Source organism: Arthrobacter sp. M4 (genome assembly GCF_020251205.1).
Taxonomy (GTDB): Bacteria; Actinomycetota; Actinomycetes; order Actinomycetales; family Micrococcaceae; genus Arthrobacter.
The window spans coordinates 57,672-161,743 of record NZ_JAIWYX010000009.1 but is presented as its reverse complement, the minus strand read 5'-3'; the positions used below and the strand labels follow the sequence as shown (position 1 = coordinate 161,743).

General features: G+C 63.4%; 93 protein-coding genes, 5 tRNA genes, 1 pseudogene and 2 riboswitches. Of the genes and pseudogenes, 46 read left to right on the top strand and 53 right to left on the bottom strand.

All coding sequences use genetic code 11. The features are described from left to right. Window positions 1-671 (top strand): annotated as a pseudogene (locus tag LD110_RS16905) (DUF3417 domain-containing protein); the annotation flags it as partial. Between the two features lie 56 nt (window positions 672-727). On the opposite strand, the gene LD110_RS16900 reads toward LD110_RS16905, so the two are convergent. The 3 genes from LD110_RS16900 to LD110_RS16890 all read right to left on the bottom strand — a co-directional run bounded on the left by LD110_RS16900 (window position 728) and on the right by LD110_RS16890 (window position 3,975). Continuing rightward, window positions 728-1,087 carry a barstar family protein gene (locus LD110_RS16900; RefSeq protein ID WP_225500285.1) on the bottom strand — a complete coding sequence of 120 codons (360 nt, stop codon included), beginning with the start codon at window positions 1,085-1,087 and terminating at the stop codon, window positions 728-730. 2 nt (window positions 1,088-1,089) lie between these two features. Beyond that, window positions 1,090-3,204: a glycogen debranching protein GlgX gene (glgX, locus tag LD110_RS16895; protein WP_225500281.1), complete on the bottom strand. Its 2,115-nt coding sequence runs from the start codon at window positions 3,202-3,204 to the stop codon at window positions 1,090-1,092. A 102-nt stretch (window positions 3,205-3,306) separates the two neighbouring features. Beyond that, entirely contained in the window at window positions 3,307-3,975 is a 669-nt protein-coding gene (locus LD110_RS16890) for a GntR family transcriptional regulator (protein ID WP_225500272.1), read from the bottom strand. A 31-nt stretch (window positions 3,976-4,006) separates the two neighbouring features. Here LD110_RS16890 and LD110_RS16885 point away from each other — a divergent pair, with 31 nt between their 5' ends. After that, on the top strand, window positions 4,007-4,819 hold the full coding sequence (locus LD110_RS16885; protein ID WP_225500271.1) for a carbon-nitrogen hydrolase family protein: 813 nt from the start codon (window positions 4,007-4,009) through the stop codon (window positions 4,817-4,819). A 7-nt stretch (window positions 4,820-4,826) separates the two neighbouring features. Here LD110_RS16885 and rlmB read toward each other — a convergent pair whose 3' ends face one another. The 6 genes from rlmB to LD110_RS16855 all read right to left on the bottom strand — a co-directional run bounded on the left by rlmB (window position 4,827) and on the right by LD110_RS16855 (window position 9,711). Next, complete coding sequence (gene rlmB, locus LD110_RS16880; protein ID WP_225500270.1) at window positions 4,827-5,825, bottom strand: 23S rRNA (guanosine(2251)-2'-O)-methyltransferase RlmB; 999 nt, start codon at window positions 5,823-5,825, stop codon at window positions 4,827-4,829. 99 nt (window positions 5,826-5,924) lie between these two features. Beyond that, complete coding sequence (gene cysS, locus LD110_RS16875) at window positions 5,925-7,379, bottom strand: cysteine--tRNA ligase (RefSeq protein WP_225500267.1); 1,455 nt, start codon at window positions 7,377-7,379, stop codon at window positions 5,925-5,927. A 35-nt stretch (window positions 7,380-7,414) separates the two neighbouring features. After that, window positions 7,415-7,774 (bottom strand): hypothetical protein, encoded by a 360-nt coding sequence (locus LD110_RS16870; protein WP_225500266.1) that lies wholly within the window; start codon window positions 7,772-7,774, stop codon window positions 7,415-7,417. Next, complete coding sequence (ispF, locus tag LD110_RS16865) at window positions 7,771-8,307, bottom strand: 2-C-methyl-D-erythritol 2,4-cyclodiphosphate synthase (protein ID WP_225500265.1); 537 nt, start codon at window positions 8,305-8,307, stop codon at window positions 7,771-7,773. The genes LD110_RS16870 and ispF overlap by 4 nt, the downstream gene beginning before the upstream one ends. Before the next feature lie 42 nt (window positions 8,308-8,349). Next, entirely contained in the window at window positions 8,350-9,165 is an 816-nt protein-coding gene (ispD, locus tag LD110_RS16860; RefSeq protein ID WP_225500258.1) for a 2-C-methyl-D-erythritol 4-phosphate cytidylyltransferase, read from the bottom strand. A 63-nt stretch (window positions 9,166-9,228) separates the two neighbouring features. Continuing rightward, a complete protein-coding gene (locus LD110_RS16855) occupies window positions 9,229-9,711 on the bottom strand; it encodes a CarD family transcriptional regulator (protein WP_225500254.1) in 483 nt (160 codons plus the stop codon). 295 nt (window positions 9,712-10,006) lie between these two features. Here LD110_RS16855 and LD110_RS16850 point away from each other — a divergent pair, with 295 nt between their 5' ends. Continuing rightward, window positions 10,007-10,573: a hypothetical protein gene (locus LD110_RS16850; RefSeq protein ID WP_225500303.1), complete on the top strand. Its 567-nt coding sequence runs from the start codon at window positions 10,007-10,009 to the stop codon at window positions 10,571-10,573. A gap of 150 nt (window positions 10,574-10,723) precedes the next feature. On the opposite strand, the gene LD110_RS16845 is transcribed toward LD110_RS16850, so the two are convergent. Both LD110_RS16845 and LD110_RS16840 read right to left on the bottom strand, forming a co-directional pair. Continuing rightward, window positions 10,724-11,404, bottom strand: a complete 681-nt coding sequence (locus tag LD110_RS16845) for a response regulator transcription factor (RefSeq protein WP_225500252.1) — start codon at window positions 11,402-11,404, stop codon at window positions 10,724-10,726. After that, on the bottom strand, window positions 11,401-12,663 hold the full coding sequence (locus LD110_RS16840; RefSeq protein ID WP_225500301.1) for a cell wall metabolism sensor histidine kinase WalK: 1,263 nt from the start codon (window positions 12,661-12,663) through the stop codon (window positions 11,401-11,403). Before LD110_RS16840 ends, LD110_RS16845 begins: the two co-directional genes overlap by 4 nt. Window positions 12,664-12,869: 206 nt before the next feature. Here LD110_RS16840 and phoU point away from each other — a divergent pair, with 206 nt between their 5' ends. Next, complete coding sequence (gene phoU / locus LD110_RS16835) at window positions 12,870-13,532, top strand: phosphate signaling complex protein PhoU (protein ID WP_225500250.1); 663 nt, start codon at window positions 12,870-12,872, stop codon at window positions 13,530-13,532. Window positions 13,533-13,725: 193 nt separating this feature from the next. Here the strand turns inward: phoU and LD110_RS16830 are convergent, their stop codons facing one another. Beyond that, entirely contained in the window at window positions 13,726-14,472 is a 747-nt protein-coding gene (locus LD110_RS16830) for a phosphoglyceromutase (protein WP_225500246.1), read from the bottom strand. Window positions 14,473-14,578: 106 nt separating this feature from the next. On the opposite strand from LD110_RS16830, the gene LD110_RS16825 reads away from it, so the two are divergent. Continuing rightward, entirely contained in the window at window positions 14,579-15,394 is an 816-nt protein-coding gene (locus LD110_RS16825; protein ID WP_225500236.1) for a class I SAM-dependent methyltransferase, read from the top strand. A 19-nt stretch (window positions 15,395-15,413) separates the two neighbouring features. On the opposite strand, the gene LD110_RS16820 is transcribed toward LD110_RS16825, so the two are convergent. Both LD110_RS16820 and LD110_RS16815 read right to left on the bottom strand, forming a co-directional pair. Beyond that, window positions 15,414-15,758: a DUF2516 family protein gene (locus tag LD110_RS16820; RefSeq protein ID WP_225500234.1), complete on the bottom strand. Its 345-nt coding sequence runs from the start codon at window positions 15,756-15,758 to the stop codon at window positions 15,414-15,416. A 9-nt stretch (window positions 15,759-15,767) separates the two neighbouring features. Then, window positions 15,768-16,952: a PLP-dependent aspartate aminotransferase family protein gene (locus LD110_RS16815; RefSeq protein WP_225500232.1), complete on the bottom strand. Its 1,185-nt coding sequence runs from the start codon at window positions 16,950-16,952 to the stop codon at window positions 15,768-15,770. A gap of 171 nt (window positions 16,953-17,123) precedes the next feature. Here LD110_RS16815 and tmk point away from each other — a divergent pair, with 171 nt between their 5' ends. From tmk to LD110_RS16800, 3 genes are all read left to right on the top strand, one after another. After that, complete coding sequence (tmk, locus tag LD110_RS16810) at window positions 17,124-17,771, top strand: dTMP kinase (RefSeq protein ID WP_225500230.1); 648 nt, start codon at window positions 17,124-17,126, stop codon at window positions 17,769-17,771. Next, window positions 17,768-18,916: a DNA polymerase III subunit delta' gene (locus tag LD110_RS16805; protein ID WP_225500226.1), complete on the top strand. Its 1,149-nt coding sequence runs from the start codon at window positions 17,768-17,770 to the stop codon at window positions 18,914-18,916. The genes tmk and LD110_RS16805 overlap by 4 nt, the downstream gene beginning before the upstream one ends. A 70-nt stretch (window positions 18,917-18,986) precedes the next feature. Next, the gene (locus LD110_RS16800) at window positions 18,987-20,585 is read left to right on the top strand and encodes an alpha/beta hydrolase (protein WP_374200356.1); all 1,599 of its coding nucleotides are present in this window, start codon (window positions 18,987-18,989) and stop codon (window positions 20,583-20,585) included. On the opposite strand, the gene LD110_RS16795 is transcribed toward LD110_RS16800, so the two are convergent. Next, window positions 20,582-21,316, bottom strand: a complete 735-nt coding sequence (locus LD110_RS16795; protein ID WP_225500221.1) for an HAD-IA family hydrolase — start codon at window positions 21,314-21,316, stop codon at window positions 20,582-20,584. The two genes, LD110_RS16800 and LD110_RS16795, sit on opposite strands and share 4 nt — an antisense overlap. Before the next feature lie 291 nt (window positions 21,317-21,607). Here LD110_RS16795 and LD110_RS16790 point away from each other — a divergent pair. Next, window positions 21,608-21,680 (top strand) — tRNA-Thr (locus tag LD110_RS16790). Window positions 21,681-21,855: 175 nt separating this feature from the next. On the opposite strand, the gene LD110_RS16785 is transcribed toward LD110_RS16790, so the two are convergent. From LD110_RS16785 to LD110_RS16755, 7 genes are all read right to left on the bottom strand, one after another. Beyond that, on the bottom strand, window positions 21,856-22,695 hold the full coding sequence (locus LD110_RS16785; RefSeq protein ID WP_225500219.1) for an aldo/keto reductase: 840 nt from the start codon (window positions 22,693-22,695) through the stop codon (window positions 21,856-21,858). 118 nt (window positions 22,696-22,813) lie between these two features. Further along, on the bottom strand, window positions 22,814-23,254 hold the full coding sequence (locus LD110_RS16780; protein ID WP_225500210.1) for a hypothetical protein: 441 nt from the start codon (window positions 23,252-23,254) through the stop codon (window positions 22,814-22,816). A gap of 8 nt (window positions 23,255-23,262) precedes the next feature. Next, window positions 23,263-23,916, bottom strand: a complete 654-nt coding sequence (locus LD110_RS16775) for a bacterial proteasome activator family protein (protein ID WP_225500208.1) — start codon at window positions 23,914-23,916, stop codon at window positions 23,263-23,265. Window positions 23,917-24,113: 197 nt separating this feature from the next. Further along, window positions 24,114-24,305 (bottom strand): YbdD/YjiX family protein, encoded by a 192-nt coding sequence (locus tag LD110_RS16770; protein ID WP_225500206.1) that lies wholly within the window; start codon window positions 24,303-24,305, stop codon window positions 24,114-24,116. Continuing rightward, window positions 24,305-26,566, bottom strand: coding sequence for a carbon starvation CstA family protein (locus tag LD110_RS16765; RefSeq protein ID WP_225500298.1), 2,262 nt, complete (start codon window positions 26,564-26,566; stop codon window positions 24,305-24,307). Before LD110_RS16765 ends, LD110_RS16770 begins: the two co-directional genes overlap by 1 nt. A 175-nt stretch (window positions 26,567-26,741) precedes the next feature. Next, window positions 26,742-27,284 carry a PadR family transcriptional regulator gene (locus LD110_RS16760; protein WP_225500205.1) on the bottom strand — a complete coding sequence of 181 codons (543 nt, stop codon included), beginning with the start codon at window positions 27,282-27,284 and terminating at the stop codon, window positions 26,742-26,744. 8 nt (window positions 27,285-27,292) lie between these two features. Continuing rightward, complete coding sequence (locus tag LD110_RS16755) at window positions 27,293-28,276, bottom strand: NAD(P)H-quinone oxidoreductase (protein WP_225500203.1); 984 nt, start codon at window positions 28,274-28,276, stop codon at window positions 27,293-27,295. A gap of 106 nt (window positions 28,277-28,382) precedes the next feature. On the opposite strand from LD110_RS16755, the gene LD110_RS16750 reads away from it, so the two are divergent. Both LD110_RS16750 and LD110_RS16745 read left to right on the top strand, forming a co-directional pair. Then, a tRNA-Ser gene (locus LD110_RS16750) sits at window positions 28,383-28,470 on the top strand. A gap of 190 nt (window positions 28,471-28,660) precedes the next feature. Beyond that, on the top strand, window positions 28,661-29,446 hold the full coding sequence (locus LD110_RS16745) for a VOC family protein (RefSeq protein WP_225500201.1): 786 nt from the start codon (window positions 28,661-28,663) through the stop codon (window positions 29,444-29,446). A gap of 19 nt (window positions 29,447-29,465) precedes the next feature. Here LD110_RS16745 and LD110_RS16740 read toward each other — a convergent pair whose 3' ends face one another. Then, on the bottom strand, window positions 29,466-31,466 hold the full coding sequence (locus LD110_RS16740) for an FAD/NAD(P)-binding domain-containing protein (RefSeq protein WP_225500199.1): 2,001 nt from the start codon (window positions 31,464-31,466) through the stop codon (window positions 29,466-29,468). 62 nt (window positions 31,467-31,528) lie between these two features. On the opposite strand from LD110_RS16740, the gene LD110_RS16735 reads away from it, so the two are divergent. Both LD110_RS16735 and LD110_RS16730 read left to right on the top strand, forming a co-directional pair. Continuing rightward, window positions 31,529-33,739 carry a prolyl oligopeptidase family protein gene (locus tag LD110_RS16735; protein WP_225500197.1) on the top strand — a complete coding sequence of 737 codons (2,211 nt, stop codon included), beginning with the start codon at window positions 31,529-31,531 and terminating at the stop codon, window positions 33,737-33,739. A gap of 93 nt (window positions 33,740-33,832) precedes the next feature. Continuing rightward, a tRNA-Ser gene (locus LD110_RS16730) sits at window positions 33,833-33,921 on the top strand. Window positions 33,922-34,090: 169 nt separating this feature from the next. Here LD110_RS16730 and LD110_RS16725 read toward each other — a convergent pair. Both LD110_RS16725 and LD110_RS16720 read right to left on the bottom strand, forming a co-directional pair. Beyond that, window positions 34,091-35,548: an MFS transporter gene (locus LD110_RS16725; RefSeq protein ID WP_225500194.1), complete on the bottom strand. Its 1,458-nt coding sequence runs from the start codon at window positions 35,546-35,548 to the stop codon at window positions 34,091-34,093. Between the two features lie 170 nt (window positions 35,549-35,718). Then, window positions 35,719-37,869: an ATP-dependent DNA helicase RecQ gene (locus LD110_RS16720; RefSeq protein ID WP_225500190.1), complete on the bottom strand. Its 2,151-nt coding sequence runs from the start codon at window positions 37,867-37,869 to the stop codon at window positions 35,719-35,721. A gap of 160 nt (window positions 37,870-38,029) precedes the next feature. Here LD110_RS16720 and LD110_RS16715 point away from each other — a divergent pair, with 160 nt between their 5' ends. The 4 genes from LD110_RS16715 to LD110_RS16700 all read left to right on the top strand — a co-directional run bounded on the left by LD110_RS16715 (window position 38,030) and on the right by LD110_RS16700 (window position 41,934). After that, window positions 38,030-39,448 (top strand): phosphomannomutase/phosphoglucomutase, encoded by a 1,419-nt coding sequence (locus tag LD110_RS16715; protein WP_225500185.1) that lies wholly within the window; start codon window positions 38,030-38,032, stop codon window positions 39,446-39,448. Between the two features lie 11 nt (window positions 39,449-39,459). Further along, on the top strand, window positions 39,460-39,936 hold the full coding sequence (locus LD110_RS16710) for a hypothetical protein (protein WP_225500183.1): 477 nt from the start codon (window positions 39,460-39,462) through the stop codon (window positions 39,934-39,936). Window positions 39,937-40,013: 77 nt separating this feature from the next. Beyond that, entirely contained in the window at window positions 40,014-40,463 is a 450-nt protein-coding gene (locus LD110_RS16705; protein WP_225500181.1) for an Rrf2 family transcriptional regulator, read from the top strand. A gap of 310 nt (window positions 40,464-40,773) precedes the next feature. Continuing rightward, the gene (locus tag LD110_RS16700; protein WP_225500179.1) at window positions 40,774-41,934 is read left to right on the top strand and encodes a globin domain-containing protein; all 1,161 of its coding nucleotides are present in this window, start codon (window positions 40,774-40,776) and stop codon (window positions 41,932-41,934) included. 96 nt (window positions 41,935-42,030) lie between these two features. Here LD110_RS16700 and LD110_RS16695 read toward each other — a convergent pair whose 3' ends face one another. Continuing rightward, a complete protein-coding gene (locus LD110_RS16695; RefSeq protein WP_225500176.1) occupies window positions 42,031-43,857 on the bottom strand; it encodes a phosphoenolpyruvate carboxykinase (GTP) in 1,827 nt (608 codons plus the stop codon). Window positions 43,858-44,167: 310 nt separating this feature from the next. On the opposite strand from LD110_RS16695, the gene LD110_RS16690 reads away from it, so the two are divergent. The 7 genes from LD110_RS16690 to LD110_RS16660 all read left to right on the top strand — a co-directional run bounded on the left by LD110_RS16690 (window position 44,168) and on the right by LD110_RS16660 (window position 52,445). Next, a tRNA-Arg gene (locus LD110_RS16690) sits at window positions 44,168-44,241 on the top strand. Window positions 44,242-44,362: 121 nt separating this feature from the next. Continuing rightward, window positions 44,363-45,823 (top strand): NAD(P)/FAD-dependent oxidoreductase, encoded by a 1,461-nt coding sequence (locus LD110_RS16685; RefSeq protein WP_225500171.1) that lies wholly within the window; start codon window positions 44,363-44,365, stop codon window positions 45,821-45,823. Between the two features lie 86 nt (window positions 45,824-45,909). Then, the gene (locus LD110_RS16680) at window positions 45,910-46,626 is read left to right on the top strand and encodes an ABC transporter ATP-binding protein (protein ID WP_225500164.1); all 717 of its coding nucleotides are present in this window, start codon (window positions 45,910-45,912) and stop codon (window positions 46,624-46,626) included. Next, on the top strand, window positions 46,623-48,659 hold the full coding sequence (locus tag LD110_RS16675; protein WP_225500161.1) for a YhgE/Pip family protein: 2,037 nt from the start codon (window positions 46,623-46,625) through the stop codon (window positions 48,657-48,659). Before LD110_RS16680 ends, LD110_RS16675 begins: the two co-directional genes overlap by 4 nt. Beyond that, window positions 48,656-49,282 (top strand): TetR/AcrR family transcriptional regulator, encoded by a 627-nt coding sequence (locus tag LD110_RS16670; RefSeq protein WP_225500157.1) that lies wholly within the window; start codon window positions 48,656-48,658, stop codon window positions 49,280-49,282. The genes LD110_RS16675 and LD110_RS16670 overlap by 4 nt, the downstream gene beginning before the upstream one ends. A gap of 240 nt (window positions 49,283-49,522) precedes the next feature. Further along, complete coding sequence (locus tag LD110_RS16665) at window positions 49,523-51,703, top strand: LamG domain-containing protein (RefSeq protein ID WP_225500155.1); 2,181 nt, start codon at window positions 49,523-49,525, stop codon at window positions 51,701-51,703. Between the two features lie 121 nt (window positions 51,704-51,824). Continuing rightward, window positions 51,825-52,445: a hypothetical protein gene (locus tag LD110_RS16660; RefSeq protein ID WP_225500151.1), complete on the top strand. Its 621-nt coding sequence runs from the start codon at window positions 51,825-51,827 to the stop codon at window positions 52,443-52,445. Between the two features lie 41 nt (window positions 52,446-52,486). On the opposite strand, the gene LD110_RS16655 is transcribed toward LD110_RS16660, so the two are convergent. From LD110_RS16655 to LD110_RS16640, 4 genes are all read right to left on the bottom strand, one after another. Further along, the gene (locus tag LD110_RS16655) at window positions 52,487-53,074 is read right to left on the bottom strand and encodes a hypothetical protein (RefSeq protein WP_225500150.1); all 588 of its coding nucleotides are present in this window, start codon (window positions 53,072-53,074) and stop codon (window positions 52,487-52,489) included. A gap of 206 nt (window positions 53,075-53,280) precedes the next feature. Next, window positions 53,281-53,808 (bottom strand): histidine phosphatase family protein, encoded by a 528-nt coding sequence (locus tag LD110_RS16650; RefSeq protein WP_225500149.1) that lies wholly within the window; start codon window positions 53,806-53,808, stop codon window positions 53,281-53,283. Between the two features lie 255 nt (window positions 53,809-54,063). After that, on the bottom strand, window positions 54,064-54,933 hold the full coding sequence (locus LD110_RS16645) for a winged helix-turn-helix domain-containing protein (protein ID WP_225500145.1): 870 nt from the start codon (window positions 54,931-54,933) through the stop codon (window positions 54,064-54,066). Between the two features lie 598 nt (window positions 54,934-55,531). Beyond that, window positions 55,532-56,497 (bottom strand): hypothetical protein, encoded by a 966-nt coding sequence (locus LD110_RS16640; RefSeq protein ID WP_225500141.1) that lies wholly within the window; start codon window positions 56,495-56,497, stop codon window positions 55,532-55,534. 205 nt (window positions 56,498-56,702) lie between these two features. Here LD110_RS16640 and LD110_RS16635 point away from each other — a divergent pair, with 205 nt between their 5' ends. The 6 genes from LD110_RS16635 to LD110_RS16610 all read left to right on the top strand — a co-directional run bounded on the left by LD110_RS16635 (window position 56,703) and on the right by LD110_RS16610 (window position 65,335). Beyond that, a complete protein-coding gene (locus LD110_RS16635; RefSeq protein WP_225500139.1) occupies window positions 56,703-57,443 on the top strand; it encodes a response regulator transcription factor in 741 nt (246 codons plus the stop codon). A 12-nt stretch (window positions 57,444-57,455) separates the two neighbouring features. Next, complete coding sequence (locus tag LD110_RS16630) at window positions 57,456-58,943, top strand: HAMP domain-containing sensor histidine kinase (protein WP_225500135.1); 1,488 nt, start codon at window positions 57,456-57,458, stop codon at window positions 58,941-58,943. A 79-nt stretch (window positions 58,944-59,022) separates the two neighbouring features. Then, a riboswitch (cyclic di-AMP (ydaO/yuaA leader) is annotated at window positions 59,023-59,220 on the top strand. Window positions 59,221-59,223: 3 nt separating this feature from the next. Beyond that, entirely contained in the window at window positions 59,224-60,477 is a 1,254-nt protein-coding gene (locus LD110_RS16625) for a hypothetical protein (protein WP_225500131.1), read from the top strand. A 164-nt stretch (window positions 60,478-60,641) separates the two neighbouring features. Continuing rightward, window positions 60,642-60,849: riboswitch (cyclic di-AMP (ydaO/yuaA leader) on the top strand. Window positions 60,850-60,852: 3 nt separating this feature from the next. Then, window positions 60,853-61,635 (top strand): hypothetical protein, encoded by a 783-nt coding sequence (locus LD110_RS16620; protein ID WP_225500129.1) that lies wholly within the window; start codon window positions 60,853-60,855, stop codon window positions 61,633-61,635. A gap of 158 nt (window positions 61,636-61,793) precedes the next feature. Beyond that, window positions 61,794-63,284, top strand: coding sequence for a bifunctional glycosyltransferase family 2/GtrA family protein (locus tag LD110_RS16615; RefSeq protein WP_225500127.1), 1,491 nt, complete (start codon window positions 61,794-61,796; stop codon window positions 63,282-63,284). Then, entirely contained in the window at window positions 63,281-65,335 is a 2,055-nt protein-coding gene (locus LD110_RS16610) for a glycosyltransferase family 39 protein (RefSeq protein ID WP_225500124.1), read from the top strand. Before LD110_RS16615 ends, LD110_RS16610 begins: the two co-directional genes overlap by 4 nt. A gap of 63 nt (window positions 65,336-65,398) precedes the next feature. On the opposite strand, the gene LD110_RS16605 is transcribed toward LD110_RS16610, so the two are convergent. Genes LD110_RS16605 through LD110_RS16590 form a run of 4 tightly spaced genes read right to left on the bottom strand, consistent with a single transcriptional unit; the run spans window position 65,399 to window position 67,897 of the window. Next, the gene (locus LD110_RS16605) at window positions 65,399-66,046 is read right to left on the bottom strand and encodes an HAD-IA family hydrolase (protein ID WP_374200355.1); all 648 of its coding nucleotides are present in this window, start codon (window positions 66,044-66,046) and stop codon (window positions 65,399-65,401) included. Window positions 66,047-66,051: 5 nt separating this feature from the next. Next, window positions 66,052-66,432, bottom strand: coding sequence for a glyoxalase superfamily protein (locus LD110_RS16600; RefSeq protein ID WP_225500119.1), 381 nt, complete (start codon window positions 66,430-66,432; stop codon window positions 66,052-66,054). 54 nt (window positions 66,433-66,486) lie between these two features. Continuing rightward, a complete protein-coding gene (gene upp / locus LD110_RS16595) occupies window positions 66,487-67,122 on the bottom strand; it encodes a uracil phosphoribosyltransferase (protein ID WP_225500117.1) in 636 nt (211 codons plus the stop codon). Window positions 67,123-67,135: 13 nt separating this feature from the next. Further along, a complete protein-coding gene (locus LD110_RS16590) occupies window positions 67,136-67,897 on the bottom strand; it encodes a phosphatase PAP2 family protein (RefSeq protein ID WP_225500115.1) in 762 nt (253 codons plus the stop codon). A gap of 65 nt (window positions 67,898-67,962) precedes the next feature. On the opposite strand from LD110_RS16590, the gene LD110_RS16585 reads away from it, so the two are divergent. Further along, entirely contained in the window at window positions 67,963-68,448 is a 486-nt protein-coding gene (locus tag LD110_RS16585; RefSeq protein WP_225500108.1) for a nucleoside deaminase, read from the top strand. A 20-nt stretch (window positions 68,449-68,468) separates the two neighbouring features. Here LD110_RS16585 and LD110_RS16580 read toward each other — a convergent pair whose 3' ends face one another. From LD110_RS16580 to LD110_RS16565, 4 genes are all read right to left on the bottom strand, one after another. Next, window positions 68,469-69,689, bottom strand: a complete 1,221-nt coding sequence (locus LD110_RS16580) for a DNA glycosylase AlkZ-like family protein (protein WP_225500105.1) — start codon at window positions 69,687-69,689, stop codon at window positions 68,469-68,471. 71 nt (window positions 69,690-69,760) lie between these two features. Next, entirely contained in the window at window positions 69,761-70,780 is a 1,020-nt protein-coding gene (locus LD110_RS16575) for a glycosyltransferase family 4 protein (RefSeq protein WP_225500103.1), read from the bottom strand. 34 nt (window positions 70,781-70,814) lie between these two features. After that, window positions 70,815-71,213 carry a 6-carboxytetrahydropterin synthase gene (locus LD110_RS16570; protein ID WP_225500099.1) on the bottom strand — a complete coding sequence of 133 codons (399 nt, stop codon included), beginning with the start codon at window positions 71,211-71,213 and terminating at the stop codon, window positions 70,815-70,817. Continuing rightward, on the bottom strand, window positions 71,206-72,237 hold the full coding sequence (locus LD110_RS16565; RefSeq protein WP_225500095.1) for a zinc-binding alcohol dehydrogenase: 1,032 nt from the start codon (window positions 72,235-72,237) through the stop codon (window positions 71,206-71,208). Before LD110_RS16565 ends, LD110_RS16570 begins: the two co-directional genes overlap by 8 nt. 115 nt (window positions 72,238-72,352) lie before the next feature. On the opposite strand from LD110_RS16565, the gene LD110_RS16560 reads away from it, so the two are divergent. After that, window positions 72,353-72,439 (top strand) — tRNA-Ser (locus LD110_RS16560). Between the two features lie 60 nt (window positions 72,440-72,499). Here LD110_RS16560 and LD110_RS16555 read toward each other — a convergent pair. Then, window positions 72,500-72,703, bottom strand: a complete 204-nt coding sequence (locus tag LD110_RS16555; protein WP_225500090.1) for a hypothetical protein — start codon at window positions 72,701-72,703, stop codon at window positions 72,500-72,502. 132 nt (window positions 72,704-72,835) lie between these two features. Then, window positions 72,836-73,219 (bottom strand): hypothetical protein, encoded by a 384-nt coding sequence (locus tag LD110_RS16550; protein WP_225500087.1) that lies wholly within the window; start codon window positions 73,217-73,219, stop codon window positions 72,836-72,838. A 62-nt stretch (window positions 73,220-73,281) separates the two neighbouring features. On the opposite strand from LD110_RS16550, the gene LD110_RS16545 reads away from it, so the two are divergent. After that, complete coding sequence (locus LD110_RS16545) at window positions 73,282-74,079, top strand: IclR family transcriptional regulator (RefSeq protein WP_225500082.1); 798 nt, start codon at window positions 73,282-73,284, stop codon at window positions 74,077-74,079. A gap of 201 nt (window positions 74,080-74,280) precedes the next feature. On the opposite strand, the gene LD110_RS16540 is transcribed toward LD110_RS16545, so the two are convergent. The 3 genes from LD110_RS16540 to LD110_RS16530 are packed head-to-tail and all read right to left on the bottom strand — an operon-like array spanning window position 74,281 to window position 76,906. Continuing rightward, on the bottom strand, window positions 74,281-75,291 hold the full coding sequence (locus LD110_RS16540; protein WP_225500078.1) for a hydroxymethylglutaryl-CoA lyase: 1,011 nt from the start codon (window positions 75,289-75,291) through the stop codon (window positions 74,281-74,283). Further along, the gene (locus LD110_RS16535; RefSeq protein WP_225500076.1) at window positions 75,288-76,658 is read right to left on the bottom strand and encodes a CaiB/BaiF CoA-transferase family protein; all 1,371 of its coding nucleotides are present in this window, start codon (window positions 76,656-76,658) and stop codon (window positions 75,288-75,290) included. Before LD110_RS16535 ends, LD110_RS16540 begins: the two co-directional genes overlap by 4 nt. 26 nt (window positions 76,659-76,684) lie before the next feature. Beyond that, window positions 76,685-76,906, bottom strand: coding sequence for a hypothetical protein (locus LD110_RS16530; protein ID WP_225500073.1), 222 nt, complete (start codon window positions 76,904-76,906; stop codon window positions 76,685-76,687). Between the two features lie 267 nt (window positions 76,907-77,173). Here LD110_RS16530 and LD110_RS16525 point away from each other — a divergent pair, with 267 nt between their 5' ends. The 7 genes from LD110_RS16525 to LD110_RS16495 all read left to right on the top strand — a co-directional run bounded on the left by LD110_RS16525 (window position 77,174) and on the right by LD110_RS16495 (window position 87,730). After that, on the top strand, window positions 77,174-77,776 hold the full coding sequence (locus tag LD110_RS16525; RefSeq protein ID WP_225500071.1) for an SRPBCC family protein: 603 nt from the start codon (window positions 77,174-77,176) through the stop codon (window positions 77,774-77,776). A 38-nt stretch (window positions 77,777-77,814) separates the two neighbouring features. Continuing rightward, window positions 77,815-78,921: a sulfite oxidase gene (locus LD110_RS16520; protein WP_225500070.1), complete on the top strand. Its 1,107-nt coding sequence runs from the start codon at window positions 77,815-77,817 to the stop codon at window positions 78,919-78,921. A gap of 122 nt (window positions 78,922-79,043) precedes the next feature. Further along, the gene (locus tag LD110_RS16515) at window positions 79,044-79,781 is read left to right on the top strand and encodes a hypothetical protein (RefSeq protein WP_225500068.1); all 738 of its coding nucleotides are present in this window, start codon (window positions 79,044-79,046) and stop codon (window positions 79,779-79,781) included. 95 nt (window positions 79,782-79,876) lie between these two features. Further along, window positions 79,877-80,671 (top strand): YcnI family protein, encoded by a 795-nt coding sequence (locus LD110_RS16510; protein WP_225500067.1) that lies wholly within the window; start codon window positions 79,877-79,879, stop codon window positions 80,669-80,671. A 112-nt stretch (window positions 80,672-80,783) separates the two neighbouring features. Then, on the top strand, window positions 80,784-81,416 hold the full coding sequence (locus LD110_RS16505) for a DUF4232 domain-containing protein (RefSeq protein WP_225500064.1): 633 nt from the start codon (window positions 80,784-80,786) through the stop codon (window positions 81,414-81,416). A gap of 162 nt (window positions 81,417-81,578) precedes the next feature. Then, the gene (locus tag LD110_RS16500) at window positions 81,579-86,690 is read left to right on the top strand and encodes a DNA glycosylase AlkZ-like family protein (protein WP_225500063.1); all 5,112 of its coding nucleotides are present in this window, start codon (window positions 81,579-81,581) and stop codon (window positions 86,688-86,690) included. Between the two features lie 35 nt (window positions 86,691-86,725). Then, window positions 86,726-87,730, top strand: coding sequence for an Fpg/Nei family DNA glycosylase (locus LD110_RS16495; protein ID WP_225500060.1), 1,005 nt, complete (start codon window positions 86,726-86,728; stop codon window positions 87,728-87,730). On the opposite strand, the gene LD110_RS16490 is transcribed toward LD110_RS16495, so the two are convergent. Continuing rightward, window positions 87,674-88,333 carry a YitT family protein gene (locus LD110_RS16490; RefSeq protein ID WP_225500295.1) on the bottom strand — a complete coding sequence of 220 codons (660 nt, stop codon included), beginning with the start codon at window positions 88,331-88,333 and terminating at the stop codon, window positions 87,674-87,676. The two genes, LD110_RS16495 and LD110_RS16490, sit on opposite strands and share 57 nt — an antisense overlap. Before the next feature lie 65 nt (window positions 88,334-88,398). Here LD110_RS16490 and LD110_RS16485 point away from each other — a divergent pair, with 65 nt between their 5' ends. Continuing rightward, window positions 88,399-89,889, top strand: coding sequence for a PLP-dependent aminotransferase family protein (locus LD110_RS16485; protein WP_225500058.1), 1,491 nt, complete (start codon window positions 88,399-88,401; stop codon window positions 89,887-89,889). A gap of 63 nt (window positions 89,890-89,952) precedes the next feature. On the opposite strand, the gene LD110_RS16480 is transcribed toward LD110_RS16485, so the two are convergent. Together LD110_RS16480 and LD110_RS16475 are read right to left on the bottom strand one after the other, a co-directional pair. Beyond that, window positions 89,953-90,645 (bottom strand): SRPBCC domain-containing protein, encoded by a 693-nt coding sequence (locus LD110_RS16480; protein ID WP_225500056.1) that lies wholly within the window; start codon window positions 90,643-90,645, stop codon window positions 89,953-89,955. Then, complete coding sequence (locus LD110_RS16475) at window positions 90,638-91,321, bottom strand: helix-turn-helix domain-containing protein (RefSeq protein WP_225500050.1); 684 nt, start codon at window positions 91,319-91,321, stop codon at window positions 90,638-90,640. Before LD110_RS16475 ends, LD110_RS16480 begins: the two co-directional genes overlap by 8 nt. A 116-nt stretch (window positions 91,322-91,437) precedes the next feature. On the opposite strand from LD110_RS16475, the gene LD110_RS16470 reads away from it, so the two are divergent. Further along, complete coding sequence (locus LD110_RS16470) at window positions 91,438-92,403, top strand: RluA family pseudouridine synthase (protein ID WP_225500048.1); 966 nt, start codon at window positions 91,438-91,440, stop codon at window positions 92,401-92,403. A 111-nt stretch (window positions 92,404-92,514) separates the two neighbouring features. Then, window positions 92,515-93,180 carry a hypothetical protein gene (locus tag LD110_RS16465; protein ID WP_225500046.1) on the top strand — a complete coding sequence of 222 codons (666 nt, stop codon included), beginning with the start codon at window positions 92,515-92,517 and terminating at the stop codon, window positions 93,178-93,180. On the opposite strand, the gene LD110_RS16460 is transcribed toward LD110_RS16465, so the two are convergent. Both LD110_RS16460 and LD110_RS16455 read right to left on the bottom strand, forming a co-directional pair. After that, entirely contained in the window at window positions 93,177-93,704 is a 528-nt protein-coding gene (locus tag LD110_RS16460; RefSeq protein ID WP_225500044.1) for an O-acetyl-ADP-ribose deacetylase, read from the bottom strand. The genes LD110_RS16465 and LD110_RS16460 overlap by 4 nt on opposite strands. Window positions 93,705-93,751: 47 nt before the next feature. After that, window positions 93,752-94,387, bottom strand: coding sequence for a PadR family transcriptional regulator (locus LD110_RS16455; protein ID WP_225500043.1), 636 nt, complete (start codon window positions 94,385-94,387; stop codon window positions 93,752-93,754). 180 nt (window positions 94,388-94,567) lie between these two features. On the opposite strand from LD110_RS16455, the gene LD110_RS16450 reads away from it, so the two are divergent. After that, complete coding sequence (locus tag LD110_RS16450) at window positions 94,568-95,188, top strand: DedA family protein (RefSeq protein WP_225500040.1); 621 nt, start codon at window positions 94,568-94,570, stop codon at window positions 95,186-95,188. A 21-nt stretch (window positions 95,189-95,209) separates the two neighbouring features. On the opposite strand, the gene LD110_RS16445 is transcribed toward LD110_RS16450, so the two are convergent. Both LD110_RS16445 and ppc read right to left on the bottom strand, forming a co-directional pair. Next, entirely contained in the window at window positions 95,210-95,515 is a 306-nt protein-coding gene (locus LD110_RS16445; protein WP_225500037.1) for a hypothetical protein, read from the bottom strand. A gap of 35 nt (window positions 95,516-95,550) precedes the next feature. Next, window positions 95,551-98,370: a phosphoenolpyruvate carboxylase gene (ppc, locus tag LD110_RS16440; protein ID WP_225500036.1), complete on the bottom strand. Its 2,820-nt coding sequence runs from the start codon at window positions 98,368-98,370 to the stop codon at window positions 95,551-95,553. Window positions 98,371-98,676: 306 nt separating this feature from the next. Between ppc and LD110_RS16435 the strand changes: the two genes are divergently transcribed. Then, a complete protein-coding gene (locus tag LD110_RS16435; RefSeq protein WP_225500035.1) occupies window positions 98,677-99,540 on the top strand; it encodes a DUF1684 domain-containing protein in 864 nt (287 codons plus the stop codon). A gap of 64 nt (window positions 99,541-99,604) precedes the next feature. Here LD110_RS16435 and LD110_RS16430 read toward each other — a convergent pair whose 3' ends face one another. The 3 genes from LD110_RS16430 to LD110_RS16420 form a co-directional block, all read right to left on the bottom strand. After that, a complete protein-coding gene (locus tag LD110_RS16430; protein WP_225500033.1) occupies window positions 99,605-100,846 on the bottom strand; it encodes an acyl-CoA dehydrogenase family protein in 1,242 nt (413 codons plus the stop codon). Continuing rightward, the gene (locus LD110_RS16425) at window positions 100,843-101,634 is read right to left on the bottom strand and encodes an SDR family NAD(P)-dependent oxidoreductase (protein WP_225500031.1); all 792 of its coding nucleotides are present in this window, start codon (window positions 101,632-101,634) and stop codon (window positions 100,843-100,845) included. The genes LD110_RS16430 and LD110_RS16425 overlap by 4 nt, the downstream gene beginning before the upstream one ends. Before the next feature lie 127 nt (window positions 101,635-101,761). Continuing rightward, complete coding sequence (locus tag LD110_RS16420; protein WP_225500029.1) at window positions 101,762-102,658, bottom strand: Ig-like domain-containing protein; 897 nt, start codon at window positions 102,656-102,658, stop codon at window positions 101,762-101,764. Window positions 102,659-102,803: 145 nt separating this feature from the next. Between LD110_RS16420 and LD110_RS16415 the strand changes: the two genes are divergently transcribed. Further along, the gene (locus LD110_RS16415; RefSeq protein ID WP_225500027.1) at window positions 102,804-104,072 is read left to right on the top strand and encodes a glycoside hydrolase family 76 protein; all 1,269 of its coding nucleotides are present in this window, start codon (window positions 102,804-102,806) and stop codon (window positions 104,070-104,072) included.

Below are 104,072 nucleotides of genomic sequence, written 5' to 3'. Positions count from 1 at the left end.
CGGCCGAACGCGACGACATCGAAGCCGCCGCCCTGTACGAACTGCTCGAAACCCAGGTAGCCCCCCGGTTCTACGGCGCCAGCGTCTCCGAACACGCCGGTTCCGCCGGACCATCCCAGTCAGTGCCCGAATCCGTGCCTACCCACTGGGTGTCCATGATCAAGCACACCCTTTCCCACCTCGGCCCGGCAGTCTCCGCCGAACGCATGCTCCAGGACTACGTGAACAACCTCTACAGGCCGGCAGCGCTCTCCGGCCGGCGCGCTTCCGCCGAGTCCTACAAGGAAGCCAAGGACCTCGCGGCGTGGGCTTCGAAGGTCCGCGAGGCCTGGCCCGAGCTGCTGGTAGAGCACGTGGACTCCGTAGGTGTCTCCGAGGAACCCCAGGTGGGCGACTCCCTGCAGGTCAACGCCTACGTCGCCCTGCACACCCTCACCCCGGAGGACGTCACCGTGGAAGTCGCCTATGGCCGCGCGGAGGAAAGCGATGAGCTTCGGGATATTGCGGTTGCCGAGCTGCTCCCCACCGATGATCTGGGCCACGGACGCCACCTGTTTGCCGGCTCCGTGATCATCAACCGCCCGGGCTCCTTCGGCTACACCGTCCGGGTGTTCCCGAAGCATCCCGCGCTGGCGACCAAAGCCGAACTAGGCCTCATCGTCAACGCTTAAAACCAAAGGGCCGCCCGTCGATGCACTCGGCGGGCGGCCTTTGGCATTAAGACCACCTAGGGCAAGCAGACAGCGATAATAGCCAAATCCCGTCCCGCATAGGCCTCCGCATCCTGGAGGATTTCGCACACTACTCCGAATGACCTGTCTGCCCTGTAGACCGCAGGCACCTGCCAGATCATCGTGACCGGGGGCTGGTCGTCGTCTGCCACCGAATCGACGAAGTCGTGCAGGGAATCGTTCAGGGCGTCCAAGTTCACTCCGTAGTACTCTGGGAAGTCCAGCACCTGGCCAAAAACCTCAAGAACGCCCGTCTTGCTATCCGCAGGTGGTACAAGAATGGTGCGCCTGCCGGCATCCGAGACCTGCTCACGAAGTTCGTCCAAGGTCCATGTGTCTGCGGAGTAAATCTTCATGGCTAGGTGCGGTAAATATTGATGCTGTAGGCCTGCAGGATGTCCCGCTCACCGGAGGCTACGCGGACTCCCTGGCGAAGGTCGTGAAGATCCGATGTGGTCAGGCGCAGCTCGAACATCCGGTTCCCTGTGCCCTTTTCATTGCTGACCCGGGGTAGGACGAATTTCACGTCCTTGGGGCCACCATTGACCACAACCAATCCTTCAAGGCCACTTTCCTCGGAGCCTAGCAGGAGCTGTACAACACGCTGTGTGGGATCGTTCCATCGGTCCATGGACATTGGCTTTCCTGCAGCGTCGTACCAGTGCAGGTAGGCCTTCTCCTCACGGATGGGGAAATCGTGTGGCTGCTGGGACAGGAACTCCCTGCGAAGCCTGATGACGCGTTTGGTGCTGCGGAGCATGGCGTGCGCCTCGGGGGGCATGGACCAGTCCAACCAGGCGAGCGAGTTGTCCTGGCAATAGGCATTGTTGTTGCCCTGTTGCGTCCTGCCCAGTTCGTCCCCGGCCGAAATCATCGGCACTCCAATGGACACCATGAGTGTGGCCATGAGGTTACGCCGGGCCTGGGCGCGGGCAGCTACGATCCGTTCGTCCTCGGAACGGCCTTCAAAGCCGTGGTTGTAGCTGAGGTTGTCGCTGTGGCCGTCACGGTTCTGCTCACCGTTGGCCTCGTTGTGCTTACGGTCATAGGACACCAGGTCTGCAAGGGTGAAGCCGTCGTGGGCCGTGACGAAGTTGACCGATGCCATGCGCGAACGTCCGGAATGTTCAAACAGCCCGGCGGAGCCGGAGATCACATCGGCGAGTTCACCAGCCGAGCCGCCAGTGCCGCCGGCTTCGATCTTGGCACGGTCTGCGACCCAGAATCGCCGCACCCCATCCCGGAAGTGGTCGTTCCAGTCCTGCCAGCCCACCGGGAAACGGCCGGTCTGCCAGCCGCCAAAGCCAACGTCCCACGGTTCGGCGATGAGTTTGACCTCGGACAAAATGGGATCCGCGGCCAAGGCCACCAAGAAGGGATGCTTGGGATCGAACTCATTGGAAGCGTTCCTGCAAAGGGTCACGGCAAGGTCGAAGCGGAAGCCGTCGATGTGGAATTCGTTGACCCAGTAACGTAGCGAATCCAAGACCAGCTGGACGACCTTGGGCTCGGCGAAATTCATGGAGTTGCCACACCCGGTTGTGTCCAGGTACCGGCCTGCGGCGTCGTGGCGGTAGTAGTGCTTCTCCCCCAGGCCCCGGAAGCTCAGTTCGGGACCGTCGGGGCCGCCTTCGGCCGTGTGGTTGTACACAACGTCGAGCAAGACCTCAATGCCAGCCGCGTGGAGCAGCTTGATCATGCCCTTCAGCTCGTCCTGCACCGCGTGCGGCCCGGCCTTTTGGGCGGATTCCGTGGCGTAGTCAGAGTGCGGCGCGAAAAAGGCTGCGGTGTTATAGCCCCAGTAATTCGTCAGGCCAAGATCCTGCAGGTGCACTTCGTCCACGTGGAAGTGGATCGGCAACAGCTGCACGGCCGTGATTCCAAGGGAAGTCAGGTGCTCGATCATGGCCGGGTGCGCCATGCCGGCGTAGGTGCCGCGAAGTTCCTCGGGAATGTCCGGGTGGAGCATGGTCTGCCCGCGGACATGGGCCTCATAGATGATGGTGTTCCGCCACGGCGTCCCAGGGTGCCGGTCGTCGCCCCAATCGAAGGAGCTGTCCATACGAACGCTTGTGAGGAAGTCGCCGCGCTGGTCGATCCCCCGGCCGTAAGGGTCCAGCAAAAGCTGCTGACCGTCGTCGTCCGCTATTTCCGGCGCCGGAACCGAGACGGGAAGGGCGTCCTCAGCGTCCGCGGGGCGAAAGCCATAGCGGGTCCCCGGGGGCATAAAGTCCACGATCCCGTGATGGACGCCCGAGGTGACGGCAGGGAGGGGCCGGACCTTCCACGAATCGCCGGGAGTCTGGTAAACAATCTCCAGGCGGCTGGCTTCCGGTGCGAAGACAGCCACATTTACGCTGTCCCGGGACATGTGGTCCGCTACAGCGAAACCCGCCCGCGGAACGCTGACCCCGAGCGGCGAGGGCCGCGAGGCGTCCACGGTGGATGCGGTGTCAAGGATCTGCATAACCATCGGTTAAAGCTTAGCGGGAGGGCCAAAATCTCCGTCAGGAGCACCCCAATTATGTCAGCGATCCCCGTTGGCCGCATTGCGGCTTCCCGCGGCGTCGCACGGTTAGGCGCGGAGTACGACGTCGAGGGTCACCGCCAGGTGATTGTCGATCGCCTTCTGGGCGGCGGCTACGTCGCCGTTGGTCAGGGCGTCGACGATCATCTGGTGTTCGTCGCAGACGTTACTCTGCCTGTCCTGGGTGCGGAACAGCGCCTCTACACCAATGAAAACCTGGCGGGTGCGGAGCTTATTGTAGGTCTGGGAGATGAGGTCGTTGTCAGCAGCATCGATAAGGAGCTGATGGAAGTGCTGATCAAGGCGAATGAACTCGGTGGCTTGACCACGCCCGCCTTCGACCAAGCCGTCATGTCCCGCAACGAGGGCCCGCTGCTCATCGAGTGCCCGCCGCATTTTGCCGGTGGGTACAGTTCCGGCCGCGATTGCGGAGGCTGCCGCGTACCGTTCCAGGACTCCCCGAAGTTCGAACAGCTCCGAAATCTGCCGTCCCGAAATCACTGGAATCAGGGCGCCGCGGTTGGGAATCAGTTCGATCAGGCCGTCAGAGACGAGCAGCAGCAGTGCCTCGCGAACCGGGGTCCGGGACACACCCACCTCACGGGCCAGCTCCGCCTCATTGACGAACGTTCCCTGCATTGTAGGGTCAACAAGGATCTGGTCCCTCAAATACTCGTAGGCTTTTTGGCGGCCGCTGGCCGCATCCCCTCGCTGCATACTTTAGGTATACACTAATTCGGAGGTTATTGTGCGTATAGCTATCGCCCAAATCATCACTGGCCGGGATCTGGGCCAAAACCTGGAGCTCCTCGAGGACTACGCGAGGAAAGCCAAGGATGGTGGTGCCGAACTGGTGGTGTTCCCCGAGGCGTCCATGCGCGCGTTCGGCAACTCCTTGGTGGACATTGCCGAGCCCCTGGACGGCCCTTGGGCGCAGCGGGTCCGGGCCCTCGCCTCCGAATTGGGCATAGTGATTGTGGCAGGGATGTTCACGCCGGGCCGTAACGCGGACGGTTCTCCCAACGGAAAAGTCCGCAACACTCTGCTGGTGACCGGCCCCGGCGTCGAAACCAGCTACGACAAGATCCACCTCTTCGACGCGTTCGGCTTTGCGGAGTCGGACACGGTAGACCCGGGTACAGATCCGGTGACGTTCGACGCCGGCGGCCTCACTTTTGGCTTGGGAACTTGCTACGACGTCCGCTTCCCTGCCTTGTTCACAGCCAACGCCCTCCGCGGGGCCGACGTGAATATCGTGTGCGCCTCATGGGGAGCAGGCCCGGGCAAAGTTGAACAGTGGGAACTCCTGACGCGTGCGCGCGCCGTGGACACAACAACGTTTGTGCTCGCCTGCGGCCAGGGAGACCCCGCCACAATCGGACGCGAACAGAAGGGCTCGGCACCCACCGGCGTGGGCCACTCCGCAGTGATCTCCCCCTTCGGCGCCCCGCTGGACTCCCTGGAAGGGGAACCAGGCCTCCTCTTCGCAGACCTGGACCCCGACGTCGTCAAGGAAGCCCGAACAACCCTCCCGGTGCTGGCCAACCGAGTCGAGTTCTAGCGACCCTTCACTGAGCAGAGCGCTGGCGGGAGACTTCGTAGAGGGAGATACCCACGGCCATGGAGGCGTTCAGCGACTCCATGGCGGAGTCGATAGGGATCGACACGATTTGGTCGCAGTTTTCGCGGACCAGGCGGCTGAGGCCCTTGCCTTCGGAGCCTACGACGATGCAGACCGGCTCCGTGGCCAAGGTGAGGTCCGGGAGTGAAACATCGCCGCCGCCGTCGAGACCAAGGACGAAGATGCCCATGTCCTTGTACTGCTTCAGCGTGTTGTTCAGGTTGGAGGCCCGGGCGACCGGGACGCGTACTGCGGCGCCGGCGCTTGTCTTCCAGGCAGCCGCGGTGACCCCAACGGAGCGCCGCTCGGGCACCACAACGCCGTGTCCGCTGAAGGCGGAGACGGAGCGGATGATCGCTCCGAGGTTGCGGGGGTCGGTGATGCCGTCGAGCGCCACGATCAGCGGAGCATTGGCAATGTGCCCCTTCTTCCACTTGGCGACGGTCTCTTCGGCAAGCTCGTACGCGTCGGCGTACTCATACGGCGGGATCTGCAAGGCCAGGCCCTGGTGTACGGCGTCATCGGTCAGCCGGTCGAGCTCCGGTTTGCCGGTTTCCATCAGCGGGATGCCGCGTTCGGCCGCAATCCTGAGGGATTCCTTGACGCGGTCGTCCATTTCGATGCGGGTGGCTATGTGGAGTGCTTTGGCAGGCACGCCCGCGCGAAGGGCCTCGACGACGGAGTTGCGGCCGGTCACGAACTCTTCCGTTGCACGGCCCTTTGGGCCGGTGCCTGCCCGGCTCGGCCGACCAGTTGCGCCGGGGCGCTTGGCTGCGGCGCGTTCGGCCAGCTGCTTGTTGCGGTACGCCTTGTGGTAGACGCGGTCCTCCGCCTTGGGCGTGGGGCCCTTGCCTTCGAGGGCCTTGCGCCCGTGGCCGCCGGTACCCACGGTGGGGCCCTTTTTTGTTCCCTTGCGGATTGCGCCGGGGCGACCGTGGTTGGCCATGATTCCACCCTTGATTGAAATGAATAAGTCTGATGTCCAGTCTACTGACTCAGGTCAGCAGCCCCGGGCCCGGTGCCCAGTGGTGCGAAAACCGCGCGATCAATCGCGTTTCAGGCTCCAGGTGGCACCTTCCACGCCGTCCTCTACCACGATGCCGGCTGCGGTGAGCGTGTCCCGGATCGCGTCGGAAGCAGCCCAGTCCTTTGCTTGCCGTGCTTCGGCACGTGCCGCCAGTTGCGCTTCGACGAGCACTTCCAAGGCCTTCAGCGTCTGGGTGTTCTCTTCAGCCTCACCCCGGGCATCGTTCAAGCCCAGGACGGTTGTCATGGCCAAGACAGCTTGCAGGGCCTCCTGCACACCGTTATCGTCGCCGTTTGCCAGGGCGGTGTTGCCCGCGCGGACGGTCTCGTGCAGCACACCGAGTGCCTGCGGCACGTTGAGGTCGTCGTCCATGGCGGCCCCGAACGCCTCGGGCACCGGGTTCGATTCGGCGTCGGCGGTGAACTCACCACCGAACTTCTTGCGCGCTTTGGCGATAAAGCCATAAACACGCTCGACGGCGGCAGATGCCTCCTGCAGCGAAGTCGGCCGGTAGTCAAGGATTGAGCGGTACTGCGCCTGCCCGAGGTAATACCGAACGACGCGCGGGGTCGCGAGCTCGAGCATTTCAGCGGGGCTGACGGTGTTGCCGACGGACTTGGACATTTTCTCGCCCTCGTACGTCACCATTCCGTTGTGCATCCAGAAGTTGGCGAACTTGTTGCCGGCGGCTTGCGACTGGGCCATTTCGTTCTCATGGTGCGGGAACCGCAGGTCAAGTCCGCCGCCGTGGATGTCGAAGCTTTCGCCGAGGTATTTGCTGGCCATGGCGGAGCACTCAAGGTGCCAACCGGGACGGCCGGTACCCCATGGCGAAGTCCAGCTGGCCGTGATTGGTTCGCCGTCCTTCCAGCCTTTCCAAAGCGCAAAGTCGCGGGGATCCTTCTTGCCGCGGGGATCCGCGTCCGGGGCGGCCTGCATGTCTTCGATCTTTTGCCTGGTGAGGGAGCCATAGTTTTCCCAGGAGCGCACATCGAAGTACACATCCCCGGAATCATCCAGTGCCGTATAAGCGTGGCCCCGGTCCATGAGCTGTTGAATGAGGGCGTGCATCTCCGGAATGTGTCCGGTGGCGCGGGGCTCATACGTAGGCTTCTGGACACCCAAGGTCTCGTAGGCATCTTCGAAGGCCTGCTCGTAGCGGTAGGCAAGGGCCCACCACTCCTCGTTGGGAAGCGCAGTGGGTTCTTCAGCCCAGTCCGGCCCGAACGACATCGCTGATTTGGCCAGGATTTTGTCGTCGATGTCCGTGACGTTGCGCACCACTGTCACGTTGAGTGCCCGGTAGGACAGCCAGCGGGTCAGTTGGTCGAAGGCGATCGCGGAGCGAATATGCCCCACGTGCGGCATGCCCTGGACCGTGGCGCCGCAGTAGTAGACACTCGCCTTGCCCGGTACGAGGGGAACGAAGTCGCGGACTTCGGCGGTTGCAGTGTCGTAAAAGCGCAGTGTCACCGCTTTAGGTTATCCGATGCTGAAGCGCTGGGAACCTACTTGCACACCTCGCCGATCTTGTTATTCAACGTTGCCAGCTCGTTCGTCTGCTCCGGCGTCCGGGTTCCCAGGGATGTTCCGGCGGCCTTCTTCATGATGTCCGCCATCTTCTGGATGTGCTGTGAGATCTCCGGGGCTACCTTGTCCGCGACTTCCTGGTAATGCCTGGCGATCTGGTCCGATTGCTGCTGCTGGTTCCCCGTGGGCTTGAACGTGTCATTGTTCAGGTAGGCACAGCTGTCTTTGACGTTCATGCGGTTGCTTCCGGGGGCGCAGCCAGCCAGCATCAGGGAGGCAGCTATGGCTGCCGCGGCGACGGCTGTGGTGTGCTTCTTCATGTTTTCTCGCTTCATCATCTGAATTCCTCGGAGTAGGCGCCGGTGTCACTTTCCGGTTTCACCGGATACACGAGTGCTGTGGCAACCGCCGAAATACCCTCACCACGGCCGGTGAAGCCAAGGCCATCGCTGGTGGTGGCGGTGACACTCACCGGTGCACCAGCGGCCTCGGACAACACGCGCTGGGATTCCTCCCGGCGGGGACCGAACTTCGGCCGGTTGGCGACGAACTGCACCGCCACGTTGCCGATCTCAAAACCGGCGGCGCGCACAATGCGGGCGGCTTCGGCCAGGAGCACGACGCCGGATGCCCCGGCGAATTCGGGACGGTCCGTGCCGAAGTGAGTGCCCAAGTCGCCAATGCCGCACGCAGAGAAGAGCGCGTCAGCAGCGGCATGGGCCACGGCGTCGCCGTCGGAATGTCCGGCCAGGCCACGCTCGCCTTCCCACAGCAGCCCTCCCAGCCAGAGCGGCCTGGGGTGGTCCTCAGCGGTGTAGGCGTGCACGTCCACGCCGATGCCGGTACGGGGCAGCAGCAATGATTCCTCCATGGTTGGTCTGTTGTGGTGACCGGGCTAAGCCGCAAGCAGCGGTTAGCCCTCCACGAATCGCATTCCGAGTGGACCCTCAAGCAATCCCTCGGCGATGATCAGGTCCAGCGGCGTGGTGATCTTCAACGACTGGCTGGCGCCCCGTACCGCATGTACTGGAACGCCCATCAGCTCTACGAGCATCGCATCATCGGTCACGGCCGCGGACTGCGCGTCGTCGAAATCCAAGGCAGCCTCGTGGGCCCGCCGGAGCGTCTCCAGGCTGAACCCTTGTGGGGTCTGCACCGACCGCAGCACCTCCCGCTGAGCCGTGCCGGTCACAAGTTCGGGGGCTATGCGTGCGTCGTCGCCATCCGTTGCCACCACGGTCTTGACGGTGTCGACGACGGGTATCACTGGGATGACTGCCTGGGCTCCGGCGGCCAGCGCCTCGGCTACACGATGGAAAACCACGTCAGGCGTCAGCGCACGGGCAGCATCGTGCACCAGTACGGCTTCGGTGCCATCCGCCAAAGCTGCCAGTGCGGCCCGCACGGAGTCCGCCCGGGTAGCTCCGCCGCTGACTACGGTAATCTCCGGCACACCGTCAGGTTCGGCGTCTCCGTCCGATCCGTCGTCGCCAAGCAACTCGGCGCGGAATTCCTGGCACAGGGAGCGCAATTGCTCGTCACCCTTGGGGACTGCTACGCAGATCTGCCGCGCGATCCCGGCGGCCGCCACTCCCCGGAGGGCATGCGTCAAAATGGCCTCGCCCCCCAGCGGGACACGCGCCTTGGGCATGCCGTACCCCAGCCTTTCGCCGGAACCGGCAGCTACGACTACGACGGCGATGGCAGGTGACGTCGGTGGGAGACTCATGCGTCCAAGCCTACGTGGTGAAAAAAGAAACCCCGGTGGCAATAACCACCGGGGTTCAATTCTTTAGGAAGCAAGAACCTCGTCGAGGACGCTCGCAGCCTTCTCTTCGTCCGTCTTCTCAGCTAGGGCCAGTTCCGAAATCAGGATCTGACGGGCCTTGGCTAGCATTCGCTTCTCACCCGCAGAAAGCCCGCGGTCGTGATCGCGGCGCCAAAGGTCGCGAACAACCTCAGCAACCTTGATGACGTCGCCGGAAGCCAGCTTCTCCAGATTTGCCTTGTATCGCCGTGACCAGTTGGTGGGCTCTTCAGTGAACTCGGCACGAAGCACATCAAATACGTGCTCCAAACCTTCCTTGCCCACTACATCCCGGACCCCAACCAGGTCCACGTTCTCTGCTGGAACTTCAATGGTCAGATCACCCTGAGCCACTCTGAGCTTGAGATACATCTTCTCTTCGCCCTTAATTGTGCGCATCTTGATTTCTTCAATTTTGGCTGCGCCGTGGTGAGGGTAAACTACTGTCTCGCCGACCTCAAAAACCATGTGGACTTTCCCCTTTCCCGCAGACTAGTTTATCACGGTTCAGGTATACGACCGGCCGCGGCAGGGGCCCTGTGCCGCGGAATGACGCGGAAGACGGGCCCAACCGGTACCAGCCAGCCCCTTGACGCGAGCTGGGAAAGGTGCTTTGGGCAAGCAATCAGTGCCCGGCGAGTGTATGCTGAAGCGCCCGGAATGTGTCCCGGCCGAATCCTTGTTTCAGGTACTTTGCCGATAGGCTATGCCTGAAAAGCATTCCAACCCCCTTAGAGGAGTACGTGTCGTGCGCATTACTGCGATGAACCGCGTCCAGCGCGGAAAGCTGGTCCTGGCAGCGGCCGCCGTTGGCGTCGGCCTGCTGTCCGTGACGGGCTGTGGCTACATCAACGCACAGCAGACCACACACCAGTACGCAGCCTCGGACGGCATCCGCGAGGACTTCGGTCCTTTCCAGCTGCGCAACATCGTGATCGTGTCTGAGGGCGAAGGCAAGCCCGGACGTGTCATCGGCGCCGTGTACAACACTTCAAAGTCCGATGCGACACTGACCATCAAGGGCTCCGGCGGCTCCCAGACTTCGGTGTCGGTGAAGGCCGGGGCCTACACACTCCTTAACGACAGCACCGACGCTGCAACGCTGAGCAATGCCGGCGGCAAGCCCGGCTCGCTGGCCCCCGTGACGCTGAGCGCCCCCGGCACCAGCGCCCGCGAAATCAAGGTTCCGGTAATGGACGGCACCTTGGCCGAATACAAGACCTACCTGCCCACTCCGTCGGCCACCCCGACGTCGACGAGCACTTCCACGTCTACCGGCTCGCCGACGTCCACCTCCACGGCCCACGCCACCGCTACTGCTGGCCACTAACCGGAAGTAACGGCGCAAGGCGGCTGCCGCCGTCGACGTTGACACAGAACTAAAGAGTATGGGCCCCCTCCGCGGAGGGGGCCCATACTCTTATCCAAGCCGTTCTGTCAGCTGCTGAGTGCCACTTGCGCAGCTCACGCAGCCGGCAGATCAGGGCTCAAACTTGTATCCCAGTCCACGCACTGTCACCAGGTAGCGCGGAGCCGAAGGATCGGGCTCGATTTTGCTACGGAGCCGCTTGACGTGCACGTCCAAGGTCTTGGTGTCGCCAACGTAGTCGGATCCCCACACGCGGTCGATCAGCTGCCCGCGGGTCAGCACCCGGCCGGAGTTACGCAGGAGCATCTCCAGGAGTTCGAACTCCTTCAACGGCAGGGACACTTGTTCCCCGCCCACGCTGACAACATGGCGTTCGATGTCCATTCGAACGGGCCCTGCCTGGACCGTTGTGGTGATAAGTTCCTCGGGTTCGCCCTGCCTGCGGAGGACCGCCCGTACTCGGGCAACCAGCTCACGGGAAGAGTACGGCTTGGTGACATAGTCGTCAGCGCCGAGTTCCAGGCCTACGACCTTGTCGATCTCCGAGTCCTTGGCCGTGAGCATAATGACCGGCACGCTGGAGCGCTGACGCAGTTGACGGCAGACCTCTGTACCCGGTGTACCTGGCAACTGCAGGTCAAGCAGGACCAGGTCTGCTCCGTTCCGATCGAATTCGACCAGGGCATCGCTGCCGTTATCCACTACCTCGACTTCGAACCCTTCCTTGCCCAAAAGGTAGGAAAGGGGATCGCTGAACGATTCCTCGTCCTCGACGATGAGAATCCTGCTCACGTACTGGCTCCTTGCTCGCGGGCGTGCTGTACGCCCTTCGTTGGTGCTGTGCCGGCCTCGCTGGCGGCCGGCGGAAGGTGATGGGCACCCGCCGGTGAGTGACCCGCGGCCCCGGATGTCCCGGCGTCGTCCCCGTTTTGTTCTTCTTCCATCTCCGGTAACCGCATGGTGAAGGTGGAACCCTGTCCCGGCTGGGACCACAATGTCACTTCGCCGCCATGGTTGGAGACGACATGCTTGACGATGCTCAAGCCGAGGCCCGTGCCGCCCGTCTGCCGGGATCGCGCTGCATCCACACGGTAGAAACGCTCGAAGACGCGTTCTTGATCCTCAGGGCTCAAGCCTTCGCCCTGGTCTGTCACCGAGATGGCGATGACGCCTTCCTTGGCGCGAGCGCCGATGCCCACGCGCGTATTGGGAGGCGAATACCTGATGGCGTTGTCAATGAGGTTGCGCAGGGCAGTGACCAGGAGATCGGGATCGCCGTAAACCCTGCCTTCCACCTTGCTGCCCACCACCATCGTGATGTTTTTGGCGTCGGCTGGAAGCTGGGAGCGGTCCACGGCCTCGGCGATGACGGCATTGATGTCAACGGGGCGGCCCTCGCGGACCACGTCGGTGCCCTGCAAACGGGACAATTCGATGATGTCCTGCACTAGCGCAGACAAGCGGGTTGATTCCTTATGCATGCGTTTCGCAAACCGGCGAACGGCTTCCTCGTCGTCCGGCGATGCTTCCAGTGCCTCGGCAAGGAGTGAAATCGCACCCACGGGCGTCTTCAGCTCATGCGACACGTTGGCGACAAAGTCGTTGCGGATGGCTTCGGTGCGGGTGATCTCCGTGCGGTCGTCAGCGAGCAGGAGGATGTACTCCCAGCCAAGCTGCGCTGCCCTGACCTGGACCACGATTGTGCTGGAGCCCAGCGGACCACGCGGCAACTCAAGCTGCTCCTCCAGGATCACGCCGTCACGACGGACCTTGCCGATCATGTCCAGCAGCTGCTTGTGCACTACTGTGTGCCCGCGGACCAGTCCGTAGGCGTAGGCTGCTGGACTGGCCCGGACCACGCCGTCGATTGCGTCAACAACAACAAACGCCTTGCCGACGACCGAAAGCACCTCGGCGCTGCCTTCCGGCAACATCGGTTCAGTGGATTCGACGTCGGTGATCTTCCGCTGCCGCTCGCTCACCCGGAACGCAAGCACGCCAAAGACGCCAAGCGACAGGCCGACAAGGCCGGCGATGACACCGATGAGCACTGGATCCACAGCTCCAGCTTAGGTGCTGCTCACTGCCGCGGAGGCGAATATCCATATTTGGCGGGCGGGTTCAGCTAACGTTCATCTAATGGTGCTTAACAGTTCATAGATCACTGACACTGTAATTAGTTGGACTATTGGATCCAGCGCTTCGGCATGCCCGAACCAGGGTCCGGGACGATGTGCCACAAGGAAAGGACACCTACGTGCGCAAGGTTTTTCAGGAAGAGCTCACCCAAGTTGGTGAGGACCTCATCGAGATCTCAAAGCTGGTGACCGAGGCGATCACAAAGGCCACGAACGCGTTCGAGGGTGCCGACATCGACATTGCCCAGGATGTCATCGCTGCTGACGCCCGGATCGATTTCCTCCAGACCAGCCTGGACGAGCGGGCGATCGACATTTTGGCTCTCCAGGGCCCCGTGGCCAGCGACCTTCGAATGATTGTGGGATCACTGCGCATGAGCGCCTCGCTGGAGCGCATGGGTGATCTTGCGCGCCACGTCGCCCAGCTCGCCCGGCTCAGGTTCCCGGCCACGGTCATTCCAGCCTCCCTTACGAACACCTTCCGGGACCTGGCCCGCCTGGACATTGAGTTGGCCGGAAAGGTCACTGAACTGCTGGAAACCCGGGACCTGGAAGTAGCCCGGGAAATCCTCAAGATCAACATCACGGTGGACGACCTGCACCTGGGTGTCTTCAGGGCCATTGCCGCCCACGACTGGAACGAGACGCCCGCCACCACCGTGGACGTCGCCCTGGCAAGCCGCTACTTCGAACGCTTCGCGGACCACGGCGTTTCCGTAGCCCGCAAGGTCACCTACCTGGTGACCGGCGAATGGCAGCCGCAGGGCTTCGGCGACGGCTAAACCCACGCCAAGCACGAAAGCGTCCGGTCACCTTGGGGGTGACCGGACGCTTTCGATTAACCGCGGAGCCAGGATCCCGGCTGAGCTGCGTCTAAGGTTGGGCCACACCGTCAGGGTTCCCTGGCCGAGCTTGCGAGGCCAGGGGGACGGTGGGGAGGAACGACCGAGCAGCCAGCGGGATTCAGGCGGAGCCCTACTTCTTGCCCTGCGCAGCCACTGCCTTGATGGATTCGGCTGCCGCTTCCGGGTCGAGGTAGGTGCCACCCGGGTTGAGCGGATTGAAGTCCTCGTCGAGCTCGTATACCAGCGGGATGCCAGTGGGAATGTTCAAGCCCGCGATGTCTTCGTCGCTGATGCCGTCCAGGTGCTTCACCAGTGCTCGCAGGGAGTTGCCGTGCGCTGTGACCAGGACCGTTTTGCCGGCCTTGAGGTCTTCCTTGATGTCCGATTCCCAGTACGGCAGGAGGCGGACCAGCACGTCCTTGAGGCACTCGGTGCGCGGCAGCGCGTCACCCAGATCGGCGTAACGCGGGTCGTTCGCCTGGGAAAACTCGCTGTCGTCGGAGAGTGCCGGCGGCGGGGTGTCGTAAGACCGGCGCCATTCCATGAACTGGTCTTCGCCGAATTCGGCCAGGGTCTGCGCCTTGTTCTTTCCCTGCAGGGCGCCGTAGTGGCGCTCGTTGAGGCGCCAGTCGCGCTTGACGTCGATCCAGCCGCGGTCCGCCTTGTCCAGGGCGATGTTCGCTGTGTTGATGGCCCGCTTCAGGCGGGAGGTGTAGAGGATGTCCGGGAGAATGTTGTTCTCAACCAGGAGCTCCCCGCCACGGAGGGCTTCCGCACGGCCTTGGTCATTAAGATCGACGTCCACCCAGCCGGTGAACAGGTTCTTGGCGTTCCAGTCGCTGTGACCGTGCCGCAGCAGAATCAGCTTGTAAGTCATGGTTGTCATCCTAACCGAGCGCATCCCGGCGTTGCCGGGCGTTACGGACGGCCCAGGATGAACAGTTGGCGACGTCAGGGAGCACCGGCACTCCCGCTACCCTTGGATGGTGGTGCAAAAGGCTGAACGGGTGCGGGGCAGGCAGGGAAAACCCGTCGGCAACATCACCCGGGGCACCACCAGCCCCAACCGTATGCGACGCCTTGACCGCTGGCTGGCCGGACCACAGTCCTGGCGGCTTCGCGCCGCCGTCGACCCTTTGGTGGTGGATCTGGGCTACGGCGCCTCGCCAGCCACCGCCGTCGAACTCTTTGAACGCCTCAAGGCGGTAAGGCAGGACGTCAAGGTGTGCGGCGTGGAGATCGAACCTGGACGGGTGGAGGCTGCTAAGCCGCTGGAACGGCCCGGGCTATCCTTCGCGCTGGGCGGCTTCGAGGTGCCTGTTCCCGGTTCACCCGTCCTGGTTCGCGCGTTCAATGTGCTGCGCCAGTACAACGAGGCGGATGTTGGCTCCATCTGGTCCCTGGTCCAGTCCCGATTGTCCAGCAACGGACTCTTCATCGATGGGACTTGCGACGAAATCGGGCGCCGCATGACGTGGGTGGCCCTTGACCGGCACCAGCCACTGAGCCTCAGCATCTCGGTGCGGTTCGGCAGCATGGAATTGCCGTCCGACGTCGCCGAACGACTGCCTAAAGCCCTCATCCACCGGAATGTTCCGGGCGAAAAGATCCACAGCTACCTGCAGGCTTTGGACCGGGCCTGGTTGGAAGCTGCGCCGCTGGCGGCGTTCGGAAAGCGCCAGCGCTGGGCAGCGATGTGCCGCGGAATGCTCGACGCCGGGTGGCCGCTTATCGATGGGCCGTCACGATGGCGTCTGGGTGAGGTGACGGTGGGGTGGGAGTCAGTCGCCCCCGACTAGTGCCTTGCGGAGGCCAGCCCTACCAAGGACCATACGGACCGGTGCTGCGGTTGCCGCCGCGGCCGGTTTCCCTGACTGCCGGACGCACATCGGCGAGGTAGACGCTGGATGCGGTTACGGCGATCAGGCCAAAAAGTCCCAGTCCGCCGGGGCTGCCGGAGAGCACCGTGATGAGGCCAACCGCAGCCGCACCACCGGTCAGTGCCAGCCAGAACGGCTTAGTCCGCTTGGACGCTGCTTCGAAGGCGTTCGGCCTGTGCCGGAGGCAATCGACGAATGCCCACAGCTCGAGTCCGAAGGCCACAAGGCCCATCACATAGAACACGAAACTCTGCACTACATCGATCAGCATTTTTCCGTCCACTCCCCCAGCCTAGCTGTCCAAGGACTTCAGCGCTTGTTCGAGGTCGGCCCAGAGATCTTCGACGTTTTCAATGCCAACACTGAGCCGAATCAGGTTGTCCGGGACGCTGTGCGGTTCAGCGGCGTGGCGGCGGCGGCGCTCGATGAGTGACTCCACGCCACCCAAGGAAGTGGCAGGCAGCCAGAGTTCCAGGGCTGCGATTAGTCGGTCCGCCGCATGGGCACCGCCCCCTCGCCGGTCCCCGGAAATTTGGATACACAGGATGGATCCAAACCCTTTCATCTGCGCCTTGGCCCGTTCATAGCCGGGGTCGCTGGGCAGTCCCGGGTAGCGGATGGCCTCCACACGGGGGTGGTCCTTCAACCGTTCCGCCAGGATGGCTGCGGAAGCCTGGGAACGTTCGATCCGGAGCGCAAGGGTCCGCAAGCCGCGCAGGGCCAGGAAGGCTTCGAACGGACCGGCGATGCCTCCGTGGACGATGCGGTGGTGGAGCAGGGAGGCCCGCAGTTTAGGGTCGGACGTCACCAAGGCACCGAGTACGACGTCGGAGTGGCCCGCCAGGTATTTGGTCACCGAGTGCAGGACAATGTCCGAGCCAAAGCTCAGCGGCTGCTGCACTAGCGGGGTGGAGAAGGTGTTGTCAGTAACAACAATCGCGCCAACGGCGTGGGCGGCCCCGGTCAGCTCGGAAACCTCGGCGATGCCCAGCATAGGGTTGGTGGGGCTTTCCAACCAGAGCATGGAGGCGGGTTTACCGCCGTCGGGGGCGATCATGGCTTTAACGGCGTCGGTGTCCGCAATGTCCACGGTACGGAGCTCAAGGAAGCCTTTGTCAGCGAGTTCGCCAGCCATCATGAGCGAGCCGGAGTAGCTATGCGAGGGCATGACCACTGCTCCGCCTGCGGGAACCAGCGATAGCGCCGAGCTGACAGCCGCCAGGCCTGAGGCATAGAGCAATCCGGGGAGCGCAGCGCCTTCAAGCTGTGCAAGGGCTTCCTCAAACGGGTCCCATGTGGGGTTGGAGTAGCGTCCGTACCCACGATCATGGTCGCCCAACGGTCCGGTGCCAAAATACGTGGAGGACAGCACGATCGGCGGATTGACTGGCGCGTCGTGGCCGCGGTCAGGCCGGCCGGCGGCTACCACCACGGTTTCAGGAGACAATGCCGCCGCGCGTTCCTCGGAAAGACTCATGCCTCCAAGCCTACGTGCGGGCGCGTCGGCCAAGGTAACTGTGCAGGCGAGTGCCGATGTGGGGCTGTCAGTGATCCTCGATAGGCTAGAGCAGTGAAGATCAACAGTCCTGGCACGCCCTACTTTGGCGAAGCAGGCGCCAGCGCGCACGGTGATAGAAACACTCCCAGCGTGACTGACGGACAGGGCAGCGGACTGTTCATCGCTTTTGAGGGCGGCGACGGCGCAGGAAAATCCACCCAGGCGGCAAGGCTTGCCGAGTCGTTGGAAGCGATGGGCTGCAGTGTCCTGCGTACGCGCGAACCCGGCGGTACACCCATCGGCGAGAAATTGCGGTCCCTTGTGCTGGACCACGGCAACGGCACCATCGATACGCGGACCGAGGCCCTTATGTTCGCGGCGTCACGGGCGGCACACGTAAGCCAGGTCATCGTCCCCGCCCTGGCGAGGGGCGTCGTCGTTATTACGGACCGCTACATCGACTCCTCGGTGGCCTATCAGGGCGCCGGGCGAGGGCTGGGCACGGAGGATGTCCGCAGACTCAACGAATGGGCCACGGAAGGACTTTGGCCAGACCTTACTGTGCTGCTGGACGTCGAGCCAGGACATGGCAGGGAACGCCGTACAGCTGGCGCCGCGGCAGAGGACAGGCTGGAATCCGAGCCCGACGACTTCCATGCACGAATCCGTACTGCATTCCTGGACCTTGCGGAAACGCGTCCGCGTGAATACCTGGTGCTCCCGGCCAACCGACCCATAGACGAGCTGGCGGCAGCCATCCTGGAACGGGTGAAGGCGCTGCTCGGGGCGTCCAGATGACGGTCTGGGACGACCTCCAGGGCCAGGCGCCCGTTGTGGCACAGCTGCGCCAGGCGTCCCAGGGCGAGGGGCTCACCCACGCGTGGCTATTCACCGGTCCGCCAGGCTCGGGCCGATCCAACGCTGCCAAAGCCTTTGCCGCTGCACTGAACTGCGAGCAGGACGACGTCACCCTCAGGGGCTGCGGGGAATGCCATACCTGCCACACGATCCTTGGCGAAACGCACTCCGACGTCACGTTCGTGCGGACTGAGAAGCTGACCATCACCATTGCGGAGGCCCGCGAGCTGGTGGCCAAGGCCGGGGACCGCCCCTCGACCGCACGCTGGAGGATCATCGTCGTCGAGGATGCAGACCGGATGCCGGAACGCACCACCAACGTGCTGCTGAAAGCCATCGAGGAGCCGACGCCGCGAACCATCTGGATGCTGTGTGCACCGTCTCCGGCAGATGTACTGGTCACTATCCGCTCGCGCTGCCGGCCCGTCACCCTGAGGCTCCCGCCAGCGGCCGACGTCGCGGCCCTTTTGGTGAGGCGCGACGGCGTCGACCCTGAACTGGCCGAGCGGGCCGCACGGGCGGCCCAAAGCCACATCGGAATCGCCCGCCGCTTGGCACAGGATGCCGGTGCCCGGGAGCGAAGACTTGAAACCGTGCGGGCTCCCCTGCAACTGCGGGGCGTTACCGCCGCCATCATGATGGCCGAAAAACTGGTGAAGATCGCCACTGACGAGGCGGACAGCTCCAACGTGGAACGCGACGCCGCTGAGAAGGCCGCGTTGCTGGCCAGCTTGGGGGCTCCGGACACGGGGACGCTTCCGCCCGCCATGCGCAGCCAGCTGAAGCAGCTTGAGGACGACCAGAAGCGCCGGGCCAAGCGCTCCATCACGGATTCACTGGACCGGACGCTCACGGATCTGCTTTCCTTCTATCGCGACGTCCTTGTCATTCAGCTGGGGAACGCCGTGGACTTGGTCAACGTTGAACTGAGGGGCGAGCTGGAGGAATACGCGGCTCGCACAACCCCGGAGACCACGCTCGCCAGGATGGACGCGGTCAACACTGCGCGAGTCCGGATCACCACCAGCAACGTCGCGCCTTTGCTGGCTGTTGAGTCCATGGCCACCAGCCTGATCCAAAAGTAGCCTGCCCACCCGCCAGCCCTGCCCCGAGACGCGTAGCAGCTCGCCACGCGGTCAGCCTAGGAGAACAAGCATGAATCCCGCTCGACGACGGACCACAGCTCCCGCCGCCACAGCCGGCATGCGCCGCAGGAACCTCAAGCGGGTCCTGTCCCTTATGGCCGCTGCCATCGTTGCAACCCTGGTACTCAGTGGCTGCGTGTTCTCCTGGTCACCGCCTTCGTCGGACACCCAAAAGAATTCGGCAGGCGCTGATCCTTCGATCGTGGCTTCCGCTCCCAAGGGTCTGGAAGAGTTCTACTCGCAGCGGGTGGACTGGACATCCTGCGAGAAGGGGTTCCAATGCGCCAACATCAAAGTGCCGCTGGACTACTCCAAGCCCGATGCCGGCAACATCACCATCGCGGCCATCCGCCTCGCCAGTAAGGGAACCAAAAAGGGGTCGCTCCTGGTGAATCCCGGCGGCCCGGGCGCATCCGGCTATGACTTCGTCAAAGACGCTGGGCAGTCGCACTTCACCAACAAGCTGCGTTCCAACTACGACCTGGTTGGCTTCGACCCCCGCGGAGTGAAGCGCTCGGCACCCGTAAAGTGCCTTACTGACGCGGAGCGGGACGCCAATAGGCAGCAGAACTTCCGCTTGGACACGGATCAGGGCCTCGATGCCGCCATGGCAGACAACCGGAATATCATCACCAAATGCGTTGATAAGACGGGGCCTGTTTTGGCGCACATCGACACGCAGAGTGCGGCAAAGGACCTGGATGTCCTGAGGGCCGTGCTGAACGACGCGAAGCTGAACTACATCGGCTTTTCCTACGGGACGTTCCTAGGCTCCACCTACGCCAGCCTCTTCCCGGACAACGTTGGCCGGGTGGTCCTTGACGGCGCCGTCGACCCCTCGCTCAGCAACGAGGAGCTCACGTCCGGCCAGGCCAAGGCCTTTGAGAAGGCCATCCACAGTTACGTGGCCTATTGCCTCAACAATGCCGGATGCCCCCTCAGCGGCACCGTCGACGACGGCGTGCAGCAGATCCGTGACCTGATCGCCGCGGTCGACCAGACCCCCAGAAGGGCCAGCGACGGACGACTGGTCACCGGAACGGCGTTTGTAAGCGGCGTGATTACGCCCCTCTATAACAACGAAAACTGGCCTGTGCTTACGCAGGCACTGGAAAGCGCCATGCAGGGTGACGTCACCCCAATGCTGCGTGTAGCCGACTTCGCAGCCGACCGCAGCCCCGACGGCACCTACAGTTCCAACTCGACGTTCGCCTTCAACTCGATCAACTGCCTCGACTACCCCATGGTGAGCGACACCGCCAGCATGCGTGCTGAAGAGGCAAGGCTAAAGCAGGATTCTCCAACCTTCGGGTACTTCTTCGCATACGGCGGCATCAACTGCAAGGAATGGCCCTACAAGCCAGTGCGAACGCCCGGCCCCGCCAAATACACGGGTGACTCCCCGATCGTGGTGATCGGCACCACCGGCGACCCCGCAACCCCTGTCCAATGGGCGTCGTCGTTGCGCGATCAGCTGGGCAAGGCCTCACTGCTCACATGGAAGGGCGAGGGCCACACAGCCTACGGGCGCTCCAACTCCTGCGTCGCCAACGCGGTGGACAACTACTTGGTGGATGGAAAGGTTCCGTCGGACAAGACCACGTGCTAGGGCGTGCGGGGCTCCAGGAGTGCCGGCAAGTCCTTGACTGAACCCACGACGGCGGTGGCACCCGCTGTGCGCAGCGTCGCCTCTGAGTGCTGGCCGGTCAGGACTCCGGCCACCACGGACGCCCCGGCGCGCAATCCGGACAGCACATCGGCACTGGTATCACCCACCACCGCGACGTTCCTGACGTCGTCGAGGTCCAAGGCGAGCACGGCCGTAAGGATCATGTCCGGGTAGGGGCGGCCCCGACCCGCGTCCGCAGGGCAAAGACTCAGGTCAGCCAGTCCCATCCAGCCAAGGGACTCCAGCACCACGTTTTGCGTGTGGCGGCCAAAGCCTGTGGCCAAGCAGACCTTGATTCCTGCGTCGCGCATCCACGCTATGGTTTCCTCGGCCCCAGGGATCGGTTTGATCCCACCGTGGGCGATGAGTTCGTCGTAGGCCTGCTCGAACAGCTTGTTGGCGTTCCGGGCGGTGTCAGGGTCCTCGAACAGATGGCTGAAAACGGCCATTTTGGAGTAGCCCATGGTTTCGCGCGTGTAAGCGAGCATGTCCTCGAACCTCGCGGAACCGGGCTCCACCCCGGACTCGGCAAGGGCCAAAGACATTGCCCGTTCGGTGCGGCCTCCGTCCGTTACCGTGGTGCCCACCATGTCCAGGACTGCCAGGCTCAGGTGTTGCTCGGACGCGCTCCCACCGCCATGCCGATGTGCCCGGAAAGTACTGATGTCCATGCGCGTTCCGCCCTCCTGGAAATCGGCCGCGTGTGGGGTGCGGCCACGGTAGGTTTCAGCGTCCACCCGGCGCAGAACGGCGGCCTAAACCCTGCCGGACGGATGGATGAACAGTGAAACAACGGCTGACCTTGGAAAACCGTCGACCGTTGGGCAGCGGAGCGCGTTTGGCCCATGCTCAAGGCGGTCCGAACAGCCACCACCGGCGGCTAGCTCGTTTTGACCTTGGCGCTGGGGCTCAACTACAGTTGTGTCTTGCGTGATCAGCCGGAAACGGCGATTGCACGCGGTGCCTCCTTAGCTCAGTCGGTAGAGCGTCTCACTCGTAATGAGAAGGTCGCCGGTTCGATTCCGGCAGGAGGCTCAGCTTCCTGAAATGGCGGTGGACTTCGGTCCGCCGCCATTTTGCTTTTACCCGCTGATAGTTCGGGCACCTCAGACATGACGCGGAGACGACGGCGGCCCCGCACTCGAGTGCGGGGCCGCTGCGTTTCTAATCCGGACGCCAGGCTTTGGGGCGGCGTTTGAGGCTCCGCGCCTTAGGCGAAGTCTGAAACCGCAGGGTTCGGGCCGATGCGGCCTTCGGCGCCCCGGTCCAGGTCATTGATGGCCGCGATGTCTGCCTCGTCCAGCGTGACGTTCAGCGCAGCGAAGTTCTCCTGGATGCGGGACTCGGTGACTGACTTGGGGATGACCACGTTGCCGATGGCCAGGTGCCAAGCGATTACCACCTGGGCGGGCGTAGCACCGTGCTTGGCCGCAATTTGGGCGATCGCCGGGTCGCCCAACAGTTCACCACCCTGTCCCAGCGGAGACCAGGCCTGGGTGAGGATTCCGTTGGCGGCACCAAAACTGCGCAACTCCGCCTGGTTGAAGAACGGGTGCAGTTCGATCTGGTTGATGGCCGGAACTACACCGGTCTCCTCGATGATGCGCTGCAAGCCCTCAACGGTGAAGTTGGAGACACCAATGGACTTGACCTTGCCCTGCTTCTGGAGCTCGATGAGGGCCTTCCAGGTGTCCACGAACTTGTCCTGCTTGGGCTGCAGCCAGTGGATCAGGTACAGGTCGAGGGTCTCGAGCCCAAGACGGTCCAGCGACTCGTCGAAGGCCTTCAGCGTCGAGTCGAAGCCCTGATCGGAGTTCCATAGCTTGGTGGTGATGAACAGCTCTTCGCGGGACAGGCCCGAGCTGGCAATCGCCCGACCGACGCCTGCCTCGTTGCCGTAAATCTTGGCAGTGTCAATGTGACGGTAGCCGGCCTCAAAGGCTTGGCGGACCACCTTTTCGGCTACATTGTCTTCAACCTGCCACACCCCGTAGCCGAGCTGGGGGATGGCGTTGCCGTCGTTGAAAGTCAGGTTCGGTGACGAAGTCATGGATTCCATCCTGCCAGTCATGAACTGCATCCGGCCAAGGAAAGTCATACAGCTAAGCTAGGCGCGAAATTGTTGCAGGCTGGGAATAACCGCACGTGCAGCTATCTTTCCGGGCGATCTAGCTGTTGAGTAGTTGCTCGGCTGCCTCCACCTGCTCGGCGACGGCCTCAGCACGACGCCAGACAGATACAGCCCCCACCGGCACCGGACCCACTGCGAGCCGCAGCATCGCGGCGGCCTCCGCCGTCGTCGCTAATGAGTTCCCGGCACGGGACAGCGCCCGGTGAACGCCAGCCAGGGATCCGGGAACGTCAAGGCCGTCGCTGGGGCAGCGCCTCTGCGCCTCAATACAGACCACCCGTACGCGGGACGAAAGGTCAGCCAAGGCGTTAGCCACTTCCACCAGTTCCAGGTACAAGGGGTCGTCCTCAAAGCCCTCAAGGACCTGGTGGTACCGGTCAAGGCCACGGATGAAGCGATCGTGGGCGCGCCGCCATAAGCCCTTGCCGAGCTCCGCGTCGTCTTTCCGTCCTTGGCGGACGGCCCCCAGGAATCCCACGACCGACTTCACAAGTACTGGCCGGGTCCGTGGTCCCGATCGTCCTGGGCAGCGGCCTGCTGGGCGTGCTCACCGACGGGTGCGCGCTGCGGTTCGCCATTTTCACCGATCACGACGCCGGGGGCTATGACGGTGCCGGGCGGCAGCTGACGCATTTGCAACTGTGCGGCAGCGTGCTCTCGCGCAGCATGCTGGGCGGCGATGGCCGTCTGGATGCCGTGGAAAAGTCCTTCCAACCAGCCAACTAGCTGGGCCTGGGCGATTCGCAGCTCCGCATCGGAGGGAGCCCCGGCTTCCGGGAAAGGCAGGCTGATCCGCTCCAGCTCATCCACGAGTTCCGGGGCCAGGCCATCCTCAAGCTCTTTGATGGAACGCTCGTGGATTTCGGCCAGTCGTCCCCGGGCGGCGTCGTCCAGGGGAGCGCTCTTCACTTCCTCCAAAAGCTGGCGAATCATGGTGCCGATCCGCATCACCTTGGCAGGTTGATCCACGAGGTCCTGCAGGCTGGTTCCCTTGGTTCGGCTTCCTGCCTTGTCCGCGGAACCGCCTGCGGCATCACTGTGTGGCTGCGGCCGACCATTGGCTGCATCAAGGGTGGTGCCCTCTACGGGAATGTCATCCGTGGGCTGGTTTGCGGGCTGAGTGTCCGGCAGATCGCTCATCTGTTCATACTCTCATGCTGTGATGACCCGACCTGCGGGATGACCGGAATTTGGGATTCGTCCTTAGCGAAATAGCGCCGCCATGGATAGCCCCGCCGCGCCCGGCCACTTAACGGGCAGGGAGTTAACGGGCAGGGAGCCCTCCCAGCGTTTTTCGACCAGGCAGGGCTCCCTGGATCATGCTCTGAGCCATCGACTCAGCAGCACCGTCCTTGAGGGGACGTATCCTGCCGATCTGTCCGGTCGCGCCAGAATTCACGTTCGGTCATAGGCGGAAACGCGTGCCCCGCTTCGTGGTGGTGGGCTAAGTACTTGCGGTACGCGTCCGCTCCCAGGACGCCTTCAAGGTAGCCCACCAGCCCACGAAGCCTGACTGCGAACTGGCGCATCAGTGATGTCCTGCCTGCTGCAGCCGCTTCCCTGCCGGCAGGGCGTTCCACTCGGCCATGAGTTCGCGCTCAGCAGGAGTGGGAACGAGGCCGGCGGGAGCAAAGACGCGCGATGGCTTGGCCGGGTCTTCGTGGTCCGTTCCACCGCCTGCGCGGAGGGACTTCACCGTGGCTACCAAGGCAGTCAGGATCACCACAATGCTGAGGACAACGAACACTACTGACAGGACGCCCTGGATCATCGTATTCCGAACGACGGCTTCCATCGCGGCCACCGTCTTGGCTGTGCCGAAGGAGGTTTTGCCCTCCGCGAGCGCCTTTGCGAAGGCGGCGTTGTTGGCAAAGTAACCTACCGCCGGAACCGGCAAGAAGATCTTGTGGAAGCTCGCCGTGATGGTCACAACTGCGGCAAATGCGAGGGGGACGGCGGGGATCCAAAGGAATTTGAAGGTTCCCTTCTTTGCCGCGATAGCCAGGCAGACAGCCAATGCAATAGCCGCCAGCAGCTGGTTGGCGATGCCGAAGAGCGGGAAGAGAGTGTTGATGCCGCCCAAAGGATCGGTGACGCCCATCAGCAGGACTGCACCCCAAGCTGCCACCATCACAGCTGTGCACAACCAGGCGCCGGGGCGCCAGGAGGCTTCCTTGAACTTCGGGACGAAGTTGCCGATGGAGTCCTGCAGCATGAAGCGCGCTACCCGGGTGCCGGCGTCGACCGCCGTCAGGATGAACAGCGCCTCGAACATGATGGCGAAGTGGTACCAGAAAGCCATCATCGCCGGACCGCCGATGAACTGCTGCATGATGTGCGCCAATCCCACGGCAAGGGTCGGGGCTCCGCCCGAACGCGAAACGATGGTGGATTCGCCGACGTCCTTGGCAGTCTGGGCCAACACGTCAGGCGTCAGGCTTACGTTGGCGAGGCCGAGGCTGTTGACCCATTGGGCAGCCGTTTCCACCGTGCCTCCAGTCAGCGCCGCGGGAGCGTTCATGGCGAAGTAGATGCCTCGGTCGATCGAAATCGCCGCCACAAGTGCCATGATCGCGACGAACGACTCCATCAGCATGCCGCCGTAGCCGATGAACCGGGTTTGCCGCTCCTTCTCGATCAGTTTGGGTGTAGTGCCAGAGGAAATCAGCGCATGGAAGCCGGAGAGCGCGCCGCAGGCGATGGTCACGAAGAGGAAGGGGAACAGGGCTCCGGAGAAGACAGGGCCGTTCTCCTTGCCGGCGAATTCGCTGAATGCCGGCACAGTGATCTCAGGGCGGACCACCACGATGGCAACAGCCAGCATCACGATGACGCCGATCTTCATAAACGTGGACAGGTAGTCTCGCGGTGCCAGCAGGAGCCACACGGGCAATACCGCTGCGATGAACCCGTAGACGATAATTCCCCATGCAATGGTCACCCGGTCCAGGTGGAAGAAGGCGGCACCCCATTCCGTATCTGCGACAAATCCGCCGCCGATGATGGCAGCCATGAGCAACACAAAGCCGATAAGCGAGACCTCCATGACCTTGCCAGGCCGGATGAAGCGCAGGTAGACGCCCATGAAGAGGGCGATTGGAATGGTCATGCCAACCGAGAAAACGCCCCACGGGCTTTCACCCAGGGCGTTCACCACTACTAGGGCCAGGATGGCCACGATGATAATCATGATCAGCAGCGTGGCGACCAGAGCTGCCGTTCCGCCAATAACGCCCAGTTCCTCGCGAGCCATCTGGCCAAGCGAGCGTCCGCCGCGGCGCATCGAAAAGAACATCACCAGATAGTCCTGGACTGCCCCGGCCAGGACGACGCCGACCACAATCCAGATCGTGCCGGGCAGGTATCCCATCTGCGCCGCAATCACCGGACCAACCAGCGGTCCGGCGCCGGCGATGGCTGCGAAATGGTGGCCGAAGAGGACGTTCCGGTCAGTGCGAACAAAGTCCTTGCCGTCCGCCTTGTACTCCGCTGGAGTGGCCCTGCGGTCGTTGGGCTTGAGGAGGTAGCGCTCGATGACCTTGGAGTAGAAGCGGTAGGCGATGAAGTACGTACACACCGAGGCAAAAACAAACCAAATTGCGTTGACAGTCTCGCCACGCACAAGTGCCAGCATGATCCATGCCAGGCCTCCAAGCAACGAAATCACCGCCCAGAGGCCAATCTTGGCGGGTGTCCAGCCGCGTTCTTCAGCTTCCCGGACGTCGTCGTCCAAAGCCGGGGGCGGCAGCGAAGGCTCGTGGGAAAGTATGTCCGCCGCTCCTCCCGCCATTTGGGTTGCATCGGGCCGCTGGGTTGCATCGGGCCGTTGATCCATGTCTCCTCCTTGAGTGCCGCCGGGCAGGCAATGCCGGAGAGCAAGCTAGCAGAGCACTATGACCCAGAACACAACGGCGCCCCGGTGTGTGGAGGAAATGCGATGAGCGGCATTGGTTGTGCGGTGAGCGTCAGGCCCCGTTCTGTTCCAGCTGCATCATTCTCGCCTCGCACAGGTCCAGCCAGCGCAGTTCCGCCTCCGCATGGAAGATCAAGGAATCGAGGATCAAGAGGGTGGCCGTGTCCGAAGCCCTTTGGTTGGCCGATGTCTCACGGCGGGCTTTGGTGTAGTCCTGGAGGACCGCAAGGGTGGCTGCGCGCTGGGCCGTGATGACGGCTGCCACGTCAACTCCAGGAAGAGTGACGGCCAGCGCCATTTTGATGGCCAGTTCGTCACGGGGCGGGTCGGAACGCCCGACGGCGGACGCGAACCACTGGTCCGCTTCGGCGCGTCCCGCCGCGGTCAGGTCGTAGATGACGCGCGTGTCGCCGTCGTCGGAGTTTTCCTCGCTGCGGACCAGGCCGTCCCGCTCCAGGCGGTCCAGCGTTGTGTAGACCTGGCCAATGTTCAAGGGCCAGGCGCGCCGGGTACGGGTTTCAAACTCGCTCCGCAACTGGTAGCCGTGGCGAGGCTGATGGTACAGAAGCGCAAGAATGCTGTGGCGGATGGACATCTTTCCTCCTACAGCACCAGGAGGACCTTGCCCACATGGTCGCCGCTGTCAAAGTACTCATGCGCCTGGCGGACCTGGTCCAGCGGGAAGGTCTTGGCTACCAAGGGTTTGACGCGCCCGTCGGTGAGCAGCGGCCACACATGCTCACGCACGGCGTTCATGATGATGCCCTTTTCCGCGACAGGACGGGGCCGCAGGGCCGTTGCTATTACCGCCGCGCGCTTGGACAGCAGCTTGCCCAGGTCGATTTCCGCCTTGGTGCCGCCCTGCAGGCCGATGACAATGAGCCTGCCGTAGTCCGCCAGCGCCTCAATGTTCTTTGCCAGGTACTTGGCACCAACCACGTCCAGGATCACGTCCGCTCCGTGGCCGCCGGTGTTTTGCTTGAGGATTTCGGGGAAGTCTTCTTCAGCGTAGTTGATGGCGATGTCCGCACCGAGGAAAGCCTTGGCGGTGCCGACTTTCTCCTCGGTTCCGGCGGTTGTTGCCACGCGTGCGCCCATTGCCTTGGCCAACTGGATGGCCATGGTGCCGATGCCGCCCGTAGCCCCATGGATCAACACCGTCTCACCGGGTTGCAGTTGGGCGGTCATAACCAGGTTGGAGTAGACGGTGGCGGCCACTTCGGGGAGGGCTGCCGCCGTGACCAGGTCGACGCCGTCGGGAACCCTGAGAACCTGCTCCGCAGGCGCGGCCACCTGCTGGGCGTAGCCGCCGCCGGCCAGCAGGGCGACAACCTTGTCCCCCACGGAAAATGGCTTGCTGACGTTGGGGCCGAAGGCCGCAACGCGGCCAGAGACCTCCAGCCCCGGGATCTCGGATGCCCCCGGCGGAGGTGGATAGTAGCCCCGCCTCTGCTGTACATCCGCGCGGTTCAAGCCCGCGGCGACGACGTCGATGAGCACCTCTCCCGGGCCAGGCACCGGTGACGGGACGTCCCGGACTTCGAGCACTTCTGGACCGCCCGCTTGGGCGATGAACACGGCCTTCATTTACGACCTCCGATCCCTGCCGCCCCGGGCCGATGATGTTGTCCACCCGGAAAATTCGGCCGAAAGTTTTTGTTGCAGCCAACTGCTATGAAACACTACTAGGCAGGGAAGGTTGTCCGAGCGGCCGAAGGAGCTGGTCTTGAAAACCAGTAGGCGGCAACCCCGCCTCATGGGTTCAAATCCCATACCTTCCGCAACAGGTCAGGGCCCCGGTGCTGGTTATCAGCTCCGGGGCCCTGACGTTTCTCCTCAGGCTTCCCCCGGGCCATTGAAACCTGTCATACCCCGGCAATAGGGTTCAGAGTGTCTCCACCCGATCAAACACACTTGATCAACACAACTGACTGCCGTGGCGTGCCGCGGAGAGGATAGGAGAGCCACATCATGCCCAAGCCAGACATCACACCCGGAGATCCTTGCTGGGTTGACCTCATGACCTCGGACACGGAGAAGGCCAAGGAGTTTTACGGCGCCCTCTTCGGCTGGACATTCCAAACCGGGGACCAGGAACTTTACGGCGGCTACATCACCGCGTCCAAGGACGGGAAAACCGTGGCCGGGATCATGCAAAAACAGCAGGACATGGCGCAGATGCCGGATGTCTGGTCCACCTATCTTCGAGCAGCAGACATCAACGCCGTCACGGAGGCAGCCCGCGCCAACGGCGGCCAGGTATTCCTCGAACCGATGGATGTGCCGGAACAGGGTTGGATGGCGATGTACGGAGACTCATCCGGTGCCGCTGTGGGCGCGTGGCAGTTTGGCAACCATCAAGGCTACGAGCTGTCCGGCGAACCCGGCACTGTGGTTTGGCTCGACCTTCAATCCAAGGATTACCGTTCGGCGGTCGAATTCTATGAAAGGGTCTTCGGCTGGGAAACGGTGGTTGAGAGCGACACCCCCGAGTTCCGTTACACCACCTTGGGCTCGGGCGACGACGCGAAGGCAGGAATCATGGATGCGTCCGGGTACCTGCCTGAAGAAGTGCCCTCCTCGTGGCAGGTCTACTTTGGCGTGGACAACGTCGACGCCACGGTGGAGCAGGCCGTCTCCCTGGGTGCAACCGTGATCGAAGCGCCCGTGGACACACCATACGGCCGCATGGCCACGCTCACCGACCCTACGGGTGCCCTGTTCAAGCTCAATCAGGTGGAGAACCAGGCCGGCTAGGATTCCCGCCGGGCTGGTTTCACAGCCCCAGAACTGCTTTGGCGATCTCGTCCGCGTCCCGCAGCGTCCTCTGGCCGCTGCGGAACGCGGGCCCAACAGCCGGCAACGCCTGGGCAGCAATGGCCGTCCCCCACTGGGCAGAGGACAACTGCAAGCCGATCACGTATATCCCCTGCGTCACCGAGCCATTCGCGGCAACCGGGCGATATGGATGCGGAACAACGTCCAGGCCAGTAGTCTGCACCGGAGTGCCCTCCGGCGTCATCATGAGCTTGGGCCGGACCAGCCCCTCGGCTATCAACTGACGCATCAGAACGGACTGGCTTGCCGCCACCTTGTTTGCTGGGGCCAAAGCCTCGATAAGGCAGCGTGCGGCCACTGGACCGTCGTGCACCCAAGGTGACGTAGCCGTGAACATCCGGCTCTTGCGATCGATGCTGAACTTTGGATCTGGCCCAACAAAGCCAACCACGCCCGCCCGGGCCAGGGCAGCCAATTGCTCCGCCCGCAAGGCAGGTGGTCCGCTGGCAAGGCCTTCGACGAACGATTCGAACCAGCCACGCAGTTCGGCGACCCAAGACTCGTCGGTGATGCCGCCGTCGGACACCACGCTCTTCAAGACCGCTCGTCCGGCGTGAAGGGCCAGCACTGCCATCTTCACCGGGTCCGACTCTCCCACGAAGGAGCGGCGTGCGTCATCGTCGAGGTAGTCGATGACTGCACGGTCAAGTTCGTCCCTGGAGTTGAACGATTTGCCTGCCAGCGGAGCGGCGAGGGCCCGGAGATCCAACCGGTGTTTCGGCGACACGTAGTCTGCTACCACTTCGTTGGCCATGGCTTCCCAGTGGTCGGCGGCGTGGGCGTGCGGGCGCATGGCTTCCTCCAGTGCCGCAAGGAAACCCTCCTTCGCCGTCACGGCGTCCGGTTGCCGGGAAACCAGGGTGGTGTAGTACGCCCACAGCGAGTCCCGGTGAAGCAACGGCCACAAGTCGTGGTCGAAACCGGGCAAGATCCCGCCAGCCGTGAAGCGGCGGATAGCCGCCTCCGTGAGGTAGCGAAGACGCAGCGTCGGCGCGTAGTAGGAGTCAAGGCCGGCCTTGGCACGGTATGGCGTGCCGCGACGGGACGCTGCGATGATACGCGGTTCCTCCCCCGACGGCTCGTAGACGAGGCCTGACTCAGAGTGCCTGAAGGAGCCACCGCGACCCTCCGTCAGCTGCCCCATCACATCAAAGAAATTGAGCCCCATGCCACGAACGAGGACTGGCTCGCCTGCCGGAACCTTGGACCAATCGACGTCGGCAGGGGCTGCGGGCGGGAAGTAGCTGAGGCCGAGGTCGCTCGCGGCAACTGCAAAGGAACGCTGCTCAGGATTCAGCCTGGATTCCAAGTGGCCCAGGGAGAGGACCACCGCATCCGCCGCCAGCCTGCCGCCGTCAGCCAGCTCCACCGCGAACCGCGCGGCACCGCCTTCCCTGCGCACCGCCGTCGCCTCCGTCTCGTGGAAGCGCAGCGAAACCCCCGGCGGTACTTTCTCCAGCAGGGCGTCCAAAGTAGTCCGGAGATACCTTCCATAAAGCGCCCGGCTGGGGAAGTCCCTGGCTTCGAGGCCTTGGAGTTCGGCGATTTCCTCCGCTGACAGGCCCTCTGTCCGGCCGTCGGCGATGTCCTTCCGCCGCTCCATGCGCCAGGTCTCGAACGAGGAACCGGCCAGCGGCGGCGCCAACGCGGGATCCTCCGGGATGACTGTTGGGTAGAACGATTGGGTGTTCATGAGGTACAGGCGGGACTGCCCCGGTTGCCACACCCGCCCCGGCCCCGCCGGGTAAGGATCGACGACGTCGATGTGCAGCGCCGGGGGCCTGGTTCCTGGGTCCTCCGTCGCCGGGTCGCCGGCAGGCGTGCTTGATAATTCACTGGATGCAGACGCCGCATAATTGGCGAGGAGCCGCTCCAGAACGCTGGTTCCGCGCGGTCCGGCGCCCACCAGCACCACTGTATTGATCCGCGCCTCACTCACGGATTCAAGCCTAACGTCAGTTATCTTGGCTGCTGTTCAGGAACCGCCCCTAGGATGGGGCGATGATCACCACAGCAGATGAGCCACACTTGTCCGAGCCGGAGCGTGAACCGGGCACGGCGGGTCAGCCGGCTGACGAGAATATCTGGTTGGAGGACATCCACGGCGAAGCGCCACTCGCGTGGGTCCGTGAACAGAATGCGCGCACAGAGGAACTGCTGCAGGATGCGGAATACTCGCAGCTCGAACGCAGGATCCTTGAAGTCATGGACTCCACCGACCGCATTCCGATGGTGAACAAACGGGGTGACCACTACTACAACTTCTGGAAGGACGAGAAAAACCCCAAGGGACTTTGGCGTCGTACTACTTGGGAAAGCTACCTAAGTGAGCAAACAGACTGGGAAATCCTGTTGGACGTCGACGCCCTTGCCGCCAAAGAAGGCCAGGAGTGGGTGTTCCACGGAGCTGATTTCCTTCGCCCGGAGGAAGGCCAACCGTACCGGCTGGCCATGCTTTCGCTCTCCCCCGACGGCGGGGACGCCAACCGTCACCGGGAATTCGACGTTGAAACCCTGAGCTTTGTGCCTGCCTCACAGGGTGGCTTTGACATCCCAACGGCCAAGGGCAATGTCGATTGGCTTGACGGAGACACCCTCCTCGTTTCAACGACTGCCGAGGGGCTTCCCGCGACCAGCTCGTCATACGCACGCACCACCGTGAGGCTGCGGCGAAACCAGGCACTTGCCGATGCGGAGCGCATCTTCGAGGTCCCCGAAGACCACATGATGGCCGTCGTCGCGCACGATTCGACGCCGGGTTTCGAACGAACCTTCGCGGTTGACCTCATCGATTTCTACAACCGCACCACGTTCATCCTGCAGAACGGTGGCTGGGCTCCCATCGACGTTCCAACGGATGTCAGCCTCTCGGCCCACCGGGATTGGCTACTGTTCCGTCCCCGGCAGGACTGGGAAGTGGGCGGCGAACTCCACAGGGCAGGATCCTTGCTCGCCGCCAGCTTCAATGGCTTCCTCGCCGGCGAACGGAATCTGGTGGCCCTGTTCACGCCCGACGAACACACGTCGCTCCAGTCCTGGAGTTGGACCCGCGACTTCCTGATCCTGAACCTCCTGCGCGACGTCTCGTCCGAGATCCGGATCCTGACACCGGGCACTTCCGTGTCAGCTTCACCGGTGCCATGGAAGAGTACTTTCCTGGATGCCTGCCCTCCACTCCACGATGTGAACGCCTATGCCGTTGATGATGAAGCGGAGGTTTCCGAAGGGGGCAATGACTATTGGCTCGTTGCCACCGGCTTCACGACACCTACTACACTCATGCGCGGAACACTGGCTGCCTCGGCAGGCTCACATTCGGTGATCAAGGCCTCGCCGTCATTCTTTGATAGCTCGGCATACGAGGTGCAGCAATTCTTTGCACTTTCAGCGGACGGCACCCGAATCCCGTACTTCCAGATCGCTGTGAAGGACCTCGTCCTGGACGGCCAGAATCCCACGCAGCTGTCCGGTTATGGTGGCTTCGAGGTGTCCCGCACGCCGGCCTACAGCGGCGTTGTGGGCCGGGCATGGCTTGAGCGGCGCACTCCGGAAACACCAACTTCGAACAATAACGGGGCTCCAACTGGAACGCATTCACGGGGCGGCGTCTATGTGGTAGCCAACATCCGGGGTGGCGGCGAGTACGGGCCGATGTGGCATCGAGCGGCCCTCCAGGAGAACCGTCACCGCGCCTATGAGGATTTCGCCGCAGTTGCCAAGGACCTCATCTCACGTGGTGTGACCAGCCCGGAACGGCTGGGCTGTGTTGGCGGGTCGAACGGTGGGCTGCTGGTGGGAAACATGCTGACTCAATATCCTGATCTTTTCGGCGCCGTGTCATGCGGCGTGCCCCTCCTGGACATGCGGCGTTACACCAAACTGTCCGCGGGGTATTCGTGGATAGCGGAGTATGGTGATCCCGACGATCCCGCGCAATGGGATTACATCCGAACCTTTTCGCCGTACCACCTTCTGCGGGATGGCGTGGAATACCCGGAGACGTTCATCTGGACAGCGACTTCTGATGATCGTGTGGGACCGGTACAGGCCCGGAAAATGGCCGCAAGGATGCAGGCCATGGGCATTCCTAACATCTGGTACCACGAGACCCTCGAAGGCGGGCACGCTGGCGCCTCCGACAACCGCCAGGCCGCCGCCCTTCAAGCCAGGAGCCACCATTTCCTGTGGAGGACGCTGGCCGGAAGGTCTTGATCGCCGGGCCACCAAAAAACTGCCTCGGACGCGCGTCCGTTTTGCGCTGCATGCCCCTATCTGCGTATCCTTGGTGGGCTAGCAATAGCAAATGGAGACGTGCCAGAGCGGCCGAATGGACTTCACTGCTAATGAAGGGTCGGGGTTAAACTCGACCGGGGGTTCAAATCCCCCCGTCTCCGCATTTGTGGTGAGTCGAGACATCCTTCACGGATGAGTCGAGTCATCGGTAACACCCCGGTCTTTGGACCGGGGTGTTTTGTTTTGTTCTGTGCCCGCTCCACAGCTCTGCCGTCTTGGTGTGCTCTCGCTGATGTCGCCCGAGGACTTTTCTTCACACAGGCGCCGGGCTCAGCCTTTCTGGGCCGTCTTCCGACCGTTCGACGTGTGCTGATGCGCAAGGCTGACCGAGGCGCCGGCGTGCCGATGCAAAGCGAAGCTATCCACCGTGCTGGCCAGCATCAGAACAGCCATCGCCAGAAAGGCTCCGCGATAGGGGGCCACTTGGTCAGTCCCGGCCAGGGAAGTGGCGTCGAACAGCCTCACAAACAAGGCTCCGACAGCGATGCCTGAGCCTGTCGCCAACTGTACAAGGGTGGCTGAAACGGCGTTGGCGGAAGGCAGCAGCTCAGGAACGACGTCCGCGTACTGCACTGACGCGTAGGCAGAGAAGCCGATCGAGCGGAACGCACCGCTGCACAACAGCAGGGCGGCAATCAGCCATTCTGGGGTTCCGGCACCGAGGAATGCGCAGGCAGCAAAGGTTACCGACGACGCCAGCGACGCAAAGACCAGCACCGGCTTGAAGCCGAAACGGCGGATGAGCGGGGTTGTGGCAGGCTTGATGCCGATGTTGCCGATAAAGACGGCAGCGACCATGGCACCGGCTTTGAGCGGATCCCAGCCGAAGCCGTCCTGGAACATCAGAGGCAATAGAAATGGGACTGAGCTGATGGTGAGGCGGTAGACGAAACCACCTGTCGAGGTTGCCCTGAATGTTCGCGCGGCGAAGACATCCAGATCGAAGAGCGGCGTTGAGGTCCGGCGCATCCACCACGCAGCAGCCCCCAAGGCCGCGATTCCGGATGCGATGCCCACAACGGGAAGAACCCCCTCTCCGTGTCCGCCTACCAATTCGAGCCCGGCCACAAGCGCGCCGACACCGAGTGTTGTCAGGCCAAGCCCCAGCCAGTCAAGCCGTCGCCGCCCGTCCGGGCTGGCTTTGGGAACCAGCCTGAGTGCGGCAAGAAATGCCGCCAGTCCCAAGGGAATGTTGATCAGGAAGATCCAGTGCCAGGAAAGGTACGTGGTGAACGCTCCACCAACAACGGGGGCGAGGACTGGCGCCAGCAACCCCGGCCAGACCAAGTACGCCGTGGCACGAAGCAAATCCGGTTTGGGTGTACCTCGAAGGACCACAAGGGTGCCCACGGGAACCATCATTGCGCCTCCAGCACCCTGGAAGATACGGCTGATGGTCAAGACCGGAAGGCTCCAGCTCAAGGCGCATGCCAGGGATGCGAGCGTGAAAATGGCGATAGCCAGGCAGAATACCGTCCGCGCCCCGAGTCGCTGGGCGAGCCAACTGCTCAGCGGAATGCCCATGGCAACCGTCATGAGGTAGGCCGTCATGGTGATGTTCACGTCCGCAGAAGCGACCGCAAAGTCTGCCGCGATGCTTGGGATTGCGGTGGTTAGGACTGTACCGTCCAGGAACTCCATAAAGAATGTGGCAGCAACCAGTAGGGCGAGCCGAGGCTGCCATGTTCCGCTGGCGGTTTCGGCTTCGTTGCTGCTGACTTTGCTCATAGTTCCGTTCTCAAGGACTCGTGGCTAGCCGACGAAGGGGCATCGGCAGACAAGCAAGCCTGATTCTCACTTGGCAGGGCAGTTGGTTCATTCCGGAAAAAGGCCTGTCATTAATCCTAAGTCCCGTCAAAACGGCTCGACGAGAGTGATCACTTCGTGTTGATACAGGCTCATCCGGCTTGGCCAAGAGCGAAGGGAAGCACCGATCCCGCTCCCGCACGGCGCAGTGCCCGTCCAGCAACCGTAACGCTCCACCGACTGTCTGCGAGGTCGTCCACCAGGAGAAGGCACGGAGAATTGGCCTCGGAGAGGGATGCTTGTAGTCCTGCGCCGACCACCAGCCGATCCCAGACGCCCGCAAGGCGGTAGGCGCTGTTGCCTCCCCTGCCACCCGTAGGGCCGCCGTGCAACGCCCCTAGATACGGCATGCGACCAATTCCAGCTAGACCGCGGGCCAATGACTCCACCAGCCGTGGCTTGGAGCGCGACGGCATGCTTACGACGGCTGCTGGACGCTCGGCGCCGCTCCACGGCTGGTTCCAGCGATCCCCCGTGGCCCATTCTCGAAGCACTTCTACGCAGGCTTGCAACATCGCGGGGTCGATTTCCCGATCCGAAGCGGAGGCTGCGAACAATTCCCGCAGTGCGCCACCCCAGCCCAAGTCGGTGAGCCTGGCTAGTACGCGTCCCTCCGTTATTGCCTCATCCGGCTTGATCTTTCCTTTGACTGGTACTCCGAGGCGATCCATTCCGCTGGGCCATTGGGCCCGTGGTTCCAGTGCAAGTCCAGCTCTGCGGAGCGTCTGGCTTGCCGTTTCAGTTGCTTCCTGGGCAATGTCCACCGGGAACCACCGGCCTGCGCAGTTGTCACAGCGCCCACATGCTGCTGCGGATTCATCGTCAAGCACGGACGTGATGTACTCCATCCGGCATCCGGATGTGTCCTGGTAGATGACCATTGAGTCCTGCTCGTCCACGCGGGCTTGGGCGATTCTCTTGTACCGCTCTGCGTCGTATGTCCATGCTTGGCCAGTGGAACGCCAGCCTCCACCTACCCGCTCTACGGCACCGTCCACAGCAAGAACCTTCAGCAGCAGTTCAAGCGGGGTCCGGCGAAGATCAACCCTTGCTTCCAGGGCAACCGTGGAAAGGGCCACCCCGGCTTCCGCCAGTGTTTGGAGGACCGCGGCGGCTTTTTCCTCCGAGGGCATCGACGCGGTGGCGAAATACTGCCAAATCTCCCGGTCCTCCCGACCCGGCAACAGCAGGACGTCTGCATTCGAGGCGCCTCGGCCTGCGCGTCCAACCTGCTGATAATAGGCAACCGGGCTGGACGGGGCTCCGAGGTGGATCACGAATCCAAGGTCCGGTTTATCGAAGCCCATTCCGAGCGCCGAAGTAGCAACCAGCGCTTTGACTTGGTTGTCCTTCAGCAGTTGTTCGGCATTCTCCCTGTCTGCGGGGTCCGTACGACCGGTGTACGCAAGTACATGATGACCTGCCTCGGCCAACATCCGGGCCGTATCCTCGGCTGCGGAAACCGTGAGCGCATAAATGATGCCGCTTCCAGGCAAGGCTTCCAGATGCGTCAGCAGCCACGCGAGTCTTTCCCTGGAATCAGCCATGTTCAGGACGCCGAGGCGCAGGGACTCGCGACCAAGCGAGCCACGGATTGTCAGAACGTCCGAGCCGAGCTGCTCTTCGATGTCATGAACGACACGGGAGTTTGCCGTGGCCGTGGTTGCCAGTACAGGGACTTCCTCCGGGAGTTGCCTGATGAGATCCGCGATACGGCGATAATCAGGACGGAAATCATGCCCCCAGTCCGAGATGCAATGTGCTTCATCCACCACCAAAAGACCAGTTCGCCGAACGAGTTCCGGCAACTGCTGCTCCCTGAAGGCCGGATTGGTGAGCCGCTCCGGAGAAACCAGGAGTACATCAACTTCATCGGCGGCAAGTTGTTCCCTCACAGAGTCCCACTCGAGCTGATTCGCCGAGTTGATGGCGACGGCTCGAACACCAGCCCGCGCGGCAGCCGCAACTTGGTCCCTCATGAGGGCCAACAAAGGGGAAACGATTAGCGTGGGACCAGCCCCCCGCCGCCGAAGCAGCAACGATGACACAAAATACACCGCCGACTTTCCCCAACCGGTCCGCTGCACTACCAAGGCACGTCGTTTTGCGTCGACCAAAGCCTCGATCGCCTCAAACTGCCCGTCATGGAAGTCAGCTCCAGGCTTGCCGACAAGGCCACGAAGGACGGTTAAGGCTTGCTCCCTGGTTCCGGACATAACTGATGGTTCACTGTGGGTGGCCATTGGTCCAGTATTCCAGCAGGCCCTGACAGCGGATTGCCGCGGGCCTTCTATGTGGAAAATTCCGTCATATGTGGATCAGAAAACGCAATAGAACGCCCTATCGCGCACATACGTGCTTATCAAGCTTTTGCTGACTTCCTGCCACAGTAGGATGAATCGCGTGACTAGCGAGCAGAACAAGACCTTCGACCTCTCGGCCTCCTTCAAGGCCTATGACGTCCGCGGCATCGTCGGTGAAACCATCACGGCTGAGATCGTTGAGGCCGTCGGGGCGGCTTTCGTCGATGTCCTGGGCCTGACTGGCCAGACCGTCCTCGTTGGCGGTGACATGCGGCCTTCCTCACCCGAATTCAGCAAGGCTTTTGCAAGCGGAGCCGCGAAACGCGGCGCCGACGTCAACCTCCTGGACCTGATCTCCACCGATGAGCTGTACTACGCGTGCGGGGCACTCAACGCCGCAGGCGCAACATTTACCGCAAGCCACAACCCAGCCGAGTACAACGGCATCAAAATGGCAAGGGCCGGGGCCCAGCCAATTTCGTCTGAATCGGGCCTCAAGGAAATCCAGGCACTCGCCGAGCAGTACCTCAACTCGGGTTCAATCCCTGTGTCGGATTCGGCTGGCCGGATCAGCGTACGGGATGTCCTCAAGGACTACGCCGAATATCTTCGCAAACTGGTGGACCTGCGGGGCGGACGTCCGCTGAAGGTAGTTGTCGACGCTGGCAACGGCATGGCAGGCCTGACTACTCCCGCGGTGCTTGGTGCCGATCTACTGGCCGAGCTCCCCCTTGAAATCATTCCGCTCTACTTCGAACTCGATGGCACGTTCCCCAACCACCCCGCCAACCCGCTGGAACCGGAAAACCTCCGCGACCTGAAGAAGGCCGTCGTCGAGCACCGCGCGGACATCGGCCTGGCCTTCGACGGCGATGCCGACCGCTGCTTCGTGATCGACGAACGCGGACAAGCGGTGTCTCCCTCAGCCATCACCGCCCTAGTTGCCCGACGGGAAATCGCCCGGGCCAAGGCATCGGGTGAAGACACCCCCGTCATCATCCACAACCTCCTGACTTCCCGTGCAGTTCCGGAACTGGTCGAAAAAGACGGCGGACGTGCTGTCAAAACCCGAGTCGGCCACTCCTTCATCAAGGCCGTTATGGCCAAGGAAGGTGCGGTTTTCGGCGGGGAGCACTCCGCACACTTCTACTTCCGTGACTTCTGGAACGCCGACACGGGAATGCTGGCCGCCATGCACGTCCTCGCAGCGTTAGGCGAGCAGGACAAGCCGCTTTCCGAACTGGCCGACCAGTACGAGCCGTATGTCTCGTCCGGGGAGATCAACTCGGAAATCGAAGACAAAGCCGCCGCAGTTGCCCGCGTAGCGCGTGACTTCGAAGATGAGGACATTGAGATCGATCACCTCGACGGCAGCACCTTCTCTGCCAGGGATGGCAGTTGGTGGTTCAACCTTCGCCCATCCAACACCGAACCATTCCTCCGCTTGAACGCCGAAGCGAAGGACCTTGCCACTATGGAAAAGGTCCGCGACCGGGTCCTGGCCCTGGTTCGCGCCTAGCAGGACACCACGTGGTAGCCGAATCATGGCGCGACAGCGTTCCGGAAGAATCCGCCCTAGATCTTGAGACCCTCCTCGCCACTGGCATCGCTTCTGCCCGGGAACAGGTGGAGCAGAATGGCGTATTCATCCCGTTTGCCCTGGTGGTGGAAACCGAAGGGGACTTGAGAATGCTTGCGGTTGCGCCTGATTCCGGCGGCGCAGGTACCGACGATGATTTGGCCGACAGCGAATACAACGCGGACGCGATCATTGCCGACCTAACGGAACTGCTTAGGCAGCAACGTGGGGGTTTCCGCGCCGCCGCCGTGGTCTGTGACATCACCCTCGTGGAGGAAAACACGGACGCAATCCATGTTGCAAGCGAACATCGTGACGGATCCGTATTCGCCGCTGTCCTGCCTTACTGGCCGAACGCAGCAAAGGCACAATGGGAGTTCGGCGAACTCGCCGCAGACAGTAACCTGCCAACAGTTTGGGTGGACTAGTCGTACAAATAGGTCATCATCCACATATTCACAGATTCCATGAGGCATGGATGGACACCATTAATTAGTCTTGTCCCATGAAGATCAACGCCTTTGCGGACGTCAGCCTGCGCGCCATGATGGTGCTCTCCGCCGCGCCCGAGGGCTCGCTCCTCACGACGCAGAACATAGCGGACGCCGTCGGAACCCCCTACAACCACGTCAGTAAAGCCGTGGCGAGGCTCCGCGAATTGGGTGTCATCGACGTCGAGCGCGGCCGAAACGGCGGATCCAGAATCAACGCGAACGGCCGTCGCGCCACCGTCGGTGGTCTTCTGCGCAGCATCGATAACCGACGTGACCCGGCTGAATGCGAGTCACCCAATGGCGATTGCCCCCTAATCGCCGAATGCCGATTGCGCGTGGCATTGGCCCGCGCGCGGGAAGCGTTCTACAGGGAGCTCGATGGCGTTACAGTTTCTGAACTCCCGACGTCGCGGCAGATGACCCCGGTATTCAGCACAATCGCAATGTTGCCCGGAGTCTGAGGACGCCGCCCGAACAAGTCGCCCGGACATTACGCTGTCCGAACACGGCACCGCCCGAACACGCCCCGATCGACTATGCCGCCCGTCGCCGCGTCCGGGCCCGCCCCAATCGAACAGGCCGCCCGTCGCCGCATCCGGGCCCGCCCCGATCCGACAGGCCGCCCGCGCGGCAGCATTCCCGCAGGCTCCCACCAACACCTGGCGAATTTGCTTCGAAATTCTACGAGGTGTAGAAATTGAGTCAGATATACGCATTTCAAATGCATATATCAAAGGCAGGCACCATCAACTTCTCACCACGGAGCATCACATGTTGTCGACAAAGTCCCGTCCCGTCATCGAAGCCACGCTCGCCCTGGTGGCCTCACGAATCGGTGACATTACACCGAAGTTCTACAAGCGGCTGTTTTCCGCCTATCCGGAATTGCTCGACGGGCTTTTCAGCCGCTCCAACCAGCAGTCCGGGAAGCAGCAGCGGGCACTGGCCGGAAGCATTGCCGCCTTTGCGAGCCACCTCGTAGAAAATCCGGAGTCCCTGCCTGAGAGCGTCCTTCAGCGCATTGCACACAAGCACGCGTCTCTTGGCGTAACCGAGCCGCAGTATGCCGTTGTTTATGAGCACCTCTTTGGGGCCATCGCAGAGGACCTCGGAGACGTTCTCACGCCGGAGATTGCCGAGGCATGGACCGAGGTTTACTGGCTAATGGCGGATGCCCTCATCAAGATCGAGAAGGGCCTCTACGCCGAACAAGCCAACGATCGACCGTGGAGCCCGTGGCGCGTCGCTTCCAAGACACCTGCCGGCACGTCCGCAATGAGCTTCACCTTGGAGCCCGCCGACGACACACCGGTTACCAGCGCGAAGCCCGGCCAGTACGTGAGCGTGAAGGTCCAGCTCAAGGACGGATTACGCCAGGTTCGCCAGTACTCCTTAACCGAGGGCTCGGGAACGTCGCGGGTGTTCACCACCAAGCTCAACGATGGCGGGGAGGTCTCTACGGCGCTCCACACCAATGTTCACCCCGGCGACATTCTTGAAATCTCGAACCCTTACGGTGAAGTGACCCTGAAGGAGGGCGATGGTCCCGTGGTGCTCGCATCCGCCGGCATTGGCTGCACCCCGACGGCGTCGATTCTGCGTTCACTCGCCGAATCAGGTTCGGACCGTGAAGTCCTGGTGCTCCACGCAGAGAACACACTCGAAAGCTGGGCGCTGCGCGGCCAGATGACGCACGACGTCGACCGTCTGGCAAACGCCGATCTTCAGCTCTGGCTCAAGGAACCGCACGCCGACGGCAAGCAGGGCTCCATGACCCTGCGCGAAGTTGATCTTCCAGCCAACGCCACCCTATTCCTCTGCGGACCGCTTCCGTTCATGCGGAACATCCGCAACGAAGCTATTGAAGCTGGCGTTCCCGCCACAAGCATCCACTACGAGGTCTTCGGACCTGACGTCTGGCTCGCTTCCTAGTCCCACCCGAGAACTACGACGACGGGGCCGCACCTTTCGCCAGAAAAGGTGGGCCCCGTCGTCGTTCTTTAGCCAGCCGGGCGGCAGGCGGCCGGTCTAGGCCAGGCGGGTCTTCAGACCCTTGAGTTCAGCCTGCAGGGCCTCCGGGAGCGAGCTGCCAAAGTTGGCAAACCACTCTTCGATCGAAGCCAGCTCTGCGACCCACTCGTCGCGGTCCACGCGGACAGCATCCTCGACTTCGGCCGGCGTCATGTCTAGACCAGTCAGGTCGACGGAGTCACCGGTGGGGACAAAACCGATGGGCGTCTCGACGGCGTCCGCCTTGCCTTCCAAGCGCTCGATTGCCCACTTCAGAATGCGCGAGTTGTCACCGAAGCCAGGCCAGGCGAAGCCACCGTCAGCCGTGCGTCGGAACCAGTTGACCAGGAAGATCTTGGGCAAACGCTCCGGGTTGGCCTTGGCGGACAGGTTCACCCAGTGGTTCAGGTAGTCGCCTGCGTCGTAACCGATGAAGGGAAGCATGGCCATGGGGTCGCGACGGACCACGCCGACGGCACCAGCGGCCGCAGCCGTGGTTTCGGACGAGAGCGTGGCGCCCATGAAGATGCCGTTGGACCAGTCGCGGGCCTGCGTAACCAGCGGGATGGTGGTCTTGCGGCGGCCACCGAACAGGATCGCGGAGAGTTCCACGCCTTCCGGGTTGAAGTACTCGTCCGCCAGCATGTCGATCTGGTCGATCGGCGTGCAGAAGCGGGAGTTCGGGTGCGCGGCGGGGACTCCGGACTCGGGCGTCCACGAGTTGCCCTGCCAGTCGGTCAGGTGTGCCGGGGTTTCCTCCGTCATGCCTTCCCACCAGACGCCGCCGTCATCGGTCAGTGCAACGTTGGTGAAGATGCTGTTGCCCTTGGCGATGGCTCGCATGGCGTTGGGGTTGGTGCCCCAACCGGTGCCCGGTGCCACGCCGAACAGGCCAGCCTCGGGGTTGACCGCGCGGAGTTCACCTTCTTTGCCGAAGCGCATCCAGGTGATGTCGTCGCCAAGCGTCTCGACCTTCCAGCCCTTGATGGTGGGGTCCAGCAGGGCGAGGTTGGTCTTGCCGCAGGCGGACGGGAAGGCCGCAGCGATGTTGTAGACCTTGTTCTCCGGGCTGGTGAGCTTCAGGATGAGCATGTGCTCGGCCAGCCAGCCCTCGTCCCGGGCCATAACGGAGGCAATGCGAAGCGAATAGCACTTCTTGCCCAGCAGTGCGTTTCCACCGTAGCCAGAGCCGTAGGACCAAATGGAGCGCTCTTCAGGGAAGTGCACAATCCACTTCTCCGGGTTGCAAGGCCAAGCGACATCAGCCTGCCCGGGCTCCAGCGGCGCACCCAGGGAGTGCAGGGCCGGAACGAAGAAGGCGTCAGTCTGGGTGATGCGCTCCAGGACGTCGGAACCGATGCGGGCCATGATGCGCATGGATGCTACGACGTAGGCGGAGTCGGTGATCTCAACGCCAAACTTCGGATCTTCGGCGTCAAGGTGTCCCATCACGAACGGGATGACGTACATGGTGCGCCCGCGCATGGAGCCGGCGAACAGGCCGCGCAGCTTTTCCTTCATCTCGGCAGGCGCCATCCAGTTGTTGGTGAATCCGGCGTCGTGCTTGTTCTCGGAGCAGATGAAGGTCTGCTCCTCAACGCGGGCAACGTCAGCGGGGTCGGAGAACGCCGCAAAAGAATTGGGGAAGAGTTCGGGGTTGAGCGGCTTCAGCGTGCCGGCCTCAACCAATTCATCCGTGAGCTTCTTGTTTTCGGCCTCGCTACCATCCACCCAGTGGATGCGATCGGGCTGAGTCAGCTCCGCAACCTCTTCAACCCAGGCCAGGAGGCCCGCGTGGGTGGTGGGTGCCTTTTCAAGCAGGGGCAGTCTCGCCAGATCTCCCATGTCGTATCCCTTCGGTCGGGGTAATGGTCTGTGTCCTAAATGCTAGGTGGCGCGGACCAGACCAATTCCGGATCTGACGTCTGACCTTTTAGGGATTTTGAAAGTTATCCGCGGGAAATCAGGGTTCAGTCCCGCAAAATAGCGCGGTTTAGTGATCAAGGTCACATATACCGGTCTAGTTGCGAATGTTACACACTTCTCGATTTGGAACCGCGACGGAACTCGCGTACAGTTTATTGAGGTTCGGGGGGCGAACGGGAAAGGCAAACAAGATTTGCCGACTCAAAAGCCCGCCAAAAGAACACAAAATGCGCCCATAGCTCAGCTGGATAGAGCGTCTGTCTACGGAACAGAAGGTCAGGGGTTCGAATCCCTTTGGGCGCACGGAACGAAGGCCCGGCAGTCGAATGACTGCCGGGCCTTCTGCTTTCCCGCAAGCAATGACTGCCGGGCCTTCTGCTTTCCCGCAAGCACGGGACGGGCTTCACCGGCGTAGGCTTCAGACATGGCTGCGGAGAGTTCCCGGGAATTCGATGTCATAGTGATCGGCGCGGGGGCCGTCGGGGAAAACGTCGCGGACAGAGTGGTTCGTGGCGGACTCACGGCGGTGGTCATCGAAAGCGAACTGGTCGGCGGCGAGTGCTCCTATTGGGCATGCATCCCATCCAAGGCGTTGCTTCGTCCCGGTACCGCGCTTCACGCAGCGCAGTCATTCCCTGGCTCGGCGGAGGCCGTTACCCTGACCCTGGACGCCGACGCTGTGCTGAAGAATCGGAATTGGTTCGTCAACCGGTGGCAGGATGACAGCCAGGTTGAATGGCTCAATAAAGCCGGGATCGACCTTATTCGCGGCCGCGCGCGGATCACTGGCCCCCGTGAAGTCCAGGTGGAGGGCAACGACGGGAACAGCTATGCACTCAAGGCCCGCCACGCCGTCGTAATTGCGACTGGGTCGACCCCCAACATTCCACCGGTTCCAGGCCTGGCTGAGGTCCCGTACTGGACTACCCGCGGCGCCACGTCCGCAAAGAAGGTGCCGCGGCGCCTTGCCGTCCTGGGCGGCGGCGTTGCCGGCGTCGAACTGGCCCAGGCTTTCGCCCGGCTGGGCAGTTCCGTAACGCTCATTGCGCGCGGGAACCTTCTCAGCACCTACCCGCCGGAAGCTGGCCGGCTGGTCGCCGGCGGACTTAGGGCGGACGGCGTCGAACTCCGCCTCAAGACCCAGCTTGAAAAAGTAGTCAAGAACGACGACGGCACAGTCATTTTGTCCCTCAGTGACGGCAGCGCCGTGGTGGCCACGCAAGTACTGGTCACATCCGGCCGACACCCCGCCTTGACCAACATGGGGCTTGAAAGCGTGGGAATCGACACCGACAGCAACGGGCGAATTATGCTCAGCACGGATTCCACGGGCCTGGTGGAAGGCGATGTCAGTGACGGAACCAGCGGATTGTGGCTCTACGCGGCTGGCGATGCAGCCGGAAATGCGCTTCTGACCCACCAAGGCAAATATGAGGCCCGAATCACAGGAGATGCGATTGTGGCGCGCGCCCACGGCAAGCTGCGCGGCAATCCCCGGCCATGGAGCCCGCTGGCGCGCACGGCCGATGAACACGCTATTCCTTCCGTGGTGTTCACTGACCCGGAGGTGGCATCGGTGGGCAAGTCCATCGAGCAGGCCCGGACTGCAGGCATTGTGGCAAATTCCGTGGAACTGCCTATCAACGTATCCGGCTCCCAACTGCTTTCCCTGGATTACAAAGGCTGGGCCCAGCTGGTGATTGACGAGGATCGGCGCGTACTGGTCGGCGCGACGTTCGTAGGCCCGGGCGTCGCCGAACTCGTCCACGCCGCCACGATTGCCATCGTGGGCGAAGTCACGGTTGATCGCCTCTGGCATGCGGTGCCGTCATTCCCCACGCTGAGCGAAGTGTGGCTGCGCCTTCTGGAGAAGTACAACCTCTAACGCTCACCCCAACTTGCTTATTTGAACTGACCAGTCAGTTTAATTTAGACTGATAGCAGAGTATCAATTCTGCGAAAGGTCTGACTGTGCTGACAGCACGGCAAATCCATGTCCCCGGCAGGCGGGACGATCTCCTGCCCGCGACCTCCCTGACCGCCAAACGCGGCCAACTCGTTCTGGCGTGCGCTGACAATCAGGATCAGCGCACCGCTTTGGCGCTCACGCTCTCCGGCCGGATGAAAGCCGGGGGCGGCGTCCTCACTTGGGACGGCAACAGCCGCGTCAAGGCCCTGCGCCGGGCCAGTGCCCTGGTCGATTCACCGGGCGTCAACGAACCGGAACAACATCTCACCGTGCGGGACCTCGTCACGGAGGACCTTGCCCTGATTCCGCGCCGTTACCGCGGCGCGCTGCTCAGTGGGCCATGGCTCAAGGTCAACCGCTTTGAAGACATCTCGCAGCTGTGGGTGGAACAGCTGCCGCCTCACCGGCGCCTCGAATTGCTCACCAGCCTGGCGCTTGCCGACCCGACAGTGGACCTGCTGGTAGTCGACTCGCCGGACCGTCACGGCTTGGCCCCGGAACATTGGCTGCCCCGGCTTCAGTCATTGGCCGACGACGGCGGGAGGCCGCTCGCCGTCGTCGCCACCGTCGCTGCCCTTCCGAACGGGTGGGACGGCGCCGGCGTCGTAATTGCTAAGGCACTCACGGAACGCGAACCCGAACCGGGAGCCGCGATGCCGGAGGCAGCAGCTCCAGAACCTTCTGCCGAGGCCCGATGCCTGACCAGGAGTGCATCATGACCGTGCTGCGCCTCGCCCGCTCGGAACTCAAGCGCATGACTGGCGGCTTGCTCCCCAAACTGACCATTCTGGCCCTGACCATGGTGCCCCTCCTCTATGGCGCCGTGTACCTGTACGCCAACTGGGACCCCTACGGGAACCTCAACCAGATCGACGCAGCGCTCGTTGTGGAAGACGCGGGTGCCACCGCTGCCGACGGCACGGAGTTGGAGGCCGGCAGGAAAGTGGCCGACAGCCTCGTGGATGGGCACGTCTTCAATTGGCAGCTTGTAGCCTCCAGCTCGGAAGCCGAGCAGGGAGTGCGTGACGGGAAGTACGGCTTTGCCCTGAATATCCCGAAGGACTTTTCCGCAAACCTGGTCTCGCCCGGCAAGTTCGACGCGGCCAATCAAGCGATGCTCAATGTCACCACCAACGATGCGAACAACTATCTGCTGAGCTCAATCGTGGACAAGCTAACGACGGCGGTGCACGCAACGGTGGCCAGGGAAGTGGGCGAGGAAACAGCCAACCAGCTGCTCACGGGCTTCGGCACCATCCATGCCCAGCTGGCTAAGGCAGCAGAGGGCGCGGACAAACTCGCGAATGGCGTTGACAAGCTCCGGGATGGCTCCGCCACGCTGTCCAACGGCACAAGCCAGCTCCGTAGCGGCACGGGGGAACTGCTCGCTGGCCAGACCAGGCTGCGCGACGGCGCCAACCAACTGAACGATGGCACCGCCCAACTCGATGCCGGGCTGCATCAGCTTCAGGACAAGACTGCAACGCTGCCCACCGACACCCGCCGTCTGGCTGACGGCGCCGCCCAAGTCGCCATAGGCAACGCCGAGCTCAACGCTAAAGTCCAGGACGTCGTCGGGCAGTTGGGGGCCGTCGACACCGGGCTTCATGACCGAGTGGCGGCGAGCACAGCGAGGCTCGTTGCCGCGGGCATCCTCACCCAGGAGCAGGCCGACAAGGTGATTGCCGACGTCGACGCCGCCTCAGGTTCCGGGCCTGCGGCCCAGGCACGCGCCACCATCGCCAGCGATGCGGCGAAGATCCAACAGTTGTCCGACGGCGCGGCTGCTGTCAGCGCAGGGGCCACTAGGCTGGCCAATGCAACACCGGCCCTTGCAGGTGCGATCAGCCAGTCGGCGTCGGGCGCCGATCGGCTGGCCAGCGGTGCTGCCGCCCTCGCCTCCGGCCAGCAGTCTGCCTTGGACGGCACTGCCCGTCTGGCCGATGGTGCTGCAAAGCTCGACGACGGTGCGGCACAACTTGCATCGGGGGCCGCCACTGCGGCGGACGGCGCACGAACGCTGGCGACGGAGCTGGCTTCGGGCGCCGGAAAGGTGCCCAATCCGAACGATGCCCAGAAGGACAAAGTCTCCAGGGTCATGGCGGATCCTGTGGCGGTGAACAACGTGTCGCAGGCCAAAGCAGGCACGTACGGTGCAGGATTGGCTCCGTTTTTCCTGACGCTCGCGCTGTGGATCGGCGTGTTTATGCTGGTCCAGGCCATGCGGCCGGTAACTCAGCGTGCGCTGGCGTCCAATGCGCCGTCCTGGAAGATCGCCCTGGGCGGTTGGCTGCCCTTCTTCGGCGTGGCGGCGGTCCAAGCCAGCCTCCTGACACTTGCGGTGGATCTTGCCTTGGGCCTCAATCCAGCCCACCCCATACTTATGTGGCTGCTAATGCTTGCCGCGGTGATGGCTTTCAGCGCGATCATCCAAGGGATCGTGGCGTTGCTGGGCACCCCTGGGAAGTTTGTGGTACTGATCCTGCTGGTGCTGCAACTGGTTTCCTCCGGCGGAACTTTCCCTTGGCAGACGACGCCCGCTCCCCTACATGCGGTTCATCAGATCCTGCCCATGGGATACGTGGTGTCGGGCATGCGGCGCCTTGTCTACGGTGGTGATCTCTCCTTGGTCTGGCCAACAGTACTGGGCCTCCTTGGCTACACTGTGCTGGGCGCCGCGATGTCCACGCTGGCAGTCCGCAAGCACAAGTATTGGACACTGAAGACGTTGAAGCCGGAGATTGCTGTATGAGTTCGCCTGATGTTGACGGCACCCAAGGCAAGCGGCTCCGACCAGGGCGGACCAACGCTACTCGGCAAAAACTCTTCGAAGCCTCCATGGAGTTGATCGGCGAGCGCGGCGCGGCCAACGTCACGGTGGATGAGATCGCCGCTGCGGCCGGGGTTTCCAAGGGGACCGTGTATTACAACTTCGGCAGCAAGTCGGAGCTCATCGGACAGCTGCTCCGGCACGGTGTGGACATCATGCTCGGCAGGCTGAAGGACATTGAGGACTCGGTGGGGGACCCTCTGGAGAGTATGGCGGAGATGATCGGTCAAGCCATCGATTTTATGGACGATTACCCGTCGTTCGCCCGGCTATGGGTCAGCGAAAACTGGAGAACGCCCAGCGAGTGGCAGGACACCTTTGCCGAGCTACGTGCCGAACTCCTGGCCGTGGTTGGCTCGGCTGTGGCGAAGGTTGCAGACGCCTACGCCGTCGATGCTTCGATCAACCGAGGCAGCCTCGAAACCGCCATTTTCGGTGCCATCTTTGTTGTTGGCCTGGACCGCCAGACGTACAACCAGGAGCGAACTCGGGAACAGAGTGTTGCTGCGGTCATGGCGTCCATGCACGGGTACGTGGTTCGGTAGGCGTCCCCGTTACGTTTTCGCCGCCCGCTCCCGTTGGTCAATGGCGCCATCTTTTCTGGTAAATTGACCGCAAATTGACGGTAGATCGTGCCGTCCGGGATTTTCGGGGGTCTCCTAGGCGTGCGTGGATCAAGGTTCTTAGCCGTTTTTGCTGTTCTGTCCGGACTGCTGGTTTCCTCGGGAGTTTCGGCCATCCCTGCGTCTGCTGGCGTTCCTGAAGATTTTCCCGAGGCTATTGCAATGTATGGCCCAACGGAACCGGTGGACCCGGGTGCATTTGTGTCGCTTTCGCCCTTCCGGGCCTTGGATACCCGCAGTTCTGCCCCTGCAGGTGCCGATGGCGTTGTGTCGTTCCAAGTTGGTGGAGTGTCCGGGATTCCGGCGAACGTTTCGGCAGTGGTGTTCAACCTGACAGTGACGGAGGCGCAGTCGTTCGGGTACATCGGTGCCTATGCCTCCGACGCCGAGCGGCCGAACGCATCGAATGTGAACTTCGGCGCCGGCCAGACCGTAGCGAACTCTGTCACCGTCCCGGTGGGGGCTGACGGAAAAGTCACGTTGTTCAACCGCTCAGCCGGGACCACCCAGCTGATTGCCGACGTTTCGGGCTACTACCTCGCCGGGACCCCGATAGTTCCGGGTGCGTTTGCCCCGTTGAATCCTTCCCGGTTGGTCGACACTCGCGACACCGCGCCTATAGGTGCGGATTCGGCGCTTTCTTTCCAGGTCGGCGGGGTTTCCGGGGTCCCCGCGAATGCTGCCTCCGTGGTATTCAACTTGACGGTGACCGATCCGCAGTCCTTCGGGTTCATCAGCGCCTATGCCTCAGGCGTGGCGCGCCCGAGCGCTTCCAGTATCAACTTCGGCCCGGGCCAGACCGTCCCGAACTCCATCACCGTCCCGGTGGGGGCCGATGGGAAGGTCACCCTCTTCAACCGTTCTTCCGGAACTACCCATCTGATAGCCGACGTTTCGGGCTACTACCTCTCGGGGACTCCGATCGTTCCGGGTGCGTTCGCACCCATGGGCCCTTCGCGGATTTTGGACACCCGCGGTTCTGTCCCGGCGGGTGCTGATGGAGTTGTGTCGTTCCAAGTTGGTGGTGTGTCCGGGATTCCGGAGAACGTTTCGGCAGTGATGTTCAACCTGACAGTGACGGAGCCTCGCTCGTTCGGGTTCATCAGTGCCTATGCTTCCGGTGCCGGGCGTCCGAATGCTTCGAATGTGAACTTCGGCGGAGGCCAGACGGTGGCGAACTCTGTCACTGTCCCGGTGGGGGCTGACGGGAAAGTCACGTTGTTCAACCGCTCATCCGGGACCACCCAGTTGATAGCGGACGTTTCGGGCTACTTCATGGGGAAGTTGATGCCACCGAAGACGCCGATCATCACACCTCCCACCACCATTACCACCGTCCCTGGAACGAACACTGGCGCAGTCAACGACGGAGGGACTATAGGCGTAGGTCAATACGAGTTCACCATTAACGAGCCGGGCACGTATCCGGCCAAAGGTTTCATATATACGGTCACCGGCTATCCGAATACGGTGTTCGCCTCCAACCTCAGTTGCGGTACGCCGCGGGTAGCAGAATACGTGGTGGTCTGTCCCGCCGATGGGCGAACGGCGACGGCGACCGTGGGACCGATTGATTACGACACTTTTCTCACCGCTTGGGCGTTCGACTACGCAGGCCATGTCAGCTATCCGGTTATGTATCGGTTCCGCGTGGCCAACTCCACGACTGGACCCAATACGGTGCTCCCCATCACTGCGCCAAGCCCTGCAAGTTGGGTTCCCGTTGCCACGGATTTCAGCACACCTTATGAATCCGGCTCCTGCCAGGGAGACATGAGCTCGGCGCACCCCGGAACCACCAAGATCGATGCCCTTCAGCTCGACGGCCTACCCGGACACTTCGGGACAACTTCGTCCTCGGGTGTCAACACGGCGGAGAGCTTCAGCGTCTCAGGGTGGTTTTGCCCCACGAAAGCAGCAAATGGAACAACCCAGTCGCTGATAGAGCAGATTGCCGACAACGGGACCGTCGCCGCGGCACTGCGGCTGGACCCGAGCGGGAGGCTCGAACTAGCAACTTGGACCACAACCAACTCACCAGAACAGGTCCAGTTGTACATGCCACAGCCGGACAACAGGTGGATGTTCATTTGCGCGGTCTTTGACAAAGTCAACCAACAGTTACGCATCTCGGTGACCTACTACTCTAGCTTCCCCGGAACCTGGACCGTGGCGAGCTCGAGCCAAAGCCATCTTCCCTCCCCCACAGGGTCCCTGCGGCTCGGCGACAACTTCACGGGTCAGATCCTGAACCCCGTGATAACGCAAGGCATCCTTGCCACCGAGCAGTTCGCAAGCGCGCAGATGCTTTTCACCCCCAGCACGCACGGCGTCCTGAGATGAGCGGGTGCAGGCGCCATTGCCGGCAGGTCTAACCACGCGTGCGCAGGGCCGCTAGGAATGAGACGTAGCCACAACGCGTGCCGCCGCTGGTGAGCGGCCGACGTCGTACATCATTAACCTCATGCGTCACATGGGGAACAGCGGGAAGCTGGCGGTGGTGGCCGCCGGCGTTTCGGTGGGCCTGTTGGTGTTGCTGTCCATCACCTTGGAGGAAATTGCGCTCTTTGCCTTCCTCGCGGCGGTGGGCATCGGCTATGTAGCGTGCATTGCCGAAGTGTTCGCGCGGCGCCGTTACTTTGTGGCGTTGCTCGGATGCGTCGGATCGACGCTGTGTGTGGCCTTCGCCATCGCATTCCTTCGGATGTGGGGCATCGCTTTCAACCAAGACGGGAATGCGTTGGGCACTGCCGTTTCCACCCAGGACTCCGACATCTACTTCTATCTGGCAGTCGCCGCCGGCTTTGGCACGCTCATAGCGTTGTTTGCGGGCGCTGTCCTGCCCGGCCGGCGAGTTGCCCCCGCAGCCAAAGGGATGCGTCCGGCCGCGCGCCCACGAACCACCGGGACGAAGGGCGCGCAACCTCGCGCGAAAGGGTCGACGGCGGGCGCAAAGTCAGGCGCACAGACCCGCCGCCAGGCCACCGCGAGGGGCTTGACCACCAGGTCCAGCACCCCGCGAACAGCAAACCAGCGCGCTGGAGCCCAACGCGCTGGTTCTCGAACGACGTCCAAACCGCGGTAGCGCGGGTCGGATCGCCTTATATTTTCCGGCTGACCGCCTCGCTAGCGCCTCCGAGGGTGCTCGTCCTGGCGGGTCACTGTGTCGTCGTCATGCCTGACAGAGCCGTCGCCCTGCACAGCGTCCCTTCGGCGGAACGGACCGGCCTGATGCGCCGTATCCGCTTGGCGCACCTCGTCATCGTGGCGCACATCGTCCTCTCGGCGAGGAACCTCACGGTCAGTGACGTCGCGTGCGGGGGTGGCCGACGTCGTATCAGCGTCCCGTCGCGATTGCCGGTCTTCACGGGCTTCCTGGCTGGTGCGGACGTCAGGATCCAATGAGTCGGCCTTCCTGAGTTCTTCCTGCGTGCGTGTCCTAACTTCCTGCGCCTCTGACCGCTGTTGGCTGGCTTCCCGACGCAGCCGCTCGGCCTCCACTTCGGCTCGCTGTGCGTCTGCCGCTGCACGCGAGGCCTTGGCTTCCCGGTCACGGGCCGCGAGATCTTCTTCGCGTGCCTTCTCCCGGATTTCGGCTGCCTTGCGGCGGGCCGCTTCATCCTTGCGTCGACGCGCCACGAACAGGAGTACTGCAATGACTGCCAGGACCACGATGATCGCAACGATGATCCACAAAAGCTGTGCTGAATCCACGATTCACTCCTTTTACTCAGCATGCTTACTATCTAAGTAAACACCCGACCGCGGGTTCACTGCCACGGTAAGGCATAGCGAATCGATACGATGCATCCAATTAAGCAGCTTTGAAGCCGCGCTATGGGACCCTCAACCTTCGCGGCGACGCGGACAGCGGAGCTGTTATTTCGGGCGCAGGGATGTTGCTTGGGCGCGCAGGGATGTTATTTGGCCCGCGGGACGGTGAAGTGGGTCAGCTTGGCATCCTGGCCATCTAGTTCAGCCCACGGTTTTTCCACTTCCAACACAGTGAAAGCGCTGGTGGGATAGCGAGTGGCAGCGTCCATATAGGCGTCATGTTCTGAATCACGGGAGGCCAGATGCATGGCCAAGTCCTGGACGCCCGGCATATGCGCCACCACCATGAGCGTAGTCACGGTATCCGGCACGTGGTTGATGATGGACAGCATGCGCATCGCCGACGCGGCATAAAGTCCGTCCTCGAGCTTTGGAGTGGGCGCCTTGTCCCCCAACTCCTGGCACACCCAGGTGCAGGTCTGCCTGGTCCGCAGAGACGACGAGCAGAGGATAAAGTCCGGAACCACTTTGTGCTTGAGCAGCCACTTGCCGGCCAGCGGAGCCTCCCGGTGTCCACGTTCCATCAGCGGGCGCTCGTGGTCCGGCACGCCATCCGGCCAGTCAGACTTGGCGTGCCGCATAATCACCAAGCGCTTTATGTGGTGGTCACTCATGCCCAAAGCCTATCCCCGCAGGCCGAATGGGTGGAGCCGTCACGCCGAAAATCATCGCGTCACGCCCAACAGATTTTTGGCCGCGGAGCGAAGCAAAAACCCCTGCACTGCGCCATCCGAGCTCGCGGAGTTGTCGATAGTAACCTGCCCGGCGGGACGCCTAGTCCCAGCAGGCGCCGAGGGATGGTTCCGCAAAAGCGCCCGCTCCCAGAGGGAACGGGCGCCGCAGCTTACGTGCCGTAGCTTACGAAAGGGTTAGATGGAGTATTCCGGGGCGGCCCAAACGATGACCTCCGGGTGCTCGTAGAAACGGTAGCCCTGACCGCGGACGGTGCGCACGGTGTTGGCAAGGCGGCCGAGCTTGGAGCGGAGGCGCCGGATGTGGACGTCGATGGTGCGCTCGTTGGGAACTTCCTCGGCGTTGCGCCACAGGCCCTCAAGCAGTTCGTCACGGCCAACCGTGCGCGTGCCGTTCTCAACGAGGTAGTTCAGCAGCTCAAATTCCTTGAACGTCAGGTTGAGGGATTCGCCGTCGAGGTGCACTTCGCGGCGGGCAAGGTCAATCAGCACACCGGAGGGGCGGGCTTCCTGTGCGGCCTGCGGACGGGCCGCAGCCTCTGTGCGCTGGCGGTTGCCGACCGTCGGGTCACCGAAGGTGGAACGAACAACGTCGAGGGCCGAGCCCGGTGCGCTGGCCGGCGCAACCGCGACGGCGGCATAGCTTTCTGCGCCGCTGACAAGGGACTGGGCGTAGGCGCGGATTTCCTGGGCAAGCTTGGCGATGGAGGTTCCCGCGGCAGCCGCGGTCTCCTCGTCGATGCCCATGTACAGCACAAAGCCGCGGGCGACATTGTCATTGGGTACGGGCCGGACAGTGCGGTCCGGAGTGGCGACGACGGGAGTGGGCGCCGTCATGGGAGCGGCGTCTGACGGAACAGCCCGGAGCTGTCCGTAGCTGGTGGGGTTGTAGCCCTGGGGAACATAGCCTGGAGCCGGGCTGTTGGCTCCTGCCCCGGCGGGGGCGTAGGCGGGTCGGGTTCCGAGGCCCTGGCGGAGCCCCGCGTTGGAGGCTGCCTTGTTGGCGTTACGAACTGAGATGTGGACGTATCCGGATGCAACTGACATGGAGTGCTTACCTCAAGGTGAATAGCCGTCATCGCGGCTTCGAATGCTTAGGTGTCCCCGCAATGAGTATGGGGAAGGCGCCCGACGCTGGGCAGGGGGCGAATGCCTGACACTTTTTGGGGTGGAAAGTTAGGCGTGCATTCGACAACAGCTCATCTCAACGCCAGCTGGTGCGCTGGGCTCGATTGCTGCGGCTGCAGATGCTGTTGAGTTCTTGTTCACATTGGCAGTGTGCAACGTAACAAACGGAACTAGCAAGTAACAAAGCCGGAAAGAGTCCACATCATGAGACGAAAAGTACTATTGTGTCGCAAATCACAATTTTGCCTCGCGTTATTTTGAGTCACACTCGATATTCGTTCTGACCACCAGATGGCAAGTTTCCGAATATTATTCGGCGCTGCATCTACTAGGTCTTGCTTGATTCAACGTCAAGTTCGTTACCTGAATCTCAAAATCCGGCGAACAACGGTTGAAAATCCAAATCAGAAAAAATGTGATCTCCACCGCGATTTTTCTGGTAGTAGAGTCCGTCGACCACACAGGACCCCTCCACCAATCCCCCTCACGTGAGGCACGCGGCTGATAACGACTGGGGTTAGTTGGAGCTCGAACCCTGGGTGGAATTCTGCCCGCTCCCCGCGTTGGTGGAAATCCTAATGACCTGGGCTGAGTAGGTGTCACCGTTCTTGAGTGCCGTAATCCGGATGATGCTCCCCTGAGTTATGTCAGCCAGGGTCAGCGTTCCCGAGGTCGCGCTGCTGCCCCGCCTGGTGAAGGACTGGCCCACTTGGACACCGGACCCCAACTGGTAGCTCCTGCTGAAGCCATCGTCGCTCTTGACCGTGATCGAGTCGGAGGAAATAGCCGTCACGGTGCCGAGTTGCTCGGACATGGTGACGTAGGACTGGCCTTGCAGGACCACGTACTCCGAGTGAATGGCAGCATTGAGCCCGGAAAAGCCCATCCCCATCCCGTCCGGCGCAGCGCCTCCAGGCATACCTTGGAACCCCTGTCCCCCTGGCATGCCTTGCGTGCCGGTCCCGTTCTGGCCTGTACCGTTGGGACCCGTTCCATTGAATCCTCCCGGCTGCCCGCCTGCCCCGGCAACGCCGTTTGCCGGCGTTGATGGTGAGTTGGTTGCGGCGTACACCCCGGCAGCGGTTGCTCCGGCCAGTACTACGGCGACGCCGCCAACGACGAGCCCTCGCTTGACGGTCCAACGTCGTGCGTTCGGGCCAAAGGAACCGTTGCGCGGATCGGACGGCGCGCCCCAGCCGGGCGAGCCCCAGCCGCTGGCGGCGATCTGGGTGGCGCTGCCCGATGACGGCACCTGGCCATCCGCCGTCGAACCGGCCCCGGGCGAGCCCCAGCCAGCAGACGGCTGGTGCGTGGCGCCGTCGTGAGCTGATTCAGCGGGCCCCCAGGCCCATCCCGAAGCCTGCGCCGGGCTTGAACCTGCCTGGGGCGTGGGCACGGGGTTTCCCTGATGGATCGGCTGGGTGGGGGTTGTGCGCGGGTCCGAGTCGCGCGGAGCGGGCTGCGGCGTGTTGTCCTGAGTCATGATGTCCTCCAACGAGTTTGGCTTCTCCCCTTCAGGGTGGGCACCAATCCTGTGCGGGGCCTGTGCCGGACTGCAGGGCCCGCTGTGACCATGAACCACCCCTGACAACGGTGATTCGCAGCTCCCCCGTGGCTAGGCTTGAACTCACAGCCCGCTCACAGCATTGGCAAAGCGGCGGCAAACTGGCAGAACGGAGAGTTGTCCCATGGCCTCATCGCACTCCATGACCAACAACCTTCCCCACCTGACCCATCCGGACGGCTCGCCCATCCGTGCCCTTGTGGTCGACGACGAACCCAGCCTTTCCGAGCTCATGAGCATGGGACTCCGCATGGCAGGCTGGGCGGTCGCAGTGGCGGCGGACGGTCCAGAGGCCGTCAAACTGGCCCGCGAATTCCGGCCCGATGTGCTGGTCCTGGACGTCATGCTGCCCGGATTCGACGGTGTGGAGCTGCTGGGACGCATCCGATCCTTCGCGCCCGAGGTCCCCGCGCTCTTCCTCACTGCCAAAGATGCTGTACAGGACCGCATCACGGGCCTGGCCGCCGGGGGTGACGACTACGTGACCAAGCCATTCAGCATGGAGGAGGTGCTCCTGAGGCTTCATCGGCTGGTCCAGCGCTCCGGAGTCGCGGCCATGGACACGGCTGAGCTGGTGGTTGGCGACCTGGTCCTCAACGTCGACACCCGCGAAGTGTCCCGGGGCGGCGAGGAGATCGTACTGACCGCAACCCAGTTCGAATTGCTGAGGTACCTCATGGAGAACCCCAAGCGGGTGGTGAGCAAAGCCCAGATCCTGGACCGCGTGTGGAACTACGATTTCGGCGGCCAGGCAAACATTGTGGAACTCTACATCTCCTACCTTCGCAAGAAGATCGAGGCCAACCACTCGCCCATGATTCACACCGTCCGCGGGGCCGGGTACGTCATCAAGCCGGCCGAGTAGCGAGGGCATGCGATGTCATCGCTCTCAGGTGCGGTTCGTACCGCGGGCCGTCGTTGGCTCCGTCCTTCCACTTGGCACCTCCGGACGCGGCTAGTGCTTGTGGCGATGGCTTTGTTGGTGGCGATTTGCGGAGCCATCGGTTTGGCCAGTTACGCCTCAATGGATTTGTTCCTCACGCAACAGCTGGACCAGCAGCTGCGGGAGGCGGCCCGCCGGGCAACCGAGTTCGGCAGGCCGCCGTCGACCTTTCCGTCCGGGCGGCCCGATCCGCTTGAGGCGCGCGGACAGGCAGCAGGAACGCTCAACGCGCGTATCTTTGGCGACACTGTCAGCAGTGCGGGATTCCTGGCTGCGGACGGCACGCGTGCTTCATTGTCGGACGCCGATACGGCCATACTGCAGGCGCTGCCCAAGGACGAGCGCCCAGCAGACCGGGTTCTGTCCGCTGGTTCTTACCGGCTCATCGCCTCAAGGGCACCTTACGGCGACATCATCGTCACCGGCCTACCCCTGGCCGCAAAACAGAACACACTGACCTCCCTGGTGTGGACCGTGGTGCTTGTCTCGGCGGGCGGGCTGGCGCTGATTGGGCTGGCAGGGACCGTGATCATCCGCCGCACCATGAAGCCGCTGGAGCAGTTGTCCGCTGTGGCCACCAATGTGGCCCGGTTGCCGCTCGACGCCGGTGAAGTCGCCTTGGCTGTTCGTGTCCCCAAGGCGGACGCGAACCCTGGCACGGAAGTGGGCAGTGTTGGACACGCACTGAACCTCATGCTGGACAACGTCGCCAACGCACTGGAAGCGCGCCAACAAAGCGAGACCAAGGTGCGGCAGTTCGTGGCCGATGCCTCGCATGAGCTGCGGACTCCCCTGACGGCCATCCGCGGGTACACGGAACTGCTGCGCATGACCGAAGACTTCACGGAGGATGGCAGGAAGTCGCTGGCGCGGATGCAAAGCCAGTCGGAGCGCATGACTGCCCTGGTGGAGGACCTTCTGCTGCTGGCACGCCTCGACGAGGGGCAGCCGCTGAAGGTGACCGACGTCGACCTCACCCAACTGGTGATCGAGACCGTGAGCGATGAGAAGGTCATGGCACCGGAACACGTTTGGAAGCTCACGCTGCCCGACGAGCCGGTGGTGATGCGCGGTGATTCCACCCAGCTCCACCAGGTCCTGGCGAACCTGCTTTCCAACGCCCGCAAACACACCGAAGCCGGGACCACCGTGGTGGCGGGGGTTATGCGGTCCGCTGACGGCAGCGCCGTGGTGACCGTGACGGACAACGGCCCGGGAATTCCGGCCGAGTTCCAGAGCAGGATTTTCGCGCGCTTCGCCCGGGCGGATGCGGCCCGATCCGGCTCAGAAGGGACATCGGGCCTGGGCCTGTCCATTGTGGAGTCGATTGTCCAGGCTCACGGCGGCAGCGTAGAGGTCACGTCTCGGCCAGGACGCACGGAGTTTGCCCTGCGCTTCCCCGCGGTTGCGCCTGTGGGGTAGTGGTTGCCGTTACCGAAACGTGACTTAATCCCGCCTGCTCATGTACGGTCGAAGGGTGGCCATTTCGCATCTGGCCGCCTCCGGGTTGACGCCGAGCTCTGCCACATCCCGGAGCCCGTCAACCGAGGCAGAGACGGGGGACCCAGAGTCTTCGGGCCACGCGTCGCGGTGCAGCCGCATCACGACGCCGTCCCTAGGGGTGAAGCCGCCCATGTGCGCGGCCGGATAACCTCATCCGAATCCGACAGCTAACTCCGCAGGCGTTGAGAGGCAATCACCCATGACCCCATCCATGGATCAGTCGCGCCGCGTTCGCGCCGCTCGCCACCGCGCCGAACCAGCTGCGATCTTCACCACCAGCCCGGCGGAACCCCAGGAAACAGATCCCTCCCCCGGCGCACACGCCGCGCCCGCCCCCGGAATGGAACTCCCGACGTCGGACGCTCCCCGGGGAAGGCGGGCCAACCGCGGCGCCCGAGGCACCAATGACGCTTCCACCGCGGCCCTCCCCACGGTTGCCGCCATGAGCGAACCAGCCAGCCAGCCCAACAGCGGGCCGCTGGAGACGGCCGCTATCGGCGCTGACGCTCCCACCGCGGCCCTCCCCACGGTTGCCGCCATGAGCGAACCAGCCAGCCAGCCCAACAGCGGGCCGATGGAGACGGCCGCCATTGGCGCTCTAGCACCGGCGGTCCAGAGGAGGACGGTGGTTGCGGCTGAACGGCACGCAGCCTCGTTCCGCGGTCCGCGACGTGCGCCGTTCAGCCCCGAATCCCAGTCTGTCCTGAAAAACGCCGCTTCCGTGCGCCTGATGAGCCAGCGGATGGCCGTAGTGGCAGGTGCCTTGGCAGTCCTGCTCGGAATCGGTGCTGTGGGGCAGGCTGCCGATCTCCCCTTCTTCGGCAAGGAATCGCCTGCGGAGGGGTCCGCCCAAGCCTCTGCTCCGTCTCCGGATGCCAATGGCACTGACAGCTTTTCCCACAAGGCAAGCCCCAGCCCCACCACCGCCATGGCCTCCGCATCTGCCACCACGCCGCTCAGTGGTGCAGCGGGAGGTGTGGCTTCGGCAAATTCCCCGGGAGACAGCACGGCAGACCCAACGCCGAGTCCTACTCCGAAGCTCAGAATCAGCGCCGGGGCAACGGGCGGCCTGGAGTCCGCCGCTCCGTCACCCGCTCCAACAATCACGGTGAGTCTTGCACCACCTCAAGCCGCGGCGCCCTCGACGACGTCCCCGGCACCTTCACCTGCCACATCGCCGAGTGCCCCGTCGCCCACCGCACCGCCTTCAACCGCCCCGACACCGTCGCCCGTTCCAACGGCTTCAGAAGTCGCGAATGCCCAGGCCTACACAAGCACCCGGCTACCCAGCTACGGATGGGGCGCTGACCAACTGGAACCGTTGGAGGAGCTGTGGAATGCACCGGCCGACTGGCGGCCCGGCCAGATCGATGCGGGCTTGAAGTACATCAAGGAACGCTACGGCTCACCCGCCAAGGCCCTCGAGTTCCGCAAGGCAAACAAGACGTACTAAAGCACGCCTTGTGCACTGGCCGAATGGGCCAGCATCACGCGCGACGGCGGCGACAATCGCACACAACTCGACTCGCCGCCGTCGTGATCTTCGTTACCTAAATGTGACTTTCGATAACGATTCCTGTACCGTCGAAAGCGTGGACCTCCTCTAACTGGTCCACATCCGGGTTGACGCCGAGCTCTGCCGCCTCCCGGAGTCCTTCTGACCAGGCAGAGACGGGGGACCCAGAGTCTCCGGGCCGACGCTCCACGCGCGGCCCTCGGGGTGAAGCCGCCGCCAAGCCAATGGCCAATGCCTGTTCGCTGGTGCGCCGCCGGATGCCCTCATCCGAACCCGACAGCTAACTCCGCAGGCGTTGAGAGGCAATCACCCATGTCTGGATACAACGATCAGTCGCGTCTTGGCACTTCCGCGCGACATCGCGCCGAGTCAACGGCCATCAGCACCGCAGCAGCAAAACAGGACAAAAACTCCCGCACAGTCCTCAAGCGCGCAGCAAACAGCAACCTCAGCCAGCGCATGGCCGTCGTCGCGGCGGGTATCGCGCTCGTGATGGGCGTCGGCTCCGCCGGTCATGCCGCCGAGCAGGCCGTTGAGGCCAAGGACACCGCTGCGCAGCTCGCGGCCCAAAAGAGCGACGCCACGGCCTCGTCCAAGCCGCTCAGCCAGGCAACGGCCGAACCGCTGGTTCCGAACGAGACTTTCAAGGCGACCCCCGCGCCGTCGACGCCGGCCGCCCCCGCACCGGCGGCAGCCGCTCCCGCTCCCGCCGCCCCGGCCCCGGTTCCCGCGGCCGCGCCAGCTCCTGCGGCAGTCGCCCCTCAGGCCGCCGCTCCCGTGGCGGTGAACGACCCCGCAGCTGCGAAGGCTTACGCGGCCAGCCGCCTTTCCGCCTTCGGTTGGGGTCCCGAGCAGATGCAGTCACTGATCACTCTGTGGGAAAAAGAATCCAACTGGCGGACCACGGCTGTCAACGCCTCCAGCGGCGCCTACGGCATTGTCCAGGCCCTGCCCGGCAACAAGATGGCCAGCATCGCCCCTGACTGGGAGACCAACTTCCGCACCCAGATCGACTGGGGCCTGCAGTACATCAAGGAGCGCTATGGCTCCCCTGCCAACGCCCTGGGCTTCCACTACGCCAACAACTGGTACTAAAGAAAACTCAATAGCATTGGTGCGGTCCCGGCCCGCGCAGGCCTTCCAACCCCTGCGCCGGCCCGGACCGCATCCTTTTTTTGGGCGTCGAAACTTTGCACAGCAGGCGCACAGCTTGCGCCTAAAGGCCTCATAATCATCACCGCCACTGTTGAACCATGACGTTCACAGACCAGGCAATAGAACCCCGGCAGGACCCCGCTGGGCGTGGCCGCGCCGGGCAGGACCACTCCGGGCAGCACCGCCGCCCCACTCCAGGCGCAACAGCGACGCTGACCGTCGCGCGGCACTCGCCCGTGAACACCAGATCGACCACGCCCGTTTTGGACGTCGCCATCCCCGTGTACAACGAGGAAAACGACCTGGAGGAATGCCTGCGCCGGCTCCACGGCCACCTTCAGGACAGCTTCCCGCACTCCTTCCGCATCACCGTGGCAGACAACGCCAGCACGGACTCCACATTGAGGATCGCCGAGCGGCTCGCCCGTGAAATCCCGGAAGTCGCGGTGGTTCACCTTGAAGAGAAAGGCCGCGGAAACGCGCTGCGGAAGGTCTGGCTGGCCTCCGACGCCCCCGTGCTCGCCTACATGGACGTGGACCTCTCCACCGACCTCGCGGCGTTGGCGCCCCTGCTGGCCCCGCTGATCTCCGGACACTCGGACCTGGCAATCGGCACGCGCCTCACACGCAACTCCCGCGTGGTCCGCGGCCCTAAGCGCGAACTCATCTCCCGCAGCTACAACCTATTGCTCCGCTCGGTCATGGGCGCCCGGTTCACCGACGCGCAATGCGGCTTCAAGGCCATTCGTGCCGACGTTGCCCACCGAATCCTCCCCCACACACTGGACAACGCCTGGTTCTTCGACACAGAACTGTTGGTCCTCGCCGAACGCTGTGGACTTCGCGTCCACGAAGTCCCGGTCGACTGGACCGACGACCCCGACTCCAGCGTTGATATTCTCCGAACTGCGCTCGCCGACCTCCGCGGCATGGCCCGGCTGACCCGTGACCTGCTCACGGCCCGCATTCCCATCCCGGAGCTTCGCGCAGCACTGGCACGTGGCCCGCTCCCCGCCGCCGCCCGATACACCGAGCGGACCCGCCGCAACAGCCTCTTCGGCCAACTAGTCCGCTTCGGCGCCATCGGGGCAATGTCCACGCTGGCCTACATGCTGATCTTCCTGGTTTGCCGCGGATTCATGGACCCGCAACTGGCCAACTTTCTGGCCCTGCTCACCACCGCGATCGGCAACACGGCCGCCAACCGCCGCTTCACCTTCGGCATCCAGGGCGGCAGCTACGTTGTCCGCCACCACTTCGAAGGTTTGATTGTTTTCGGCCTGGGCCTGGCACTTACTTCCGGCGCCCTTGCACTTGTGCACACTACGACGACGCCGGACCGTTGGGCGGAAATCGTCACCGTCACCGCCGCGAACCTCGCCGCAACGGGCCTGCGATTCCTGCTCTTCAGGCTCTGGGTGTTCCGCGTACCCAAGCCAGTCGCCCCTCCCGCGAGCTCGGTTCCGCCCTCGGCGGATGCGCTCCCAGCAAGTCCTTCGAACCGCCCAGCAACTCTTTCGAACCACCCAGCAACTCTTTCGAACCGCACAGGAACTCTTTCGAACCGCACAGACAAGGCGATCCGATGACCAACACACTGACTCCGCCCCACACGGCAGCATCTACCGAGCAACGGGCAGGGCCCCGGACGGTCGCTAAGCTGTCCCTGCGCAACCTCGCGTTCGGGAACCAACCTCGATGGGTTCGCCCGTCCGCTGCCGGCTTGCTGGTGGCTACAGCGTTCCTGTACTTGTGGAACCTTGCCGCCACCGGCTATGGCAACAGCTTCTACGCCGCTGCCATCCAAGCCGGAACCAAAGATTGGACTGCCCTTCTCTTCGGTTCCCTCGATGCCGGCAACGCGATCACCGTGGACAAACCTCCGGCTTCCCTTTGGATTCCCGCGCTTTTTGGGCGGATCTTCGGCTTCTCGGCAACCAGCATGCTGGTGCCTCAGGCACTTATGGGGGTTGCCGCCGTCGGACTTCTTTACCTGACCGTGAAGCGCGTGTCCGGACCCGCGGCGGGCTTGCTGGCCGGAGGCGCCTTGGCTCTGACGCCTGTGGCCGCGCTGATGTTCAGGTTCAATAACCCGGACGCGATGTTGACGCTCTGCCTTGTCCTGGCGGCCTATCTGACCACCCGTGCCATCGAAAAGGCGGGCTGGAAATGGCTGGCCGCTGCCGGCGCCGTTGTGGGCCTGGCATTCCTTACCAAGATGCTTCAAGGGTTCCTCATTGTGCCGGGACTGGCCTTGGCATATCTATGGGCCGCGCCGACCTCGCTGGGCAAGCGTGTCCTGCACCTGCTCTCGGCCGGCGCAGGCATCCTGGTGGTGGCCGGAAGCTACGTGGCCCTGTTCCAGCTAACCCCTGCATCGGCCCGACCCTACATGGCCGGTTCCACGGGAAACAGCTTTTTGGAACTGACCTTCGGCTACAACGGACTGGGCCGTATTACCGGTTCAGGCGAAGGTGGCATGGGTGGAGGCATGCCCGGAGGCGGAGGCGGCGGCTTTGGTGGAGGCAACACAGGTTTCGGTGGAGCCGCCGGGATCAGCCGCATGTTCGATACGAGCTTTGGCTCCGAAGTCTCCTGGCTGCTGCCCGCGTCCTTGGTACTGCTGGTGGCAGGTCTGTGGTTCACGCGTCGGGAACGCCGCACTTCGAGCTCCCGCGCGGCACTGATTCTCTGGGGCGGTTGGCTCCTTGTCACCGGAGGCATCTTCAGCTTCATGAGCGGCATCGTCCACCCGTACTATGCGGTTGCCTTGGGCCCCGCTATCGCGGCGATTGTGGGCATCGGTGGCGTGGAACTGTGGAAGGGGCGGGCCTTCTGGCCAGCGCGGATCGTTCTCGCCGTAGTGGTGCTTGCGACTGGGCTGTGGTCCGCCGTCCTGCTGGGCCGTGACGCAACGTGCCTGCCGTGGCTGCGAATCGCGGTGGTGGTGCTTTCAGTGGTTGCCGCTGCTGCCCTGATGCTGCGGGTTGACCAGCTGCGGGTCGCCGGGACCCGGTTCCGGCGTGCTGCGGCCTCCGTGGTGGTGGTCGTGTCCCTCCTGGCTGGTGGCCTGGGAACCGCGGCATGGACTTTCGCGACGGCGGCAACCCCGCACTCCGGTTCCATTCCGACGTCGGGCCCCACCGGATCGGCGATGGGCGGCTTTGGGGGCCGAAGCAACCTGTCCCGCGACGGCGTCGACTTTCCGGGCGCGACCGACTCCGCAGCTGCTGACCCGCGCACAGCGGGCCCAGGTGCTGGCGCGATGGGCGGCCCAGGCGGCGAATCCGCGAGCAATAGCGAACTCAATGCCCTCCTGACGTCCGCAGGCACCAAGTGGTCCGCGATCGTTTCCGGCGCCACACAGGCAGCCAGCCTTGAACTGGCAACTGGAACCAATGTGATCGCGCTCGGCGGTTGGAACGGCGGCGACCCCTATCCCACGCTGGCCCAGTTCCAGGAGATGGTGGCCAACGGCCAGATTAGCTACTTCATCGCCGGTGGCGGCATGGGTGGCGGTGGTTTCGGTGGTTTCGGTGGTGCCGGCCGCGGGGGCAACTCCGAAGTCGCTGCCTGGGTGGCAGCCAATTTCACGGCCCAGACTGTCGGTGGCACCACGGTCTACAAGCTGAGCGAGTAGGCCTTGGCGATTATCAAAAAAGCGTGTTCTACCTAAGCGTGTTCACGGCAGGGCAGGCGGTGGTTACCAGTGGAAGGACAGGGTGTCAGCGTCCGCCGCCGCTGTGAAGAGGACACGGACGGCGCTGAGGTCGGGGATGCGCCACATGCCCTCTTCGAGTTCGACGTCGGCGTGGCCCACCACCACGGTCCGCATTCCGGCGGCCCGTGCGGCTGCGATACCCGCCGGCGCGTCCTCGAAGACGACTGTGTCGGCTGGTTCTGCGCCCAATAGGGCAGCGGCGCGGAGGTAGCCTTCGGGGTCCGGCTTTCCGCGCAGCACGTCGTCGGATGTGATCACGGTGGAGGGCATGGTGAGGCCCGCCGCGGACATCCGTGCCTCTGCGAGGATACGGTCCGCTGAAGTCACCATGGCGTAGGCCTCCGCGGGAAGGCCGCCGATCAGCTCCCGGGCGCCCGGGATCTGAATGATTCCGTTGGTCCGCGAGCGCTCCATCCGGCCCAGCTCTTGGGTGAGGCTGACGACGTCGGCCCCCGGCGGCGCGAAACGTCGCACGGTGTCGCCTGCGGGGACGCCGTGCGAGGTGCGGAGGATCTCGTCAATGTCCAGGCCGTAGCGGGCGGCGAATTCGCCCCACACTTCCTCTACCACCGCCGTCGAATCCACCAGCGTCCCGTCCATGTCGAACAGCACGGCTTGGCAGGTGAACACCCCGACTAGTCCGTGTACACGCGGTGCGGGATGTACTGCACGGCCCACTTGTTGCCGTCGGGGTCCTGGAAGTAAACGAAGTGGCCCCAATCCAGCTCTTCGACATCGCTCACGTCGACGCCATTCTCCTTCAACTGTTTGTGGGCAGCGTGAATGTCGCTCACCACCAACTGCAGGCTGGGGGCGGATCCTGCGGGAGCGTCGCTTAGCCCTTCCCCAATGGCGATGGAACAGCCGGAACCCGGGGGCGTGAGCTGGACAAAGCGGAGGCCCTCGTTGGGGCGCTCGTCATAGTCGGCGTTGAAGCCGACCTTGTTGACGTAGAAATCCTTGGCGCGATCCACGTCGGAGACAGGGACAAACACAAGTTCAAGTTTCCAGTCCATGCGGCACAGGCTAGCCCGGCTGCGCACAAAGCGGCAACAGGGGGACGGCTACGCCTACTTGGCCAGGCCGTACAGGCGGTCCCCGGCGTCGCCCAGGCCCGGCACGATGTATGCCTTCTCGTTGAGGCGCTCGTCGATGGAGGCCAGCACAATTTTCACATTGGCGTCGGAGAGTTCCTCTTCGAGCTTCGCGAGGCCCTCCGGTGCGGCCAGCAGGCAGATGCAGGTCACATCCGAGGCTCCGCGCCTGAACAGGAACTTGATGGCCTCACGCAGCGTGCCCCCGGTGGCCAGCATGGGATCCAGAACGAAAATCTGGCGACCGGTGAGGTCCTCCGGCAAGCGCTCTGCATACGTGATGATGTCCAGGGTTTCTTCGTCCCGTGCCATGCCTAGGAAGCCCACCTCGGCCGTGGGGACGAGCTTGGTCATCCCCTCCAGCATGCCCAGGCCTGCCCGCAGGATGGGGACCACCAGCGGAGTGGGCTTGGTGAAGGCCGTGCCTGTGGTTGTGGTGATTGGAGTGGCGATCTGGACAGGCTCCGTCCTGACCTCGCGGGTGGCCTCGTACGCAAGAAGGGTGACGAGTTCTTCGGTGAGCTGGCGGAAGACCGGAGAAGGGGTGTTCTTGTCCCGCAGTACCGTGAGTTTGTGGGCGACGAGAGGGTGGTCCACGACGAGGGTGCGCATGCCTCCCAAAGTATCACCCGCCGTCGGGCACTGAACCCGGCTCTCTGCCTTTGCGGACGGCACCGTGCCGCCGCTGGCGGACGACGTGAAAAAGCCGATGGGCCAAGATTACCAGGCACAGCCATGCGAGGCCCAGCAGCCACGCAGCCAGGACATCTGTGAACCAGTGATGGCCCAGGAAGACCCGGCTGAGTCCCATTGCGACCACAAACAAGCCCCCAACGGCGACCGCGGCGATACGGGCCGACGTCCGGTGGAACTGCAGGCACAGCAGGTAAACCAGAACACCAACCACCACCGTGGCATTGAGCGTATGACCGCTGGGAAACGAAGGGGACGACTCGTAAGGCGGGACAGCGTCGGCAAGGTGGGGGCGTGCGCGCCCAAAGATCTGCTTCCCCAGCACCGTGGCCAGGAGTGAGCCGCTGCCCGCCGCGACCACCAGGATCAGCGGGCGCCAGTTCCGGCTCCATAGGGCAAGGACAATAGCCGCGGCGAGCGCCACGGCGGGCATAACATAGGCGCTGCCAATGTCCGTGAACACCGTCATGGCCGCGTTGACTGCCGGGCTGCGGAACTGCTTGACCCAGTTCAGCAGGGGCTTGTCCACGCCGGAGATGCCGTCCTCTTCCACCACCGATTCGTAGACTTCGGCGCTGAGCTTGGCCAACACCACCGTCAGTGCCCCGCCGATGAACAACGTCAGCCATAGCGCCTGGTACGGGTCCAGCCAACGGGCCAGGAATGCTGCGGCCGCGTTGAAAATCCGCTTCACTCCCACCCCCTCTGAGCGTGCCTTACTCGCTCCCCGGCCGTTTCCGTCGAACCTATCATTGACGTATGACACCCCCGGACCCGCTGCATGTTGAGTGGATGGGGCTTGCAATCGCGCAAGCCCGACTCGCGTTGAAGACTGACGACGTCCCCATCGGCGCCGTGGTTATCGGCCCTGACGGCGCAGTGGTTGGCTCCGGTCGCAACGAACGCGAGGCCTTGGGGGATCCGACTGCCCACGCGGAAATCGTAGCCATTCGCGAGGCCGCCGCCAGGTTGCACAGCGACGGGCATGGGGACGGTTGGCGGCTGTCCGATTGCACGTTGGTGGTGACCCTGGAGCCCTGCGCCATGTGCGCCGGCGCGGCTGTCCTGGCGAGGATTCCGCGGGTTGTGTTTGGTGCTTGGGATGACAAGGCCGGAGCCGCCGGATCGGTGTTCGACATCCTGCGCGAGCGGCGACTCAACCACTGGGTTGAGGTCTACGCGGGCGTCCGGGAAGACGAGTGCTCCACGATGCTCAAGGAATTTTTCGCTGCGCACCGGGTCTGAGGAACCGGCCTGGCAATGTCCTAGGACCCCGTCCGGGCTGACTCGTCCAGGGCCTTGATCCGCGGTTGTCGTGATGATGGCGAGTCCAGGCTGAACGAGCGAAAGTCGCCAAGATCGGTGCGGATCCAGTCCTCGACTTCCGCGATCCTTTGCGTAACCGCCGCTGTGGGCGGCGCAAAGGTCCACGCGGCGATCCGTTCCTCCTCCGGGTCGTACTGCCAGAGGCCAATGATGCGCCCGCGATCCAGTATTGGGTGGTCGGACAGGTCTGCCTGCAGGGCCAGGGTGGTGTCAAGCACTTTCCGGTCGCGGTCGGCCTCGTCGAACATGTCCTGGGAGTTGCGCCGCAACAGGACCAATGAGTCGGTTCCCGCCAGCAACTGAATCTGTTCATCGCCTGGCGGGCTAAAGTCCGCAAGCCGCTCGACGTCGTCGGGCAGCATCCACAGCACCGCGCCTTCCGCGGTGGGCACCTCAACGGCGTCGACGGCGGCCAGCGCCTCTTTGCTGTGGGCCACGGTGAAGGCCGTGAACCATTGGCTCTGCTTGAGCGTGGCGCCGCCCGTCCAGCGAAGGTAGCGCTCCATAAGCCAGGCGCGGGCGGTGGCGTCGTCGACGTCGCTGCCCGGGAGGTTCCACACTGTGTAGGCGTAGCGCTGCTGATCGAGCCGCCCGTTCACCGGGACACGGCGGATGCGGCCGTCGGCTTGGAGGAGCCCCAGGGCGGTGGGAAGAGTGGTGGAGGCGCCCTTCTTCTTCCCTTCCTCCCCCAGGCTGCGGACGGAACCGCCCAATTCGTCGCGTAACTGCTGCGGGTCAAGCGGATTTCCGGCTTCGGCCAGGGTGTTGACCACTTCCTCTTCGAGGAGCGTGATCTCACTGCGTTCGACGCCGAGCCTCGCCAGGACCTTGAAAGGCGCGACGGCGGCCTCCCGCCCAAGCTGCAGCCCCCACGCGAAGTCGTCTTGGCCGAGCACGTACGTGCAGCCACGCGCGGTGGGGAGTTCATGGATCCTCAGGGCTGCGACGTCGGCGTCGACCTGTTCTCGCCGCAGGCCCGCGCGAGCAAACAGCGTGAGGTAGGGGTTCGCACCACCCACGGAACGTGCCCAACCTGCACGATCCAGGACTTCCTGGCTGCTTGCACCCTTCAGGGAACCGTCGAGGCCCTGCCGTTGCCATGACCAGGCCCTCAGCAGCTCAGTGGTCAGGTGTTGGGCAGGGAGCGAGACCGTTGTCATGGCCCCATTCTGCTACGCGCTGTGATGATGGTCACCCGTTTGGCGGTGGGTGGGTGTCAGGCAGGTGGACGTTATACGGGCCAGAGGAGCGATGCGATGTTGTCCGCCGCCATTTTCCAGGTGCGACGGTCTGCCCTGGCAGCGGCTGCAGCGTCCTGCCACGTCTGCCGGAGGGCCGCGTCCTGAAGCCATAGCTCCAATATTTGGGCCAGTTCCTCGGCATCGGCGCCCGGTACGAGGTCAAGCGCCCTTCCCGCACCGGCCAGTCCAAGCGCCTCCTCAGCCCCGGTACCTGCCCTGACCAGTGCGGGTATTCCATGGGCAAGGGATTCGGCCACCACAATCCCAAAGGACTCGTGAACCGACACAAGGATGCTGAGGTCTGAGCGGTACCACTCCGCCTCAAGATCGTCGCCGTGCCGTTCGCCGGCGAGCTCCACGCGTTCCGCCAAACCTGCCCCGCGGATGGCTTCCCGGACTTGTGCGGCATAGTCCGGGTCGGCTTGATCTGTGCCTACTAGTGAGGCGGTCCATTCCAAGGCCTTCACTTGGGACAGGGCATGCAGCAGCAGGAGCTGGCACTTGTTGGGCAGGAGGGCCGCAACGCAGATGATGTGCGGGGGCTCAGAGCCTTTGGCCTGGTCGGCCTCCTCGGTCCCCGGGCGGACCACGTGCACTGTCAATTCCGGATGCCTGCCCTCCAGTTCCAGGGCCAGGGTCTTACTGGGGCAGATCACTCCCGCAGCGGCCTCCATGAGCCGGGCCTCCGCGGGCTCATAGTCCTGGAAACTCATGTGCGCCAACACCCACGCAGGAGGAACTCCCCCACCACTCAAGGCGCCCGTTTCCACGATGAGGTCCGGAGCGGCGATGGCTACCAAGCCATCGATAAGTACCACTGTTCCCTCCGGGACGCTGCCCAGCTCCGCAGCGAGGGCACGGCGACCATTTTCGGAGGCTTCCGGCCACTCGCCTTCAACGGTCCGCAGTTCGACGCCGACGCCTGCCTCCCGCAGCTCGTCCACAATGGACCAGTTGTAGGCGTTCCCGCCCGAGCGGTACTCGATGTTGCCGGGTACGATGAACCGCATTCGCCTACGTAGGCTGTTCATTCCGATGCACCGCTCACTCGGCTGGGAGCTTAAGGGAATAGCTGGCCCACGCGTCGGGATTTTCACGAAGGGTGACATCGACGCCCGCCAGCCCGCCGCCGTCGGGCGCTGTCCTGACTGCGGCGGCGACCTGCTCTGCGAGGTACCGCGCGAGAACCTCGGTTGTAGTTAAAACGTCACGGAAGTCGGGGTGTTCATTCAGGTTCTTGTACTTCAAGCCCGCCAGTATTCCGTCCACGAGTTCCCCGGCCGCCGCGATGTCCAGCACGATCGCGTCTTCGGTGAGCTCCCGGCGTCGGAAGGTCACCTCCGCTACGAAAGTGGCGCCATGCAGGCCTTGGGCGGGGCCGAACGCAGGGCGCGGGAGGCTGTGGGCGATCATGAAGTGGCGGCGGATAGTGAGGCTAAACATGTCGCTCCCCAGGGTCGACGGCGGGCGGGCTTTCCTGTGCGTAGGAGATCAGGTGGCAAAGGTCGCCGGTATGGTGCGTGGACAACTGCTCGACGACGTTAGGCAAGTCCCGGAAAGCTGACTCGCCGGTGAGGAACGCGTCGAAAACGGGGTCGTTGAGGAGGGAAACGGCCAGTTGGAGCCGCTCCGCCGCGGTGCGGCGGTGCCTCCTCGCGCGCGCGACGGCGCTGACCTGACTGGCCCTGAGCGAGAGGCGGCGGGCGTGGAAGTCCTCTCCCAACGGGACGTGCACGTCTTTATCCGCATACCAGGACATTTCGACCACGTCGGCGTCGTCGCCGGCCAGTTGGAGGCTCCGCTTCAGGCCGTCCGGGGAGGCGGAGCAGTGGAAGACGATGTCGCAGTCCCCTTGTGCGGAATCCGGGTCAGTGAAGTTAACGCCCAAGCGCTCTGCCAGCGACTGTTTCCGCGGTTCGGTGTCCACGAGCTGGAGCCTGGACAACGGGAGCTTTTTGAGGAGTGCCGCCACCATTCCGCCTACCAGCCCGGCCCCAACGACGGCGACCCGGTCGCCCAGGCGGGGGCCTGCCTCCCACAGGGCGTTGACAGCGGTCTCAACAGTTCCGGTGAGGACGGCCCGGCGGGGCGGAACGTCGTCCGGAATCCTGGTCAGAGCGGAAACAGGGACAACGTAGCGGTCCTGGTGCGGGTGGAGGCAGAACACTGTTTGACCGGGCCAGTCGTCAGGTCCCTCCTCGACTACGCCCACGGAGAGGTAGCCATACTTCACCGGGCAGGGGAATTCGCCCTCCTGGTTCGGGGCGCGCATCTGCTTCGCAACCCGTTGGGGGACGTGCGCTTCGTGGACAACCAGCTCCGAGCCGTGGCTGATTCCGGAGTATAGGGAGCGGACCAACGCTTCGTTTTGTTGTGGTCCGTGGATGGTCTCGGTGCGCAGCTCGCCGTGGTGTGGGGCGACGGTCCAGTACGCCGTTGCGGACAGTAGCTCCTGAGGGTTGCTCATAGTGCTTATGAATGTAGTCGGGGCGGGTGTTTGGGGGAAGTATCGGGATTCTACCGGCGGGCAGGGCGCCCTCGTTTTGGGGAACAGCGGCCAACTCCGGTACCCTAGAGCAGTTGGTGACGTGTCCGAGCGGCCGAAGGTGCAACACTCGAAATGTTGTTTGGTGTAACAGCCAACGTGGGTTCAAATCCCACCGTCACCGCTCTATAGCGAGGCCCTGGTTCCCTTTGTTTGCAAGGGAACCAGGGCTTTTGCTTTGGCCTCACTTTTCACCCGCCGTCGGGTGCCAGATGGCCGTTGCCTGGTCTTCGTCCATGCCGGCGTCATCGTTCGTGCCGAATTGGCTGCGGGAGAAACCTGATGCACGATACTCACCGCCGGGATGAATCTGCGGGAAGTCAGATTCCTCCGCCTGGCTGATTTCCTTGTCCCGTGGTCCGCCTTCGTAAGTGAACTTCTTACCCATGGGTACCACCCTAGGCCGGTACCCACCCGCATGAACAGGCTACGGCTTAAGCTGAGAAGGCGCCGGTTCCCTAGAATTCGAGGGGACCAGCGCCTTTTGCCTCAATAATGCGTGCCGTGTACCAGGCCGGACTTATACCTGGTCGTAGCCCGACTTCTCTTCGGATTCCGGCTTGGAATCCTTGTCCCTGCCGCCAAGGTTCTTGGCGATTTCTTCCACCTTGTCCCGAATTAGCTTGCCCGCGTCCGCCAAACCCTTCTCAGCGGTGGCCAAGGGATCCAGTTGCAGGTACACCTCCTGGGTGTTTGGCAGATCGTACTCATCCTTCAAGTGCGTACCTCCGCCAACCCCCTCAAGCGAGAGGTACACCTGGGCCTCGGTGTGGGCGATACCCGCAATTCGCCCGTGAACCACGGTGAATTCGTTTGGTTGAAAACTAATTGTTTGTCCCACGTGGCCGCGGTCAAGTTCGCCGGCAGTCACGGCTTTCTCTGATGGAGTTCCGGTGTAGTCCATGTACTTCTCCTAGGTCGAATCGCTGGACTCGTACACCGGCAGTCTATAAGTAGTCTTGTCCTATGCCGCCGGCCGATTCCTCCGCGAGGTCCACCAACAATCCCCTCCTTGTGCTCGGAAAAATCACGGCAATTCTCGACGCATTCTCGCTCAGTAAGCCGGTCCTAACCCTCGGCGATATTCGCGAAGCCACAGGTCTCCCTACCTCCACAGTCCAGCGGCTGGTCACCAATCTGACATCCCAAGGCTTCCTGGACCGCGACGACGACGCGTATCGAATTGGCCTCCGGATGGCTTATTGGGCTGCACCTGCCACCCGGGGCATGGAAATACTGGACGTCATTAGCCCCCTCCTCAAGGAACTAAGGGACACCACCGGCGAGACGGCCTGTTTCTTCAAAGCCGAGCAGCACTTCCGAGTGTGCGTTGCGATCGCCGAAACCCGTCATGCCCTTCGCCGGGAAATGCATATCGGCAAAGTGATGCCGCTGCACGCAGGTTCAGCCGGTCGCGTATTGCTGGCCTGGGACCCCGAACTGCTCGAAGCTGTGCTCCAGGATCCTTTGGAATCCATTACTGAATCGACCATCACCAGCTCGGAAGATCTAGCGGATGTCGTCAAAAGGACCCGCGCCGATGGCTTCGCAATCACCGTCGGCGAGCGCGAAGACGGCGCCTCGGGCCTCTCCGCCCCGGTCTTCGACTCCTCCGCCAACGTCCTGGGCGCCGTCACCATCAGCGGCCCCACGCTCCGCATGCCGCAAAAGCAGTGCGAGGCATGGGTGGAAACGCTCCTCGAAGCGGCCGAGCACATGACCCGTCTGGTGGGCGGTCGCTTCCCCGGGGAGGGAAAGTCTTAAGACCCCAAACGACGACGACAGGCGGTGGGTGCCGCAGTCGCCGTCGTAGGCTGTCCGCCTTAGCGGGGCTGTCTGCCCTAATTAAGCCCAGGCCTCCCGGGGCGCAAAGCCGAGGATGAGCAGCATGGCGATGTCCGCCGTTGCATCGGTCAGGACCCCGGCGTTGTTGCCGACCATAATGCCGCTCCGGGTACTCCACGTTCAGTGGTCCCCTTCTGTTGCCGGGGTTGCGGAGCCGACGACGGCGGCCGCGGCCGGGTGCCTATCCTTGCCGGCCTCAGGGCTGATCACCCATTCGAACGCCTTCGCCTTGGACCGCGCCCCTTGCGCTGCCTTGGAGCGATTTGGCTCGGCGAGTTCCACGAGCAACTGCTCAGACAATTCCACCAGTTGGGCGAAGGTATCAGGTTCCAGCCAACTGGGCCTTGTGGCAAAAAGTATGTCCTCGCTGGACGTGTTTCCGCTGGCGCCGGGAGCGAAGGGGCAGCCGCCCAGACCGCCCAAGGCACCGTCCACCAGGGTGGCGCCGGCTTGGATAGCGGAAAGCGTGTTGGCCACGCCCAGTCCCCAGGTGTCGTGCCCGTGGTAGACAATGCGCCTCGACGGCGTTTCGTCGCGGACCCTGCCCACGAGGCTGGAAACCTGGGCGGGGACGGCCTGGCCCAAAGTGTCGCAAATGACGATATCCGTGGTGCCTTCGGCGCGGGGATCATTGGCGATGGTGATCACCCGCTCCTCGGGAACCCGGCCTTCGAAGGGGCAGGTGAAGGACGTTGCGATGCAGAGCTGAATCTGGCCGTTCACATCCCGCGCATACTCCACGGCCTGCGGAAGCGCGGCCAGGCTGTCCTCTGTGCTGCGCCCGATGTTCGCCCTATTGTGGGAGTCCGACGCCGAGAAGCAGTACTGGAAATTCCGGGCCCCCGCTGCAGCGGCCTTGGCCACATGCCCGGGTGTCGCAACCCATATCCAGCATTTCTCGAGTTCCTGGGGAGTGAGAGCTTGGACCACTTCCAGCGTGTTCGCCATCGTGGGCACCAGGTCCGGTCTGGCCATGGAACCGAGCTCGATCGCCGGAACACCCAGCCGGAGCAACTCCCTAACCGTTTGCACTTTGCGTTCAGTGGAGAGGAGTTTGCCTGTCAGTTGCAGTCCGTCGCGGAGCGTGACGTCCCTGAGTTCAGCAGTGGGGGTGAAGGTGAAGGTGCTCATCCCTGCAGTGCCTCCTTGCCCACGTGGCGTGCGCTCGGGGCGATGGGCTCACCCGTTGCCGATTCCCCGGCCCCCGTGGGCTGTTCTGAAACCCGTTCCCCCGACGCGGCCGCGATCTGGCTGGCGCCCATCCCGAGCAAACCACCCAGGACATCCTCCGTGTCGGCACCGAGGTCCGGGCCGAGGTTCCTGATGGGCAGTGAGCTGCCGCCTATCACCGGGACAATCCCCGGGAAGCCAACGTCGTTCAATGTCTCCTCCCCAGTGGATACATCGAACCTCTGGATCATGTTGCGGGAAGCGTACTGCGCATCGCGGCAGATATCCGCAGCGGTGTAGATGGGCCCGGCCGGCACACCGGCGGCATCCAGGGCGGCGAGCGCATCGGCCGCGCTCAACGTGCCCGTCCATGCGCCGATGGCCTGATCCAGTTCCTCACGCCGTGCCCAGCGGCCTGCATTTGTCTGCAGCTCAGGGTCGGAGCCAAGGTCCGGGCGTCCGATGGTTTCCATGTAGCGCTGAAAAATCGAGTCGCCGTTGCCTGCCACCACAATGCTGGAGCCGTCGTTGCAGAAATATGCGTTCGACGGCGCAATTCCCTCCATCCGGCCACCTGTTCTTTCACGCTCAATGCCATAGGCGGAATAATCGGGAATGAGGGATTCCATCATGGAGAACATGGCCTCATTAAGCGCGACGTCAATAATCCGCTCGGAAAGCGGTACGCCCGCAGTGGCGGCGGCGTCGTAACCCACTCTGCGGTCGGCACCCAAGCCGGCCATCCGGCGTCGGGCCTCACGCTGGTAAAGGCTCATCATCGAACCGAACGCCGCATAAAGCCCGGCAATTGAATCGCCGATGGAGACACCAACGCGCACAGGCGGCCGGTCCGGGTCGCCCACCAGGTTGCGGAAGCCACCGTAGGCCTCGGCCACGGCAGCGAAACCGGGCCGCTCTGACAAAGGACCGGTCTGTCCGAAAGCCGAGATCCGAGTGATGATCAACTCCGGATTGGCTTCATTCAGTACGTCCGGACCCAGGCCCCATTTCTCCAAGGTTCCCGGGCGGAAGTTCTCCAGCAGGATGTCCGATTTGGCGATCAGCTCCAGCACAGCAGCCCGTCCAGACTCTGTGCGAAGGTCCAGCACAACAGACTTCTTGTTGCGGTTGAGGGTCCGGTAGAGCATGGACGTGTCGCCTTTGTAGAGCCGCCAGTTCCGGAGTTCGTCGCCGGTGCCGGGCCGCTCAACTTTGATGACCTCGGCGCCAAAGTCGGCCAGCAGCCTGCCCGCCGTCGGGGCCGCAATGTAATTGCCTAACTCCAGGACGCGGACGCCTTCCAGCGGTGCGATGCGTGTCTGTGTCAATTGTTTTCCTTTGTCTTCTTGCGGGATCAGAACAGCAGGCTCAGCAGGATCGCGACGACGGACGCCACCGAAACGCCAGCCTCACCGATTTCAACGCACCCCTCACACTTTGCCTCCAACAGACACTGCAGCAGCCAGAGCGTATTGCTTGTGACGTGCACCGTGAAGGGGAACCCGCGCCGGCCGATCGTGGCGTGCCTTCGTCGGCGAAGGGACGGTTTAACCGTGATGGGCGCCACAAGACTCATCTCATAATATGGATTGCAGCTCACAATGCAAGAAGTTCCGAGAGAGATTGTGGGCGGTTCATGTTTCACGACTCGCCGAATCGGCCATGCGTTCCTCCCCAGTTACTGAAACGCGGCATTTCCTAAGCTCGGCGTGTTCCCGCAACACGCCGGATTCTGCGGGTCTCCAAGGCAGAGGCGAAAAAAGTAACCGGGAAGGAATGCTGTGGCGCATGAGCGCCTGAGCGATACATTGGGCACGCAGGCATCCCAGACGGAGGTGTGACCATGAGCGACACCGGAAAACCACAGGGTAAGAACGCGGCCAAAAGCGGCCGCAAAAGCACCGACTACGAGTTCCGCACCGTATGGCGAGTTGCCGGGACCACCGCCGAGGTTGCCGAGGTATTAGGAGACGCGGCAGCCCTTCCGCGTTGGTGGCCTTCGGTGTACTTGGGCGTGGAAACCCTAACCAGTGGCAATCCTGGTGGCGTGGGCAATTCGTTTGCGCTCTACACCACGGGGTGGCTCCCCTACACGCTTCGCTGGACGCTGACGCATTCAGAGCCCATCACGGAGCAGGGATGGTCTGCAGCCGCGCATGGAGACCTGACCGGAACGGCTCGGTGGACCCTGGAACAGGATGGTCCCGAAGTTGTGGTCACCTGTGACTGGAAGGTCAGCGCTTCCAAACCGCTCATCCGCCGCCTGAGCTGGCTATTCCGACCCATCTTCTCAGCTAACCACCATTGGGCAATGGCCCGCGGCGGCGAGAGCCTGGCCCTGGAACTTCGGCGTCGGCGACACGCCACGGAACCGTGGACCATCCCCGCTCCCCCAGGACCAACCTTCACGCGACTTACCGGGCTGATGGAGCGGCTTTCCAAATAGCACCTGACACCCGTGGCCAGCAGGTCCACACTGGGAGGATGAGCGTCGACACCAACGGCCAATCCGCCGCAGCGATGGTTCCTACGTCCGGCCCGATTACCCGGGAGGAGCTTCAGCTGGCTTCGCGCAACCACGCGATGCCCCTGGAAATGCTCCGCTGGCCTATTACACCAGTGGGCATGCACTATCTCCTCATCCACTTCGACATCCCCTTGATCGACCCCACAGCATGGCGCCTGCGAATCGGCGGGCTAGTGGACCATCCCCACGAGTTCACGCTGGCAGAATTGCAGCACCGTGAACGCCGCACTCTGCCGGTCACCATGGAATGCGCCGGCAACGGCCGCTCCAGAATGGACCCTCGGCCAATTAGCCAACCCTGGGATCAAGGGGCGGTGGGAACGGCCGAATGGACCGGAACCCCGCTTGCGCCAATCCTCCGTGAAGTCGGCTTGGCCCCGGAAGCCGTGGAACTGGTCTTCACAGGTGCGGACCGCGGGCTTCAGGGAGGTTCTGAACACGCCTACGCACGCAGCCTCACCATTGCAGATGCAATGTCCGACGACGTCCTGTTCGCCTATGAGATCAACGGTCAGCCGCTCCCGCCACAACATGGCCATCCGCTGCGGCTTTTGGTCCCAGGCTGGTATGGCATGACGAGCGTGAAATGGCTCCAGTCCATCGAGGCGATTGACCACACTTTCGACGGCTACCAGCAGGCAGTTGCCTACCACTTCGTCCAGGAGCCGTCCGAGCAGGGAGAACCCGTCAAGCACATCCGGCCCCGTGCTTTGATGGTGCCGCCCGGAATCCCCGACTTCATGACCCGCGACAGGGTGCTGGATGCCGGACCAGTGCTGCTTCAGGGCCGTGCGTGGGCGGGAAAGAACGCCATTAGTCGTGTTGAGGTCTGCGTCGACGGGAAATGGGCCGACGCCCACCTCGACCCGGAAGCAGGCCACTTCGCTTGGCGCGGATGGTCATTCACGTGGGTCGCAGCACCAGGCAACCACGTCCTCTCCTGCCGGGCCACCGACGTTGAGGGCAACACACAGCCCTTGCAATCTGAATGGAACTACCAGGGAATGGCCAACAATGCCGTCCAGGAACTGAGCGTCTCGGTGACCGAAGGAAAACACGGCTAAATCGGATCCCCTGAAGCGGGAGCCATCCGACAGCGGGCGGGCTGCGAATCCAGATAGAATTGGGGAGGCCAGCCGCCAGTAGTTCGGCGAAGGTCTCCAGACCAGTATCGAGGGGAGGACACGTGCGCCCACCGCATGCTGCTTCCCCTCAACGAGCCTTTCTTCCGGGCACCCATGCCAGCCAACGCCCTGCCAGGACGCTCCGAGCCTGTGCAGCGGCAGCCGCCACCGTAAGCTTGGCCGCTGGAGCCCACGTTGTCGGTGGTGGCACGCTGCCGGTCCTCCCGATCCTGTTGGCCATTCTGGCCCTCTCCAGCTTGGCGGTATCTCTTGCGACCCGCGTCAGGCTAACGTTCCCGGCAATGGCTGCCCTGCTTGGTGCTGGCCAGCTTGCCCTCCACGAGGCCTTCACTGCTTTCGGCGGCTCCCCCGATGTTGGAGGCATGGCCGGTTCCGGAAGCATCGGCGGCCCGGCAGGCGCTTCCGCATTCCTGCCTCACCACGGCGTGCCGCCATGGCCGGTTATCAGCTTAGGTGCCGGTTCCGGGGCGAGCGATAGTTCCATGCTCGACGCCGGAACGCACCTACACAGCCTCGGTTCAGCAATGTCCCTGGCAATGCTTGCCTGCCACGCGCTAGCGACGGTCGCCACTGCGCTGCTGCTCACAAAGGGTGAAGATGCCCTGTGGCAGCTCATGGCTTGGCTCAAGCCGCTAGTTGAGCTCCCAGCTGTACGCACGCTCGGCCCCCTAGGCCCGCGCGGGAACCACCTTGAGCCCCAATCAGCGGCTTTTCAGCCGTGGCGAAACCTCAGGCAAGACTCGCGACGAGGCCCGCCCGCCGTCGTCGTATTTTCCTGACACCGCCCGTCACTGAAACTTTTCCTCATGGTGGCGGGCCACGCCCAAAACTCTTATGGCGCGCTGAGGCGCGCCTGCTGAAAGGCCAAGCAATCATGAAAAACACCTTCCTTCGCCGTGCCCTGACTGCCGGAGGCGCGGTTACTGGAACCGCCGCACTTCTCCTCGCAGGGATTCCGGCAGCCTCAGCCCACGTTTCGGTCAACCCGGACAAGACCTCGGCAGGCTCGTACGCCCTGCTCACGTTCGGTATACCCCATGGCTGTGACAATTCAGCCACCACCAAAGTGGCCATCTCCCTCCCCGAGGAACTCGCTGACGCCACTCCCACGGTCAACTCCAACTGGACGGTGGAGAAATTGGTTCAGACGCTCCCAGAACCCAAAAAGCTCGCGGACGGGACGTCGATCACCAAGCGCACCAGCCAGATCGTCTATACCGCCAAAGCACCGTTGGACCCCCATCTGCGGGACACTTTCGTGCTGTCAGTCAAGCTCCCGGACGCAGCGGGCAAGACGCTGTACTTCCCTACACTCCAGAGCTGCCAGCAGGGACAGACCGACTGGAGCGAAATCCCGAAGGAAGGGCAGGACCCGCACTCGCTGAAGGCGCCTGCTCCATCAGTGGCGGTCACCGCGGCGGCGTCCGAGGCGGGCGAAGGGCATGGAGCAACTAACAGCGGTGCCACCGTGCATTCCGGGACTGAGCAGGCGTCATCGGTGTCCTCCAGCGGAGCTGAGGCCCGCAGCTGGATTGGACTCATAGCTGGCGTCGCAGGATTGGGCTTGGGCGGGCTTGCGCTGTTCCGGCGCGCACGCTCGACGCAGCCGGCCGGCGCGTCACAGTCCTCTAATGCAGGACAGAAATCCGGTACAGGCCAAGACTCATAACCGTCTCGAACCCCAGCGACATGACGCCCGGATGATTACAATCCGGGCGTCATGTCCGCGTGTTCACCCGTGTTTAGTTGACTGAGTCAATTGCTGAGGCAAGGGTAATGGCATGAGGTCTCAGCGCATGAAGAACGTCCTGTTGTTCACGTCGACGGCCGCGGCCGTCATGATGCTGGCGGCGTGCTCGGGGCAAAGTGCTCCGTCCGGTAACACCAGCCCGTCCACCACGCAAAGCTCCACTCCGCCATCGGCAACGCCTTCACCGTCCACGCCGTCTGGAACGCCGGCATCGCCACCGGCGTCCAGCCCACAGGCCGAGCCAGGGTTGTGCAAGTCCGCGCAACTCCAGGCCAGCGTCCAGCCCGATCAAGGCGGCGGCGCGGCCGGAAGCGTGTACATGAAATTGGTACTGACTAATTCCGGGTCGGCAAATTGCCTGCTCAAGGGCTATCCGGGGTTGTCGTTCACCAACACCCCTGATGGCAATCCCATCGGCATGCCAGCAAGGCGCGACGACTCCGTACCGGCAGTAGGACTGGTGCTCGCTCCGGGGCATTCGGGCAAGGCCACGCTCCGTTACGTCCAGCCCGGGAACATCCCCGAATGCACCATGTCGCCAGCCAAGGGATTCCGCGTCTACCCGCCCGAGGACACCGCCTCCCTGTTCATCTCCCAGGAAATGGTGGCGTGCAGCAACTCGAACGTTGAGCTGCTGACGATCGGCACATTCCAGGCAGCATAGGCGGCTGCACATCGATTTACGACGGCGGAGGCCATCTCTGGTGCGCTGGGCATCCGGGCGGCTCCGTAGTCGTCGGGAATTCTGCGCGTCACCTGGCAGGTAGTTTCCATCTTCATCGCTGGCCCCCGTCTTTCTGTCAGGGGTGTGGGGCATGATGGAGGCATGCAGGCAGAGGAGCAATCCGGCGTCCCCATGGGGCGTTTCAGCCGGGCCACCCGGGAGTGGTTCCTTGGCGCTTTCTCCGCGCCAACCCCTGCGCAGGAAGGCGCTTGGAACGCTATTTCTTCCGGCTCGCATGCTTTGGTGGTCGCGCCAACCGGTTCCGGCAAGACGCTCGCCGCTTTTCTGTGGGCGCTGGACCGGCTCCTCTCCGGAGCCAACGCCGCGAAAGCCTCTGCTTCTGGGGCGGGCGTGGCGGAGGCGCTGCCCGGCCTCGACGAAGTGCCGCCTGCCGCACCGGCGCAGGGCGCTCGAGCCTCAGGCGCCCGCAGCAAAGGCCCCAAACGCCGGACCAAAGTCCTGTATATCTCCCCGCTCAAGGCCCTTGGCGTGGACGTTGAACGCAACCTACGCTCGCCGCTGATCGGAATCACGCAAACCGCCAAGCGGCTTGGTCTTCCGGCACCGCTGATTTCAGTGGGCGTCCGTTCTGGAGATACGACGGCGGCAGATCGCCGTGCGCTGCTGAGCCACCCGCCAGACATTCTCATCACAACGCCGGAATCACTATTTCTTATGCTCACCTCCAGGGCACGGGAGACATTGAGCGAGGTGGACACGGTCATTGTGGATGAGGTGCACGCTGTGGCCGGCACCAAACGCGGCGCGCATCTGGCGGTTTCACTGGAGCGGCTGGACGCCCTGCTGCCCAAGCCGGCACAGCGGATAGGCCTCTCCGCCACGGTGGAACCCCGCGAGCTTGTGGCGCAATTCCTGGCAGCTTCCGCGCCCGTGGACATTGTTGCTCCGCCGGCGGTGAAGAACTGGAACATCACGGTCACCGTACCTGTGGAGGACATGTCGGACCTGCAGGGCGCTGCCGCGTCTCATGACTCGGGGCCGGCGTCCGGCCTGCAGCCGCAGGCATCCATCTGGCCTCATGTCGAGGAAAAGATCGTGGATCTGGTGCTGTCCAAGCAGTCCACCATCGTGTTTGCGAATTCCCGCCGTCTGGCTGAGCGACTAACGGCCCGGCTCAACGAAATCCAGGCCGAACGCCAGCTTATGATGGCTGGCGGAAGTCCGTTCGATGAGCCGGATGACTATGGGTTTGGGATGCTCGCCCCTGCGTCCACAGCAACCCCAGCGCACATGATGGCACAAGCTGGCAGCACCTCAGGCGCGGAGCCGGTCCTTGCCCGCGCGCACCACGGTTCAGTGTCCAAGGACCAGCGGGCAATGATCGAGGACGACCTCAAGTCCGGTCGTCTTCGCTGCGTCGTGGCCACCTCCTCGCTTGAACTGGGCATCGACATGGGCGCCGTGGATTTGGTGATCCAGGTAGAGTCGCCGCCATCGGTGGCCAGTGGGCTGCAACGCGTCGGGCGGGCCGGGCACCAGGTGGGCGAAATCTCCGAGGGTGTCCTCTTCCCCAAGCACCGTGCTGACTTGGTGCACACCACGGTCACTGTGGAAAGGATGCTGTCCGGCCAGATCGAGCCGCTGCACATTCCCGCCAATCCTTTGGACATCCTTGCCCAGCAGACCGTCGCCGCGGCTGCCCTCGGGACCATTGATGTTGAGGAATGGTTTGCCACTGTCCGGCGTTCGGCACCGTTTGCAACCCTCCCGCGCTCGGCCTTCGATGCCACGCTGGACCTGCTTTCCGGCCGCTACCCATCCGACGAATTCGCGGAACTGCGCCCGCGCATCATCTGGGACCGGCACGCCGGCACCATCGAGGGCCGGCCCGGTTCGCAGAGGCTTGCCGTGACATCGGGCGGCACAATTCCGGATCGCGGCTTATTTGGCGTTTACATCATTGGCACGGAGATCGAGGGATCGGCCAACCCCGTCGGGCCAGCAGGCAGCGCAACCGGAAGCAGCTCCTCTGGCGAAGGTGCGGCAGTTGGTAGTTCCACGGAGGGAAAGACGACTCGCGCCCCGAAGGGCGGGCGCCGAGTCGGTGAGCTCGACGAAGAGATGGTCTACGAGTCACGCGTTGGAGACATCTTCGCCCTCGGCGCAACCAGCTGGAAGATCGAGGACATCACGCACGACCGTGTGCTGGTCTCGCCCGCATTTGGCCAACCCGGGAAACTTCCGTTCTGGAAGGGCGATTCACTCGGTCGCCCTGTGGAACTTGGCCGAGCCCTTGGGGCATTCGTGCGAGAACTCGCCGACTCAGACCAGGACCCAGCCGTGGAACGATGCAAGGCCAGCGGCCTGGACGACTTCGCCGCGCGCAACCTGCTGCAGTATCTCACTGAGCAGAAACAGTCCACAGAGGTGGTTCCCAGCGACCGGACCCTGATTGTGGAGAGGTTCCACGACGAACTCGGTGATTGGCGCGTTGTCCTGCACAGTCCGTTTGGCATGCCTGTTCACGCACCGTGGGCTCTAGCAGTCGGTCAGCGACTCCATCAGCGCTACGGACTGGACGGCTCCGCGATGGCTGCGGACGACGGCATCGTGCTGCGTGTCCCCATGATGGAGGATGAACCGCCAGGAGCTGAGCTGTTCCTGTTCGATCCGGAGGAACTCGAACAAATAGTCACCGAAGAAGTGGGCGGCAGCGCACTATTCGCTTCGCGATTCCGTGAATGCGCAGCCAGGGCATTGCTCCTTCCCCGCCAGAACCCGGCCAAGAGGCAGCCGCTGTGGCAGCAACGGCAACGTTCGGCCCAGCTGCTGGACGTCGCCCGGAAGTACCCGTCGTTCCCCATCGTGCTGGAAACCATCCGGGAGTGCCTCCAGGATGTGTACGACCTTCCTGCGCTCAAAGACATTGCAGCCTCCATAGAGCGCCGTGAGCTTCGCCTCCTGCAGACCACCACGCAACAACCCTCCCCTTTCGCCAAATCACTGCTGTTTGGATATGTGGCCCAGTATCTTTACGAGGGCGATTCACCACTGGCCGAACGTCGGGCTGCGGCACTGGCCCTCGATTCCACCCTCCTCAACGAACTTCTCGGCCGAGTGGAACTGCGGGAACTGCTCGATCCCAAAGTCATTGCGGCAACTGAGGCCGAACTTCAGCGTCTCGCCCCCGATCGCCGGGTCCGCGGCCGGGAAGGCGTAGCCGATTTGCTCCGGTTGCTCGGCCCGCTCAACGCCGAAGAAGTGGCCGCACGCTTGCAGTCGGCAGACGTCAACGAAATCCCCGGCGACGCGCCCGGCACAAGCGACGCGCCCGGCATCGGACAATCGGCATTTGAAGAACCCCATGCGACGGTTGCGGAAGCCACCGAGCACCTGGCTGCCCTTAGGAAAGCCAATCGCGCCATGGTCGTGTCCTTTGGCGGCGCCGAACGCTACGCAGCCGTGGAGGACGCTGCCCGACTACGCGATGCCATTGGTGTTCCGCTACCGATGGGCATCCCCTTGGCTTTCATCGAGCCTGTGCAGGACCCTCTCGGCGACCTCGTTTCACGGTACGCCCGCACGCACGGACCTTTCACCGCCGCAGAAGCGGCCTCGCGGCTGGGACTTGGGGTCGCCGTCGTCGGAACAGCCCTCAAACGGTTGGCGGCGGATGGCAGGGTTGTGGAGGGCGAGTTCCGTCCACACCCCGAGGCGGGCGCCGTCGACACTGTGGGGGCGCCAAGGGAACCCGCGGCAGCCTCGGCAGGGATAGCGCAGGAGGAGGCAGTCCAGTCGGCAAATCTTGCCGCCGCGGCACCTCCCGCCAGCGAATGGTGCGATGCCGACGTCCTTCGCAAACTTCGACGGCGGTCCCTGGCTGCGCTCCGGGCCGAGGTTGAACCCGTAGAGGCAGCGGCCTATGGCCGTTTCCTGCCCATCTGGCAGAACGTCGCCATTCCGGGGGTCCGCGGCTCATCGTCGCTACGCGGCCTGGACGGCATCATGACCGCTGTGGACCAACTCTCCGGCGTTCCCATTCCCGCGTCGGCGTGGGAGCCGCTTATCCTTGCGAGCCGGGTGGCGGATTATCAGCCGGCCATGCTGGACGAACTGATGGCTGCCGGCGAACTCTTGTGGTCCGGAGCCGGAGCTCTCCCAGGGAATGACGGCTGGATCAGTTTCCACGTTGCAGACGCTGCGGAACTCACACTAAATCCGGATCCGGATTACGTGCCCGGCGACGCCCATGTCCGGCTCCTGGAACACCTCAGGTCCGGTGGTGGGTATTTCTTCCGGCAGCTCATCGAGGTGGCCGGAGGCATGGATTCTGTGCTTCCGGACGACGCCGTGGTGGCAGCGCTGTGGGATCTGGTGTGGTCCGGCCGGGTCACCGGAGACACGTTTGCTCCCGTTCGTGCCCTGATCTCCGGCGGCAAAACCACCCACAGGCAAGTCGCCAAGCCACCTCGATCACGTTCGCTTCGCATGAGCCGGCTGGGCCGCTCGCACGGCACGGGGCTGATGGGATCACCCGGATTCGGTAATTATGGCGCAGCCGCTGCGGCCACTCCCCCGCTCGCGGTGGGGCGGTGGTCTGCGCTGCCGGAACCCTCCCTGGACCCCACCACACACGCGAGGGGTACCGCCGAGCTCCTGCTGGATCGTTACGGGGTGGTGACTCGCGGCGCGGTTATGGCGGAAAACATCCTGGGTGGCTTTGGTCTCATGTACAAAGTCCTGGCCCGGCTTGAAGAGGCGGGGAGGTGCCGCCGAGGCTACTTCATTGAGCACCTCGGAGCGGCACAGTTCGCAGTTCCCGCAACCGTGGACCGGCTGCGGTCGTTCGTGGAGGACGCCCAGGTAGCCAAAGCGGAACCCCGCGCATTAGCCCTGGCCGCCACGGATCCAGCCAACCCATACGGTGCAGCGCTCCCCTGGCCGGCAACATCCTCGGACGCGGGCACTGGTCACCGCCCCGGCCGTAAGGCAGGTGCCCTGGTTGTTTTGGTCGACGGCGAACTAATCCTTTACGTCGAACGCGGCGGAAAGACCCTGCTCACCTTCACGGACAACACCGTAATTCTTGGCGCCGCTGCCCAGGCTTTGGTCGGAATCGTGCGACGCGGTGCTGTGGACCGGTTGTTTATGGAGAAGGTCAACGGCAACGATCTGCTGGGAACGCCCATTGCAGAAGCACTCACCGCTGCAGGGGCGTACTCCACGCCGAAGGGGCTGCGGATCCGTGCATAGCTCCCGTTCATGGTGTCGATGGGATTGGGAGAGCCGTGCCTGAAGGAGACTCAATCTGGCAGGCCGCGGAGCAGCTGAACGGGACGTTGGCCGGCAAGGTTCTCACCTCAACAGACTTCAGGGTGCCACGCTTCGCCACGCTGGATTTAAGTGGCTGGACCGTTGCCGCGGTTGTGCCTCGCGGCAAGCACCTGCTGATGCGATTGGAACCCGCCGAAGAGTCCGACACCAAGCCACTGACCATCCATTCACATTTGAAAATGGAAGGCAGCTGGCAGATTTATCCGCCCGGCGGACGGTGGCGAAAACCCGGCCACACGGCCCGGTGCGTCCTTCGAACCGACGCCGCTGACGTCGTCGGTTTTTCCCTCGGCATCCTGGAGGTCATCCCCACCGCGGAGGAACACAAAATCCTGGGACATCTGGGGCCGGACATCCTGGGCGGCGACTGGGACCCTGAAGAAGCCACGTCCCGAATCCTGGCAGCTCCGGATGTTGCGATTGGAGTAGCCCTGCTGGACCAACGGAACGTTGCCGGGATTGGGAACATCTACCGTTGCGAAACCTGCTTTATCGCTGGGGTCCATCCGGCCATGCCCGTCTCTTCGATCACTGACCTCCCGCTGATGCTGGACGACGCTCGCCGGCTCCTCCAGGCAAACCTTGTGCCGGGGAAGCGCACAACTGTCGGCGTCGAACTCACCCCTGGATACCTGCCGGCAAGAAGCCAAACCACCGATGATGCCGAACCCGCAGAGCTGGACGCAGAAAGGAAGCACCGACGATCGACCCTTCTTGCCCTTGCACGTTCGGCGACCCGGGACGTGGCGACAGTAGGATTCCGGGGCGGGTCCGCCCAACGCTTCGGGCAAGGTCGCTTTGGCCAAGGTCCGGGCGGCGGGTCGTACTGGGTCTACGGAAGGGAAGGCCGATCGTGCCTGCTCTGTGGAACACCGGTCAGGCGTGGTGTCCTGGGTCCGGCGTCAGGAATGGAGGACAGGGACATCTTCTTCTGTCCCAGCTGCCAGCCCTCCCCTTGACGGGGCAGGCACTTCAGAAGCCGGCGCCCCGGGAACCATAAACCGAGGCAACAGCAACTGGACCAACGGTCCTATCGCCAGGGCGTAAACCACGGTCCCCACGCCAACCGAACCGCCCAGGAACCAGCCAGCAGCGAGCACCAACACTTCGATGCCCGTGCGGACCAGCCGCACAGACCACCCAGTGCGCCGGACCAAGCCAGTCATGAGGCCGTCGCGAGCGCCGGGACCCAAGCGGGCGCCGATATAGCAGGCCGATGCAATTCCGTTGAGCACAACAGCCCCGGTCAACATCAGGATCTGGCTCCAGAGTTCGCCCATCGCCGGAATCACCCAGAGCCCAAGGTCCGCGAAGAGACCTACCAGCACGGCGTTTGCCAGCGTGCCGAATCCTGGCATTTGGCGCAGTGGAATCCACAACAACAGCACCAGGAAGCTGACCACAATCACCACAACGCCAATGCTCCAGCCAGTTTTGAGGGCCATTCCCTGATGGAACACATCCCACGGGTCCAGGCCGAGTCCGGCACGGATAAACATGGCCAAGGAGATGCCATACATGGCGAGGCCGAGCAGGAGCTGGATGATTCTTCGAGTCAACAACATGCCCACCATCGTCCCCGGAAACTGGCCTTGCTTTCCATAGCCAGTTTGCGAATACTGGACTGGTGTCCACTTCCCTCAACGCCTCCGCCCTGGCCCGCCTGCTCGGCTCATGGAGGACAGGCGCTTCGCCCGCCTACCGCGAGTTGGCCGACGTCGTGCGACTCCTTATCCTGGACGGCCGCATCCCGCTGGATGTCGCGCTCCCCAGCGAGCGCGCACTTTCCCAAACGCTTGGACTCAGCCGCACCACAGTCACGGCCGCCTATTCACAACTTCGCGAGCAGGGCTTCCTGGGCGGCGGGCAGGGAAGCCGCGGGCGCACCAACATCCCGCATCGGCCCGGCGCCAGCGCAGCGAGTCCTGGAGCACCGGGCCTGGCGGCTCCCGACGGCATTCTGGACCTCGCGTACGCTTCGCTACCAGCCACCGGGGAAGTGGTTCACCGCGCCTTCGCCGACGCACTGACGGAAGTCCCGGCACTCCTTCCGGGCTTCGGCTACGACACCATGGGTGTTCCCGCGCTGCGCGAAGCTATCGCGGAACGGTACACAGAGGCAGGTGCTCCCACGACGCCGGAGCAGGTCCTGGTGACATCCGGCACCCAGCACGCGCTGAACATCGTCCTGCGGACTTTGGCCGGCGGGCAGAGAAGAGTCCTCGTGGACCATCCGACATACCCCAACGCGCTTGATGCCATCCGGGCTTCGGGATCGCGCACCATTCCCGTGGCCCTTCCCCCAGCCGGATCACGTTTGCCGTGGGATGTGGACGCAATGTCCACGGCCCTGCGGCAGCAGCGGCCCGCCGTCGCTTATCTTGTCCCCGATTTCCACAATCCCACCGGCCGAAACATGCCTGAATTCCAACGACGGCGGCTAATCCGCGAGGCAGCAGGATCCGGAACTGTCCTGGTCATCGACGAGACGCTGCGTGCGCTGGATCTGGACGGCGGTGGTCAGCCACCGTTCGCCGCCCTCAGCACGGACAGCAGCGGAGTTGTGTCCATCGGATCGCTGAGCAAATCCCATTGGGCGGGGCTCCGGACTGGCTGGATCCGAGCCAGCGAATCGCTAATCGGCCGTTTTGCGGCCACTCGGACAACTATGGACTTGGGCGGTCCCGTCGTCGAACAACTAGCAGCCGCCCGGCTGGTCCGCTCCTTCGAGGAGCCGCTGGAAGCCCGGCTCGCCTCGCTGCGCGAACACCGGCAAGTATTGATGGAATTACTGGATCGCTACCTGCCCCAGTGGGAGTTTGAGAGGCCCGACGGCGGTTTGACGGTTTGGTGCAGGCTGCCCACCCCGTCGAGTACTGCCCTCACGGTTATGGCCCCCGATTTTGGGATCCGGCTGGCGGCGGGGCCGCGATTCGGTGCCGGCGGCGCGTTCGAGCGCTACCTCCGAGTTCCGTTCACCCTCCCGCCGGAGCAGTTGGACAGTGCGGTTAGGGCTCTTCGAGCTGCCCAAGACCGGCTGGACGCGTCGCCCCAGTTGCAGAACTCGCTCCGCCAAGAGGCTCGTCGGCGACACGAAGCACCGGCCGCCGTGGCCTAACACGCGAAAAAGCCCGGCGACGTGGAGTTTCCAGCGCCACCGGGAATTTTCGGCGGGAATGTATCAGGCGTAGACCTTCGCCAGAAATGCTGACCAGGCCTTCCATGTAGCATCCGAATCGCCGGATCCGCTGAAGTCATGGACTGTCATGCCTACCGGAGCACCGAAAGGGCTCCGGTCGAAGATGCGGTACATGGTGTCCTGGGTTCGCAGTCCGAGGAAATACTGGTTTGAGAAGTCGATCTCCCCAGTGAGCGGGCCGATACCCTCCACATCAAGTTCCACTGAGTCCCCCTGCGATGTCGCCTCGATACCGAGCGCCCGTTTGAGGGCAGAGAAGCCATCAGGATTCTGCGAGGCTTCGGGAGCCTGGATGTCCGTGAACGTCACCGGTTTGCCGTCGAAGTACTGCAGGTATTGGCCCAGTGTGTGAAGGTAAAACTGCGTGTGCTTGCTGGCGCCGTCGTACTGCTCGTCCCAGTTTTCGGCAAAGATTCCGCTGTGGACATAGTGCAGTTTGGCCCGGCCGCCCTCAACAGGCTCCAGGACATGTTCCAACTGGTTGAACCAGCCATCTGGCCCGTCCATGCGGTTGACCAAGTGGCTCGGGTACTCCTCCACAGTATTGACGGATTCCCAACCATCGGACGGGAAGAGCCACGCAGCGGTGCCCTTGGTCACCGCCTCCCACACGCGTTCGGGCGTTCCGGGAAGCTCGGTATCAACAACGATCTCGAATTCGCGCTTGTCATTCATTGTGCTGCTCCTTGTCCTGCTGTTCCGTGTGGTGTTTGTCTGTTGACGATTTTGGGTCATGGGTGTCGGCCGGGCCCGTGCCATCGGCTTTGAGCGCCGGGTGGAGTACGACGACGATCCGGTGCTTGCGTGCGCCGGCTGCGGCAGCTGCCCTGCCGCCGTCGTGGTATTTGTCCACAAGTCGCGTGACGGCGACGCCGAGCTCCTCCGCGAAGGCCGCCCGGTCCGCTGCGCTGCGGAACGTGATTTCGCCGTCAATCGCGAAACTGGCCAGTTTCTTCCGTGCAACCGCTGCGCCGGCGATGAGTTTGCCCATCTCCTGGACCGTGCGGGCTGCGAGGGCCAGCAGCCAGAAGGCGGAGAAGCGGTCGGCGAAGCGTCGCGGGTCCGGGGCCGCCGTCGCGAGCGCCACCGGGGAAATGAGGTAGGAGGCCGCCGTGGCCCGCAGTACGCGTTCGGTGACGTTGCCCTTCCTCCTCTCCTCCACAAGTTCAACCAGGCCATGCTTTTCGAGGGCCCTGAGGTGGTAGTTGACCTTCTGTCGCGGGAGCCCGACCTTGGCGGAAAGCTGCGTGGCCGACGCCGGTTCGGCAAGCTCCTGGAGGATGCGGCTGCGAATAGGATCCAGTGACACTTCTGCCGCGGCAGGGTCCTCGATCACTTCGATGTCCAACATGCTTCAAGTGTGCCGCCGACAACTTTTCTTGTCAAGAACTATTTGATGTTCGGAAAGCTCTGGGGCCGCGAGAAGAGAAATTGGCCAAACGATACCGCCGGTAGAATTGGACGGTGATGAAATCCCCCCTTCCCGTGCGCGACGGCGTCAACGCCACACGCCTGCGCCTCCCGGACGAGGGGCCGTGGGACACCGCGATGGACTACATGCTTCATCGCTGGGGGCACATTGATCCGCAAGGCATCGAGGACCGCTTCGACGCGGGCGAGATCGTCGGCGAGGGTGGCGTAGCACTCAGTAGGCACACTCCACTCAGCGACCACACCTTCATCTGGTACTACCGAACGCTGCCGCCGGAGGAACGGCTGCCGGTCGAAATCAATATCCTCCATCAGGACGAGCACATCCTGGTGGTGGACAAACCGCATTTCCTGCCCACGACGCCCGGCGGTACATACATCCAGGAGTCGGCGCTGGTGCGGCTCCGCAACGCGCTCAACCTACCTGACCTCATCCCAATGCACCGCCTGGATCGTATGACGGCTGGCGTGCTCCTCCTGTCAACGAATCCTGCCACCCGGGGCAGATACCAGGCCCTGTTCGAGAAACGGAAGGTCCGCAAGGAATACGAGTGCGTCTCCGCCGCCACCCCTGCACCGGGTTACCCTGCGGTTGAGTTTCCCGCGGTAGTGCGGAACCGCATGGTCAAGTCCCGCGACTACCTCCTCGCCGAAGTGGTGGAGGGCCAAGCAAACGCCGAGACGCGGATCGAGCTGCTGCGCGTCCTCGACGGCGCCCCAGCGCTGCCGGAAACGCCCGACGGCGGCGCTGCTCGCCGCGCGCTGTACCGGCTGGAGCCCCACACCGGCAAGACCCACCAGCTGCGCGTGCACATGGCTTCCCTTGGCCTGGGTATCGTGAACGACGCGTTTTACCCTGAACTGCTGGACAAAGCGCCGGACGACTACTCCAAGCCCCTGCAGTTGTTGGCCCGTGGCATCCGCTTCACCGACCCCATCACGGGGAAACCAGTGGAGTACCGGAGCAAGCTGGAACTCAGCGAAGCTACGGCCGGAGCATAACCGCCGAAGCACCGTCTGCCGAAGTGTAGGCGCGAAGCATCTCCCCTTGCCGAATCAGCAGGCCTACCATTGGACTGCTGGGGTCCATTGCGCATATGTCAGGAGACACCCATGGACCAGCTACATGAACTCCCGGGAGACCGAACAGCATCACGTTTCGCGTACGCGGCAGCGGCGGCAGGTGCAGCGGGCGTCCTGACGCTCGGTGCGATGTATGCCGTGGAAGTTCCGCGCGGAGGACCCTACTACTTTGGCACCACCAATGATGCCTTGGGCGGCGCCTTCAGCCTCCTCATCATTCCCGTGATCCTGCAGGTGCACCGCAGGGTTCCGAAGGAAGCCTGGACTGAACCCGCCAAGTGGGTGGTTGTTGGCGCGTGCGTTGCGGGATCGGCCAGCTCCTTCCTACTGGTTTTCCGCGTCCTGGACTTCGTTCCGTCCACAGTGGTTACAGTGGCGGCGATGATCGTCCAGGCTGCCTGGTTCCTGCTGGCGCACAACAAGCTCCGCACGGTGGAGGGCTACCCACGCTCCTTAGCGACGCTTGGCCGATTCATAGGCCTGGCCTTGCTGACAGGATTGGCGCTGGCGGGCGTTGGCTATTTGTTGCCCGGCCCTGACTGGCTGAAATGGTCCGTGGTGGGCGTCGGCATCACGGCCGGCGCGGCCGCTTGGGTCGCCTGGCCCTACTGGTACTTCAAGGCGGCCAGGCATCTCAGCCACGCTGCTGAATCGCAACTGAGGGCTGGGACTCCACCGCCGTCACCAGCGGTCTAGCCTCTTCCAAGGGCTACCCGGAATATCTCGGCGGTGTCGGAACTGAACAGGACGAATTCCACGAGTTCCACCCCGCTGTCCGGACGCGTGCGCTCAAAGGACCTGACGGCGTCGACCGCTATGGTGGCCACGTCGCGAGGATCCCAGCCGTAGATTCCGGCGCTGATGGCGGGGAAGGCAACCGAGCGGGCTCCGACGTCGGCCGCTATTTCCAGGCTCTCGCGGAAGCAGGACTCCAGCAGTTTGGGGTCGGACTGGCCGGCGTGCAGGTTCGGCCCCACGGTGTGGATCACCCACTGGGCCGGCAAGCGAAAACCTGGAGTGGCCACTGCAGCGCCGGTTGGAAGACCGCCCGGAAGCGAGGATCTGCGCAATTCACGGCAGGCTTCCAGCAGTTCCGGTCCCGCGGCCCTGTGGATGGCGCCGTCAACCCCACCACCGCCAAGGAGCGAGGAGTTGGCTGCGTTCACGATTGCGTCGACGTTTCGCGTGGTGATGTCGCCTTCGACGATGCTGATTTGCATGGTGCCAGTCTGCCACTCAGCGTCGACAGAATCAGCCCGAAACACTTCTAGTCAGCGAGGATGTGGTAGAGCGCGCGGCGGGCCTCATCGATCTTCTCTACGGCAGCGTTCCTTTGCTCTTCCGTCGCTCCGAAGCGGTACTGATGAATCACCCGCATCAACTTCATCACGCTCTCATGGAACGCGGGGGCTGATCCTTCGGCGTCAGTGTTCCAGGCGTTGGCGAGGTCTTCGGCATGTTGGGCCACATAGTCCCTGCCCGCATCGGTCAGCGTGAATTCAGTTCTCCGTCCCTCACCTGTGGGCTCGATGAGTTCTTCGTCCACGAGTTGCTGGAGAGTCGGGTAAACGGAGCCCGGACTTGGGCGCCAGGTCCCGGACGACTTGTCCATGATCTTTTGGATGAGCCCATAGCCGTTGGACGGAGCTTCCGCCAACAGCGAGAGGATCGCCCACCGGACGTCGCCCCTGTTGGCCCGCCGGAAACCGCCCGGCCCAAAACCAGGCCCAAATCCGGGACCAAAACCCGGCCCGAAGCCACGGCCAAAGCCAGGCCCGAAACCAGGACCGAAACCGCCGCCGCCGTGTCCATGGGGACCCCGACGGCCCTTGTCCCTGCCAAAACTCTCCCGGCCAAAACGGGCTCCCCACTCGGGCCCGCAATCTTCAAATTTGTCTTTCATGTCTGCACTTCCTTCTTGGTGTCCGCCCTCGTTGTGCGGGCGATCGCCAAACTATTGACGATACTTAACGATATATCGCTGAATATCGGCAGACAAGAGATTCGGAAGGCTGTTTTTGCTTGGGCTTTGTTCAGCGCAGGAGCAGGAACGCGCAGGGGCAAAGTGCGGTACCTTGTGCCAATGGACACAAGCTTCGCCGACGGCTGGGGTGCCGCGATCTACTTCTGGATCATCCCCATGGTTCTGGGCGACGCTGTGTTCCCGCCTGTTCCGTCCGAGATTGCGGTTATCACAGGCGGGGCGCTTGCCGCTGAGGGTCGGGCGAACGTCTGGCTCGTGGTCCTGCTCGCGGCCTCGGCGTCGTGGTTAGGCGACATATTGGTTTTCCAACTATTCAAGCGCCGCCTCAGCCATGTGCTCGACCGCTGGAAGTGGGGACGCAAGGTCCACCGCGGCATCCATGAGGCCATCGCGAAGGCCGGCCGTTCGTCCACATACAGTGCGATTATCGGCCTGCGATTCATCCCTGGCGGCCGGCTTGCGACGTCGGCAGCCGCGGGAATTGCCGACGTTTCAGTCCACGGTTTCAGCCTATGCGCCGCAATTGGCGGAATCCTGTGGGGTTGCTGGCAAGCAGGGCTGGGCTACTTTGCCGGGACCACCACGGGGCTGCCCTTCTGGGCCAGCTCCCTCATCGGGGCCGGAATCGGCTTGGTGATCGGCGCCGTCGTCGGAGTTGTGGTGGCGCGGAAACGCGGCCGCTCCCCCGTCGACGAGCCAGGCCACCCCAACCCCCTGTAACAACACGCGCCTAATCGGCGCCTAAACGGGCGCCCATTTCCCGCGAATCCGGCGCAGCACCGATAGCCGCCCGGTCACCGCAACGCGTTCGACGGCGTCACGCATCATCGAGGCGGACAGTTGGGCCTCGCTGTTCTCGCCAGAAAAGTCCCGCGCCTCAACGAGGAACCGAAGGCTGATCTGCGGCACACCCCGCACGATGTCCAGTTGATTAGCCTCCACGTGATGCCGAGTTCCTAGAGCCTCCACGGCCGACGCCATAACAGCCTCCGGAGCATTCCCCGGCTTCAACCCTGTGATCAACAGTCGAGCTTGAAAAGAAGGCACCATCCCACCCTACCGGGCGGGCGGACCCAGATTACCTACCCAGTGTTCCGCAAACCCGCGGCTACGCCGTTGACGGTAATCAGCATGGCCCGCTGCAATCGCTCGTCGATCTCGGCCTGGGTACCCTCGGATGCCTTGGCTGCCTGTTCGCGGACGCGTCGCAGCAGCTCCACCTGGAGGTAGCTGATCGGGTCCAGGTACTGGTCACGGATTTCGAGCGAGCGCTTGAGGGTGGGCTGGGCTTCCAGCAACTCGGACTCGCCCGTGAGCAGCTCCACTTCGGCCACGGTGAGCTCATATTCGGCCCGGATGGCGTGGAAGAGCCGGTGCAGCTCGGCGGGCACAAGGGACGTGACGTAGTGGCTTGCGATCTCCATATCCGTCTTGGCCAGCGTCATTTCGACGTTGGAGATGACGGAACGGAAGAAGTTCCACTTTTCCATCATTTCGGCCAGTTGGGCACCGTTGCCTGCCTCGCGGGCGGCTTTGAGGCCGGAGCCTACGCCGAACCAGCCAGGGACGATCTGCCGTGATTGCGTCCAGCCGAACACCCATGGAATGGCGCGAAGGCCACCCAGCCCGGCGCCGGAGTCCGGACGCTTGGAAGGACGGGAACCGATGTTCAGGGAACCGAGCTGCTCCACGGGCGTTGAGGCCAGGAAGTACTCGGGCAGGTCGGGGTCGTCGATGAGCGAGCGGTAACGGGCGAAGGCGGCGTCGGAGATGGTCTCCATAACTTCGCCGTAGCGTTCGCGCTCATCGTCCGATGTGCGTGGCGTGCGGTGGAGGGCAGATCCCTGCAACACGGCGGCCAGGGATAGTTCCAGGTTCTCCCGCGCCAGCTCGGGCAGGGAGTACTTGTCGGAGATCACTTCGCCTTGTTCGGTGAACTTGATGGAGCCTTCCAGCACACCGTTAGGCTGGGCCAGGATGGCGTCGTAGGTGGGTCCGCCGCCCCGACCCACCGAACCGCCGCGGCCGTGGAAGAGACGCACATTGACACCGTGCTTGGCCGCGACGTCGCGCAGTTTCCGCTGGGTCTTGTGGATCTCCCACTGGCTGGTCATCACCCCGGATTCCTTGTTGGAGTCCGAGTAACCGAGCATGATCTCCTGGATATCGCCACGGAGATGCACGAGTTCCCGGTAGGAGGGGTCGGAGAGGAGCTGGTCCACGATTTCCGCCGAGGCCCGCAGTTCCTCGACTGTCTCCAAGAGCGGCGCAAAGCCAATCTTCGCGTAGGTGGCGCTGCCGTAAAGGTTGACCAGTCCGGCTTCACGGGCAAGGACCGCTGCAGCCAGGACGTCGTCGGCCCCGCGGGTCATGGAGATGATGTACGTTTCGACGACGTCAGGTCCGTACGTGCGCAAGGCCTGGCGGATCTCACGGAAGACGTCGTACGTGCCGTCGGCGGCGCCGTCGAGCTTGATTGGGTGTCCGGACAGCGGGCGGCGGGACGCGAGTTCAGCGCTGAGGAATGCGAAACGCTCTTCGCGGTTCAGGTCAGCATACCGCCTGCCCAACTCGCCCACCCGGTCCACCAACTGGCCAACGGCGTCATGGTGGTGGTCGGCGTGCTCGCGAATGTCCAGGGTGGCCAAATGCAGGCCGTAGGAGGCGATGGCGCGGCGGACGCGCCCAAGGGCACCGTCCGCAGCCAACGACGCCGAGTGGTTCTTGAGCGAGCGTTCCAGCAGTTCCAGCTCGGCGAGGACCTCGGTTGTGGAGGTGTAGTCGCGGCCGGGCTCATGGTGGGCACCCGAGGCAACGCGACGGCCGGTGTTGATCAGTTTGGCTTTGATGCAGGTGAGCTTGAGGCGGTACGGCTCCTGGGCGTTGAGTTCCAGGATGCGCTTGTCCAAGCCCGGCAGCTTCTTCAAGTCCTGCGCGATGGAGTCCACCAGTTCCTGGTCCGCGCCGAACAGTGCCGTTGAGTTGGAGAGGACGGAGATCAGCTCGTCGATAAGGGCAATGCTGAGGCGTACGGCGTTCTGGTTCTGCAGCTGAAGGATTTCACGGGTGACGGCCGCGGTAACATTCGGGTTTCCGTCCCGGTCGCCGCCGATCCACGAGCCGAAACGGATGGGCGCCGTGGACGACGACAGTTCCACGCCGTGCTCCGCCAGCAACTCGGAAAGCTCGGAAAGCATTTCCGGCATGGCGTCGGTGAGGATGCTGTTCAGGTAGTAAATGGCGTTGCGTGCCTCGTCGACAGGGGTGGGTCGCACCTGCCGGAGTTCATCGGTCTGCCACATCTGGTCGATGATCTCGGCGAGCTGTCGGTCCTGGCGACGTCGTGCCGTGGTGCCTTCCACCGTGGACTCGGCCAGGATGTCGGAGAGTTTGCGGATTTTGTCCAGCACCGACCGGCGTGAGGCCTCCGTGGGGTGCGCCGTAAAGATGGGCCGGACATCCAGTTCGTTGACAACGTCCTGGAGGACGTGTGGTCCTGCCTGGACGGCGATATCAGCCACGGCCTTGGCGAGCCAGCCGTCCTTTTCCTGCCGCGTGCGCAGGCCGCGGACGCGGTGGACCTGCTCGGCTGCGTTGGCCAGGTGGAAGTAGAACGCGAAGGCTCGCACCAGGTCGGTCGCCTGGTCCAGCGGCAGGGAGGCGAGCAACTCGCGAACCTGGGCTACGACGTCGTGCGCGCTCCAGGGGCCGGTCGCATCAGCGCCGCCGCGGGCGGCTTCCTTGGATTCCTTGGTGAGGAGGCGAACCTGTTCTACGAGGTCCAGCAGTTCCGGACCGTGCTGGCGGACCAGGGACTCACCAAGCAGCGTGGATACACGCCGGACATCCGCACGCAGTTCGGCGGCGAGGTCGGTTTCGGGGTTCTGGGCAGTGTCAACCATCAAAGTTACCTTCGGTCTTGCACGTGGCTCGTACACTGCGCTGGATACTGTGAGCCTGCTTACTTGTTCCTAGGGGATATTACCCGTCACCGATTGGCAGGCGGGAAATGTGTCTCAGATAGTGATGCGTCCCGAGTAGCGGGTGGGGGCGCATCCGGTGAAGGCGGCCAGGATGAACAACCACTCCATGCATTCCATGATATTCAAGGCCTTCCGGGAATGCCCTTCAACGGTGCATGGTTGTTCGGGATGCACCCGCAGACGAACCGGGGTGACGGCACTGCAGGCAGGCAATGGAGGGGCCAGATGAGTACAGCCACAGAAGCAAGCCAGGCACAGCTGGAGCGCTGGCAGCGCTTCCGGACCAGCCGCAACGCGGCACTGGCCGTCAGCCACGGCTGGCTGACCCTCACTTCCTTCCAATGGCTGGACAGCCAGCCGTCCACCGTCGACCTCGCGCCAGGCCTGTGGTCCACGGACGGTACGACGGCGACTCTCACCGCGAGCGCCGCGGACGGCCTCACGTTCGTGGAGACCGGTGAGCTGGTGGATGGCACCTACACAGCGACGCTGCAGGATGAAGAGTCCCTGATGTGGGTGCAATACGGCGGCGACGACGGCCGTCACGTGGTGGTGGAGCTGGCCATGCGGGCAGACAAGTATGCCATCCGGACTCGTGACGACGATTCGCCTGTCCTGACCGAATTCACCAGCGTCCCCACCTACGACTTCAACCCGGATTGGGTTCTCGAAGGCCGGTTCGAGCCCTACCCCGAGCCCGTCGACGTGCCCATCGGTACGGCCAACCCCTTGGTGGACGGCGTGCACCGCTCGGTGGGTGAGGTGGTATTCCGCGTACCCGGTTTGCCGCACGAAGTCAGGCTGCACGCGGAAGCCGAAAAGCTGGGCGCCCTCAACGTCACCTTCCATGACGAGACCAATGGACGGACCACGGACGAGTGGCGCAAGGTCTTCGTTCCGAAGCCCCGGCCGGACGGCACCGTCATTATCGACTTCAACCGCGCCATCAACTACCCCAGCGCATTCACACCCTATGGAACATGCCCCATGCCGGTGGTCGGGAACTCGGTGGACGTGGCAGTGGAGGCTGGAGAAAAAGCACCGGAAGGCAGCCTTGACGGGACAGACGAGCGCGGGCCGGAGGACTGATTCCGCTGGCCCGAACTCCCGCCGAACATTAGCGATGGTCGAGCACTAAGCGATTGGCCGAGCACTAAGCGATGGCCGACACTCCAGTGACGGCCCGTCCCGCGATCAGCGAGTTGATCTCGTAGGATCCCTCGTACGTGTAGATCGCCTCTGAGTCCGCGAAGATCTTGGCCATCCCGTAGTCCGTGACTATGCCATTGCCGCCCAGTATCGATCGACCCAGCGCCACGGTCTCCCGCATCCTGGCCGTTGTGTACGACTTAGCGAGCGCCACTTGAGCCATATCAGCGCCGCTGTGCAGCGTTCCGTGGGGACCCGGGTGCGAGTTCTCCTGCAACTGCGCAATCCGCACCATCATGCCCATGCACGCCACGGCGTTGCCGAGCATTTGCACCAGCTGCTGCTGCACCAGTTGGAAGGCCGCCAATTGGCGGCCAAACTGCAAGCGCTCGACGGCGTACTGCCGCGCGACGTCGAAGGCGGCCAGTTGCTGCCCTACCGCCTGCCACGCCACCATGATCCGTGAGCCACGGAGCAGGTGTTTGGTGTCCGTGAAGCTGCTGATCGCGGCGAACCTGTCCGCTTCGGGGATCCTGACATCGGTGAACGTGATGTCCGCGTTCTGAACCGTTCGCAAGGCGATCTTGTTTTCTATGCGCGTGCGGGCAACCCCGGGAAGTGTTGCGTCGACGATGAAGCCTCGGATGGCGCCGTCCTGTTCGTCGCGGGCCCACACCAGCATGTAGTCGCAGAACGTCCCATTGCCGATCCAGCGTTTGGCGCCGTTCAGGATCCAGTAGTCACCGCTGGCGTTTTTAACACGCCGAGCGGTGGTTTCCATGCCGCCAGCCACATCCGAGCCGTGCAACGGCTCCGTCAGTGCGAAGGCGCCTGTTGTGCGCAGGTTTGCGGCGTCATCCAGGAACCTGCCCTTTTGCTCCTCTGAGCCAAACTCGTACAGCGACTCGACGAAGAGGTCGTGGTGGACCATAAAGAATGTTGCAATGGAGGCATCTACCCGCGTCATCTCGACAATGACAAGGCCTGCGAATAGGTGGCTGTAGCCGCGTTGAGCGGGGGTACTCAGCCGCAGGGCCGCGAGCTTTGGGAGAATGTGGGCAGGGAATTCGGCGTTGTTCCACCACGCGGCAGCATGGGGCGCGATTTCCACAGCCATGAACTCCCGGAGTTCCTGGAGTTTGCGCTGCTCGTGTTGGCTGAGCAGCGATTCGAAGTCGAAAAAGTCTGCTGAGGGCAGTTCTCCAAGTTTCTGGATATCAGCTGGCCGGTCTCCCACGGCGGTCATTTCGGTGCCATCCTGATGGCGCCATCCAGCCTGATGGTTTCGCCGTTGAGCATGGCGTTGTCCACGATGTGCGCAACCAGGTTGGCATACTCCGCCGGGCGGCCCAGGCGACTTGGATGAGGCACCTGTCTGCCGAGGGAATCTTGGGCATCCTGCGGCAGGCCAGCCATCATCGGCGTCTCAAAAATACCCGGGGCGATGGTCACTACCCGGATCAGCGAGTGCGCCAACTCCCGCGCCAGCGGAAGCGTCATCGCCGCGACGGCTCCCTTGGAGGCCGCATACGCGGGTTGGCCAATCTGGCCATCAAAAGCGGCCACCGAAGCAGTGTTGATGATTACGCCGCGCTCCGGGCCGCCAAGCTGGCTGTCCACGGGCTCGTTCTGCACCATGGCAGCCGCTGCGAGCCTGGCGACGTTGAAGGTGCCGAGCAGGTTGATCTGGACCACCTTGGCAAATGCGTCGAGCGGCAGCACGCCGTCCCGGCCCAGCATCCTGCCCGGCGTCGCCACGCCAGCGCAGTTCACCACTATGCGCAGCGGCCCCAGTGCCGAGGCGGCGTCGACGGCGGCCTGCACCTGGGCCTCGTCGGTAACGTCTGCCGGAGCGAAGACCGCTTTCCCTGGACCACTCGAATTGCCAAGTTCTTCCGCGAAGGCCGCACCGTTGGAACCGGGAAGGTCGAGGACCACCACCGAGGCGCCGTCGGCCATAAGTCGTCGCGCCGTGGCAGCCCCAAGCCCGGAAGCCCCGCCCGTGATCAGCGCTACCGCGCCTTTGATGTCCACACATCCTCCTTGATGCCGAACTCGTTGCCGAACTTTCCGCCGAACCAAATTCCGTTAATGAATGTTAACTGAAATGGCTCGGGGGCGCACGTCATCCAGGCGCGGGACAGGCGGTTATCTCATACACTCACTCGGACGTGCTGCATGGTTGACCTGCGGAACCCACCGAACCTGCAGAACCCACCGAACCTGCGGCGCCCACCGAACTTGCCGCGTCTACCGAACTTGCGGCGCCCAGGGCGTTCCCGGCCGTGGATGGTTCGATATCCACGCGATGGTGCGCGGATTCCGATTCGAGGTACCAGATCGAACCCCTATACGCGGCGGTGAAGCTTTGGGATCCAGGGTCGGGGTTGGGCACAGTGAACTCCCAGCGCCAACCGCGGTCATCCGTCTTGGTTCCGTCGCCGATGTACATGTCGTTGCGATAGAACTCGACGTGCCCGTCAGAACGACCAGTTAGTTCCCCTCCGCCGGGGAGCGTGACCTGTGCAGTGAGGATCAAGGGTGTTCCCGCAGGAAAGGTTGTACCGGATGGAGGCGTGCCTTCTGCGGCGACGGCCAGCGATGTCCGGGTTTCCGGGCCTGTGTAGACGTCGAAGCTGAACTGAACGGTCTGGGCCACGTACCGGGCATCGCCCGAGTAGCTCACCCAATAGTTGTGCGTGCCGGGCGTGGTGGCCTGAACCCTGGCCAAGGCATCCTCGTTGACCTGCCACACCTCGAAGGTTTGGGAGGGCGAACCGGCGTCGTCAGTGACTGTCACCGTTCCGGCGGGAGCAGGGCTGCCTTCCGGGCCCCGGACCGAGATGTGAACCTCCACCACATTCCCTGGCAGGGAGCCAAGCGGCTCGTCCACATATGAGTTGAATACTGCGTGGATTGGCGTTTCCGCCGTGGCAGGGACGGCCCCGACCAACCCACCAAAGAGGGCCATAACAACTACGGCGGCCCGGATGACGGCACGCTGGGGCCGTGGCCGGCCCCGCCGGTCATTGCCATGACGTGCATTCTTTCTCGTCACGCCTGCGCCTTCTTCCACAGTGGTCACGATGGAAGCCCCAGCACATCACGGACACGTGTCCCGCACCCGTGAGGAGAACGTACCGCCGCACCCCAGCCCGTCACAAGGGCTGGGTCAACTTTGGCGAGATCGCTAGGCTGAAGGAATGGCGCCTTCTGAAGGACCAAGCGATGCTGACGCCGTCACGCGCAACACGCCGCCGGACGCTCCCGGAAGCCCACAGCCCGACGGACCCGACTGGTCGTCACGCGCAGCACTCGCGGCCGAGTCCGTCATCCGGAACTTCGGGCGCCGCTTCCTGTTCCTCCCGGCAACGCATATTGCCGCAGTGGCTCATTCCCCGCGGGACAGCCCAACTGCCCAAGGTCCACACGCCGCTTCCCTCCGCAAGATTGCCGCATCCCGCAGCCTGCGACGCCTTCGCAGCGTCCCAGCCTTCAATAACCTTGTGGGCCCTTGGCACTTTTGGTGGCAGGCGCAGTATCTGGATTGCCTGGTTGATGCGCGACGACGCCAACTTGCGGAACGCGTCCCGGCCCCGGACGGCCCGAACTTCGCCGGATTGGCCTCCCGCCTCCTCCGAACCGTCCGACTACGCAATGGGTTCCGCTACACGAACGACTTCTATGACGACATGGCGTGGCTGGGCCTCGCTGCCGTGAGACTGGGAACCATGGCACCTGCGGCAACGGGGCTAAGGCGGCGCACAGACCGGATCCGTGACATCCTCACGCCGGAGTTCGAGGCCGCTGCCGATGACGTACTGGGTGGCGGTGTGTACTGGAGCCGGCAGCGTGACTTCAAGAACACTCCTGCCACCGGACCTGTCGCCTTGTTCTTCGCCCGCACCGGCCAGCGGGATCGTGCCCAAGAGTTGGTGGACTGGCTGGGTTCCCGCCTGCTGGACGACGAGCGCGGACTGTACCTGGATGGCCTGCGGATCCGTGGTTCCGAGGTGATCCTGGAACCAGGCCTGTACACCTACAACCAAGGACCCGTTTTGGGAGCCCTCCTGGAACTGGGCGGCGCAGCGAACGTGGCGCGCGCCGCGGACCTGGTTGCCGCCGTCGAGCGCCGACTCTGCCCCACGCCGGAAAGCGCCGCCTTGCGGTGCGACGGCAGGGGCGACGGCGGTCTGTTCACCGGGATACTGGTGCGCTACCTGGCCCTCGCTGCAAGGGATGCAGCGCTCCCCGCCTCAGCGCGTGACTCGGCCCGGCGAATGGTGACCAGCACAGCCGAGGCGCTGTGGGCTGGGCGATCGGAACGGCCAGGGCAGCAGGCTGGCTGGCTCGTCTTCCCGGTCCACCCCACGGTGCCGGCGGGCGTCGCGTATCCGGCGGGTGCCGCCGTCGAACTTTCCACCCAACTTCAGGCCTGGATGACCTTGGAAGCTGCCGCAACACTCACGTAG

Coding starts and splice junctions, on each gene's coding strand:
- ispF (WP_225500265.1), bottom strand. CDS start 8,307: ATGGAGGAATCATTGCTGCTGCCCCGTACCGGCATCGGCGTGGACGTG.
- LD110_RS16815 (WP_225500232.1), bottom strand. CDS start 16,952: ATGAGTCTTTCCGAGGAACGCGCGGCGGCATTGTCTCCTGAAACCGTG.
- LD110_RS16825 (WP_225500236.1), top strand. CDS start 14,579: ATGGTGGTGCAAAAGGCTGAACGGGTGCGGGGCAGGCAGGGAAAACCC.
- LD110_RS16430 (WP_225500033.1), bottom strand. CDS start 100,846: ATGACCGCCGTGGGAGACCGGCCAGCTGATATCCAGAAACTTGGAGAA.
- LD110_RS16850 (WP_225500303.1), top strand. CDS start 10,007: ATGAACCGCGTCCAGCGCGGAAAGCTGGTCCTGGCAGCGGCCGCCGTT.
- LD110_RS16580 (WP_225500105.1), bottom strand. CDS start 69,689: ATGACAACGGTCTCGCTCCCTGCCCAACACCTGACCACTGAGCTGCTG.
- LD110_RS16725 (WP_225500194.1), bottom strand. CDS start 35,548: ATGAGCAAAGTCAGCAGCAACGAAGCCGAAACCGCCAGCGGAACATGG.
- LD110_RS16735 (WP_225500197.1), top strand. CDS start 31,529: ATGATCACCACAGCAGATGAGCCACACTTGTCCGAGCCGGAGCGTGAA.
- LD110_RS16650 (WP_225500149.1), bottom strand. CDS start 53,808: ATGAGTGACCACCACATAAAGCGCTTGGTGATTATGCGGCACGCCAAG.
- LD110_RS16785 (WP_225500219.1), bottom strand. CDS start 22,695: ATGACTTCGTCACCGAACCTGACTTTCAACGACGGCAACGCCATCCCC.
- ispD (WP_225500258.1), bottom strand. CDS start 9,165: ATGAGTCTCCCACCGACGTCACCTGCCATCGCCGTCGTAGTCGTAGCT.
- LD110_RS16705 (WP_225500181.1), top strand. CDS start 40,014: ATGAAGATCAACGCCTTTGCGGACGTCAGCCTGCGCGCCATGATGGTG.
- LD110_RS16540 (WP_225500078.1), bottom strand. CDS start 75,291: ATGAGCACCTTCACCTTCACCCCCACTGCTGAACTCAGGGACGTCACG.
- LD110_RS16565 (WP_225500095.1), bottom strand. CDS start 72,237: ATGAGCAACCCTCAGGAGCTACTGTCCGCAACGGCGTACTGGACCGTC.
- LD110_RS16610 (WP_225500124.1), top strand. CDS start 63,281: ATGACCAACACACTGACTCCGCCCCACACGGCAGCATCTACCGAGCAA.
- LD110_RS16620 (WP_225500129.1), top strand. CDS start 60,853: ATGTCTGGATACAACGATCAGTCGCGTCTTGGCACTTCCGCGCGACAT.
- LD110_RS16455 (WP_225500043.1), bottom strand. CDS start 94,387: ATGAAAGACAAATTTGAAGATTGCGGGCCCGAGTGGGGAGCCCGTTTT.
- LD110_RS16745 (WP_225500201.1), top strand. CDS start 28,661: ATGCCCAAGCCAGACATCACACCCGGAGATCCTTGCTGGGTTGACCTC.
- LD110_RS16900 (WP_225500285.1), bottom strand. CDS start 1,087: ATGAAGATTTACTCCGCAGACACATGGACCTTGGACGAACTTCGTGAG.
- LD110_RS16465 (WP_225500046.1), top strand. CDS start 92,515: ATGGACCAGCTACATGAACTCCCGGGAGACCGAACAGCATCACGTTTC.
- LD110_RS16660 (WP_225500151.1), top strand. CDS start 51,825: ATGCGTCACATGGGGAACAGCGGGAAGCTGGCGGTGGTGGCCGCCGGC.
- LD110_RS16570 (WP_225500099.1), bottom strand. CDS start 71,213: ATGTTTAGCCTCACTATCCGCCGCCACTTCATGATCGCCCACAGCCTC.
- LD110_RS16635 (WP_225500139.1), top strand. CDS start 56,703: ATGGCCTCATCGCACTCCATGACCAACAACCTTCCCCACCTGACCCAT.
- LD110_RS16585 (WP_225500108.1), top strand. CDS start 67,963: ATGACACCCCCGGACCCGCTGCATGTTGAGTGGATGGGGCTTGCAATC.
- glgX (WP_225500281.1), bottom strand. CDS start 3,204: ATGGTTATGCAGATCCTTGACACCGCATCCACCGTGGACGCCTCGCGG.
- upp (WP_225500117.1), bottom strand. CDS start 67,122: ATGCGCACCCTCGTCGTGGACCACCCTCTCGTCGCCCACAAACTCACG.
- LD110_RS16520 (WP_225500070.1), top strand. CDS start 77,815: ATGAGCGTCGACACCAACGGCCAATCCGCCGCAGCGATGGTTCCTACG.
- LD110_RS16575 (WP_225500103.1), bottom strand. CDS start 70,780: ATGCGGTTCATCGTACCCGGCAACATCGAGTACCGCTCGGGCGGGAAC.
- LD110_RS16510 (WP_225500067.1), top strand. CDS start 79,877: ATGAAAAACACCTTCCTTCGCCGTGCCCTGACTGCCGGAGGCGCGGTT.
- LD110_RS16640 (WP_225500141.1), bottom strand. CDS start 56,497: ATGACTCAGGACAACACGCCGCAGCCCGCTCCGCGCGACTCGGACCCG.
- LD110_RS16480 (WP_225500056.1), bottom strand. CDS start 90,645: ATGAATGACAAGCGCGAATTCGAGATCGTTGTTGATACCGAGCTTCCC.
- LD110_RS16870 (WP_225500266.1), bottom strand. CDS start 7,774: ATGATGAAGCGAGAAAACATGAAGAAGCACACCACAGCCGTCGCCGCG.
- LD110_RS16645 (WP_225500145.1), bottom strand. CDS start 54,933: ATGTCAGTTGCATCCGGATACGTCCACATCTCAGTTCGTAACGCCAAC.
- LD110_RS16630 (WP_225500135.1), top strand. CDS start 57,456: ATGTCATCGCTCTCAGGTGCGGTTCGTACCGCGGGCCGTCGTTGGCTC.
- LD110_RS16670 (WP_225500157.1), top strand. CDS start 48,656: ATGAGTTCGCCTGATGTTGACGGCACCCAAGGCAAGCGGCTCCGACCA.
- LD110_RS16470 (WP_225500048.1), top strand. CDS start 91,438: ATGAAATCCCCCCTTCCCGTGCGCGACGGCGTCAACGCCACACGCCTG.
- LD110_RS16700 (WP_225500179.1), top strand. CDS start 40,774: ATGTTGTCGACAAAGTCCCGTCCCGTCATCGAAGCCACGCTCGCCCTG.
- LD110_RS16625 (WP_225500131.1), top strand. CDS start 59,224: ATGACCCCATCCATGGATCAGTCGCGCCGCGTTCGCGCCGCTCGCCAC.
- LD110_RS16530 (WP_225500073.1), bottom strand. CDS start 76,906: ATGAGTCTTGTGGCGCCCATCACGGTTAAACCGTCCCTTCGCCGACGA.
- LD110_RS16505 (WP_225500064.1), top strand. CDS start 80,784: ATGAGGTCTCAGCGCATGAAGAACGTCCTGTTGTTCACGTCGACGGCC.
- LD110_RS16755 (WP_225500203.1), bottom strand. CDS start 28,276: ATGAAGGCCGTGTTCATCGCCCAAGCGGGCGGTCCAGAAGTGCTCGAA.
- LD110_RS16805 (WP_225500226.1), top strand. CDS start 17,768: ATGACGGTCTGGGACGACCTCCAGGGCCAGGCGCCCGTTGTGGCACAG.
- LD110_RS16545 (WP_225500082.1), top strand. CDS start 73,282: ATGCCGCCGGCCGATTCCTCCGCGAGGTCCACCAACAATCCCCTCCTT.
- LD110_RS16765 (WP_225500298.1), bottom strand. CDS start 26,566: ATGGCGGGAGGAGCGGCGGACATACTTTCCCACGAGCCTTCGCTGCCG.
- LD110_RS16665 (WP_225500155.1), top strand. CDS start 49,523: ATGTATGGCCCAACGGAACCGGTGGACCCGGGTGCATTTGTGTCGCTT.
- LD110_RS16770 (WP_225500206.1), bottom strand. CDS start 24,305: ATGCGCCAGTTCGCAGTCAGGCTTCGTGGGCTGGTGGGCTACCTTGAA.
- LD110_RS16675 (WP_225500161.1), top strand. CDS start 46,623: ATGACCGTGCTGCGCCTCGCCCGCTCGGAACTCAAGCGCATGACTGGC.
- LD110_RS16800 (WP_374200356.1), top strand. CDS start 18,987: ATGAATCCCGCTCGACGACGGACCACAGCTCCCGCCGCCACAGCCGGC.
- LD110_RS16460 (WP_225500044.1), bottom strand. CDS start 93,704: ATGCAAATCAGCATCGTCGAAGGCGACATCACCACGCGAAACGTCGAC.
- LD110_RS16450 (WP_225500040.1), top strand. CDS start 94,568: ATGGACACAAGCTTCGCCGACGGCTGGGGTGCCGCGATCTACTTCTGG.
- LD110_RS16685 (WP_225500171.1), top strand. CDS start 44,363: ATGGCTGCGGAGAGTTCCCGGGAATTCGATGTCATAGTGATCGGCGCG.
- LD110_RS16475 (WP_225500050.1), bottom strand. CDS start 91,321: ATGTTGGACATCGAAGTGATCGAGGACCCTGCCGCGGCAGAAGTGTCA.
- LD110_RS16695 (WP_225500176.1), bottom strand. CDS start 43,857: ATGGGAGATCTGGCGAGACTGCCCCTGCTTGAAAAGGCACCCACCACC.
- LD110_RS16615 (WP_225500127.1), top strand. CDS start 61,794: ATGACGTTCACAGACCAGGCAATAGAACCCCGGCAGGACCCCGCTGGG.
- LD110_RS16500 (WP_225500063.1), top strand. CDS start 81,579: ATGCAGGCAGAGGAGCAATCCGGCGTCCCCATGGGGCGTTTCAGCCGG.
- LD110_RS16720 (WP_225500190.1), bottom strand. CDS start 37,869: ATGGCCACCCACAGTGAACCATCAGTTATGTCCGGAACCAGGGAGCAA.
- ppc (WP_225500036.1), bottom strand. CDS start 98,370: ATGGTTGACACTGCCCAGAACCCCGAAACCGACCTCGCCGCCGAACTG.
- LD110_RS16855 (WP_225500254.1), bottom strand. CDS start 9,711: ATGGTTTTTGAGGTCGGCGAGACAGTAGTTTACCCTCACCACGGCGCA.
- LD110_RS16760 (WP_225500205.1), bottom strand. CDS start 27,284: ATGTCCATCCGCCACAGCATTCTTGCGCTTCTGTACCATCAGCCTCGC.
- LD110_RS16830 (WP_225500246.1), bottom strand. CDS start 14,472: ATGACTTACAAGCTGATTCTGCTGCGGCACGGTCACAGCGACTGGAAC.
- rlmB (WP_225500270.1), bottom strand. CDS start 5,825: ATGGCCAACCACGGTCGCCCCGGCGCAATCCGCAAGGGAACAAAAAAG.
- LD110_RS16555 (WP_225500090.1), bottom strand. CDS start 72,703: ATGGGTAAGAAGTTCACTTACGAAGGCGGACCACGGGACAAGGAAATC.
- LD110_RS16415 (WP_225500027.1), top strand. CDS start 102,804: ATGGCGCCTTCTGAAGGACCAAGCGATGCTGACGCCGTCACGCGCAAC.
- LD110_RS16550 (WP_225500087.1), bottom strand. CDS start 73,219: ATGGACTACACCGGAACTCCATCAGAGAAAGCCGTGACTGCCGGCGAA.
- LD110_RS16435 (WP_225500035.1), top strand. CDS start 98,677: ATGAGTACAGCCACAGAAGCAAGCCAGGCACAGCTGGAGCGCTGGCAG.
- LD110_RS16600 (WP_225500119.1), bottom strand. CDS start 66,432: ATGGACTGGAAACTTGAACTTGTGTTTGTCCCTGTCTCCGACGTGGAT.
- LD110_RS16775 (WP_225500208.1), bottom strand. CDS start 23,916: ATGAGCGATCTGCCGGACACTCAGCCCGCAAACCAGCCCACGGATGAC.
- LD110_RS16525 (WP_225500071.1), top strand. CDS start 77,174: ATGAGCGACACCGGAAAACCACAGGGTAAGAACGCGGCCAAAAGCGGC.
- LD110_RS16890 (WP_225500272.1), bottom strand. CDS start 3,975: ATGCAGCGAGGGGATGCGGCCAGCGGCCGCCAAAAAGCCTACGAGTAT.
- LD110_RS16795 (WP_225500221.1), bottom strand. CDS start 21,316: ATGGACATCAGTACTTTCCGGGCACATCGGCATGGCGGTGGGAGCGCG.